Here is a 113,137-nt window from a genome sequence, read left to right on the forward strand (position 1 = left end):
TTTTATGTGCACTGCTAATGCAGTGCACATAAAATGTGCACTGCATTAGCCGCCCGCCTATTTGTGGTCTAATGTAAAATGCTGAAAATATCAGCTTTTAAGTAAGTGGCCTTACTACTCAATCAGCGCAGCAAGACAGTGGGGTAAGCAAATTCATTTAGTTTTCACTCACCAAAACAGATAATAAATTACTGTCGTTACAAAGAGTTGCAGCCCCTTGTTACACATCTCTTACTCCCACTGCCAGTGCTTTTAACTGAGGCAATAGTCAACAAGTTAAAGAGGTTGCAAATCTAATAATATTTAATTGATGGCTATTGTGCTAGAGATAAAAATCCTCGGCAATAATACTATATAAATACGGGTCTCAGGAAGTCAATTTGCTATTATTCCGGCATTTGTTAGTGGTATTGATTTGTTTATATTTTGATAATAATTTATTGTTAACAGTTAAAAATTCAAGATTAAGATAAGGTTGTTCATAATATGCATATTTACTGCTGAAGGCGTTCGCATTTTGATAGCCCAATTAGCGTTTGGTACGTAAGCCAGCCTTTTAACGAATTGCAAGTAACTGTATTCGGTTGTTTGGTGTATGATAGTCAACTCCACGCCCGCCGGCTGGCAAATCATCTACCAGCAGGCCCACGCCCTGCTGGCCGCGCAGCTGGCCTGGCACTGGCCGCCCACGCTCCCGCCCGACCGCTGGGTGGGCCTGCTGGCCGCCATTGCCCAGCACGACGACGAGCAGGCCGACTGGCACGGCCGCGGCGGTCACTACGGCCTCACGCCCGCCGGCGCCCCGGCCAACTTCACCCAAAAAGCCTTTTCCATGGAGCAGGCCGCCGGGGTGCAGGCCGCTGCGCGGTTCCAAGGCCGCTGGCGTAGCCTTCTCACCAGCCTGCACCTGAGCTGCCTTTACGAAAGCCTGCGTGGCCAGCAAAAGAACATTGATGCCTTCTTGGACGAGCTACGAGCCCACCAGCGGCAATGGGAGCTGGAACTGAAAATCACCAAAAAGCAAGCCGACCAAGCCTACGCCCTGCTGCACTGGTGCGACCGGCTCTCGCTCATTCTCTGCCGCCACGAAGTCCCGGAGATGGGCCGCGCCGTGGAAATCCACCGCGGGCCCGACGGCACCACCCACACCCTGGCCCAGCCCGAAGCCAGCGGCCCGGTCATCATCCGGCCCTGGCCCTTCCAGGCCAAGGAAATCGAGGTCAGCGTGGAGGCCAGCATCCTCACCCAGCTTCAGTTCCAGGACGATGCCGAGCTGGCCACTGCCCTGCGCGCGGCCCCCCTCGAAACCCTCCGCTGGACGCTGCACGCCTAGCCGGCTACCGTCGGGCTCCGGCCGCCAATGGCATTGTCGGGCCCAACGCCGCCCGCCACCAGCCGTACTAGAAGCAATCAGTCCCGTTTTTCTGCTTCATGGCTACTCATTATAAAATATCCGATGTGCTGGCGGTGCTCAAAGCATCGGCCGGAGAGTTCAGCAACAATAACTCCTTTCGGCACGCGGCGGCGCTCTCGTACTACACCATTTTCTCGTTGCCGCCGTTGCTGCTCATCGTCATCACAGTGGCCAGTGCTGCCTACGGGGGCGAAGCCGTAACCGGCCAGATTTACGGCCAGCTCAAGGGCCTCGTCGGGGCCGAGTCGGCCGCGTTTTTGCAGGAAAGCATTGCCAAATTCACCGTGCAGCAGCGCGGGCCAGTGGCCACCACCATCGGCGTAGCCACGCTGATTTTCGCGGCTACCACCTTCTTCGTCACCCTCCAGGAAAGCATCAACGACATCTGGAACCTCAAGGTAAAAACCAACGGCATCGGCATTGGGGCCTTCGTCAAGCAGCGCTTCCTGTCCTTCGGGCTCATCCTGAGCGTGGCCCTGCTGCTGCTCATTTCCTTTGTGATTAGCGCCGTGCTCAGCGCCTTCACCGGCTGGCTCCAAAAGTTGCTGCCCGAGGTGGGCGTCATTGCCATCCGCCTGGTCGATTTCGCCCTGTCGCTGGGCGTCACCACGTTGCTCTTCGCCCTGATTTACCGCTTTCTGCCCGATGCCATTATTCGCTGGCGCGACGTGGGCGTGGGCGCCTTCATCACGGCCCTGCTCTTCGTAATCGGCAAGTACCTCATCGCCTTCTACATTGCCAAGTCCAACCCCGGCTCGGCGTTTGGGGCGGCTGGTTCGGCCATCGTGCTGTTGCTGTGGGTCAACTACTCGTCGCTCATCATCTTCTTCGGGGCCGAATTCACCCAGGAATTCGCCGATGCCTTCGGCCAGCGCGTGCAGCCCAAAGCCCACGCCGTGCGCGTGCGCCTTGAAGAAATAGCCCCCGGCGAGTCAAAAGAGGAAATCGTAACCGGTCGTCCCCGCTCCACCGGCCGCTGGAAATCGTAGGGCAAGCCCCACGAAAAAGGGCCGGCGATGAGCCGGCCCTTTTCTTTTTGAGTACTTCTGAGCAGGCCTTTAAGCGGCCGTTTTCTCTTCCTTCACTGCCAGCTGTCCGCAAGCCGCATCAATGTCCTTGCCCCGCGAGCGGCGGATGTTGGTTTGCACGCCGCGGTCGGCCAAGTACTTGTGGAAGGCGGTGATTTTGTCGGCCTCCGCATTCTGGTAGCTCGCGTTTTCGATGGGGTTATACTCAATCAGATTCACCTTGCAGGGCAGCCACTTCGCAATCTTGAAGAGGTGCTCGGCATCGTCCAGCCCGTCGTTGAAGCCATCGAATACGATGTATTCATACGTCACCTTGCGCCCGGTTTTCTGGTGGTAATACTGGAGGGCTTCCTTCAGCGCAGCCAGCGAGTTGGCTTCGTTGATGGGCATGATTTCGTTGCGCTTGGCATCGGTAGGCGCGTGCAGCGAGAGGGCCAGGTTGGCCTTCACGTCGTCATCGGCCAGCTTCTTAATCATCTTGGCAATGCCGGCCGTGCTGATGGTGATGCGGCGCGGGGCCATGTTTAGCCCGTCGGGCGCGGTGATGCGGCGCACGCTTTCCACCACGTTGGCGTAGTTGAGCAGCGGCTCGCCCATGCCCATGTACACGATGTTGGTGAGCGGCGTGCCGTACTGCGCCTCGCACTGCTCCCGGATGCGCACCACCTGGTCATAAATCTCGGCCGCGTCGAGGTTGCGCTTGCGGTCCATGTAGCCGGTGGCGCAAAACTTACACGTCAGCGAGCAGCCTACTTGGCTCGAGATGCAGGCCGTCATCCGCGTATCGTGCGGAATCAGTACGCCCTCCACCACGTTGCCATCGTAGAGCCGGAAGGCCGATTTGATGGTGCCGTCGTTGCTGAGCTGCTTGTTCTGCACCGTCACGCCGTTTATTACAAAGTGCTGGTCCAGCAGCTCGCGGGTGGCGACCGAGATGTTGTTCATCTCCTCAAAGGTGGCGGCGGTATTCTTCCACAGCCACTCCGTCACCTGCTTGGCGCGGAAGGGCTTCTCGCCGTGCTCCACCATAAAGGCCTTGAGCTCGTCGGGCGAGGTTTTGCGGATATCACGCTTCTTGACAACGGGGGCGAGGGGCAGTTCCAGTAACATAGTGCAAAGATACAAGCCAGCAGGGCGTTGGGTTCCCGGCCAGCGGATGTAGTTAGTTACGCATCGTGTAGTTTGCATCAATCCTAGCTGCCCATCAGCTTCCATTCATCAGCCAATAAATGCAAACCGAATCCCAAGCCCCACCAGAAACCCGTTATCTGTTCGCGTATAGTGTTTTTGAGTACGCTGCTATTCAGGTGCTGCAGGCAGATTGCGTTCGGAATTGCAAAGACCGTCAAAAGGGTGAAGCGTATCATAAATTCATCAAGTGGCTACCGAAGCCCAATGAACTCCTCGTCTCCACGCTATACGCTTACGCCGACCTGAGCTTACCCAAAAGATTCAACTGCATTTTTCACTGCGCTAATCCTCGGGATTATTATGTGCTGATGAATTACGAGCTTACTCAAAGTGTTCTGAATGGCTGGTTCCCAATTGAGAGCATTGAACACGGGCATAGGCATTTTTGTGTCTTCTGCTTTGAAGGGGAAGTGCCAGCCATTTTTAATCTCTTATGCAAGGAAGATGGTCGATTCCTAGAGCCGCCAGAGTGGAAGTGGAGAGCTAAATTGGGTTTCTGCAATGTCCATGATTTGCCAGCAATAACTGCGCGTTGGGAGAAGGACACGCGTCTGAAGGAAAAATATGGCAATGACTGGGTAAATAATTATGATGAGGAATGAGGCCACAGTGGCCTATGCATGAGTACTAAATTTTAGCCTGCCGCAAGTGTAGCTGCTGAAGCTATTATCGAGTGAAGTGTCGGCCAGCATATTTGCGCACCCGCCGATTTTCTTCATTAGGATAAATGCGTCCGCTCGCTATCTTCGCCGCATAAACTTTAGGGGTGCTGCGCATTGCCGCGGCTGAGATGATACCCTTGGAACCTGATTCTGGCTAATACCAGCGAAGGGAAAAGTACTGGTCCGCATCGCGGCTGCCTTTCGGGGCGGGCCGTGGCCGGCACCCACTATTGTTTATGGCGTTTTCCTGTCCCAACTACTCCCTGGTTGCCATGGTTTGCTACGTAAACAATATTGCCTACGAAGCCGCTGAAAACCAGCTGCTCCTCGACCTGCTCGCCGCCCGTGGCATCACCGAGCCCCGCGGCCTCGCCGTGGCCGTGAACGACGCCGTGGTACCCCGCGCCGACTGGTCCACCCACGCCCTGCATGCCCACGACCGGGTCACCATCATCCGCGCCACGCAGGGTGGGTAGGGGCGCCAATCATCAACATTTCACCGTCATACCGTTCGATAGATGAAAAAGAAAGACCACGCCCCGCAGCAGACGCTGGTGGAGCGCCAGCCGCTTACCGGCTCCCGCAAAATCTACGTGCCCGGCAAGCTGCACCCCGAAATCCGGGTGGCCATGCGCGAAATCGCGCTGGCCGACACCGAGCGCAAGTTCGATTTCGGCTTCCCGTCGGAGCAGAACCCACCCGTGACGGTGTACGACACCAGCGGCCCCTACACTGACCCCAACGTGGCAATCGACCTGAAAAAAGGCCTGCCCCGCCTGCGCGAAAGCTGGATTCTGGGCCGCGGCGACGTGGAGCAGCTACCCGGCACGACTTCCGAATACGGCCAGCAACGCGCCGCAGATACTCAGCTGGACCACCTGCGCTTTGAGCACATCGCGGCTCCATTGCGCGCCAAGCCAGGCTACAATGTGAGCCAGATGCACTACGCCAAAAAGGGCATTATCACACCCGAAATGGAGTACATCGCCATCCGCGAAAACCAGCGCTTCGATGAGATGCCCGCCGACGACCCGTTGCGCACGCAGCACCGCGGCCACAGCTTCGGGGCAAATACACCGGAGGGCCACATCACGGCCGAGTTTGTGCGCCAGGAAGTAGCGTCCGGCCGCGCCGTCATTCCCAGCAACATCAACCACCCAGAGAGCGAGCCGATGATTATCGGGCGCAATTTCCTGGTGAAAATCAATACCAACATCGGCAACTCGGCCGTGACTTCCTCTATTGAGGAAGAGGTGGATAAGGCCGTGTGGAGCTGCCGCTGGGGCGGCGACACGCTGATGGACCTGAGCACCGGTAAAAACATCCACGAAACCCGCGAATGGATTATCCGCAACTGCCCGGTGCCGGTGGGCACGGTGCCCATCTACCAGGCCCTGGAAAAGGTGAACGGCAAGGCCGAAGACCTGACCTGGGAGCTGTTTCGCGACACGCTAATTGAGCAGGCCGAGCAGGGTGTCGACTACTTCACCATCCACGCGGGCGTGCTGCTGCGCTACGTGCCCATGACCGCCAAGCGCGTGACCGGCATTGTGTCGCGCGGCGGTTCCATTATGGCTAAGTGGTGCCTGGCGCACCATAAGGAGAGCTTCCTCTACACGCACTTCGAGGAAATCTGCGAAATCATGAAGGCCTACGACGTGGCCTTCTCGCTGGGCGACGGCCTGCGCCCCGGCTCCATTGCCGACGCCAACGACGAGGCGCAGTTTGCCGAGCTGGAAACCCTGGGCGAACTCACCAAAATTGCCTGGAAGCACGACGTGCAGGTGATGATTGAGGGGCCTGGCCACGTGCCCATGCACCTCATCAAGGAGAACATGGACAAGCAGCTGAAAGAGTGCCACGAAGCCCCGTTCTACACACTAGGCCCGCTGACCACGGACATTGCCCCGGGCTACGACCACATCACCTCGGCTATCGGGGCGGCCATGATTGGTTGGTTTGGCACGGCCATGCTATGCTACGTGACGCCCAAGGAGCACCTCGGCCTGCCCAACAAGCAGGACGTGAAAGACGGCGTCATCGCCTACAAAATTGCCGCCCACGCCGCCGATTTGGCCAAAGGCCACCCGGGAGCGCAGTACCGCGACAACGCCTTGAGCAAGGCACGCTTCGAGTTCCGCTGGGAAGACCAGTTCAACCTCAGCCTCGACCCCGACACGGCCCGCGAATACCACGACGAAACGCTGCCCGCCGAAGGCGCCAAAGTGGCTCATTTCTGCTCGATGTGCGGCCCGCATTTCTGCTCGATGAAAATTACCCAGGAAGTGCGCGACTACGCCGCCAAACAGGACCTCACGGCCAGCGAGGTGCTGGCCAAAGGTTTGGTGGAAAAGTCGCGAGAGTTTGTGGAAAAAGGCAGCGAAATCTATTTGTAGCACGGGCGACTAAAAAAATCGGTTATGCTTCGTCGCTCGCTGCATGACGGTCTGAATACCCCAAATAATGACCCACCCAATCCGCCCTTATGCCCTCTCCATTGCCGGCTTCGACCCCAGCGCGGGCGCGGGCCTGCTCGCCGACGTGAAAACGCTGGAAGCCTACGGCGTGTATGGCTTGGGCGCCTGCACGGCTCTCACCGTGCAGAACGATATGACGTTTGAGCGCGTGAGCTGGGTGCCTACTGTTGAAATTCGGGACCAGATTCAGATTCTATTCGCCCGCTTCAAGGTTGATTTCATCAAAATCGGTCTCGTGGAGAGTCTGGCGCAGCTACTGGAACTGGTGCGCTGGATGAAAAGCCAGAACTCCAGCCTGCAAATAATATGGGACCCCGTGCTGAAAGCCACCGCCGGCTACGAGTTCCACTTGGCCCCTGACCAGGAATTAGTGCGAGCTCTCTGTTCCGAAGTGGCCCTCATCACTCCCAATCAGCCTGAAATGCTGCGCCTATGGCCGGCCGATTCAGCTGAGACGGCCGCGCGGGTGGTGAGTAGGTTCTGCCCGGTGCTGCTGAAGGGCGGGCACGCTACGGGCGACCTGGCGACTGACGTGCTACTGGCCGAAGGCGCGCGGCACGAGTTTTCGGTGCCGCGCTTAGCGCACGGCGAGAAACATGGCAGTGGCTGCGTGCTGTCGGCTGCGGTACTGGCCGGCCTCGCGAAAGGGCAGGGGCTGGTGGACGCCTGCCGATTAGCCAAGGGCTACACCAGCGCTTTTCTGGGCAGCAACGAGACGCTGTTGGGTTTCCATTCTATCAACGGGTATGAGCCCGCTCTCCATTTTGTATGAAAATCAATCGTCTTCATTACATCACAACCAATCCCGAGGCCGCTGAGCTGGCTTGCCAGGGCGGAGTCCGGTGGGTGCAGCTTCGGGTGAAAAACCAACCTTACGCCACTTGGAAGCAGTTGGCGTTGGATACCCAGGCCGTGTGCCATCATTACGACGCGGTGCTCATCATCAACGATAACCCGCGCCTGGCTCAGGAAATCGGGGCTGATGGAGTGCATCTAGGCAAAGAAGATGTTCCGCCGGCCGAAGCCCGCGCCATGCTAGGTTCCGGCTTTACCATCGGTGGCACGGCCAACACATTTGCCGATGTGGAGCGGCTGGCCGCGGCTGGCGTGGACTACATCGGGCTGGGACCGTTCCGCTTCACCAGCACCAAGGAGAAGCTCAGCCCAATCTTGGGGTTGGCGGGCTACGCTGACATTCTGAGCCGGTGCCGGGCGGCCGGAATTGCGGTGCCCATTATCGGCATTGGCGGCATCACACTGGCTGATGTGGTGGGCTTGCGCGAAACGGGGCTGCACGGGGTGGCGGTGTCGGGGGCCATTGGGGCGGCAGCCGAGCCGGTGGCTGCAGCAAGTCAATTTGTTGAATTACTCACAACTTCTACTCCCGCTATATGACTACGCAACCCCTCGTAATTGCCGACCGCACGTTTTCGTCGCGGCTGTTCACCGGCACCGGTAAGTTTGGCTCGTCGCAGTTGATGGAAGAAGCACTGCTAGCCTCCGGCTCGGAACTGGTGACGGTGGCCCTGAAACGGGTGGACGTGGCCGATGCCGAGGACGACATCCTGCGTCACCTCGCGCATCCGCAGTTCCACCTGCTGCCCAATACGTCGGGCGTACGCACGGCCCGGGAGGCCGTATTTGCTGCCCAGCTGGCCCGCGAGGCGTTAGAAACCAACTGGCTCAAGCTCGAAATCCACCCCGACCCCAAATACTTACTACCCGACCCCATCGAGACCCTGAAAGCCGCCGAGGAACTGGTGAAGCTGGGCTTCGTCGTGCTGCCCTACATCCACGCCGACCCGGTGCTGTGCAAGCGCTTGGAAGAAGTGGGCGTGGCGGCCGTGATGCCCCTGGGCTCGCCCATCGGCTCGAATAAGGGCCTACTGACACGGGAGTTTCTGGAAATCATCATCGGTCAGAGCCGGGTGCCGGTGGTGGTTGATGCCGGGATTGGGGCGCCCTCGCACGCCGCCGCCGCCCTGGAAATGGGGGCTGATGCTGTACTGGTGAACACGGCCATTGCGGTGGCCGGGCAGCCAGTGGCCATGGCTACCGCCTTCCGCCTAGCAGTAGAAGCCGGGCGCATGGCCTACGAGGCCCGACTGGCCGCGCCGGTGGCACATGGCGAGGCCGTGGCCAGCTCGCCCCTCACCGCATTTCTGGACATTTAGCATAGAGAAAGAACATCACCGAAAAACGGTCATGCTGAGCGCAGTCGAAGCATCTCTACTATAGCAGTAAATCTGATTACTTGCACAGTAGAGATGCTTCGACTGCGCTCAACATGACGTGCCAAAAAAATTCACTCAAAACAAATCCATGAGCTTCCAACCTATTTTTGAGGCCCAGCCGTGGGACGATGTGAAGGCCAGTATATACGCCAAGACTGCGGCGGATGTGGAGCAGGCGCTGGCGGCACCTAAGCCGACGCTGGAGGACTTTAAGGCCCTGATTGCACCCGCTGCCGCGCCGTACCTGGAGCAGCTGGCGCAACGCAGCCACCTGCTCACGCGCAAGCGCTTTGGTAATACAGTGCAGCTGTATGCGCCGCTGTACCTGAGCAACAAGTGCCAGAACATCTGCACGTATTGCGGCTTCAGTCTGGATAATAAAATAGCCCGGCGCACCCTGAGCAGCGTGGAAATTCTGCAGGAGGCGGCCGTGCTCAAGGACTGGGGCTACGACCACGTGCTGCTCGTGACGGGCGAGGCCAATGTGACGGTGGGCGTTGATTACCTGGAAAAGGCCTTGCGCACGTTGCGCTCGCAGTTTGCGCATATTTCAATGGAAGTGCAGCCGCTGGACCAAGCCGACTACGAGCGCCTGATTCCCGAAGGCCTGAACACGGTGCTGGTGTACCAGGAAACCTATCACCGCGCCGACTACAAGAAGCATCACCCCAAGGGCAAAAAGTCGAACTTCAACTACCGCCTCGACACGCCCGACCGGTTGGGCCGGGCCGGCATCCACAAAATGGGACTGGGCGTGCTCATCGGGTTGGAAGACTGGCGGACGGACTGCTTCTACACCGCACTGCACCTTGACTACTTGGAGCGCACGTACTGGCAGACCAAGTACAGTCTGTCTTTCCCGCGCCTACGACCAGCAGAAGGGCTGTTGCAGCCCAAAGTGGAAATGAGCGACCGTGAATTGGTGCAACTCATTTGTGCCTACCGCATCTGGAATGGCGAGGTGGAGCTGTCGATTTCAACCCGCGAAACTCCGGTCTTCCGCGACCATGTGGTGAAGCTGGGCATCACCAGCATCAGCGCGGGCTCCAAAACAAACCCCGGCGGCTACGCGGTGGCGCCGGAATCGCTGGAGCAATTTGAGATTTCGGACGAACGCAGTCCGGCCGAGATTGCTGCTATGCTGCGCCGTCAGGGCTACGAGCCGGTGTGGAAGGATTGGGACGCTGCGCTGGCGTAGTGGCGCGGGCTTCTTAGTAGTTCCAGAGCTTCGTCCAATGGCTCCGGAAACCGTTCAACGGTCCCAGGAACTCATTCAATGTATCTGGAAGCTCATCCGATGGCTCTGGAATCCGATGCAGCCGGAAACTCGTCCGATAGGCCCGGCAACGCATCCGATGGCGCTAGTGGGGCTTTCACTGTTCTGAGTAGTGGCAAGGATGCGTGGCTAGCTCCACAACTTGGGGTCAAAGCGTCTGCGCTGTTAGCTGCCGCCATGCCGCCACTGGGTCTATGCTTTGCCAGATAGTGCCCAGCACGGCGGCGCCAGCGAAACCGGCGGATGGCAGCAGACCGATATTTTCGGCCGCGACGCCGCCTAGTGCCAACACATGCGGGCAGTAGCCGACCCGGGTCGCCAGCAACTCCAAACACTTCTGAACCTCCGGCAACTGGAAGCCGCTAGCGTAGCCCTGCTTGCTGATGCTGTTGAAAATCGGGCTGAGAAAAACGTAGTCGTAGCGACGGCGGTGCCGCCGGATTTCGGCCAGCGAATGGAGGGAGGTAGAAAGCGTTTGGCCGGACCGAAGCGACGGACGGGGTCCCGTAGCAGCCCGCTGCGCTCCGGTGAGGTGCAGGCCACCGAGGTGGTATTGGCGCACTAACTCGGGGTGCTCGTGCAGCACCAGACGCTTATGAAACGGCGTAGGGATGGCTCGAATCAGCGTTTCGACCTGGGCAGCCGGCCAACCGGGCTTGCGCAGGTGCAGGCTGGGCAGGCCCGCATCCAGCAGGTTGGTCAGCAGGCGCGGCTCATCGGGGAGGGCGATGGGCGCAGTAATGACGAGTAGGCGGAACACCGGTGGGTGCTACTGTGGCTGCGTGGCCAAATCCTCCGGCAGCGGGCGCAGCTTGTGGGTGTTATAGTCGAAGCAGAGCATGCCGGTTTTGGCGCGGGCTACTTCTCGGCCGGATTTATGCACATGGTACACCACGTCGAAGCCGTACTTGTTCGGGGCGGTGGCGGCCACGTCGATTTGTAGCAGGTCGCCTTCAAAAGCTTCGTTTTTATACTCCACGGCCACATCGACCATGATGAGGCCGAGCTTGGTGTCGGCGTTGAATTCGCTGGGAAACCCCTGAGCCTGGAGGAATTGCTGCCGGGCATTGTGCAGCAGGCCCAGCAGCGCATCGTAGCCAAGGTGGCCGCCGTAGTTGAGGTCGGTGATGCGCACCAGCGCCTCGGTGCTGAAAGCGAAGGCGTCGGGAAGAGCTACTTTTACGCGGTTCATAGGCGAGGAAGGGGTGGGAAATACTTGTGCAGAAGCAATAGATAAGCGAGCAACAAATGTCGAATAATCCAAAGATAGAAGTCCGCGTGACTGGTGACGGCTCGGCCACCTTATTTGTGCCCGAACTCAACGAACACTACCACTCGCACCACGGGGCGCGGCAGGAGTCGGCGCACGTTTTTATCCGGGCTGGGCTGGCCCCGCTGCTAGCGGCTGGAGGCACCTCCGCCGCTCAGCCGTTGCGCGTGTTGGAAGTAGGCCTGGGCACGGGCCTGAATGCCATGCTCACCCTGGACGCCGGCCAGGCTGCGGAAGCCTTCATTCAGTACGATGGACTGGAGACTTTTCCCATTCCGGCCGCCATTGCCGCCGCGTTGCAGCCTGAGTGGGAGCAGCAGGGCGCTTGGCTGGGCAAGCACTTTGCCTACCTGCACGCCGCCTCCTGGAACGTGCCAGTGGAAATGGCACCGCGCTTTACCATCACCAAAATGCAGCAGCCCCTGCAGCAGGCCGCGCTGTCAGCCGCGCACTATCACCTGATTTACTTTGATGCCTTCGCCCCTGAAAAGCAGCCCGAACTGTGGACCGAAGCCATCTTTGCCAAGCTCTACGAAGCCGCTGCTCCCGGCGCGGTGCTGGTGAGCTATTGCGCCCAAGGCCAGTTTCGGCGCAACTTGCGCGCCGCCGGCTGGCGCACCGAGAAGCTGCCTGGCCCGCCCGGCAAGCGCGAAATGACGCGGGCGGTGAAAGCCAACTAACTGTTATGCTTACCTGGCATCGGCGCCGCCAAAGCATTGCTGCTACGTAAGTAATTTCAGTAGGAAGGTTTACTATTGCGGCAGAGATGCTTCGGCGGCGCTCAGCACGACGGGCTGGGCTCGGCTACCACATTAAATCTCGTTCTGCTCTTGTCGCGCAAATTCCTCGAAACCGAAAGCCCCAGCTGGGTCACCGATGGCCTCATCAGCGAGGCGCAGCGGCAACAGCTGCTGGCCCGCTACCCGCCCGAAGCCCAGCCGCTGGGCCTGCTGCCGCTGCTGGGCAGCGTGCTGGTGGGTCTGAGCGCCCTGAGCGTGGTGGCCGCCAACTGGCAGGCCCTGCCCGTCGCGCTACGGCTGGCGTTGCTGCTGGGCAGCCTGACAGGTAGCTACGCGGCTGGCTCGTATTTCCTGCGACGTGGCAACGATGATTTGGGCCACGGCCTCATCGGCTTAGGCCTCATCTTGTTTGGCGCCAGCATTATTCTCACCAGCCAGCTCTACCAGCTGGTGGGCTACGATGCCAGCGGGCTGCTGGCCTGGGTGGTGGCTGGCGTGGCCGTCAGCTACGTGTATGGCTCGCGGCTGCTGGTGCTGCTTACGGTGCTCATTGGGGCGGCAGTGCAGACCTACTGCGTCGAGTCGTTGGGCATTTTCAGCTACGTCACGGCTTGGCTGGTGGTGGGCGGCATGGGCTACTACTGGTGGCGCCGGCCCGATGCCGTGAGTGCCACCGTGCTGGCCGTGGGCTTGCTCTGGCAGGCCGGGCTGCTGATTATCGTACTCCATGCCAAGATTACCTGGTTTTTTGTGCCGGCCATGGCCATCTACGCGGCCGGCGACTGGCATCCCAACCGGGCCGTGGGCCGGGCCATTCAGGTGCCTTCGCTGGTGGCGGCCTACCTGTTCATGTTCGGGCTGGCCACGTTTGGCGAGACCGATGCGTACGCGAATATTCTACGGCCGCCGCTACTGCCCTACCTGGCAGCACTGGGAGCCGTGTTTGGACTGTCGGCGTTGGGCAAGCGGGCACAGGGGCGGCTGGCCTCGCTGCCCGAGTGGCTGCTGCTGTTGCCGGGCTTCTACCTCTCGGGGGGGCTGACGCTGGCCGTGGCCACGCTGGTGGTGCTGTATGCCCACGCCGGCTCGGTGCTGGCCCGCGCAAACCGCGAGCATGACTCCGACCAGCTTACGCTGGGTGCGGTGCTGTTTGTAGCCGCTACGGCAGTAGCCTATTTCAAGCTCACCTGGGGCTTCATGGATAAGTCGCTGTTCTTCCTGATTGGTGGTGTGCTGCTGCTGGGCCTGAGCTGGTACCTGCGGCGCCGCAACGCCCAGGTGCTGGCTGCTGCTGCCCCGCCCGTAGCCCAGCAAGCCGGCACCCCCCCAGCTCCCGGCAACGACAATGAGCCCGAAGCGCCGGCCCATAACTCATAATTCAAAACGTATAACTCAACAATAGATGGCTGACCTGCTGAGCTGGTTTTCGGACCCGGTGCGCCGCCGGCCGCTGCTGCGCCTGCTGGTAGGCGCACAAGTGCTCTACGTGCTGGGCGTGGCCGGGGCGGGCTACGCCACCACGGCGCTGGGCAAGCAGGTGGTGCTAGCTACCACTCCCATCGACCCCAAAGAGCTACTTTCCGGCGACTTCGTGCGCCTGCACTACGCCATCGGGGCCATGCCGCTGAGCCAGTGGCACGGACCGCAAGCGCCACGCCGCCGTCAGGCCGTGTTTGTGCTGCTGGCCGCCGGCCCCGATAGCCTGAGCACTGCCGTGGGGTTGTATCCGCAAGCGCCGGCTGCTGGCGTTGGGCAGGCCGTGCTACGCGGCTGGGTCACGGATGTGTACCGCAACTCCCTGAACCTGCGCTTCAACCTGGAGCGCTACTATGTACCCGAAGGTAGCGACCTGCGCCTGGAAAAAGCTGGCCGGCTGCACCCGTTGCGGGTGCGCGTCAGCATCGCGCCGTGGGGACAGGCCCGCATTACACGGGTGGCCGTGCAGAAATAGCCGGAAACAAAAACAAGGACATTCTGCACGCAGCAGAATGTCCTTGTTTAAGCTAAAACCCGAAAGCGCTATTGAATCTTGAAGCTAATCGGCACGGTGTAGGCTACGCTTACAGCCCGGCCGTTTTGCTTACCAGGAATGAACCGGGGCAAGGTTTTTACGGCACGGATGGTTTCTTCATCTAAACCGGCGCCTAATCCCTTAATTACTTTCACATCAGTTACTTCACCTAGCGGATTTACCACGAAGCTTACAAATACTTTACCTTCTACCTGATTGCGCAGGGCTTCGCCAGGGTAACGAGCGGCTTTCTGAATAGCCGCTACAATAGCCGCCTGCCCGCCACCACCTGGTAACTGTGGCATTTGTTCCACATAGAAGTAGGGCTTTTCGGTAACGGTTTCACCGGTGACATCTCCACCAGGGCCAGTGCCAATCTTTAAATCATCGAGACTGGCATTGGGGTCGGCACCAATTTCGCCAATCTGGGTCACTAGGCCGGGCTTAGCATCAACAAGCTCACTTTGGTCAGGCACCTTATCGTTGGGTGTCACTTTGTCGTCAGTTGTTACTACAGGCACAATGTCTTGCACCGTAGGGGGCTGGGGGGGCGGCACCGCTGGCCGGCTAGCAGCTGGAGGAGGAGGCAGCACTTTCAGTTCTTCCGGCATGTCGATAATGGTCGGGTTCGACTCTACGATGATAGGTGGCACCACTGTCACCACGTCTTTCTTCAAGAGTTGCGCTACCAGCGGAAATACCAGCAGCAGCGCACACACAGCCGTGGCAATAATGAGCGCCCGGGTCATGTGGCGCTGGTAAAGCGCCCGGAGCTCGTAGGCCCCATAGTGGCGGTTGCGACCATCGAACACGATGTCGTCGAGGCTGGCGGTGGCCAGCTGAGCATTATTCATCATAGGGTGGGGGTTTTAAGGAGTGTTAAGTCGGCTGGGGTAGTCTTGACGAGGGCATACTTTTTCTGGTTGGTGATGCTCATCTCGTCCAGAATATCAATCATGTCCTGGTATTTAGATTCGTCGGTGGGCTTGATGAGGACCACCAGGCCGGGCTGCTGGCGCATCCGCGTCAGAAGTACTTGCCGGATGCCGTCGGCCGCGAAGGAGGTCGTCTTCAATTCGGGCACCGCTACCGTTTTGTCTTGCGGCGCATTCAGGCCAAAGAAGTAGTGCACCTTGTGGCCTTTGCCCAGCAGAATGGTCATCGCCTTCGACCGCGCCACATCATTGGGCTCGTTGCTTTTCACCGGCATCGTCAGCTCCAGGTTGTAGGGCTTGGCGAAGGTGGTGGTGAGCATGAAGAAGGTGAGCAGCAGAAACGCCAGGTCCACCATCGGCGTCATGTCGATGCGGGTCGACATCTTTTTTGCTCGTCGTTTGCCGGACTTATGCGCGCTGGCGGCTTGCGGTTGGATTTCGGCCATGGGTTCCGTGCTTTAAAAGGTGAACGATACCCAATGAACGCGAAGCGCTATTGCCTTATTGTAAGGGTATTATATGTAAAAATTAAATTTTCAGGCGCATACCAGAACGGCCTGTTCAGCGTTCTGTCAGCTTGTCTAAAGGGAATTAGTGAGGGCTGCTGGGCGGCATTTGAGCAGGGTCTGTTCCTACGCCACCCAATACCGGCTCTAAAACCGCCACACCCGACCCGGCGTGATGTAGGCCGTGAGCGGCACATCGGTAGGTAGCACGTCGGCAATGCGGCGGACGGGCGGCTCATTGAGCAGGTTAAGGCCGATAAACTGCGTACCCGGCCGGCACTGGGCCAGAAACCGGTCGTAGAAGCCCCCGCCGTAGCCCACGCGCTGGCCGGTGCGGTCCACGGCCAGCAGTGGCACCAGCACGGCATCCAGCAAAACCGGAAATACCTCTGGCGCGGTGACGGGGTGGGGCACCGGCTCCGTAATGCCCCAGCGGTTTAGGGTGTTCTGGCCATCCGGCGTCAGCTCATAGTGCTTCAGCGAGATGCCATCGGGCTGCACCACGGGCGCGGCCAGGCGCAAGGGCAGTGCCTCGCTCCACACCCAACTGATAAAGCCCCAGGTGTCGGGCTCGTTCCGCTTGGCCAAGGGCAGAAATAGGTGCAGCCACTGCCAAGCGTCCACCGGAAACTGGCGGAACAGGTTCTCGCGCAGCTTGTCGCTCCGGCGCGCCACCTCGCCCGAGTCCAGCGCCATGCGGCGGGCCAGGGCGGTGCGGCGCAGGTCGGCTTTGGTGGCTTTGGCGAACATGGGTGAGTAGCGTCCTTTTGCGGCATTGGGCTCCGGCTAGCGCAAATAAACCGCACCCGGTCCGAATGCCATCCGATGGGCTAATCGTTTACAGTTACAAAAAAGCTGAGGCGGGGCTGCATGCCGGCCATCAGCGCTCCAATCGAAGCCCTTTTCCAGGAAGCCTGACTGGTGTGGCGATAATAGATTTCGTTGTGGAAATAGCCCAGGGAGGCAGAAAAGGCCAATTCGGCCCCGGTAGGAGCGGGGTTGGTCCATTTTAGCATCTCAATAGCCAAGAAGAAATCCTCGTTCAGCACCAACTGGTCGGCGCTCAAATCGACAGTGATGGGGCCGCGCACGATGGGGCTGGTCACGATGACATCGCGTGGAAGAAGCTAGGTTTCAGTTGGCAGCCCGGTAGCACTCACGGATATGCGACTGTAGCTTTTATTACGCCTTTACTACAAGCCTGTCGCTGCGCGATTCTGTTTAGCGACAATAAATAGCTACAAAAGTTACTGCTTCACGGCTTTGATATGTTAGCACTCACACGCCTTTTACCCACTACGCGTAGCGGATGGGTGGCCTTTGCGGTGGCTGTAGCGCCCCGAATTTCACTGGCAAGCGCTCAGTTTGCGCTCCACCAACTCCTGCTTTTTCTCGTCCCACTTGTAGCAGTGCTGTTCTACTAGCACCATCCGGTTGCGGACTATTTTGTAGACTGAATTTTGCACCGAGGAGCCGGCGCAACAGGAGTTGGTTTCGGAAACGCGCTTGGTTTTCGCGTCAAATTGTAGTGAAACGCCCTCAAAGCCGCTGTCGATGTACTGCTTCGTGTTGGGGTCGTACAGGAAATACAGGCTGGCCGTATTCGGGCCCGCAAAGCCCTGCTGATACACGGCAAAGTCCTCCAGGCCATCAAAATTGAAGTCGCCCACCGATACGCTTCGGATGCCCCGCGACTCACAGTCGGCCTTGACTTCCTGCACAAGCCGGCCCGTTCTTTTCTCATACAGCTTCACGCTGCTGATGCTTTCGCTACTGCTCAAAACAACTTTGAAGTAGCACGTTTTCAACGCGGAAGCCTGCAATAGCTCCTGCAAGCCAGTGGAATCCTGGTCCGGACCAGACGTGGCTTGTTGGGTGAGCAGGAGGGGCAGCTTCTGGCCGGTGGTCAGGTTTTGCCAGGTGCCGACAATGCTTTGCTGGTCGGTGGCGAAGGTGGGTATCGTGAGGCGGGCGGAGGGTTTGCCGCGCCCGTCGCTTTCGGTGAGCGTAAGGACGCCCTTGGCGCTGGTACCGTGCAGCGCGATAGGTGTGCCGAATTTCTTGTAGAAATACGTCCCATCCATTTCCCCTTCGCCCTGGGAATCCAGCGCCAACTCGATAGAAAGTGTACCAATCGTGCCTGAATAACTCGCCTGGCCCCACGCATTTCCACTCGTGACCAGCGAAAGAAAACCAGCGGCTACGAAGAAGATGCGCATGGGTCTACAGAAGTTACTTTAGGCAATGAGTCTGGCTACCTGCTTTTTTTCCAGTACCTTAAAAGCATCAGTGGGTTGCTTGATGAATTTGGGTTGTTAATCAGTAAGTCCAGCGGCAGGTTGCTGCTTTGAAATAATATCTTGGCTTTCAGTTTTATACAGCAAACAAAGTGCTTGCTGGAATTTCTTAAATCCCAGCAAGCACTTTGCCTAAATTATGCTCAACAGCATGTAGCTGCTCAGTCCAATATGCAACAGCTTCCTGGGCTACGACTCCGCCTTTTTTGCCCTGTAGATGGTACACCTTTCCGTATTCATTAGAATTTCTTGCTTTGTCCCGGTCAATATCCTTTGCATTGACGGGGTCAGCTTTATTCAGCCAAAAGCGCAGATTGCGAATGTATTCTTCTTTCCTGTGAAGGAATAAATTGGCAAGTGCAGCAGCGTCAGCGGGGATATAACCGGGCCCACTACATCCGCACGAATGATAGGTGATGCCCACGGCGTATAGGTTGCGCATGTGTTGCCACGCCTTGAGGTCATCTCTAAGAGGAGACTTAAAATCAAGCCCCATATCGGCCATTAGGCTGCCGCATTCGGGGCATTTTGCAGCGGCCGAGGGGTGCGCATCAGGCGTTTTTATATCCTTCAATAACCGCCGCTTAAATGTCTTGCGGCATTCAAAGCACGCATAATGCGGCTTGTAGGTAGTCATTCCGTAGCGGCACATAACGAACAGAGTTAAGACCCCCAAACTACTGAATTATTCTTCCTCCAGCACCGCAAATTCCAATGCCAACGGCTCAAACGCTTCCAGAAGCTGCTCGATAAAGCCGGGGTTGTTAATCAGAATGCTGAGCACATTTTCGCTGCGCTCCTGCAAGCCGCCGCCGGGGAACAGCTTTTCCTTGAGGGCGGCCAACTGCGTGTAGGCCGTTTCGTGCTTGGTTTCGGCGGCTTTGCTGAGGCGCTTTTCGAGGCCGGCGAGGCCGGCGGCGGCTTTCTGGGCTTCGGCAGCCACAGTTTTTACCAACGTGGGGTCGAGGCGCTGGGCTACGTCCTGCACCTGCTGAAAAGCCGCAGCCAGGGCCTGCTGCTGCTCCTTCAGGCTGATTTCTTCCTGGCCCAGCGTGGCGCCGACCTGCTTTTTCAGCTCAGGCATCGGCCGGAATACTTCCAGCGAAGTCAGGCCTAGCTTTTTCAGCTTGCCCGCATTAACGCGGCTGATGTATTCGGCCGAGTTGCGCGGCAGCACGATGGGGTAGGGCACCCCAAACGCCGCAAACACGTCCTTCAGCTGGAACCAGTACGCCACCTCGGCCCCGCCGCCGATGTACACCAGGTTGGGCAGCAGAATTTCCTGGTACACCGGCCGCAGCACCACGTTGGGGCTGAACTGCTCGGGGTGCGTTTGGGCTAGTTCCAGCAGTTCGGCCTGGCTGTGGCACTTGGCCGTATTGCGGATGGTCACTTCCACGCAGTCGGCACCGTTGGCGTCGGGTTCGAGGCGCTCCCGCTTGCCCTCATCGGTGATAAAAAACAGGTTGATGGGGCGTGAATACACCTGCGGCTTGTAGCCAGCGGCGGTGAGTTGGGCATTGGTGGCCTGCACGGCCGCATTGGAAACCTGCTCCTGAATCTCCTTGGTCAGCAGCGGTACCAAGGCCTGTTTCAGGGCTGGCCGGTCGGCGTCTAGCGTCACCAATCCGAACTCGCCAAACAGCGCATCGGCCAGCTTGCGAGTAGCTTCGGCCAGGTTTATTGAGGTTGAATAGGCTTCGTGAAAAGCCGTCGGCACTTCGGGCGGTAGTTGGCTCAGCAGCTGCTCGTCGATGCCATCCAAGGCCAGGCGGCCGACTGGCCCGCCGGTACCGGCCGCATCCCAGGCGTAGGTTTTTCCGAAAAGCGAAAAGTGGTTGATTTCGGCAAAGTCGTGGTCCTCGGTCGCCATCCAGTACACCGGCACGAAATCATACTGCGGGTATTTCGCCTTCAACTCGCGGCTCAGCTTGATGGCCGACACAATTTTGTAGATGAAATACAGCGGCCCCGTAAGCAGGTTGAGCTGATGCCCGGTGGTGACGGTGAAGGTGGTTTCCTGAGCCAGCAATTCGATGTTTGCCGCTACGGCGGCTGGTGCATTACCGTCGTACTGTTCGCGCAGCGCGGTTACCAGCCGCTGCCGTGCCTCGGGCGTGTAGGCCGCTTTTTTCTCCTCTATTTGAGCGGCGAAATTTTCCAGCGCGGGCCAACGGTTGTAGAACGGGGCCAGGGCGGGCTTCTGGGCAATGTAATCAGTGAGCAGGCCCGAGAAGGCGCCGGTTTCGGCGTAGGGCAGCGTGGTACAGCGAGTAGGCATGGTAAAGCAAACGGGGCCGGGTTCGGAGTGAACCTTAGCCAATGGCAAAAGTCCGCACAAAACCAGGCCCCGCCGGAAAAGTTATAATGGACGGCGCGGCGCCCGCGCCGTCCACAAAATCCGATTAATCCGAAAAATCCGCCAAATCCGTGGTTCAGACCAGGTGGCCGTACAGGTCGAAATCTGAAGCTGAATCAATCTTCACGTTGGCAAAGTCACCTAGCCGCACGAACGTGTCTTTTTCCACGGGCACCAGCACTTCATTGTCCACCTCGGGCGAGTCGAACTCCGTGCGGCCCACGAAATGGCCACTTTCCTTGCGGTCGAACAGTACCTTGTAGGTTTGGCCCACGCGGGCCTCGTTCAGCTCCATCGAAATACCCTGTTGCAGCTCCATAATGGCATCGGCGCGCTCCTGCTTCACTTCGACTGGCACGTCATCCACGAGGGTGTGGGAGTGCGTGTTTTCCTCGTGTGAGTAGGTGAAGATGCCCAGGCGCTCAAAGCGGGTTTGCTCCACGAAGTCATACATTTCCTGGAAGTCCTGCTCGGTCTCGCCGGGGTGGCCCGAAATAAGCGTGGTGCGCAACGCAATGCCCGGCACACGCTGCCGAATGGTGTCCACCAGCTCGATGGTACGGCGCTTGGTGATGCCCCGGCGCATGGTTTTTAGCATGTTGTCGGAGCCGTGCTGCAGGGGCATGTCGAGGTACTTGCAAATATTTTCGCGCTCGGCCATCACGTCCAATGCATCCAACGGGAACTGCGAGGGGTAGGCGTACTGCAGCCGAATCCAGTCGATGCCGTTCACATCGGACAGGTTGCGGAGCAGGTCGGCAAGCTTGCGTTCGCCGTAGGCTTGCAGGCCATAGTAGGTCAGGTCCTGGGCAATGAGAATCAACTCTTTGGTGCCCATACCGGCCAAGCGCTTGGCTTCCTTCACAAGGTCCTCAATGGGCCGGTCTACGTGCTTGCCGCGCATCAGTGGGATGGCGCAGAACGAGCAGGGGCGGTTGCAGCCCTCCGCGATTTTGAAATAGGCGTAGTGGCGTGGCGTGGTAATCAGCCGCTCGCCGATGAGTTCGTGCTTGTAGTCGGCGTTGAGCACTTTCAGCATCTGGGGCAGCTCCAGCGTGCCGAAATAGGCGTCTACCTGCGGGATTTCGACTTCCAGCTCGTCCTTATAGCGCTGCGAGAGGCAACCCGTTACGTACAGTTTTTCAAGGCGGCCAGCTTCCTTCTCATCCGCGTAGCGCAGGATGGTATCGATGCTTTCCTGCTTGGCATTATCAATAAAGCCACAGGTGTTGATAATGACAATGTTGGCATCGGATTTTTCGGCCTCGTGCGTCACATCAAACTGGTTGGCTTGCAGCTGGCCCATCAGTACTTCCGAGTCCACGATGTTCTTCGAGCAGCCGAGGGTGATGACGTTAACTTTATTCTGGGTCTGATTTCTAACTTTCACAAGCGCTGATTTAAACTGATTAACCGTGATTTCGCTGATGCATTAATGCGGGCAAGGGCATCAGCCGCGTCGATGGAACAAGGCTGCAAGCGCGAATAGGATAGATTGCTTGCCGGCCGAACCCCAAAATTACGACGTAGCCAGTCCCCGACCACCAGTAAGCACCGCATAAATACCCGGAGCCACCCAGCGCAACACCGCGCCAATGCCCACGCTCACAGCCGCTACCAGCAGGGGCAAGGCGAGGTAGGTAAGCAAATGGATGTGCGGAACGGCGCGCCAGTAGCGCAACGCCAGCTCGGTGGTATAGTTCACCAGGGGCACGTGCAGCACGTAAATCATAAACGAAAAGCCCGTCAGCCACCGAAACCAGGTCTGCGCCATGCACCAGCGCACCAGCCCATTCAGCCCAAACCAAGCTGCCAGCATCCCGCTGATTTCGCCTACTCTGTGCAGCGCCAGCATGCTTAGCCCCAGCGGCAGCGAAAATGGCGGCTCGACGTAGAACGCCAACCAGGTTTTCAGCGCCGCGCTGCCCAGCCATAATCCTGCGAATAGCATCGGCCGGAACCAGTGTGGCGGTACCAGCACCTCCTGGTGGCGCAGTGCCAGCCACATGCCCAGCCCGAAAAACAACAGCCCGTCGCCCTCCACCAACGGTAGCGGCACCATAAAAAACCACAGCAGCCCCGCCACGCTGAAGTAGATGGCCGGCTTGCGCAAAATGGCCACCCGCAGCCACGGATAGGCCAGATTATACATCAGCAAGCTGCGCAGAAACCACAGCTGAAACGGGGCCGGTACCACCAGCCAGCGCTGCACCAGCTCACCCACCGAGTACTGGCCGAGCAGCTGCCGGGGCCAGAACGGGCTGATTTCGGCATCAACAACGGCTTGGCGCGTCACAGGGAACTGCTCCAGCGCCCACAGTACCGCCAGCCACAGCAAGCTCCAGAACAGGTAGGGAAGGCCCAGGGTGCGCAGGCGCCGCCGCACGCGCTGGCCGTGCGGCTCCGTGCCCTCACGCCGCGCAAACAGGTAGCCCGAAATGGCAAATAGAATGGGAATGCGGAAGCGCAGCACCCCATTAGCCAGGAAATATTGCAGCCAAGTACCTGGTCCTAAAGGTTCATTAACCGGCGTGAAGGGCTGCAGGTAGCGCGGGTGCAGGTTATAGGCATGCACATAAATCAGCAGTACCATGGCCACCAGCGACCAAAACCGAAGCTTCTGGCTGAGGAAGGAATCGAGCGGAGTGGGTACGGACGGTAGGGGTGCAGTCATAGCTGCAAGGATGCGAAAAAGCGGGAAACGGTTGTGCAGGAAAAACCGGAAAAGGCGGGCATGCTGAGCGCTGCCGAAGCATCTCTACCGGGCTAGTAATTTGGTTTACTGCTATCATAGAGGTGCTTCGGCGGCGCTCAGCACGCCCGCCTTTATAACTACGAGGCTCTTACAGCGCCTCGAACTGCCGCAGGAAACGCATATCGTTCTCGGTGAACAGGCGTAGGTCCTTAATCTGGTACTTAAGCATGGCAATGCGCTCGATGCCCATGCCCCAGGCGTAGCCCGAGTATTTATCGGAGTCAATTTTAGCGTTTTCGAGCACGGCGGGGTCCACCATGCCACAACCGCCGATTTCGACCCAGCCCGAGTACTTGCAGATGTTGCAGCCCGCGCCCTTGCAAATCAGGCAGGTGATGTCAATTTCGGCGCTGGGTTCGGTGAAGGGGAAGAAGCTAGGGCGGAAGCGAATATTAATGTCAGCTCCAAACAGCTCTTGCACGAAGTAATACACCGTCTGCTTCAGGTCAGCAAAGCTCACGCCTTCGTCAATAAAAATGCCCTCCACTTGGTGGAACATCATATGAGCGCGGGCAGAAATGGCCTCGTTGCGGAACACCCGGCCCGGCATCACCCGGCGGATGGGCAGCGGTTCGGTTTCCATCACGCGTACCTGCACAGTGCTGGTGTGGGTGCGCAGCAAGTGGGGCAAATTGGGTGCGCCGGTAGCGGCATCGCCGGTTGCGCCGGCATTATCCGCGCCGGCCGCGTGCGACACCGGGGCCACGAAAAACGTGTCCTGCATGTCGCGGGCCGGATGATTTTCGGGGAAGTTGAGGGCTGTGAAGTTGTGCCAATCGTCCTCAATTTCAGGGCCTTCGGCCACAGCAAAGCCGATGCGGGCGAATACACGCAGCATCTCCTCGCGCACCAGGCTCAGGGGGTGGCGGGTGCCCAGGGCGTTGGGCACCGTGGGCAAGGTGTAGTCGAAGTCCGGGTTGGCGGGGGCGTTGTCGGCAGCGGCTTCGGCGGCTTGCTGGGCCTCGTCGAAACGGGCCTGGGCCTGCTGCTTCAGGGCGTTGAGCTGCTGGCCTACGGCGCGCTTCTCCTCATTGGGCACGGTCTTAAGCTGGTCGAACAAATCGGCCAGCCGGCCTTTGCGCCCGAGGTAGCTGATGCGAAAAGCATCGAGTTCAGCGCTATTATTCAGCGCGGCCGTTGTAATTTCGGCCGCAAGAGCGGCAATTGATTCCTGCATCATAGGCCACAAAGTTACGGCAAGGTCCCGGCCCTGTCCGAACGATTCATAAACACATTCAGTTAACCTGCCTGATATTCATTTACCCAACCCCCACATCATGAAACGTGTACTATTTCTTCTGTTATTGCTAGGAGGCCTGGCTACTTCCGCTTTTGCTCAAGGCGGCTGGGACACCGGCGGCGGCTGGGGCGATGCGCCCAAAAAGGCTCCCGCCAAAAAAACCACTACGAAAACCACCACTACGACCAAAGCCACTGACCAGGCTGCCACGAAAAACGGCGGCGCAGTGGCCGAGCCCGCAGCCCCAGAGGCTACGCCGACGCCGGACGCTGCTGCAGCGCCCGCACCCGCCGACAAAGGCGGATTGAGTGCTGGTGGCGGAAACTCCACCGTTAGCTCGGGCCAGTTCATTTCGGTGGCTCCCGGCTCGCCTGTAATGCTGACGAGCGGCCGCAACATCATGGCCGCCGATGCTGCTGCTGCTGCCGAGCGTCGCGCCAACCGCAAAGTGCGCCATCCCAAGCCCTGGCCCCCACGCCCTGCCGAACCGGCTCCTATGGCTGCTGCTCCGGCGCCCGCCGCTACGCCCGCGCCCGCTCCAGCGGAAGAAGCTGGTGCCAGCAATGCCGCTGGTGGGGCCGAAACGGCTGCTGCAAAAGCCGCTCCCGCCACTACCACCAAAGCAAAAACGGCCCCCAAAGCTGCTCCCGCCAAGAAGAAAGCGCCTGAGCCTTCGGGCTGGTAGCACTGAGCCTGCCGCGCCAGGTAAAAACTGGGTGAAATGAGAAGCCCGTCCGAATCAGCTGCTGCTGGTTGGGGCGGGTTTTTTAGTTGACTGGTTTTCGACTGCATAGAGCGGTGCGGGCGATGGAAGGCGAAGGGACAAACCTGTGTACCATTTCGGTGTGCTGCGACAGCTAGCTTTAATTGTAGGCTAAAAACCACCCGGCGAAAGTGTTTCGCGTATGCCCAACGGGCGCTGTTGCTGGCGCTAGCTGCTTTCTCCTTCACCCATCACATTTGCTTGCTTATGCTGTTTCGTTCCTTCTTCTCCGTTTCGATAGTGCTGGCGACAGTAGCCAGTGCCGCTGCGCAAACCGCGCCTGTTAAAAAGACTACTAAAACAACCAGTACGGCCCGTGCTACCACCTCGCGCAGTACTACCATGCAAAGCCAGTCGGCAGCCAAAGCGACGCCCGGCGGGCGCAACGATATTGGCCCGGCTGGCAACGGCGCCGTGGGCTCCACGGAAAATGCCGATGGGAAGGGCCAGAATGCTTACGCCGCCCCTGGAATGCCCGTGAACGTGGACAACCCCAAGAAAGTGGAGGGCTACAATGGCCCGGCGCCTACTAAATCCCGTACTGGCACCACGCTCTCGCCGCGCTAAAAGGGAGTTTGTCGATAAAAGGGCCCGGTTGGTATGCGTTCTCGCACCGGCCGGGCCTTTTTGTGTGGTGTGGCGGCGGTAAACGAGAAATTGGCATACTTTTCGAATAGTCTCTTATCAGTAATGGGAACTAACTTTTCAACCTCACCTTCAACTTCTTCAGCCATGATTCGCTCCTTCCTCACCCTCGCCCTGTCGGTATTCCTGTTGGCTGAAGCCAGCGCCCAGACGACTCCCGCCGCCAGCAAAAAAGCAACAACTAAAGCCACCAAAGTAGCCGCCCGCAAAGCCAAGAAGGCCCGCCGCGTAGCCCTCAAAACGACCCCCGTCACTCCCGTGGTAAACGACGGCTGGCCTGCCCTCGATGAGCCCCAAACGGCCGTTGCCTCGGCTACTACTACCAACGGTGGCTGGCCCACCGAAACGGCCGCTGCTCCCTCGCGTGGTGAGCTTGATAACCACAGCATTTCGGCCGCCCCCGGCATGCCGGTGCACGTGCGCACCAGCAACGGTCTGACCCCCTACAGTGTGCGCCCGGCCCGCAAGCCCGCCGCCGAAACTACGCTGGGCAACTAATCGTCGGATGAATAAGTAAACGGAACGGTCATGCATGGGAAGCCCTGGCATGGCCGTTCTGTATTTTGGGCGTACGCCCTTGCTGTTAGGCATAACCACCGACCAGCCGATACTTTTGTTGCTCCCTAACCTATTTGATATGTTCCGCTACTTTTTCGCTGCTTTACTGCTCGTCGCCATTACCGCTGCCGATGCCAGTGCCCAGACCCGCAAGAAAATTGCGCCTTACTCCACCCGCAAAACCACGAAGAAACCCGCCGTCAAAATCAATCCGCATACCGGTAAGCCTTATGGCTATGGTGTTTCGCAGGACATTAAGGACGGTACGGCTTACCTCGCGCCCGGCGTGCCCATGCGCAAGCAGGAAGGCTACCATGCCAATGGCGGCTACAACGACAACCGCACTCCGCGCCCGCGCTACGTGAAGCCCGCCAACAGCAGCCTCAGCCGCGATACCAATGTTCCAGCGGCCAGCAAGGTGAAGGCCAAAGTGAAGTAGCCCGTCGGCTATAAAAACGAGTACCCCGAAATTTCATTTCGGTCCGCAAGAACAACGGGTTCAATGGCCGAAATGAAATTTTGGGGTACTCGTTTTTTACAGGACTATTCGGCTTCTGCCAGCTCTGGCGTGGCCACGGCTTCGTAGTAAAGGGTGTTGCAATTTTCGGGACGCAGTACCAGGTTGGCCATATCGCGGACGTCGGCCACGGTTACGGCCTGGATGCGCTGGCTTTCGGTGTTCACCAGGTTGGCATCGCCCTGTAGCTTGCTGTAGGCCAGGTTGAGGGCCCGGTGCAGCAAGTCAATTTCTCCAAAAACCAGGCTGCTCTCGGCCTGGTTTTTTACTTTTTCCAACTCGTAGGCATCCACGTCGGTGGTCAAGAACTCAGCCACTACCGCTTCCACAGCAGCGTCGGCCTCTTTGATATCCACGCCTTCGTTCAGTTTGCCACTGATGACGAGCAGGCCGGGGTCGAGCGAGCCGGTGAGGGAGGAGGAAATGTTATTGAACAGGGCCAGCTCCTTGACCAGGCGCTGGTGTAGGCGGGCCGATTTGCCGTGGCCCAGCATATCGCTGAGCAGGTCGACGGCGTGGTAACGGGCATCGCCGCGAGCGGGCATGTGGTAGGCTTTGTAGAGCGCCGAGAGCGGCACGGCGGCCTGGGCCGTGTGGTAGCGAGCGGCAGTCTGGACCGGCTCCTGGGGCAGATGGCGCTGGTAGGCGGGGCCGCCGGGAATGGGGCCAAACCACTTCTCAGCCAACTGGCGCACGGTAGCCAGGCTGGCCGCACCGGCCACTACCAACACGGCGTTCTGCGGGGCGTAATGCTTCTGGAAAAAGCCGCGCACGTCGTCCATTACGGCGTTTTCGATGTGCGAAATCTCCTTGCCAATGGTGTTCCACTGGTAGGGGTGGGTGTGGTAGGCGAGGGGCTTGAGCTGGAGCCACACGTCGCCGTAGGGCTGGTTGAGGTAGCTCTGCTTGAACTCTTCCACCACTACTTTGCGCTGCACTTCGAGGCCGTTTTCGGAGAAGGCCAGGTTTAGCATCCGGTCGGATTCGAGCCAGAAGCCGGTTTCCAGGTTGGCGGCCGGCAGCGAGAGGTAGTAGTTGGTAACATCGGCCGAAGTGAAGGCGTTGTTTTCGCCGCCCACGCGCTGCAGGGGCTCGTCGTAGCTCGGAATATTGACCGAGCCCGAGAACATCAGGTGCTCGAACAGGTGGGCAAAGCCGGTGTGCGCGGCGTCCTCATCACGCGAGCCCACGTCGTACATCACGTTGAGCACGGCCATGGGCGTGCTGAAATCTTCGTGCACAATGCAGCGCAGACCATTGGCGAGGGTAAATTCCTGGAAGTGAATCACGGGAGAGATTGAATGCTAAAGAATGGGGACTGGAACAGGGGTACAAATGAACAACAGTCAGAACGTCAATTCTTCATTCCTGATTCGGCAATTCTTAATTAAAACTCTGCTTTCACACCCAGCAGCCAGGTGCGGGGCACAGGCACAGCCCCGTAATCGACGCCGGCGTAGGTGGGCGTGGCCCCGCCGCTGCTCACATTGGGGTCGTAGCCGCGGTAGCCGGTCAGCACGAATAAATTCTGGCCGCCCACCCACACGCTGATGTCCTGGGTTTCGGTTTGGCGCAGGCGGTAGGTAAGGGTAAGGGAAGAGAGCCGGACATTGGCTCCGTTTTCGAGTAGGCGGTCGGTGGTGCCCATCGGGTTTGACTGCGTTGAAGGGTCGTTCGAGCGGGCACCCGCGGCGGGAATGGTGGTGTTCTGATGGGTACGCGTCCACCGGTCATTGACGCTAGTGGCGCTGTTGTTGAAGCCGGTGGGCGTGTCGAGCAGGTCGAGCTGCTGGTTCAGGACCCGGTAGCCAAACATGCCGTCTAGCTGTGCATCAAGAGCCAGGCGACTCAGGCGCAACTGCTGGCTCAGACTGGCCAGTTGGGCCGGGATGCCGCTGCCGAGCACGCTTTGGGCCAGATACGCATTGCCCCCGTTGCTGGCCTGCACAAAACGCCGCGCCCCATTGGCATCCAAGCCGTCCTGCTGGTAGCCGTAAAACGTTCCTACAGGCTGGTTGTCGAAGGCCGGACTAAACGATGAAATGTCCTGCTGCTCACGTAGTCGGTTGCGGTTGAGGCTGCCCACTAGGCGCGTGGTGCCTTGCAGCCGGCCGTGTTGCCAGTCGGCGGCCAGCGTCAGTTCCAGTCCCTGGTTACGAATGGTAGCTTCTTCATAAGCCATGAAATAGGTGTAGTTGCCACTGCTAAACGAAATCGGAACCAGCTGACTGAGCAGGGCGTGGTAGCTGGTGCGCTGATAAACCACCAGCTGGCCGGTGAGGCGGCCATAGCGGCGCCCCAAATGCAGCCCCGTCTCCAGCTGGTCGACATAAAGTGGCGACTGGACACGGCTCCTCGGCAGGGTCCCGTAGCCGAACGGGGAGATAAGCTGCGCCGGGCCAAACAGTGGGTAGTTAGCCCCGAGGGTGCTGGTGCGGGCTGCTCCCAGCCACAGGCGCAGGGTCGTGGGCTGGCCAGAGTGGGCCTGCCAGCTTAACTGGGCATTGGGGAAGTATTCGGTGCGGTCGGCATTGCGGTAGTGGGCGTAGCTCAGGCCGGTTTCTACCGTCAGGGCGCTGTCGAGGCTGTAGTGCAGGCTGGCCCAGGGCCGGTGCAGGCGTAGCTCGGCCGTTTGCTCATAATAGCCGCCGTTGTACCCGAAGCTGCCGTTTTGAAATAGGTAGTCGGTGCGGCCAATGAGGTCGGTGCCTTGGTATTGGTAATCGATTTCGGCCCCGATGGCGTGCCGCAGGCCTAGCTGCTGCTGGTAACGCACGGCCACCTGCGCACCCCACTGGCTGGTGCGATAAAGCTGCGTGGCGTAGTTCTGGCCGGTTGGCGGGGTAAAGGTATTGGCAGTATAAAAAGTATAAAGCCGGCTGCTTTCGGCGCTGAGCAGGGTACGCTGAAAGTTGGCTGCCGCGTGTACGGTCAGGTGCGGCAGCACATTGTAGTCGGCGGCCAGCTGCGTGAGCAGACGGCGGGTGCGTGGGGTACGGTAGGCGTAGTCGGCCACCGCTACTGGGTTGGTCAGGGCCAGCGCAGGACCGTAGCTACTGGGGTTGCCGTAGCCGCTGTATGCGCCATCGGAGTTGCGCACTGGCTGGGTGGGCGGGGCCAGCAAGGCGGCGCGGGTGGCTCCTGCGCTGCCTGTGGTGTAGGGCAGCTGCTGAGTACTTTGGCCCAGTGCGGCCGTGCCGCGCAGGTGCAGGCGTTGGCCCACGCGCTGGTCCAGCGCCAGCCGCAGGCCCAGGCGGGTTAGGTCAGCGTGCTGTAGCACGCCGTTTTGCTTGCGATAATCCAGACTGAGCAGAAAAGCCGTTTTGTCCCGGCCGCCTTCCAAGCTGATTTGATGCTGCTGCACACCGGCGTTGCGGTAGGTTTCGGCCTGCCAGTCGGTGCCAGAGCCCAAATTGGTATTGGTGAAAGGGACGGTGGGTAAGCCTGCGTTCAGGATGACTTCATTCGCCAGTTGCGCATACTGGGTCGCGTTGAGCAAGTCGTAGCGCTGGCGCACTTGCTGCAAGCCCAGGTAGGCCGCGTAGCGCACCCGGAGCGGCCGGTCTGCGCGGCCGGTTCGGGTGCGGATGCTGACCACCCCATTGGCGGCCAGCGGCCCGTAGCGCGCCACGGCTGCCGGGCCAGCCAGCACCTCAATGCTGGCAATGGCATCGGGGGGCAAAAGCTGCATTGGGCTGGCCCCCGCTTCAGCGTTTCTATCGGCGATAGTGGCCTGATATGGATAGGTGCCGGAAGGCTCATAAGGAGCCATGGGGGCCGTCAGGCCGTAGCTCTGGCCCGGTGTCAGGTCATCATTCAGAGCCGGTAATCCATCAATCACATACAGCGGCTGGGCCAGCCCCGACGCCACACTGGCTCCCCTAATGCGTACTACGTTGCCGCTGCCGGGGCTACCGTCGTAGGGCGTTACCTGTACGCCGGCCACAGTGCGCAGCTGGTCCTGAATGGTGAGAAATGGCCGGGCGGGCTGGTCCTGCCCTTGCAGCCGGAAGGTGCCACCCGGCGTGGGCGCAGCCGCCAGCGAGTCGGGCCAGGTGCCGCGAAAATGCGGGCGCAGCGTATCGGACGGTATGGCCGTGGCTGGTAGGGAAGCCGTCTGGGCTGTGGCTGTGCCCGCGGTTAGCAAGACACCGACAAAGTAGAAGTTTCTCACTCGGTAGTAAGGAAAGGATGAAAAGAGCGGGAAAACTAACGTTGAGCTATTGATGACCAACTATCAGGCTAGCGCCGTCCCTCAAGCTGCAATGTGACGCACGAATCTGTTTGCAGCACCAGACGGGTGCGGTAGCGGCTCTCCCAGAGCTGGCGAGGACGGGCCCCACAAACCACCACCATGCGCCCGATATCGGCGTCCGGCACTTCGCCCGGTGCTACTTGTTGGATGTAGTGCCCGTTGGCCATTTCCGTCGCCAGCAGGTAAAAGGACTGCACATCGCCGTTGTCGCTGTTGTTGGCATAATAGTAATCGTAAATCTCGGGCTTTTCCCGGAGCTGGTGGTGCAGGTGCGGTCCCACTCGGGTGGTTGCCAGCTGGTAGCGGGCATCATAGATGCGGACTAGGTAGCGGCATTGCGCCCAGTAGGGCAGGCACACTAGCAGGAGCATCCCCCCCAGGCGCGTCGTCGGACCCAGGTGCCAATGTTGCTGACTAGCCACTGCCTGCCCGGCTTGCTGCAGGCCCAGCGCCGCCAGTAGGGCCAGCAACGGGTACATGGGCGCATCGTACCACGGTAGCCGGTTTTGGGTGGCCGCCAGCACGAGCATAAAGGTGCCCGCCACGCATACCGCTAGCCGTGCCAGAGCCCAGCCCCGACTACCCGCCGGCATGTTCCAGCCTACCAGGCCGCCCAGCAGCGCCGGCACCAGCCAAAACACAAACTTGCTTTCAATCAGGATGCCCAGGTAGTAGTAGGGCTCGGTAAAGTGTCCTTCGAGCTGGGAGCCAGCCGGACCACCCAACTCGTACTGCCACACGGCCTGCCAGTAGCCAGGCTCGGCAAATTCGCGCACACCGTACCAGGTACCCATGCCCGCCAGTAGTAGCAGAATAGCCAGCCAGGGCGCCGGGCGCCGCAGCCGTTGGCCCTGGCCGAGCGCTAGTGTGGCCACTAGCAGACCCGGTCCAAAGAGTAGCCCGGCCACTCCTTTGGTGAAAGCCGCCAGAAAAAAGAACAGCCCTGCTAGCCACGCTTCCCGGTTGCGGCCTTCGGTGAGGTAGCGTAGCCAATTAAGGGTGCCCAGTGTGGTCCAGAGGGTAAGCAGGGCGTCAAAGTCGCCGGACCGGGTGACATGGTAGCCCACGTAGCCCGATGAAGTGAGCAGAATGATGGCTGCTAGCAAGCCGCCTTCCCAGCTGCCCAGCCAGCGCCTCCCGGCGCGGTACACCACCAGCGCAGTGGCCAGGCCGGCCAGTGCCGACGGCAGCCGCAGGCCCAGCTCTGTGGGCCCCAGTAGCTTGAAACTCAAGGCTAGTAGCCAGGGCCAGAGCGGTGGCTTACAGTTCCAGAGGTCGGGTTGCTGGGCGGCATCGCGCATCACCAACCATTCGTTGTTGCGCAGAATGTTGAGCCCGTTCAGGCCGGTCCGGGCTTCGTCCCAGACTTGCACCGGGTGACTGGTGAGCAGCCAGAACAGCGGCATATAGGCCAGTGCCAGCAGCAACAAGCCGCTACGCAGCCAGTGGCTGCGCCGAAAGTATGTAGAAATATGCAATAGTAAAAAAGGGTGGGATAAAGAAAGATACATCAAAGTTCCACTCCTTTTTTGGCTTATGCAAAGCCTGAAGCACCCCTGCTACTTCTTCAAAGGAAAAACCTTTGGCAAATTATAAAGCCGAACCACAGAGGAAAGTAAACCTATGAAAAACAAGCTAAGCATGCATCAGCGGAGGGCGGGAGGTATTCCCAGCCACGATTGCAGCCAGATTTGGTCGGGCACTACCGAAGGAAAAACCGGTGGGATATTGATGCTGACAACACGGCCTGGTAAGGAGTGTACTGCTGCAAAGACGATGGGCAAAGCAGGCACTTGCAAAGCAGCCTGTCGGGGCGAAATGGGTGCTATTGGGCCTAACGGGCCAGCTAGCGCGCATCTGAGCAATAGCACGAGGGTTAGGAAAGTCATACAGCTTATGGGTTACAGCGTGGCCCGTACGCCCAGCAGCCAGGTGCGGGGCACGGGGAAATAATTAGTGTCATAACCTGCTGCCAGCAACGTGGCGCCGCCGCTGCTCACGTTGGGGTCAAAGCCGCGGTAGCTGGTCAGCACAAACAGGTTTTGGGCCCCCACCCACACGCTGATGGGACGCATTGCAGTGGCCGGGCGCAGGGCGTAGCTCACGCTGAGCTGGCTGAGGCGCAGATACGTGGCCGACTGCAGCTGGGCATCATCGTAGCGCTGGTTGCTGAGGCCCGAGGCGTTGAGTGATGAACCAGCCCTGGGAATATCGGGGCTGTAGTGGGTAGGCGTCCAGCGGTCGAGCAGGCGGGTGGTTCCGTTGGTACGGCCGGAGGGCAGGTCCAGGGTAGCCAGCGTGGTGTTGAGTAATTGCTGGCCAGCCATGGCATCCAGCTGGGCATCGAAACTGAGGCGGCCCCAGCTCAGTGTCTGGGTGAGGGTGTAGAGCTGCGTGGGCAGGGCCGTGCCTTGGTAGCGGGCATCGGCATCGGTGATGTAGCCGTTGCTATTGTTTAGGTCTTGGTAGCGAAGCACACCCGTTTCTGACACCGGCAGCCGCTGGTAGAGGAAAAACGGATGCGGCGCCTCACCCACTACCAGGCCGGGCACGTCGCCGGCACCGGCCAGCGCCGTCACGGCCTGGATGCGCTGCTGCTGCCAGGTAGCCGCCAGCCGGGCGCTGCCACTGAGGCGGCCGCGCTGCCAGTAGGTTGAAATGCCCAACAGGAGGCCCTGGTTTCGCAACGTGGCTTCGCGCGGCTCGTTCTGGAGGCTTATGCCCGCTACCGTGCCCCGCACTAGTACTTGAGGCACCGTAAGATGAGCCGTGTTGCGGCGGAAAGCCGTCACATCAACCCGCAGCCGGTCCTGCCAAAAGCCCAGGTTTAGGCCGGCCTCCAGCTGGGTGGTGCGGGGAGCAGGTGGCACCGGGCCTGAGGAGGCCAGCGTAGTCACAGTTTGATTAATATTCAGTAGGATGTTGCCCGACCCGACTCCGCTGCCCCAGCCAGTGGCGGGCAGGCTAGTGGTACTGGTTTGGCCTGCGCTCGCCCAGAGCGTGGCTTTGGTGAGCACGGCGGCATCAGCCATAAAGGACTCTTGATGCAGCTGCCAACGCACTTCGGCCCCCGGCAGCCAGACGGTGGGTATTTCGGCCGAGAAGTAGCCAGGAGCACCACGGTTGGCATCGCGCCGCAACGACGCTAGTAACTCATAGCGGGCGCGGTAGGCGTAGCTGGCCAGCAGCCCGGCACTCGAAAAGCTGGTGGTGGCATCGGTGCTGAATGCGGATGCATAGGGGTAGTCGTAGCTGCTGTTGGCCGTGCCGCGCAGGTAGTGCTGGTAGCCAGCGGTAGCCGTCAGGTCCACCCGGTGGGCGTCGCCAAAAGTGTGGTCGTAAGCCAGCCGTAGCTGGGCAATGGTGGCAGTGGTATTGATGCTCAGCGTTCTGGTAGTGGTAGAGGTGGGCATGGCCTGCTGGCCGGTGTTCACCAGAAAATGCGTGTTGCTGTTCACCCGGCCTTCTTCGCGGCTCACTTGGCCGCTAAGGATGAGGCTGGGATGCAGCGTGTATTCGGCCCCGGTTTGCAACAGCAGGCGGCGGGTGGTAGCGCGGGTGCCATCGGTGGTGGCCCAGTCCACTGGGTTGCGGGAGCTATTACCAAAGTCGTAGCGTTGGAAATTGCCCTGCGCATCGCGCACGGCCACTGTCGGTGGAGCCAGCAATGCCTGCGCCACCGTGCCCGCTACCGGCAAGTCCTGGCTAATGGCCGAGGCCGACGTGCTCAGCGAGAGGCGCAATCGCTGGCCTATCTGCTGGTCGAGGTTGAAGCGTAGCAAATAGCGGTCGAGGCCCGAGTTTAAAACCACGCCCTGCTGGTTGAGGTAGTCGGCGCTCACGGCGTAGCGGGTGCGGGCGCTGCTGCCGTCCAGGGCCAGGTGATGGTTGTGCAGCACGGCTGGCTGGAACAGTTCGGCCTGCCAGTCGGTATCGGGGGTTACCGGCCCGCTAAGCGGATAGTAATTTATCCCAAAGCTGGCTTCGTTGGCCAGGTCGGCATACTGGCGGGCATTCAATAGGTCGTAGCGCTGGCGCACCTGCTGTACCCCACCAAAAGCGGCGTAGCGCACCCGCAGCGGCTGCTTCTGGCCCAGCTTGCCGCCGCGCTTCGTCGTTATTTCAATCACGCCGTTGCTGCCTTGCGCTCCGTATTGAGCCGCCGCTACCCCGCCCGAAATCACCGTGATGCGCTCAACGTCTTCCATGGGGAGAGCCAGCAGTGGGTTGGCCCCCGTGAGTGAGGCTTCCGGGGCGCTGCCGAGCGAAAAGGCCGCCTGGATAAAAGTGCCTGGCTGGAAATCAGCGTTCAGCGCAGGCGTCCCATCCACCACGTACAGCGGCTGGTCGGGCCCGGCCAAGCTGCTGCCGCCCCGAATACGCACCGTGGCCCAGTCGCCGGGCGCGCCGGAGTTGGGCGTCACCTGTACGCCGGGTACCTGCGGTAGCAGGGTCTGGATGGTGAGAAAGGCGGGGGGCGACCACGGAATGTTGATGATATTTACGGGGTTGTTGCAGCTACAGCACTTCGTGGTTTCCCGGTCATTAGTTCCGGAGCCCACTACGCACACGCCACTCAGGTGAATGGTGTCGCCGAGATGGGCGGGGGCTTCTACTACTATCAGGGGCGGGGCAGCGGGCGGTAGCAGCTGGGCGCGGGCTGGACTGGTGCCCCCGGTACTCATCAAAAAAGTAAGCGCAGTAAAAAGCGTCATAGAGCGTTGCATGGGCATTTGATGCCCGGAAAGGTTTTTCTACACACGGCGACGAGCGCTGGTATTTTTCAGTCGAGGCTGGGGTGAGCTGGACCGGTGCAGCAGCAAGACGCTTTGCTCAGGCCAGAGCCAGCAGGTCGAAGCCCGTTCTCGTGCGTGGGACCAAGCTCTCTAGCGAAGAGACAGGCCATCAATAACCGCCGCGCCGGCTTGTGGAAATCCGAACTGTACAAGCACTGGAAAAGGAAGTCGGGACGAACCCAAATATAGCCACCGCTGTGTCCGCTACCTTTGCCCTTCCCAACCCACCCCTTTTACCCCATGAGCCCAGTTGCCACCGCCCTGCAGTTCGACCGCCAGGACCTCTCCAATGAAACCCTGCTGCACCTCTATCAGCACCTGCTGCGCCCCCGGCTGATTGAAGAAAAAATGCTGATTCTGCTGCGCCAGGGCAAGGTGAGCAAATGGTTTTCGGGTATCGGGCAGGAAGCCATTTCGGTGGGCAGCACCCTGGCCCTGGATGCCGACGAGTATATACTGCCGCTGCACCGCAACCTGGGCGTTTTCACGGGGCGCGAGGTGCCGCTGGGCCGCCTCTTTGCGCAGTGGCAGGGCAAGCGCACCGGCTACACCAAGGGCCGCGACCGCAGCTTCCACTTCGGCACCAACGAGCACCACATTGTGGGCATGATTTCGCACCTCGGCCCGCAGCTGGCTGTGGCGGGCGGCATCGCTCTGGCCGATTTGCTCGACAAAAGGCCCAAAGTGACCTTGACTTACAGCGGTGACGGCGGCGCTTCGGAAGGCGACTTCCACGAGGCCCTGAACGTAGCCGCTGTGTGGCAGCTCCCGGTTATTTTCATGATTGAAAATAACGGCTACGGCCTCAGCACGCCTAGCAACGAGCAGTTCCGCTTCAAATCCTTCGTCGATAAAGGCCCCGCCTACGGCATGGAAGCTGTGCAGGTCGACGGCAATAACGTACTCGAAGTGTATACGACGGTAAAGCGCTTGGCCGAAGACCTCCGCCAAAACCCGCGCCCCGTGCTGGTCGAAGCCCTCACCTTCCGCATGCGCGGCCACGAGGAAGCCAGCGGCACTAAGTACGTGCCCCAGAGCCTGATGGAAGAATGGGCTGCCAAAGACCCGGTTGAGAACTACGAAAAGTGGCTCCTTGCCGAAGGCATCCTTACCGAAACCGCCAAGCACGGCATCCGCGAGAAAATCAAGGCCGCCATTGAAGCTGGCCTGCAGGAAGCCGATGCCGAACCCATGCCTACCGCGGATGTGCAGGAGGAAATTGCCGACATGTACCAGCCCTTCGACGCGCCAATTACGGCCGCCCCGAAAGACGGTCCGGCGCCGGAAAAGCGGTTCATCGATGCCATTTCGGAGGGCATGAAGCAGAGCATGGAGCGCTACCCAGAACTTGTACTCATGGGCCAGGACATTGCCGACTATGGCGGCGTGTTCAAAATCACCGAGGGTTTCGTGGCTGAATTTGGCAAGACCCGGGTGCGTAACACGCCGCTCTGCGAGTCGGCCATCGTGGGCATTGGCCTGGGGCTGAGCATCAAGCGGAAGAAGGCAATGGTCGAGATGCAGTTTGCGGATTTTGTGACCTGCGGCTTCAACCAGATTGTGAACAACCTCGCCAAAAGCCACTACCGCTGGGGCCAGAATGCCGACGTAGTGGTGCGCATGCCTACCGGCGCGGGCTCGGCCGCCGGCCCCTTCCATTCGCAGAGCAACGAGGCGTGGTTCACGCACACACCCGGCCTGAAAGTAGTATACCCTAGCAACCCCCACGATGCCAAAGGCTTGCTCTGCGCTGCTTTCGAGGACCCCAACCCGGTGCTGTATTTCGAGCATAAAATGCTGTACCGTAGCTTGTCGGGTCCCGTACCGGAGGCTTATTACACCACGCCTATCGGCCAGGCCGCGCTGGCCGCGCAAGGCGACGAGCTAAGCATCATCACCTACGGCATGGGCGTGCGCTGGGCCCTGCAAGTCTGCCAGGACCTGGGCGTGTCGGCCGATATTCTGGACCTGCGCACCCTGCTGCCCTGGGACCAGGAAGCCGTGCGCAAAACTGTGGAGAAAAACGGTCGCGTCCTCATCCTGCACGAAGACACGATGACCGGTGGTATCGGCGGCGAAATCGCGGCCTGGATTGGCGAGCATTGCTTCGAGCACCTCGATGCACCGGTTCGGCGCGTGGCTTCCCTAGATACGGCCATTCCATTTGCGCCGCCGCTGGAAGCTGCCTTTCTGCCCCAGCAGCGCCTGCGCGAGCAGGTGCAGGCCCTGCGCAACTACTAGCTTCGTTATCAGTTGCTCGTTGTCAGTTATTAGGTTGCATAAGTAACGTTAATAGTGGCGTACATTGAGCAACGTTAATAACTGACCACGGGTGACTAGCAACTGATAACGAACAACTACTACTAAACCTCGCCGGTGAAATACAGTCTACCTTCCGTTGTTTTTCGGTGCCTGCTGGGCGTGCTGCTACTGGCGGCATTGGGCAGCTGTAGCCTCTACCATAAGATTCATCACCCCTACCGCCTGCCCACGCCCAAGCCCTCACCGGAGTATCTGGCCCAGCTCAAGAAGAAAAAAGAAGACGAAAAACTGCGCAACGACTTGGCCAAGTCGGCCGCTTCGGCTAAGAAAAAATCGGGTGTTGGCACCGAAGAAGCGGCTACCGACGTCTCGATGCCCAGCAACGACGGCGCCACCGCCAACAACAATACGTCCGACATCAAAAGCAGCGTGTATCCGGAGCGCTCAACGGTGAAATACGATAAGCACCAGATGATGAAGAAGCCGAAGCTGATGCGGCGCCGGCGTCATAACAAGGGAGGCAAAGGCTTCCATCCCATCGAGTCTATCCGTAACTTCTTCAAATATGGCCTCCACAAAAAACCGAACTACAGCCCCGACCACCGGCCGGCGCCTAAACAGCCCAAAGAAGCTTCGGAAGACACCCTGCCCGACGAGCCCATGCCCACCCCGGCTCCCGATGGCAAGCCGTAGTGCGCTGCTTCTGCTAGTGCTGGCCGTGCTGGGCCTGCTGAGCGGTCCGTTGGCCCACGGCCAGATTGTGCGTGAGAAGCCCGGCAAAATCAACGCCGCCAACCGCCGCGCCTTGCGCGAGGCCAAAAAAACCGAATCCCCCTACAAAGACAGCCACCTCGATGTGACCCGCGACCAGCTCAAGCGGGGCCAGAGCACCCAGCAAACCAAGGCCAGCAAAGCCGTCGACTATAAAAAAGGCACCGCGCCCAACGTGAAGTCTTCAGGCTTTCTGGGCCTGCGCCGCGACAAAACCACCACCCTTGTGCGCAAAGAGCAGCGCCAGAAAAACCGCAAGCCGGAACTCAACTCCGGAAAAAATGACTAGCCGCCGGGGAATCAAGTAGCCGGAAAACTGTTGTACCAGTTATCCACTTATTCCGGCGTCCATCCGCTTCGTTTTTAACCCCTTCATTCAATGTCCACCCCCTGGCTTCCCCTCACCCAACCCGAGCAGATTACTGACCTCGCGCAAGCTTCGCACGAGCAACCAGTGCTTATTTTCAAGCACAGCACCACGTGTTCCATCAGCGCAGCGGCCAAAAGCAAGATTGAGCGCCAGTGGGCCGATAGCGGCCTCGAACTGCCCATCTACTACCTCGACTTGCTGCGCTTCCGCCCCCTCTCTGCGCAGGTTGCCGAGCAGTTTGGCATCCGCCACGAGTCGCCGCAGTTACTCGTTATCCAGGATGGCGAATGCGTTTACGACGCCTCCCACATGGGCATCCGCCTAGCCGATGTGAAGGCGGTGGTGAAATAGAAAGTCACCGCTCTTCCTGGGCCGCGCAAGACCTTCATGCGGCCCGGGAAGAGCGGTAACTCTACCAATTATTTATACTCAAACACCACATTCTGCACCAAATCGGGGTGCAGGCTCAGCGTAACCGGGCATGTATGCGCCACGCGTTCCAACAGGGTACGCTCGCTTGGTGCCAGCGATGCAGGCAGCGTAATGGTTACGTCAATCTGCGCGATGCGCCGTGGGCCGTCGGTGCTCATGTGCTTGGTGACTTCAAAGGTGCAGCTCGTTAGGTCCCACTCGTGGCGCTCGGCCACAATGGCCATGGTTGTCACGATGCAGGCGCCCAAGGCGGTACTCACCAGGTCGGTGGGCGAAAAAGCCTCGCCACGGCCGTGGTTATCTACGGGGGCGTCGGTCTGAATAGTAGTGCCCGACGCCACATGCGTGGCTTCGGTGCGAAGGTGGCCGGCGTAGCGGGCGGTTGCGGTGCTCATTAAGTCAGGAAGTTACCTTTACAAAGTTGTTTTTCTTTAGCTAATTTACGTATTACGTGGTGCGCCGCGCCGGTGGCGTTGGGTCGGGCCTTACTTCTGGTTATTTATGCAGCTCTCTCTTTCTCGCTTTTCAGGCTTGCTGGTGGCCGGTTTGTTGGCTGTAACCACTGCCCGTGCCCAGGCTCCCACGCGGCCCGTCCCATCCGTGGTGCCTGATGCACCGTCGGACGAACAGTCTTACCGGAAGGAATTTGTTTTTGGGGTAAACTTCAACACCCAGGGCGGACTATTGGGCGGGGCGTCCATCCGCTCGTCACGCGTGCTCGACGACCGGCTGCTGCGCTTCTGGAGCCTAGAAGGCGTAATGCTGAAAAATGCCAAAGAAGACCGCATCACCACAGGAATCGGCGGCACCTACATCGACCAGAAAACCAACTACGCATTTGTGTTGCGGCCTTCCATCGGCTTGCAGCGCATTCTGTTCCGCAAGGCGGCTGATGCCGGTGTGCAGGTGAACGGGCTATTGAGCGTAGGGCCGTCCATCGGACTGCTGATGCCTTACTATATCAGCTACGACCGAACGTACGCGGCAACGGGCGTTCCGAACTTGGCCACCGATGAGATTGTGAACGAGCAGTATAACCCGCGAATACACACATTTCCGGACGCCATCCTCGACCACGGTCCGCTGTTTAGCGGCATTGGCCAAACCCAGGTGGTGCCTGGCTTCCATTTGCGCGGCGGCCTCAGCTTTGAGTACGGGCGCTACCGCGATGCAGTCACGGGCCTCGAAGTAGGCTTTCTGGTCGAAGGGTTCACCAAGCGTATGGTCATCCTCAGCCCTTACTTGTCCGAAACGGATAACCTCAACCGGCAATTTTTCCCCTCGGTCTACCTGACCCTATTCTTCGGGCACCGGAGCTAACATCTTTGGCCTGGTGAAGAATAGGTATAGAATAAAGCGGAGGGCGGTTTAGCTCACGAAAGATTTACGGCGTAATTGATGCTCATGAGTAAGTCGCATCAATTACGCCGTAAATTTGTTAGTGCTAAGCATCGAATGGGCAGAGGTTAATTCCTTCTTCTTCATTCCTCATTCTAGATTATTGAAATGATTGATTTGCCCGTTATCCAGCCCGAAACTGCTGCCCCCGCCCGCCCACGCAAGCCCGACTGGCTGCGCGTGAAGCTGCCCGTGGGCGAAGAATACGCCGCCGTGCGCCGCCTCGTCGACGAGCACAAACTGCACACCATCTGCGAGAGTGGCAACTGCCCCAATATGGGCGAGTGCTGGGGTGCCGGTACGGCCACGTTTATGATTCTGGGCAACATCTGTACCCGTTCCTGCTCATTCTGCGCCGTGGCTACCGGCCGCCCTACTGAGTACGACCTCGACGAGCCCCGCCGCGTGGCCGAGGCCATTGCCCTCATGAAAGTGAAGCACGCCGTTATCACCTCCGTGAACCGCGACGAGCTAAAGGACCGTGGCGCCAGCGTGTGGCGCGACACGGTGGTGTTCACCAAGCAGCTCTCGCCCAGCACCACCATCGAAACCCTGATTCCGGATGTGAAAGCTAACTGGGATGCCCTGGATGTGATGATTTCGGGTGGCCAGGAGGTGATTTCGCACAACGTGGAAACCGTGGGCAGCCTCTACCGCCTCGTGCGCCCGCAGGCCAAATACGACCGCAGCCTGGAGCAAATCCGGCGCACCAAGCTGGCCGGCCATCGCACCAAATCCGGCATCATGCTGGGCCTGGGTGAGAAGCCCGATGAACTGTACCAAGCCATGGATGACCTTGTGGCCAACGGCCTCGACATCCTTACCCTCGGCCAGTACCTGCAACCTACCAAGCGCCACTTGGAAGTAGCCGAATTTATCACCCCCGACCAGTTTGCCCATTACAAGGAAGAAGGCCTCAAGCGCGGCTTGAAATACGTGGAAAGCGGCCCGCTGGTGCGCAGTTCCTACCACGCCGAGCGCCACGTAAACGTACCGGTATAGAGAATCTTTCGATAGCTCCACAAGCAAAAAGCCCGCTCAAGTTGAGCGGGCTTTTTGCTTGTAATAGAAACGTGTGCGCTACTTAGCGGCGGGCGTTGTTATCCTGCGGCGGATAAGTGCTCAGAATACCGTTCACAATGCGGTGGGTTTCGGCTTCGTCAATTGTGTTTTGGTTGACCTGGGCCTGACCCGTGCCACGCCATGCTAACTCTTTGCGATGCGCGTCGATGATGTCAATCACCACGGTGCCGGCTTTGTATTGGGTTACGGGCGAGTAGGCACCGCGGCCGTAGTAGCCGTAACCATAGCCGTAGGGATAACCGAGGCCATTGTAATAGGGCGAAACCTGCTGCTTGTCTTCCACGCGGGCACTGTAAGCCACGTAAATGTCGGGAGTCGTTGTGACTTCGGTCAAACCTTTGGCGGCCATTTCGGCGGCTACCGAAGCGCGCATGCGCTTGTCAAGAAAAGATTCGTAGCCTTTGGCAGGGCCACCTTCGGCATCTCTGGGCTGCTGTGGGTACCAAGCCCAGGTTTTGAAGGCCCGGAAGTTCACAGCGTGGTCAAAATCGTTGGTGACACCTACGCGCGAAGCTGCCGTGCAGCCACTCAGCAGAAGGATAAGGCTGGCGGCCATCAGTGTAGCAGGACCAGCCAGAAAACGGGTGATGCGGTTCATATATAGCGGAAAAAACAGAATGATTGGAAGGCCTGAAATGCCGTTTCAGAGTAGAGAACGTAACTGTTTCAAAGGCTATTGTGCTAACGAAAAAGCGGGGCCCGTCGTTCACATTTTGGTCGGATGGAGAGGGGATTTGAGCGACAAATTTCCCAGCCTAGTGGCTTGAGATAACAGGATTTTACCCTACCTTACCCCCGAATTCCCACGATATCATTCCTGCTTCATCAATGAAAAGTACTGCCTTATTGGTTTTGTCAATCGCCGGCCTACTAACTGCCTGCTCCTCTTCGCGTGATGAGATGCGCAAACCAGTTGGCAGCCGTGCGCCAGTAGCGCACAATACCATCGTGGATTGCCCCGTATACGACGGCATGACCAAAACCTCCACTGTGCTTTCCCAAACCACTGCCGGCAACGAAGTGCAGATAACCGATACCATCAACGCTTATTTCGTGCGTGTTCGGTTGGAAAAAGACGGCCAAACCAAAGTTGGCTACATGGACCGGCGCTGCTTCGGCGAGCGGGGCAGCAAGTAGAGCGACAACGCCTGTCATTGCGAGGCGCAGTCGAAGCAAATCTGTCCTGTCAGCACGACGATTCTACTAATGTGACAACGCTTTACCAGCAAAAAGCCCCGACTCCACTCAGAGCCGGGGCTTTTTGCTGGTAAAGCTAGTTGCTGAGAACAGGCCTAGTTACTTTGGCTACTCTTGCAATGCTATACGACTAGTATGACGGGCCTTTGTCAGCCTGTACCAAATGCTCCTCTTGGTCGGCAAACTCCTCGATGGGGGTGCAGCTGCAAATCAGGTTGCGGTCGCCGTAGGCCGAGTCGATGCGGGCGACGCTGGGCCAGAACTTGGCGGCGCGCACGTACTCCATCGGGTACACGGCTTGCTCGCGGGTGTAGGGGCGAGTCCACTCGTGCACGAGCACGCTGGCGGCGGTGTGCGGGGCGTGCTTGAGGACGTTGTCCTTGGCATCGGCTTTGCCCGATTCCACATCGGCGATTTCCTTGCGGATGGAAATCATTGCGTCGCAGAAGCGGTCCAACTCGGCTTTGCTCTCGCTTTCGGTGGGCTCAATCATGAGCGTGCCGGCCACGGGGAATGATACCGTGGGAGCGTGGAAGCCATAGTCCATCAGGCGCTTGGCAATGTCTTCTACCTCGATGCCGGCCTTTTTGAAGTGGCGGCATTCCAGAATCATCTCGTGGGCGCAGCGGCCGTGGCTGCCGCTGTACAGCACCGGGTAGTGGGCCTCGAGGCGGGCCTTGATGTAGTTGGCATTCAGGATGGCGGTTTCGGTGGCGCGCTTCAGGCCGTCGCCGCCCATCATCGAGATGTAGGCGTAGCTGATGGGCAGGATGCTGGCCGAACCCCACGGCGCGGCCGAAACCGAGCCGCTAGTGCGGCCCTCTACCGGCACCACGGCGTGGCCGGGCAGGTAGGGCACCAGGTCTTCTACCACGCCGATGGGGCCGATGCCGGGGCCGCCGCCGCCGTGCGGGATGCAGAAGGTTTTGTGCAAGTTGAGGTGGCACACGTCGGCGCCGATGTTGGCGGGCGAGGTGAGGCCTACTTGCGCGTTCATGTTGGCGCCGTCCATGTACACCCGGCCGCCGTGCTGGTGGATGGTTTCGCAGATGTCGATGATGGTTTCCTCGTAAACGCCGTGCGTGCTGGGGTAAGTTACCATCAGGCAGCTAAGGTTGGCGGCGTGCTGCTCGGCTTTGGCTTTGAGGTCGGCCACGTCAATGTTGCCGTCTTCGGTGCTCTTCACCACCACTACCTGCATGCCGGCCATTACGGCCGAGGCGGGATTAGTGCCGTGGGCCGAGGCGGGGATGAGGGCCACGTTGCGGTGGTGGTCGCCACGGGCGTCGTGGTAGCCTTTGATGGCTAGCAGGCCGGCGTACTCACCCTGCGCACCGGAGTTGGGCTGCAGGCTCACGGCCGCAAAGCCGGTTACCTCACATAGCCAGGCTTGCAGGTCCGAGAAAATCTGCTCGTAGCCTTTGGCTTGCTCGATGGGGGCGAAGGGGTGCAGGCCGCCGATTTCGGGCCAAGTCACCGGAATCATTTCGGCGGTGGCGTTCAGCTTCATGGTGCACGAGCCCAGCGGAATCATGCTGTGCGCGAGACTGAGGTCCTTATTTTCGAGCTGCTTCATGTAGCGCAGCATCTCGTGCTCGGCATGGTGCGTGTTGAACACCGGGTGCGTGAGGTACTCGCTGCTGCGCACCAGGCTGGCGGGCAGGCGCAGCTCTTCGGCTTCCAAAGCCTCGGCCAGCTGGTCCGACTCCTTGCCCAGCACTTTGGCGAATACGTCCAGAATATCGGCTACGTCGTGTAGTTCGGTATTCTGGTTCAGCGAAATGCCTACGTGCACTTCCTCGAAGTAGCGGAAGTTCAGCTGCATGGCTTCGGCTTCCTGCTTGAGGGCCTGCTGCAGTTCGGCGCTTTCGAGACGCACGTTCAGGGTGTCGAAGTAGTGCTCATTCACCTGCGAAACGCCTAGTTTCTTGAGGCCGGCTTCCAGGGTTTGGGCCAGGATGTGGGTGTTGGTGGCAAACTGCTTCAGGCGCTGCGGACCGTGGTACACGGCGTACATACCGGCCAGCACGCTCAGCAGCACCTGCGCGGTGCAGATGTTACTCGTGGCTTTTTCGCGGCGGATGTGCTGCTCGCGGGTTTGCAGGGCCATGCGGTAGGCCTTGTTGCCGGCCGCGTCCACACTCTGGCCGATGAGGCGGCCGGGAATCACGCGCTTGAACTGCTCTTTGCAGGTGAAGAAACCGGCGTGCGGTCCGCCGTAGCCCATCGGCACGCCGAAGCGCTGGGAGTTGCCCACGCACACGTCGGCGCCCAGCTCGCCGGGCGAAGTAAGCAGCGTGAGGGCCAGCAAATCGGCCGCCATCACCACGAACACGTTGTTTTTCTTAGCAGCGGCAATGAAGTCGGTGTAGTCGAACACTTCGCCGTCGGCAGCGGGGTACTGCACCATGGCGCCGAAGAAGCCTTCGTTGCTGAGGTCAATCTGACGGTGGTCGCCCACCACCAGCTCGATGCCGACTGGCGTGGCGCGGGTGCGCAGCAGGTCGATGGTCTGGGGCAGCACCTGCTCCGACACGAAGTACTGGTTAGCGCCTTTTTTCTTGGTCTGGCTGTGCAGCATGTGCATGGCCTCGGCGGCGGCGGTGCCTTCATCCAGCAGGCTGGCGTTGGCGATTTCGAGGCCGGTGAGGTCAATTACGACCGTTTGGTAGTTGATGAGGGCTTCGAGGCGGCCCTGGGCAATTTCGGCCTGGTAGGGCGTGTAGGCGGTGTACCAGCCCGGGTTTTCCAGAATGTTGCGCTGGATAACGGGGGGCAGGGTGGTGTCGTGATAGCCGAGGCCGATGTAGGATTTGAAGACCTGATTCTGGCTGGCAATCTGCTTGAATTTCGCCAAAAAAGCCCGTTCGCTGAGGGCGGCGGGCAGGTCGAGTGGTTTTTTCAGGCGAATGGCGGGCGGCACCGTTTCATTGATGAGCTGCTCGATGCTTTCGACCCCGATGGTGCGGAGCATGGCGGCCTGGGCGTCGGCGCCGGGCGCGTTGTGGCGGGCCTCAAAAACGTCGACGGGCGAGAATTTCAACGACATAAACACGAAAAAATGATGGGGGAGGGGCTGGGTTTCCGGGATAACAAAGGTAGCCCCGAAAGGATTGCCGCCGGTACGGCTGCGCCCGTAAATGCGGGCCAAGGCGGCATATTATAACCCCGTTGTGTCGTCAGGAGTGCCCGTAGTTCCGGCAACAGCCACCGTAGGCCCGGCAGTACCTCCCGTAGCCTCCACCACAGTTCCCGTAGCCCTAAAAGTTGTGACGGTAGAGCCCGCAAGAGCTCCCGTATACTTATCCTGAGCTCCCGTACACTCAGAAACAGCATTTTCTCGGTTTGCTATAGCATTTTATTTGGCATCCGGCTTTGTGCCCATGTTGTCTGAAAAAGAATGCTAGTGCCGTGACATTGTGCGTGAACGTTGGGCCTCACCCCCTGACCCCCTCTCCAATGGAGAGGGGGCACCGGTTGTGTGCGGTTGTAAATCGTTGAATGCACCCCTTTCCGTCGGAGAGAAGGGGGGGTAAAACTATTCCTTCCGCACCTTGGCAGTTGTCTGCTGGCCGTCGGGGGTTTGCACGCGCACCAAGTAGAGGCCGGCGCGCAGGTGCTGGCCGGCCTGGAAGTCGTCGTGGCCGGAGCCTTGTTCTACCAATTTGCCGGCGAAATCATACACCTGGTAGGTGAAGGTGCCGGGCGTGCGCAGGTGGATGGTGCTGGTGGTGGGGTTCGGGTAGATGGCTACGGCCAGGCGGGCGTTGGTGGAGCGGGTGGCCGTCACCACGTTGTTGGCACTATCAGCCAGTACGATGTTGGGTGTGGGAGGGGCACTCATGCCGGTGCCCAGGAAAAAGCTGGGGTGGGGGGGCTGGTTGTAGGCCGAGTTTTCGTGGGCCACCGCCAAGCGGTACTGCGAGTCGTGCATCAGCGTATAAATGCGCTCGGTGGTCGGGGTTGAGGTAGAGTAGAGAATAAGACTCTGGTTGTTGCGGGCGCGGAGCAGGATTTCCTCGCGCCAGTCGCCCAGAATGTCGGCCGTTACGCAGGGGTTGGCCTTGGTGGTGTTGTTGGTTTGAGCATCGCCGTCGGCAGCGGTGCTGGGGGTGAGCAGGCGGGTGAGGGTGCCATTGGTGGCCGTGCCGGTGGGGGGAACCCACTTTTCGAGGCGCACGGTAGCTTCGTTGGTGGTCGAATTATAACCGGCATCGAGTAGCTCACGGCTTAGGTCGCCGTCCCACCACACGGCGAAGTTGGTGGTGGGCTTGCTGGTGCCTATCTGCACGCCGGTGCAGGAATAGAGGCCGCCCACCGAACCCCACATTTCATAGCCGGGATAGTTAGGGTCCACATCGGCGGCCAGGCACCGGCCCACATCGACGGTAGCGGGCACACCCCAAATGGGTACGCCGGTGTTAGCATCGCGCAATTCGAGGCCGTACTGGCCGTAGCGGGCGGGCTCTTCGTGGCACTGCCACACCTCCTGGCCGGGGCGGTTGGGGTTCATGTCGCTCATGTGCAGGGCGTCGCCGTGGCCCAGGGTGGTGTTGTAGAACCCCGTGCCAGTGGCGCTGATGGCGCTGGCACCGTTCACGATTTCGTCGCGGCCGTCGCCGTTCACGTCGCCCACCGTCAGCTGGTGGTTGCCCTGGCCGGCGTAGGCGCTGTTGCCGGCCGTGTTGCTGTCGAAGGTCCAGCGCGGAGTAAGCTGACCGTTGCGCCAGTCCCAGGCCACGCGCACCAAGCGGGTATAGTAGCCGCGCCCCATTATCAGGCTGGGCCGCACGCCGTCGAGGTAGGCCACCGTCGACACAAAGCGGTCGACGCGGTTGCCGTAGCTGTCGCCCCAGCTGCTCACGGTGCCACGGGCGGGCAGGTAGGCGGTGCTGGCCATGGCCGCACCGGTGCGCCCGTTGAACATGGTCAAAAATTCGGGCCCGCTCAGCACGTAGCCCAACGACGAGCCGGCGGTGGTCACCCGGTAGTCGGCCGTAGCATCGCCGATGACCGTACCCACCCCATCCACGGTGCCGTCGGCGGTTTTGCAGGCCACTTCGGCCTTGCCGTCGCTGTCGAAATCATACACCATGAACTGCGTGTAATGCGCCCCCGCCCGGATGTTGCGGCCCAAATCGATGCGCCAGAGCCGGGTGCCGTTCAGGCGGTAGCAGTCGAGGTATACGTTGCCAGTGTAGCCGGCCTGGGAGTTGTCCTTCGAGTTGGAGGGGTCCCATTTCAGGATGATTTCGTATTCCCCATCGCCGTCCACGTCGCCCACGCTGGCATCGTTGGCGCTGTAGGTGTAGGCCACGCCATCGGGCGTGGTGCCACCCGCCGGCTGCTGAATGGGGATGCGCAGGAACTTGTCGGTCCACACGCTGGCCGCGGCCGAAGCGGGCTGTTCCACGCCGTTTAGCACGGGGCGCACGGTATAAGTCGCGTCGATGGCGGTGTTGTCAACGAGGTTGGTGGCCCCGGTGATGGGCGTGGCATTCACCAGGGTGCTGCCCCGGTACACGTTGAAAGAAACGCCGGCGGGGTCGGTACCAAATAGCCGCCAGCTGACGAATACGGTGCTGGCGCTGCTGCGAAGGGCCACCACGCTGCGGTTGAGCTTCTCCATGCGCCGCTGTGCCTGGGCAAATGGAGCAAGGAAGAGCAAGGCCGCGCACAGGGCCAAGAGCTTGCGCCAGCCGCCCCGGTAGCAGGCTTGGGCGCGGTGGATGGGTAGGGTAATCTGCTTCATAGAAAGGGAGTTGAAGGTTGAGTGGGATGGTAATAACACTAAGTACAAGGACTTAGCAGGTGCGGGTGTCCTGTGCCTTCCTGTGCGGTGGGGCAATGCCCGAATTCTGTATGGGCCGAGCAGACCAGTGGGTTCGCCATCCGCAAAATCTCTAGCTTTGCTAGCCCATCCATTCCCCATCCCACCCCGCTTATGCCCTTTACCATCGGTCTCATTCGTGAAGGCAAAACCCCGCCCGACAAGCGTGTGCCCCTTACCCCCAAAAAGTGCGTCGAAGCCCAGGCGACTTTTCCCGGCCTGCGTGTGGTGGCGCAGAGCAGCCCCATTCGCAGCTACATCGACCAGGAATACCGCGACCTCGGCATTGAAGTGCGCGACGATGTGAGCGACTGCGATGTGCTCATGGGCGTGAAGGAGGTGCCTCTCGACCAGCTTATTCCCAACAAAACCTACCTGTTCTTCTCGCACACTGTGAAGAAGCAGCCCGCTAATCGCAACCTGCTGCGCGCCGTGCTGAAGAAGAACATCACCCTCATCGACTACGAGCTGCTGACCAACGAGCGTGGCGAGCGCATCGTAGCCTTCGGGCGCTACGCCGGCATTGTGGGGGCCTACAATGGCCTGCTCACCTACGGCCGTAAGCACGGCCTCTATGACCTGAAGCCGGCCTACCAGTGCGTGGACATGGACGACATGCAGGAGGAGTTTTTCAAGGTGAAGAAGCTGCCACCCATCAAAATGGCCGTCACTGGCTCGGGGCGCGTGGCCCAGGGTGCGCTGGAAGTGCTCGACCGCATGGGCATCCGCCGGGTGAGCGTGTATGACTACTTATACCTGACTTTCAACGAGCCGGTGTACACCCAACTGCGCAGCTCCGACTACAACCGCCGCCGCGACGGCCGCGTGTGGGACACCCCGGATTTCCACCAGCACCCCGAGGAGTACGAGTCGACCTTCGACAAATTCCTGCCCGTTACGGACCTGCTCATTGCCTGCGCCTACTGGCACCCAGCCGCGCCGCTGCTCTTCACCGAAGCCGATACGCAGCAGCCCGATTTTCGCATCAACACCATCGCCGACGTGACCTGCGACGTGGATGGCTCGGTCCCTGTTACCAAGCGCAACAGCACCATCGCCGACCCCGCATTCGACTATAACTGCGCCACCGGCGAGCTGGAATCCGCTTACTCACGCCCCTCCAACATCACCGTGATGGCCGTGGACAACCTGCCCTGCGAACTGCCCCGCAACGCCAGCCGCGACTTCGGCCGCCAGCTCCTCGACAATGTGCTGCCCCACTTGGTGGGCGATGATGCGGCAGGTGTTATCGCCCGGGCCACCATTGCCAGGGGTGGCCAGCTTACCGAACGGTACCAGTATCTAGCCGATTACGTGGCCGAGGCTGCAGCTGTATAATTGGGTGACTTCATAAAAAAACACCCCTGTTTACTGTTAGGGGTGTTTTTTTATGAAGTTGGTACAAGTGGAATAAGCTACTCCAGCATGACGCGGCGGGTGGTCGTTCCCCCAGCGTAGTGCACGCGCAGCAGGTAAGCGCCGGCGCGCAAGGGCGAGGTGTCCAGCGTGAGCTCGGGTTGGCTCACCACTTGAGTAAGCACCACGCGGCCCAGGGCGTCGAGCAATTCCACGCGCTGGGGCCGGCTGGCGGCATCGAGGGCGAGGTTGAGCCGGCCGTGGGCCGGCACCGGCCAGGCCTGGGTGCGGGCGGCCAGCTTCTGGTTTGATACGCTCAGCACATTGGCATCGAGCAGCCGCACGAGGCCATTGTAGGAAATGCCAGAAACGGTGGTGAAACTGCCGGCTGCCATGATGGCTCCATCGGCCTGCACCAGCAGGCTGTTCACAGTCGTATTGGGACCGGTGGCTCCATTATAGCTAAGGTCGAATGCCCCGTTAGACAGCAGGCGTAGTGTACCGTTTGCATTCTGCGTGCCCACCTGCCCACCCACCAGCACCCGGCCGTTGGGCTGCACGGCCAAGGTCTGAATGCGGGTACTAACAGCGCCGGCCGCAAAGCCGGGGTCGGGGGTGCCATTGGGAAGCAGGCGCACGACTTCGCCCATTGGCAGGCCGCCGAAACTGGTGAAGCTGCCCGACGCATACAATCGCCCCGCCGCGTCGCGGGCCAGTTGGGTAGCAAAATTCAGCGAGTTGGTGGGAACAGCCGTTTGCGTAAAAGAAGGGTCCAAGGTTCCACTTGGCAGCAGGCGCAGTATTGGATAGCGGCTGCCACTAATATTATTGGACCCGCCTATCACCAAGTTGCCATCGGGCTGTACCAGCAATGCATCAGCTTGGTAGGTGACCGGGAAGCTCGTGTCGCGTTGGCCCGTGACGCCATTAAGGCACAGTAGCTGCGAGAAAATGTTGAGAGGTGCACTAGCCTCTGTGAGCGTGCCCTTTACCAAGACACGGCCGTCATTCTGCACGGCCAGCAGCTCCACGTTGGATTGCCCGAATACCGTGGGCACGAAGACTGGGGCAAACCCGGTGTCCAGCGCTCCATTGGGCAGCAGGCGGCCCAGCGACTGACGAACTCCACCTGCCAACTGGTCGAACGTTCCGCCGACTAGCACCTTACCATCGGGCTGCAGCGCCAGTGCTGTCACCACATCCGAGGCCCGGGCGGCGGCCGTAAAGCCGGCATCGAGCGTCCCATCCGTATTCAGGCGGGCCACATACCCAGCAGCTACGCCCCCAATTTCGGTGAAATTACCTCCCACTACGTACTTGCCATCGGGCTGCTGCACCAATGCATTGACCGATGCGGGGGCCTGTACCAGCGGGACAAAGGCCGGGTCACGGCTGCCGTCCGTATTGAGCAGGGCAATACCTGTGGCAGCGCTGCCCGCGGGTGCAAAGCGAGTGGGTGACAGCAGGGCCACCAGCACCTTGCCATTGGGCAGCAGCTGCATCGTATTCAACTGTGAGTTTGCCGGAACAGCGCTGGTATTGGCAAAAGCTGGGTCGAGGCCACCGTTGGGCAGCAGGCGTACCAGCTTGCCGATAGCCGTGCCGTTATAGGTTCGGCTGACAATACTGAGGACGAGAATTTTGCCATCGGGCTGTACCTGTATCGCCGGAGAAATCAAGCCGCTCAGGTTGGTGAAGTTCGTGCCATTTTGAAAGCTGGTATCCAAGGTGCCGTTGGCGTTCAGGCGTGTTAGAGCCGGCCACCCGGGCATTGGGTTATAGGTGGCTACCAATAGTTTGCCATCCGGCTGCACGGCCACATCGAGCAAGCTGCCTCCGCTGGGCACAGCCGGCGTAAAACTGGTATCGATGGCGCCTGTAGGCAGCAGCCGCACAATGGCTTGTCGGGCAGTGCCATTAATACTGCTGAAAGCGCCAGTCACCACTATTTTTCCATCGGTCTGGACGGCAATGGCAGCGGTCTGCATTGAGAAGCCCGTACCCAGAGCGGTTTGAAAGGCAGCATCCAGGCTGCCGTCGGTGTTGAGGCGCACCAAACGCCCGGCCGCACTGCCGTTAAATGTTGTGAAGTCTCCGGCTACCAATACTTTGCCATCAGGCTGGGCTGCTACTGAATAGAAGTTGGAGAACCCGGCACCACTGCCCGCATTAAATCCGGCATCGGGGGTGCCGTCGGTATTGAGTCGTAGCAGGCGCTGCCGCGTCACGCTGCCCAACGTCAGGGCGGCGTCGCTTACCAGCAGTATCTGCCCATTCGGCAGCAGGCTAAAGAGTCGACAAGTGCCTTGCAAACTGCTTACGTTGGTCTGAAAAGCTAAGTCAGGGGAAGAGCCGTCGGCCAATAACCGTAGCAGCCCGGTAGCGGAACTGCCACCCGCGCGCACAGCATCGGAAAGCAGCAGGTACTTACCATCCGTTTGCTGTGCCGCCTGCTGAACGCTGGCCGGCCGGTAGGCATACGATGGTATGAACGACGGGTCGATGCTGGGGCCCTGCGCCTGAGCTGCCGGCTTGCTCAGAACCAGGCAAAACAGTAGAAAAAGTGCAAATCGCTGAATTAGTGTAAAGTGCTTCACCGTAAGAAGATAAGTTAGGAAAGGAGGGACAATACAACTGCTACTCCACTACCACGCGGCGGGTAACGGGGCCGTTGGCGTACTGCACGCGCAGCACGTAGTGGCCGGCGCGCAGGGGCGAGGTGTCAAGCGTCAGCTCGGCTTGGCTCACGGCTTGGGCCAGCGCCACGCGGCCCAGGGCGTCGAGCAGCTCCACGCGCTGGGGGCGGCGGGCGGCATCCAGGGCCAGGTGGAGCTGGTTGTGGGCGGGCACGGGCCAGGCCTGGGTGCGGGCCGCCAGCGGCTGGTTCGAGATGCTCAGCACGTTGGCATCGAGCAGGCGTACGAGGCCGCCGATGGCTTGGCCGCCCACAGTGGTGAAGCTGCCGGCCGCCATGATGGCGCCATCGGCTTGTACCAGCAGGCGGTTGACAGCGCTGGCCGGCCCGTTGCTGGCCGTAAAAGTGGGGTCGGCCAGTCCTGGTGAGGTGATGCGGTCCAGGCCCAAAGAACTACTGCTGCCAAGGCCACCCAGCAGAATAAGGCCATTGGGCTGCACCGCCACGCTATTAATCTTGCTGAATGCGCTGAGGTAACCAGTGCCGCCAGCGGTGGGCTGGCCATCAACTGATAAGAGCTGCAGAAAGCTGGTCGACGTTGGACTGATACCACTTCGCCCCCCGACGTAAAGCCGGCCGGTCGCATCCTGGGCCAGCACAGTAGGAACACTGCCCGTAAAGTTATTGATGATGCCTGGGAACGGGGAATCGAACGAGCCATCGGCCAGAATGCGGAAGACCGAATAGGTGTTGGTGCCAGGCGCAGGAGTAGCTTCTCCTGCTATCACAATCTTGCCGCCGGGCTGCACCAGCATGTCCCCCGTAACGTAGTGGGGCATACTGACATCGAGCTGTCCGGTGGCGCCATCCAGAAAGTAAAGCCCGTTGACATCGACACTGGTAGAGCCATTGGCCAGCCGGAGCGACCCCGCTACCAGCACCCGGCCATCGGGGTGCCGTGCAATGTGCCGAACGGTAGTCCAGGCATCTGGGGAGGTGGTGAAGGGGGATGTAAAGCCCGTATCCAGCGTGCCGGATGGCAGCAGCCGGGCCACCGATGCGCGACTACTCCCGGCAATGCGCCCGAAGAACCCACCCACCAGCACCTTGCCGTCGGCCTGCACCAAGAGGCTGTTGACAGCGTTATCCGGTGCCATCGGAGCCGACAGCGCAGCATCGGGCACGCCGTTAGCACTCAGGTAGGCGAGGTAGGCAATGGGCTGCCCATCAATCTCCGTGAAGTCGCCACCGGCTAGATAGCTGCCATTAGCCAAGCGCACCACATCGTATACCTGCGCCGGCGTCAGCAGACTTGGCGCAAAGCCGGAATCGATGGCGCCATTGGCTTGTAGCAGGGCCACGCCCGTGCGCAAACCGCCAGTAGACGCGTAGCGAGATTGAGTAGCACTTACCAGCAGCTGCCCGTTCGCCAGCAGCTGCACACTGCTGATGAATGCCGACGCATCAGCCCGCGCGGTGTTGCTGAAACTGGGGTCGAGGGAGCCATCGGGCAGCAGTCGCACCAGCTCACCAACAGATGGCCCCGTGTAGGCACTCGCCTTAGTGTAGACCAGAATATTGCCATCGGGCTGCACCAACAAGGCTGGAGCGAAAGCGCTGTTAGAACTAAAGTTGAAGGCTGCGGAAGCTTGGAAACCAGTATCCACCACCCCCGAAGGCAGCAGGCGCATCAGCGGGAGCCAGCCGCCGGCGCTGTTGGCATCGCCGCCCACCAGCACCTTGCCGTCGGGTTGCACGGCCAGAGCGCGGGCGGTGGTATTTGATGGGATGGGGGACGTAAACGAGGCGTCTGGGGCGCCGGAAGCGAGCAAGCGGGCTACCCCCTGCCGGGGTAGCCCGTCTACCTGGCTAAAGTTGCCCGCCACCAGGATTTTGCCATCGGGTTGCAGGGCTACAAAGTTGACGGCCGCGTTGAGGCCAGTGCCCAGGGCGGTCTGAAAAGACGTATCCAGCGTGCCATCAACGTCAAGGCGCAGTAGGTTTCGCACTGTTATCCCATTGAGCTGCACATTGAACGTGCCGACTACCAGCAACTTCCCATCGGGCTGAGCCAGCACGTGGTTGAGGCCGCCTGCTTGCCAGGAACCCGTACCTGCATCGAAGCCTGCATCGGGCGTACCATCCGTATTGAGCCGCAGCAGGCGTTGCCGGGTCACGCTGCCCAAGCTAAGCGCGCCGCTGCTTGTAAGCAGCAGCTGGCCGTTGGGCAGCAGCACTACGTACTGCACCGTGCCTTGCAGAGCCTGCACATTGGTCTGAAAAACAGCATCAGACTGATTGCTAGCAGCCAGCAGCCGGGCCAGGCCCTTGGCTGGGCTTCCGCTAGCCCGCGTCATATCGCCGAGTAGCACGCGCTTCCCATCAGCCTGCTCAATGGCCTGCCGAACAACGGCGGGCTTATAAACTGACGTTGGCTGAAAACCAGGGTCGACGTTTGGGCCTTGCGCCCATGCCATTCCGCGTCCCACCAAGAGCAGTAGCAGTAAGACCCCTAAGCGTTGTAAGCGTAAAAAAATTGCTTTCATAAAGTAGAGAATAAGTACGGGCTCTGCGGAGCAAGAATGGCGCCGTATTTAGCAATATTATTGTGCTTACTGCTGGGCAGGTATAATAAAAAAGCCCCTCCTGATAAACAGGAGGGGCTTTTAATGACAAAGCAGTAGCGTGTGGAACTGGAAGGCGCTGCTACTTCATCGGGGGGATTTAGAACTAGAAATTCCGCTGAAACCAGGCTTTGATGTCGTCAACCGTTTCACCGGTTTTCTCCTGCAAGCGGCCAAACCACTCGTCCTGCTTGCCTTCCTGGTAAGTCAGGTCATCATCGGTGAGGTTTCCCCACTTTTGCTTGGCCTGGCCTTTCACCTGGTCCCAGTTGCCGCGGGCGCGCCACTCGGTACCAGTAGTCGAGGCCGTTGCGTTGTCGGTCTTTTCGTTGAACCAGTTCTTGATGTCATCAATGGCGTGACCGGTTTTCTGTTGAAGCCGGCCAAACCACTCGTCTTGTTTGCCTTCGTCGTAGGTAAGGTCATCATCCGTCAGGCCGGCCCATTTCTGCTTGGCCTGGCCTTTGATGTCGTTCCAGTTGCCGCGAGCCTTAAGCTCGGTGCTATCGCCGATGTTATTGTTGTTGATATCCATGGCTTAAAGAGTTTAGTAAGGAAATGTGGGTGGGACAGTAGGTGCAATTGTTGGGCTTGTACGCAGCCATTTTGGGCAGCGTTGGGGTTGGTGTCGGAATGCCGAAATTTTGCACACCGACGCCTAGGGCACGCTTGCCACCAATGCGCCAATCAGTACTACCCACACGCCAGCCCCCACGCCGTAGCCACCCCAGGCCCGGCCCCGCTTGCGGCGGTGTGCCTCTTCCCGGTAGGCATTGCTATACGCGGGGTCAGCCAGCAACTCCGGGTGCGGAGCGTGCAGGTTGCGCGTTGCTACTGCTGGCGTTGTTATCACGGCAGGCGCTATCAGTCCCAGCAGCGGCCCCGTGTAGAGGGTGGCACCCAGCGAGCCCCAAAACGGAGCTTGGTTGGTGTAGTAGCGAGCTGCATCTTGGCGGCCCTGCACGCGCCGTTGCAGGTCGCTCATGCCGGGCAGCAAATCATCTTTGTCCGGGCCGGCAACAGGGGCAATCGGGTGCAGTACTTCGCGGGTGCCGTTGGCGTAGCGCACCAGAAATACGTCGGCTGCTGCCAGGCGCAGGGTATCAGCACTCGCTGGCGGCAGGTAGCTCACCGTCACGGGCGAAATAGTGAGCACGCGGCCTACCACTTCACTGCCGTCGGTACGCAGAATGATATCAGTCGGCGCATTCTGAGCCCAAGTCATGCTGGGGCTGGCCAATAGCAATGCGAGCAAGAAACTTTTCATGATAACAATTTAGTAACCAGTGAAAAGTGCTTAGCGATGCCGGGCATTGAATCCCAGCATGAGGCTGACGCGGGCCCCGCCGTTGCCGGGCACCACGGCCAGGTTTATCGGAAAGTTGATGCCGTTGGATTTGAAAGAGGAGCCCACGGCCAGCACCAGGTTGGCGCCCAGCGGCGTCACGTTGGGGCCCAGGCCGAACTCAAAGCCCTTGGCCCCGCGAATGCCCAGCAGCCCGCTCACGCTGGGAATAAATTTGCCCTGCTCCAGGCCGCCCACCAGTGGTACCAGCTCCACTAGCCCGCTCAGGCCATTGGGTAGCCGGAAAAGGCGGTTTTCAAACTGCCAGCCAAACTGCGTGAGAAAAGGGTTGAGGTCGCCAATGTTTTCGCGGGCCTTGTCGAGCACCCCGCCCGACAGCACGGTGAAGCCTATCCGGGGTCCATCGAGGTGAATGGGCTCGTCGAGAATAGCATCGTCCGGCGACTGATTATTCGTAGGTACCTCGCCGGGAAAAGCCGTGTGGGCCGTACCTGCTGTTACAGGCATTCCTTGGGCCGCCGTGGGCGTGGTAAAAAGCTCCTTGGTGCCGTTGGCGTAGCGCACCATAAACAGGTCCGTTTTCCACACGCTGATGAGCGGGCCGTCGGGGTTGTCGGTGCGGCGGTAGCGGACTTCAGCGGGCGTGATTTCAATCACCTTCACGGCAATTTCCTCGCCGTTGCGCTTGGTGAGCATATCCTGGGCGCGGGCCGCGCCGGCCAGCAAAAACAGGCAGGGGAGCAGCAATAGTAAGCGTGTAAGCATCAGGCGAGGGGCTAAGCGTGAGTGTTGCCCAAAGGTGCGATGCTGTGTAATCCATTTTCAACCGTATTTTGCACGTTATCAGACGTTGCGTACACTGATTTTTGCTGCTCAATAGGCTGTAATTCAAATCAAATCGCGCTGATAAAAGGATATTGCAAATCAGTCAATAATATTCGATTGTTTATATGGATGACCTCCGTACTACGCTCCTTACCCTCAGCCCCGACGACCGGCGCGATTTTGGCCGCTTCATTCAGCGGCAGCGGCGCAAAGTGGCTGGCCGCCTCGATTCGCGCCTCTTCGAGCTGCTGGTGCGGGCCAAACCCCTCAAGCCCGAGCAGCTGGTGGCTCAGCTCTACCCCGACGAGCCCAACCCCGTAGCCTATTACGCGCTGCGCAAGCGCCTCATGCGCCACCTCACCGATTACCTGCTGCTGCGCCAGCGCCAGCTCGATAGTACGGCCGCCGCCACCGTGCGCGGCCACCTCACCCTGGCCCAATACCTGTTTGAAGCCGGCATTCCGCGTCTGGCCTGGAATACCCTGCGCAAAGCCGAAAAGCTGGGCCGCGAAAGCGAGCAGTATGAGCAGTTGAATGCCGTGTACAACCTCCAGATTCAGCACGCCGACTCGCCCCACGCCGAGCCGCTCGATGAAATCCTGCCCCGCTACCGCCTCAATAAGAAAGCCGCCGACGAAGAAGAGCGCGCCAATATTGCCGACAGCCTGCTGCGTCAGCGCCTGCGCGAAGCCCGCGTGCGCGGCCGCGCCGCAGTATCCGTCGATGATATTCTGCAAAAAATTCTGGCCGAATACGACCTCCAGGAAGCCTTTGCCCGCTCGCCCTCGCTGCTGAGCCGCCTCATGTCGATTACGCGCAATGCTATGCTGGTCCGGCGCGATTTTACCTCGTTCGCTGTCTTCATCGAGCGGTGCTACAAGCTGATGGAACGCCGCCATGGCTTTGCGCCGGCCCAGCGCGGGCACCAGCTTAAGCTGCTTTACATGCTGGCCCATGCGCTATACCGCTCGCGCCGCTTCGCCGATTCGGTGGCGTATCTGGAGAAAGCGCAGGCGCTGCTGGCCGCCGCACCGGGCCGCCAGCTTGCCGAAGGCCCCCGTTTTACCTTTCTGCTGGCTGCGAACTATGCCTTTCTGAGCCGCAACGCCGAGGGCATTCAGCTGCTCGAAAAAGTGTTGCGCGATGCCAAATCCCTCACCACCGCCGACGACCTCACGCTGCGTTTCCAGCTCTCCTTCCACTATTTTGCCGAAGGCAAATTTGCTAAAGCCAATCAGGCTCTGCTCAGCCTAGCCCGCACCGACCACTGGCTTGAGCAGCACCTGGGCCTGGAGTGGCTGCTGAACCGCAACATTGGCGAAGCCCTCATTCAGGTCGAGCTCAACAACCCCGAACTGGCTCTGAACCGCATAAAGGCCATTGAGCGCACCATCCGCGAGCAGTTCCCCGCTGTGCCGGCCGATGCCGAAGCGGGCACCGCCGCCGTGCCCCTGGGTGGCCCCTACATCCCCGTGCTCACCTACCTGGGCATGGTGCGCGAGCTACTGGAAAACCCCATTGCCGAGCACGACCATGATTTTGCCAATCGGGTATCGCACATCCCACACTTCATTTCGGAAGAGCGGGAGGACTTGCAGGTTATCAGCTTCTACTCGTGGCTGCGGGCCCGTACCCTGGGCCGGCCCTACTATGAGGTGCTGCTGGAAATCGCCAACGGCTAGCGCAAGTCATTTGGCACGAGTAGCCCAAAATGAAGTTTCGGGATTATAAGTGCCGCTTGCACCAAAGGCAAAAAAAGACCCAGACGCTGTAGCGTCCGGGCCGGGCCTTCCAAAAGCAGGGGAGTTACTTCTTAGCGGCTTCTTTCATGTTGTCTTTAGTTTGCTCAGCCGATTTGGCGGCAGCGTTGCCCATGGCTTTCATTTTGTCGCCAGCAGCATCCATTTTGGCATCCATCTTGGCACCAGCAGCATCCATTTTATCACCGGCAGCTTCCATTTTAGCGTCCATTTTGGCACCGGCTTCTTCCATCTTGCCTTCCATTTTGTCGCCAGCGGCGTCCATTTTAGCACCAGCTTCTTCGGCCGACATCGTGGCGGTCGAGTCCGTGGTTACGGTAGCAGTGGTGCCTTCGGGCGTAGTGGTGGTGGTTTCGGTGGTTTTGGTTTGCTCGCAAGCAGTGGCAGTGAAAGCAACGGCAGCAGCAACGAACAGCGTTTTAACGGAGAATTTCATGACTTTCTTGAAAAAAGGGGTGAGATGATGCCGTTAATCTGAACGGTGCAAAAAGGTAACCCGCTACCTTGCGTAAACCGGCCCGCTAACTTTTCTGGGCTGGCATGAGTATAGCCCCTTACGCTTTTTCTTTTTCGCATTTTCATGGATTCCACCGCCAACACACCGCAAACGCCCACTACGCCCGAAGTTCCCATGGCTGTGAGCGACCAACAAAACACCGCGCTGCTCGACGATACCCTCGCCTTTCTCGCGGCGGGTACGCCTACTAATTCCGGCCCGCAAGGCCGTAGCGAAGTAGAGCGCTGGACGGCAGTGCTAGCCGCTTCTGAACGCCCGGGCCTGGCCAAAATTAAGCAGGAGCTCAACCAGTTAGGCGAACTGCTGGCCGATAGCAAAACCCCCGCCCACGACATTGCCGAAATCCTGGCCAGCCTCGGCGCCGAAACCGCTAAAGTAGCCGATGATGCCGGCGGCGACTACGCTGCTCCGCTCACCAACCTGAGCAAGTTGCTCATCAAAGCCGGCAACACGCTCTCGCGCTAACCGCTCGATTTCGTAACCATTGTAGCGCGAACTTTGTAGTCCGCGTCCCCGCGCGCTGCCCGGAACATCCGGCTGGCCGTGTGGCGGCGCGGGCCACAAAGTTCGCGCTATTGCTTTTTATGCCCCAGCTCACTCCCGCCGACCTCTTGCCCTACGACCCCTTCGATGGCATGCGGTTCGGTCCCGAAACCTGCTTTCTAAGCGGCCAGCCCGTTGGCCCCGATGACACTGTGCCCGTTTTTGCCGAGTGGCTCCAGGCCCGCTATAACCTGGCCGACCGCCCCATGCAACTCCTCGACCAGCGCATCGTTCGCATGGCCGACCTGCGCATTCCCGCTGCACCGGCCGCCCGCCAGCGCATCGCCGACCTGGAAAGTAGGATAGAGGCCGCCAGTTTACAGGGCCCCGCCGCCCTCCGCGCCCTCGGCGATGACACGCTGTTTCTCTGGATGGGCAAAATGTTCTACGGCATCTTCATCACCGAGCTGCTGAATGAGTTCGAGCCGCTGATAAAGCCCAAGTATCCGCTGGCCGAAAACGCTGCGCTGGTACGTCGCTTCCAGGCCTTTTTCCAACTGCTACAAGGCCTGCGCGTGTCCACCGAGTACGCTGATTTTGTGCCTGGCTCCGTGTTCGTGCTCGAAGCCGACCCCACCGAGGACATTACGCCCTTTGAATACGACGACGACCTGAACACGCTCGTTTTCAGTATCAAGCTCGACAAAGCCGTGTTAGTAGCCTGCCTGGTCGACATCGGGCTGGTAGGGCAGGCCATGCGCAAGGTCTACGCCGATGCCCAGCGTCCGCTCCATCCCGTGCAAATTGCTGAGTTCAAAGCCCGCGTGTATTACGCCGCCCACTTGCTCAACGTAGTGCCCGACATCTACCCGCGCCACCCGCGCCCCGGCGATACCCACCTGGTTTTCGATGCACTCCTGGACGACGTCACCGGTACCATCTTCAACCCTTGGGAAAACAGCGCTTACACTCAGGCACTGGCCGAAATGTGGCACCGCTGGAACATCACCCTGGCTGATGTGGTGGCCAAACCGGCCCAACCGCTGACGCTGCTCTACGAGGAATCAGGCGAGCCCCGCAAGCTACAGCACTGGCCCCCAAAACCCAGTGAAGCATAAGCGTTGCCCATTATTCTATGACCTATTCAAGTGAAAATCATCAGGCCCTTCCTCACCACCCGAGAGGTGGCCGCAGAATTGGGCCCTTCCTCTGGGCAATGCTGGTTTTATTCCCCCTCACCAGTTGCCTGAAGCTCCTTAAGCCGCCGCACGATTTCGCCTACTATACTCCGTCGCCCGCACCCGACTACACCAATGCCAGCAGCTGGGCCGCTCTGCCTACCCACCAGGATTCCGGCCACGCCACGCCACGCAAAACCACCCTGCGCGACCAACAAGCCACTGCTGAAGCCGACGTTTTCTTCATTCATCCTACCACCTACTTCTGGCGCAAAGCTTGGAATGCCAACGTCAGCAACAGCCGCCTCAACCGCTATACCGACAAAAGCACCATTCGCAAGCAGGCCACCGTATTCAATGCTGCCGCCCGCATCTATGCGCCGCGCTACCGGCAGGCCACCCTCTATTCTTTCTTCGATTCCACCGCAAATACCAGCGGCCGTCAGGCCCTGAACCTGGCCTATTCTGACGTCCGTACTGCTTTCAAATACTACCTCGCGCACTACAACCAAGGCCGGCCCATTATCATCGCCGGACACAGCCAGGGTACCGACCATGCTACGCGCCTCCTCCACGAATTTTTTGATAACGACCCCAAACTGCGCCGTCAACTCGTGGCAGCCTATCTCATCGGCTTCAAAGTGAAGCCTCACGAATACCAAACCATTCGTCCCTGCCAGGACTCAGTCGCAACGGGCTGCTTCATAACTTACAACGCAGTAGCCACCGGCAACGATTTTCCACCCTTCCATCCCTTTGCCGTCACCAATCCCCTCACCTGGACCACGGATACCCTTCTGGCTCCCGCCAGCCTCAACCGCGGTGGCGTCAGCCAGCGCTTCAAGCGCATCGACCCGCACCTCACCGATGCTAAAATCCACCGGGGTCTGCTCTGGGTTACGCCCCCAAAGCCCGGCGGCTATCCCCGCTTCATCCTTCCTGGTGAATGGATTCTGCGTCATTCATACCACATTGCCGATTATAGCCTGTTCTATGTCAACCTCCGCGAGAATGCCCGGGCGCGGGTGCGGGCGTGGCAGCAGCGTTAGTGCCCAGTTACACCGATATCAAAATACTAATCAGGTAGCTCATAGGTACGGCCGCTCCCGCTGCAAAACTCAGCACATAATACCGCTTGCTTCTTATCAGCAAGTACAGCAGTGCCCCCATGTTGGCTACCAGTACCGCACCTAACAACCATTTGTAGCTGGCAGGAAGCGGATTTATCTGAAAGCCAGACCCTGCTGGTAGCACGATGTCCTGCGTAGCAAAATCAACGCCTGTACCCCACAGGTACGCCACTATAAATCCGTTTAGCAACAACGTGCCGATGAGTATGGCGAGTATAGCACCTACTCGTGCCAGCTTGCTGGAGCTTTGAATAGCAGCATTCATCGTTACAGAGAAAAGCCCCGCCGGCAAGATGCCGGCAGGGCTTTCAATTTAGCTAAAAATGGGGTGTTCAGCTAAAAACTCCAATTAAGCGCCGATAGCTACACGCTTGAAGTCCGATACCGTCATGCCTTTCGACTTGCTATCGAGCAGCTGGGCGATGGTCATCGAGCCATCTTTCACAAACTCCTGGTTCAGCAGAGTCTGCTCTTTGTAGAACTTGTTCAGCTTGCCTTGTGCAATTTTCTCCAGCATCGCCTCGGGCTTGCCTTCAGCACGCGCCTGCTCTTTGCCGATTTCGATTTCGCGCTCTACCGTAGCCGAGTCTACGCCATCTTTGTCAACAGCAACGGGCTTCATAGCCACAATCTGCATCGCCACGTCGCGGCCCACGGCAGCAACGTCGGCCGAGCCTACATTTTTCAGGCCCACAAGTACGCCTTTCTTGCTGTCGGAGTGGATGTACGAAGCAACTTTCTCAGCGGTCAGGGTCACGTAGGTGAGGTCCAGCTTCTCGCCGATTTTGCCGGTCAGGTCGGTGATGTGCTCCTGAATGGTCAACCCGTCGTCCTCTTTCACAGCCAGCAGTTCTTCTTTGCTGGTCGCGTTGGTACGCACGGCCGCATCCAGAATGCGCTGCACCAGCTCGCGGAAGTTAGCCACTTTGGCTACCGATTCAGTTTCGCAAGCCAAGGCTACCAGTTTGCCATTGGTGCCATCTTCGCTCACGGCCACGGCCACGAAGCCTTCCGACGTCGTGTTCTCAGCACGCTTGTCAGCGATTTTCTGACCAGCCTTGCGCAGAATGTCGCGCGCAGCTTCGAAGTCGCCATCGGCTTCGGTCAGGGCTTTTTTGCAATCCATCATGCCAGCACCGGTCATGGTGCGGAGCTTGTTTACGTCTGCGGCGGTAATAGCGGCCATTTGATGTAGCGCGGACTTTAGTCCGCGAATTAAGTGGATGGTTTTTTTGAAAAGGGTCGCGGATTAACAGTCCGCGCTACAAAAAGAAAAAGGGAACCTCCGGAGCCTAGACTACTCGAAGGTTCCCTTTTTTCAAAGAGCGAGGAAGAGACTATTCTTCGTCAGCAGCCGTTTTCTCAGCAATAGCAGCCTCATCGGCTTCTTTGCGGTCGGCATCTTCTTTGTCAACTTTGCGCTCCGACAGGCCTTCTTCGATGGCCTTGCCAATCACGCCAACAATCAGTTGGATGGATTTCGAAGCGTCATCGTTGGCAGGAATCGGGAATTGCACCAGCTCAGGATTCGAGTTCGTATCGCAGATAGCGAAAACCGGGATACCCAGTTTAGCAGCCTCTTTCACGGCGATGTGCTCGCGCTTCACGTCCACTACAAATAGCGCAGCGGGCAGACGGCCGAGGTCGGAGATACCACCCAGCACACGGCCGAGTTTCTCACGCTCACGCGACATCATCAGTTTCTCACGCTTTGCCAGTGCGGCGTAGGCGGTGTTTTCTTTCACCATCTTGTCGATGGTAGCCATCTTCTTCAGGCTCTTGCGAACCGTAGCGAAGTTAGTGAGCATGCCACCCAGCCACCGGTCGGTAACAAAAGGCATTTTCAAGCGCTCAGCTTCCGTCGTAACGATTTCCTGCGCCTGCTTTTTCGTGGCTACGAACATCACTTTGCGGCCGCTCTTCGCGATGTTGCGAATAGCTTGGGCTGCGTAGTCGAGCGAAACCAGCGTTTTGTTGAGGTCAATGATGTGGATGCCGTTCTTCTCCATGAAGATGTACGGCGCCATTTTGGGGTCCCACTTGCGGGTGAGGTGACCAAAGTGGGCACCTGCGTCGAGCAGGTCCTTATAGGTAGTCTGGGCCATGATATATTTCCTCCTGGATTAGCGTTTCGAGAACTGGAACGAACGACGAGCCTTGCGCTTGCCGAATTTCTTGCGTTCCACCATGCGGGGGTCGCGGGTCATGAAACCTTCCTTCTTCAAAGCAGGGCGGGTTTCTTCGTTGTCGCTCACGAGCGCCTTAGTGATAGCCAGACGGATAGCCTCGGCTTGTGCCGAAATGCCGCCGCCGCGCACGTTCACCTTGATGTCGTACTGGCCGACTTGCTCGAGGATTGCCAGGGGTTGGTTCACAACGTTTTCCAGCAACTCATTGCTGAAATACGACTTCATGTCCCGGTCATTGATAGTGATATTCCCTTGCCCGGCCTGCATGTAGATGCGGGCCACCGAGGTTTTTCTTCTACCAGAGGTGTTGGTAATTGCCATTTAGTGGAAAAATAAAAGCGTAAGCCGTCGTTGGCTTACAGGTTTTTCAGTTCGATTGCCACGGGCTGCTGGGCCTCGTGGGGATGCTCGGTACCAGCGTACACGTACAGGTTGCGGTACTGAGCGGCGCCAAGGCGGTTGCCTTGCAGCATGCCTTTCACAGCGTGCTCAATTACGCGGCGCGAGTCGCGGTTCATCTGCTCGCGCACCGTACGACGCTTCTGGCCGCCGGGGTAGCCCGAGTGCGTGATGTAGACCTTCTCGGTCATTTTTTTGCCCGTTACACGCAGGTTGTCGGCGTTGATAACGATGACATTGTCGCCGCAATCAGCGTTGGGCGTAAACGAAGGCTTATGCTTGCCACGCAGAATGTTGGCAATCTGCGAGCAAACGCGGCCCAGAGGGGCGACGCTGGCGTCTACGATAACCCAGCTCTTCTGGGCGTTGGCCTTACTGACGTGGGTCGTCTTGAAGCTCAGGTGGTCCATGAGTCGAAAAAAAGGTATGCTAAACTATTGAATAAGAGTACGGAGCCGATTGGGCTCCGGGAAAAACGGACACAAAGGTACTGATTTATCGGATAATAGCCAAACGTGGCGCAGTAGTTTTTCTGAAACGGCCTAACGGCTGGGCACCTACTTTTGCAGGTAATGATGGATAATGGACCTCTGAAAGCCGATTTAGCTGATACGCGCTGGGCCTATTTAGCAGGAGTAGTCTTGCTTGCAGTATCAATGATATTGGCCTTCAAGACCCAAAATACCTACGATACCGGCGACAGCATCCAACATTACCTGTGCAGTCGCTATGCCCTGGCACACCCCGAATTGTTCCTTGATTCGTGGGCAAAGCCGCTGTTTGTATTGCTCACTGTGCTGCCGTCGCAGGCGGGCTTTGTGGGTATTATGCTGTTCCAATGCCTCGTTGCAGCGCTATCAGCACACTTAGCTTTTCGGGTGGCTGTGCAGCTTCGGATGCCGGCCCCTTGGTTGGCCGTACCATTTACTTACGCGGCTCCGGACTACTTCTTAATGCAGTTTTCGGGACTTACCGAACCCCTGTTTGGCTTGGTGCTGATACTGGGTGTGGCCTTGGCGGCGCATAACCGCGTAGGCTGGTCTGCGCTGGTGCTTTCCTGGCTGCCATTTGTGCGGGCCGAAGGATTTGTGCTGCTCATCGTTTGGGTAGTTTACCTGTTGGTAAGCAGAAATATGCGTTGGCTGGCGATGTTGGCAATCGGATTCAGTGTATACAGTGTAGCGGGCTGGCTGGCCTTCGACGAATTAGGTTGGGTCTTCGGCCGCAATGCTTACCGAGGCGGTCAGTCCAGCTACGGCCACGGCAACTGGTTTGATTACATTGTGCACTTGCAAGGCTGGCTGGGATGGGCCTTGTTGCCCCTATTTGTAGCGGGTATGGTGTGGGGAGCAGTAGCTTGGCTGCGGCCTGCGTGGCGCCACCGTCCGGCCCAATGGACTACCGAACTGCTACTGGTGTATGGAAGCATCGTGGCTTATATCACGGCCCATTCCACCTTCTGGGCGCTTGGCATCTTTAAATCGTATGGCATGACGCGCGTACTAGCCGCCCTGACCCCGCTGGCAGCTATTGTAGCAATTAGCGGCTTGGCAGTGTTGACCGGATGGCTAAAAAGGCCCGAGGTGCGGCAGCGCGTGCAGATAGCCTTAGTAGCAGTAGTACTCATATATCCTTTAACTGGACTGAACCTTGCGTTGCGCTGGCGCCGTGACTTTGGGCCGCAGGGGGAGTTGGTTCTAAACCATCAGGTTGCTGATTGGATACATCACAATTACCCAGCTGGGCCACCTGCGCTGGTAACGACGATGCCAGCGCTCCATTTTGTGTTGGGGACCGACCCTTTCGCGAACTACATCCACCGCTTCGATGTGGTAGCTGCCCAACAGCCTTTGCCAGCGGGAACGGTGCTGGTGTGGGATAGCCGCATTGCAGTTGTTGATGATGGCGTTACACTGACGCAGCTACGCAGCAACCCACAGTATGCGCTAAAATGGCAGCGTGGCATCCCTCGCAACCTCACCAAGCCGCATGCCAACGACTCGACCCACGTCGCCGTGTTCGTCCAGCGCCCCTAACATGGCTACGTAGCCCTGTTAACGGTTCTGCCCAAGCACTTCCACCAGCACCCGGAAGTCCTTTGGATATGGTGCTTCTACGCTGATTTCTTCGCCATTCAACCCTGTAAACTGAAGTTTTAGGGCATGCAGGGCAAAACGCTTAATGAAGGGCTGCTCTTCCTGGCCCTCTTTCAGGTTAAACTTCTTTTTGAGCGTAGATAGGTAGAAATCTTCCCCGCCGTAGTCTTTGTCGCCCACAATGGGAGACTGCAGGTACATAAGGTGCAGGCGAATCTGGTGCATGCGGCCGGTGATGGGCTCGCACAGAATGAGAGCGTGGCGGGTGAAGGTGTCGAGGGTGGTGAAGTAGGTCTCGGCGGGCTTGCCTTTGTAGGCGAGCCGCGCTTTGCCTCGGCTAGTGGTTTCGATGCTGCGCTCAACCAGTTGGCGGTCGAGCTGCGGCGTGCCCCACACCACAGCGTGGTATTGCTTCTTCACCTCGCGGTTTTCAAACTGCATGGCGAGGTGGCGGTAGGCGGCCGGGTTTTTGGCAAAGGCCAACGCGCCGCTGGTTTCGCGGTCGAGGCGGTGGGCGGCCTGAATATCATCGTGGTGCTGGCGAGCCAAGCGCAGCATGTTGGGCGCGCCGCCCACCCGCTCATCGAGCGTGGCTAGAAACGGTGGCTTGTTGACGACGAGGTAGTCGTCGTTTTCAAAAATAACGAGGTCGGAAAAATCGGGAAGCTTCATAAGAAGCCACAAAGGTACGGCCACGGCCGTGCGCTATGTCTGCACGGTACGCTTCATGGGAGCATCATAACCTCTTTTGTTAAGACATTGAGCTTGAACACACGCAAGCTGTCGTTCTCAAAATGGCTTACGAAGCGGCATTCGGTCAGCTTATCGGCTCCGTCCTGATATAGTCCATCTGTCCACCAGATGTTATTAGGCTTATTGAACAGATTAACTGCCAGCTCTTGGCTGATGTCGTAAATTGTAATGCCGCAGCCGGCTATTACAACGTGATTTGCTGAATACAGGAGAATGGCCGCCGCAGGGTCGCCATAGTGCCAAGCGATGTTGAGGTCGCACTCCTCGAATGCATTGAAATTCTGACTGGTCGCCTTCTTTTTTAGGTAAACGCTTTCATGCAAAGAGTACACCTTGTAAGTAGCGTTTTCGGCCAAATACCTGATTGGGTTCGGTGGCTCATGCATTGACGCTTCGGCTAAATCTACCTTCTTACCAAACACTAACTGGCTGCTGGTAACGTGCCTTTTGGCTTGTTAAGCTTGAACTCCAAGGTGGTACCTTCGCCAAGTGTACTCTTCACCTTGATGGTGGACTTGTGTGCTTCCACAATGTGTTTGCTGATGGCTAGGCCCAGCCCTGAGCCGCCAGACTCGCGGGAACGGCTTTTATCGATGCGATAGAAGCGCTCAAAGATGCGGCCCTGGTGTTCGGGGGCGATGCCCGCACCGTCGTCGCGCACGGCAACGCGCACGGAGCGGCTGCCTTCAATCAGCGACACCACTACCCGGCCATGGTCGCGGCCGTACTTGATGGCATTGTCAATCAAATTGACAAGGACCTGGCGAATGCGGTTGCGGTCGGCCACTATCATCAAACCCGCTTCGGGCAGGGTGGGCGGAAACAGCTCCAGCGTGGTGCCGCGCCGGGCGGCCTGCTGCTCCAGCAGCTCAAATATTTCGCGTACCAGCACAATGAGGTCGAAGCGCTGGCGGCGCATGCGTACCACGCCTTTTTCGAGCTGCGCGATGGTGACGAGGTCCTGTACCAACGCATCCAGCGTATCGAGGCTGGCGGCGGCTTTGCTCAGAAATTTGCGGCGGGTAGCAAGGTCGATATCGTCGTCTTCATCGTCCAGAATGGTGTGCACAAAGCCTTGTGCGGCAAATAATGGCGTCTTCAACTCGTGCGATACATCGGCCAGAAACTCGCGGCGCAGGGCCTGCAGGCGCACCAACTCGTCCAACTCCTGCTGCCGACGCTCGGCCATGAGCAGAATCTCATCGCGCACGCGCTTCACTGGCTCGGGGCGAAACAGGAACTTGCTGCTCAGCTTCTTGAACTCCTTCCGCTTGATATGTTCGAGGCCTGCGTAGATGCCATTGATTTCCCGAAAAATCAGCGCCTCAAACGAGAGGTAAACTAACAAAAAGCACGCTGCTACCGTGACGCCCGCCGCCAGAAAGGCCTCGCGAAACGGCAGCGTAGGGCCAATGCGGGCATAGGTGGTGAGCACGCCCGCCACCAGTAGCGCAATAAGAATGGCAATGGTGCGGGAAGAAAGATTCATAAATGGCAGGTATTCTTGGGTAAAAATAAGTCATCCTGAGTACTGTGAAGGACCTTACTACGCTTGAACAACCGTAGTTCTGGGCGTGGTAAGGTCCTTCGCAGTACTCAGGATGACAGGCAGAATGAGCGCCTTAATCAGCGTTGAACTTGTAACCCACGCCCTTGATGGTCTGGATGTGGTGGTCGCCTACTTTTTCGCGCACTTTGCGCACGTGCACATCCACGGTGCGGGCCAACACAAAAACGTCATTGCCCCAGATGTTCTGGAGCAGCTCTTCGCGGTTGAACACTTTGTGGGGGGTGGAGGCTAGGAAGGCCAGCAGCTCGAATTCTTTCTTCGGCAGGGTGATTTTTTTGCCGTCCTGGTACACGGCGAAGGCCGTGCGGTCGATGCGTAAGCCGTTGATGTCGATGGCATCAATGGCGTTGTGGGGGTCCTGGTCGCGGCGCTTTACGGCGGCCAGGCGGCCGAGCAGGGCACGGGGCTTGATGGGCTTGGCAATGAAGTCGTCGGCGCCGGCTTCGAAGGCGGCTACTTCGGAGAATTCCTCGGCGCGGGCCGTCAGAAACAGGATGTAGGTATCCTTGAACTTGGGCTGCTCGCGGAGCAGGCGGCAGGTGGCGATGCCGTCGAGGTTTGGCATCATCACGTCGAGCAGGATGATGTCGGGGTTGAAATCGGCGGCGATTTCCAGGGCTTTGCGACCGTCGGAGGCGGAGGCGGTCTGATATCCTTCCTTCTTCAGGTTGAACTCCAAAAGCTCCACGATATCCGGGTCGTCGTCAACCACGAGAATCTTATACACGGGCGATTTAGCAGCAGTCACGGGCGTTGGGCTTAATGTGAAGCGAGACAATGTTTCCGCAAAAGTACCGCCTTGTAGGGCCGAGGCTATGTTACGATTGTGTGACCTTGGAATAAGGCAGTAGCCTAAACGCGCTGCCGTTCGGGCAGCCACAAGGCAATGCCGTATATGACATTGAGGAAAGTATACAACAATGCATGAATAGCCCACACCGCTGCGTAGGTCGAGGCTTGCGATACCGCCCCAAGCCAATAGCCGCAACCACTACTACGACTACAATAGGGCAGTTTATGAGGAAGTACGTAATAGCGTCCATGCAAGCGAGCCGGAGTGCCGTCGTCGGTAGCGGCTACGCAATCAGGAAAGAGTAATACATAGAATGCTTGGCTGTGCCCGGCACTAATTGGCCATGTTCAGGCGCGATTTCAGGCCTTTATAGCTGACCATGTCCACCTTCACTGTGCCTACAAACATCTCGGCCTGAAAAAGCACCGGAATCTTATTACGGTCGTCAGAAAAATACACCGAAATAGCGTTTTCGCCTCGGAAGAGCTTGTTGTTTGGCATTCTGGGCACCAGCTTAAAGGCGCGTACATCGCCGGCCTTGGTTTCCACCACCTCGCGCCCCTTAAACACCACTTCCAGCATGAAGTTGTCGCCGTCGAAATAGCCCGGCACGCGCACCACATCGCCCACGTGCATGCGCTCAAAATTGAGGGTGCGCAGGTAGTAAAAACCACTCACCAGCTCCAGCGAATTGTTGGCCACCTTCACCGTAGAGCGAGCGTTGTTGTGGGTGTGGTCGGTCACCTCGGCCATGTCGTGCAGGTGGTCGAACTCTACGGTTTCCTTTTTGCGGTAATTCTTCTCGGCAATCTCGCGCTGAGCGCGCAGGGGCAGAATGCTGGTGGTGTCGATATAGGCCCGCCACTGGTCGCGGATGCGCAGGAAAAAGTCGAACGAGCCGGTGGTTTTGCCACTCACGGTGGCTTTGTAGCAGGGGCGGTCATTCACGCGCTCTAGGCTGCCGCTGGTCTCCACGGTTGCTTCGCCGCCGTTGATGAGGCCATAATGCACCGTATATTTAATGGTTTCGCCGCGGCCAAAGCTGGATTGCGGAACGCTCCGCACGGCATCGCCAGGGCCCAGGGCCAGCTGCGCCGACGCCAATAGAAACAAAATAGCAGGGGTAAAGATGAGCCAGCGGCGATTCATAAGGATAAATAAGAAATAGCTTACGCTGCGTTTAGACAAATGCAGTGCCAGCCCAATAATTCACCAAAGATACAGATGTAAAAAAAGCCCGTTGCCTTGAGCAACGGGCTTTTAAGTTAAGAATTGGAAGTCAAAAGGTGAAACCGAATGTGGTATTACGCCTTGCCTTCAACTCCTGACCAAATTACAGCGTGTCTTCGCCATCTTCCACAATGGTCAAATCGACGGGAATGATGTCTTCGTCGCCTTTGGCCATGGTGCGGATTTTGGCTTCGATTTCCTCGGCTAGCTCAGGGTTGTCGAGCAACAAGGTTTTCACAGCTTCGCGGCCTTGGCCAATTTTCTGGTCGCCGTAGTTGAACCACGAGCCGGATTTTCCGATGATGCCCATGTCGACGCCAAGGTCCACGATTTCACCGACTTTCGAAATGCCTTGGCCGTAAATGATGTCAAACTCGACCACTTTGAAGGGCGGTGCTACTTTGTTCTTCACCACCTTCACCTTGGTACGGTTGCCGGTTACGTTGTCTTTGTCTTCCTTAATTTGGCCAATGCGACGGATATCGAGGCGAACGGAAGCGTAGAATTTCAGGGCGTTACCACCGGTGGTGGTTTCGGGCGAGCCAAACATCACGCCGATTTTTTCGCGCAGCTGGTTGATGAAAATGCAGCAGCAGCCGGTCTTGTTGATGGTGCCGGTGAGCTTACGCAAGGCTTGGCTCATGAGGCGGGCGTGCAGGCCCACTTTCGAGTCGCCCATGTCGCCTTCTAGTTCGCCTTTGGGCACAAGGGCAGCCACGGAGTCAATAACAATGATGTCAATCGCACCCGAAGAAATCAACTGGTCGGCGATTTCGAGGGCTTGCTCGCCGTTATCGGGCTGGGCGATGAGTAGGTTGCTGGTATCAATGCCCAGCTTCTCAGCATATGATTTGTCGAAGGCGTGCTCGGCGTCGATGAACGCGGCCATGCCACCTTTTTTCTGCGCTTCGGCAATCATGTGCATCGTCAGCGTGGTTTTACCCGACGATTCCGGGCCGTAGATTTCAATCACACGGCCACGAGGCACACCGCCAATGCCAAGGGCAATGTCGAGCGAGAGCGAGCCGGTGCTGATGCTCGGAATGTCGCCCACCTTGTTGTCGGAGAGCTTCATCACGGTGCCTTTGCCGTAAGCTTTGTCCAGCTTGTCGAGCGTAAGCTGAAGGGCTTTCATTTTTTCGGCAGCGACATTCATATCGCCTTTCTCCGCTTTTTCAACTTTATCGGCTTTGGGGGCCGTTTTGGTAGCTAGTGCCATGTTGGGGTGTTTGAGAAAAAGGAATTAGGTTTGGTAAAGTTAAGGGTTTTAGCGACGCTGCAATCAGATAATTCTATTCCTCAGTTAAAACTTCGAATAGGCCCTTTTGCGACGGCTTTTTCTAACACACTGCCTACTGGAATCGTGCCGTAGAAAGCGGAAATATATGAGGAATTATCTAAAAATTTTAGTTGGCCTTGTGGCTGTGCTAATTAGAGTGGAAACAGCACAGGCGCAACTGGACAATCGTGCATTTACGAGTCCCCGACCGGGCCGGCCAGAAGGCCATATGGAAATGGATAATTTGCTAAATGAGCAAGGAAAGGAGATGGACTCTGTGACAGCGAATGTCATTCGCGCAGCAATTCCTGCTGTTGCTGGGGACCTGCGCCTTTCCCTCAACGCCTTTACCTTCTTCAAAGACAACGAGTACTTCAACAAGATTGTTGATGGCTACACCTTATTCGGCACCCAGCTGAATCCGCAGTTGGTCTATTATCCAAGTAAAGATTTGCGACTGGAAGCCGGCGTGTTCATCTGGAAGGATTTTGGCAACCCGCAGTTGCAGCAGGTGCGCCCTACGTACCGCGCTACTTGGACTAAGGACAAGCATCAGTTTACCCTTGGGAATATTCGCGCCAACCTGAGCCACGGCTACATTGAGCCGATGTTCAACTTTGAGCGAGTAATACTAAACCCACTGGAAGAAGGCTTGCAATACCGCTACCTCGGCAACAAGCTGTTTGTGGATGTGTGGGTGGACTGGCAGCGACAGCAGTACCGCTACAGCAACTACCAAGAAGAAATTGCCGGTGGCCTAAGCAGCAGCTATACCCTGACGCAGCCGGAAAACGCCATTCAGGTGGCACTGCCTTTTCAGTTCACGGCTATTCATCACGGCGGACAGATTGACACTTTGAATAAACCGCTGCAAACACTGTTCAACGAAGCTGTGGGGATTGAGGCGCGCATGCTGCTGGGGAGCCGGCAACGCGCCCTGCGCTTCAACGGCTACGTGCTCGGCTTTCAAGACAACTCACCCACGCAAGGCCAGAACCCTTTTAAATACGGCAACGGGCTCTACCTGAATACCACTCTTGAAACGCGCTATGCCGACGTGATGCTGAGCTATTGGCAGGGCTCGCGCTTCATTGCGCCGCTGGGGGGCGACTTATACCAGAGCGCCTCACGCACCGTGTCGAATCCCGAGTTTCTGGACCGCCAACGGAAGCTGTTGCTGGTGCGTCTGTTGCGCGACTTCCGCATCTCGGATGCGGCAGCGCTCACGGTGCGTGTTGAGCCACTGTACGATTTCAACGCCAAGCTGCTGGACTTCTCGTTTGGGGTGTATTTAAACTTCCGGCAGGAATGGCTGCTGGGCAACGTAGGCAAACGGGTGCGGGTGGGGCAGTAAGGGGCGGCACGGGCTTTCGCTTGTGCAATCACCACTAGTTTGCACAGCGCAAGCTAAAGCTTATGCCACATCCCGTGCCAGCCACAACCGGCAAATGCGGCTCATGGCGTCAGAATTGCGGAACCAGAGCGGCCGTTTGGGCGGCGGCTCATGTTGGAAGCCCACGGCGCGGGCCACGGCTTGGCCCCGCTCGTTGCTCTGGAAGCAGCGCACAAGCAGTCGCTGGCGGTCCAATTGCCCAAAGCCAAAATCAATAATCGCGGCCAAGGCTTCCCGTGCATAGCCCTGGCCCTCGGCAGCGGCAGCCAGGTAGTAGCCAATTTCGGCTTGTCCTTTTTGCTGGGGCATGATGCAGATGTCGCCCAGGTAGGAACCTGCCATGCGGTCCCAGATGCCAAACACGTAGAAGCGTCCCGTGCGCCAGTCATCGGCAAACGCGCGCAGAGCAGCCCGGGCATCGGAAATGGAGCGCACGGCCTGCAACCGGTCGGGGAAGGAGGGCTGGAAGCGTGCCCGGTCGGCGTGGAGCAGGGCGAAGAAAGCCTCGGCGTCGGCCGCTTCGTAGGGGCGCAGGCAAAGGCGGGCAGTAAGGAGCGGGTCTGTCTGAACCACGGATTTAGCGGATTCTGCGGATTTCGGGAATGATTGCCTGATTACGGTTGTGCCAGGCGAAGGTGGTGGTTTAACAGAAAAGGCAGCCCGAAGGCTGCCTTTTCAAGGAAATATACAGATGAGCACTTCTGCCAGGAAAACATTCCCAAAATCCGGCCAATCCGCAGTTCAGATTACTTGTTTTCGCCCACGTATTGGCTAGGGCTACCTAGGGCCTGCTGGGTCCGCATAACATTCACCTGCCGGGCGGCTTCGTTGAAGAATTCGAGGCGGCGGATGAGCATTTCCTTTACCAGCACACGGCCTTCGGGCGTGCGCATGGTGCCGCGCTTATCGGCTAGCACGCGCTGCATGGCGGCCAGCGTTTGGTCTTCGTGCTTCATGAACTGCTGCTGGAACTCGGCCAGCCGGGCTACGCCGCTGGCCGAAAGGGCGAAGTCTTCGCCGGCACCCTGGTTCAGCACTTCACACAGCACATACACTTCAATGGGCAAGCTCGTTTCGAGGGCTGTGGTGCGTAGGTCGAGGCCAGCGGCCAGAGCGTCGAGGATGATGCGCACATTGCGCTCAAATTGCTGATAGTAGGCTTGGGCTTCCATTTTCAAATAGGGACTTTACGGGCACAAAGAACGTCATGCTAAGCGAAGTCGAAACATCTGCACCGAGGAAGTAAATAATTACTCTCGCAGTAGAGATGCTTCGAATTCGCTTAGCATGACGTTCCTCTATGGTCGTCTATAATAACTCTTTCACAATCTGCTCTACGCCGATGCCCTCGGCTTCAGCTTTGAAGTTGCGCACAAGGCGGTGGCGCAATATCGGCACGGCAACGGCGCGTACGTCTTCAATGTCGGGCGAGTATTTGCCATTGAGCAGAGCGTTGCACTTCGCGCCCACGATGAGGTGCTGCGAGGCCCGCGGGCCGGCGCCCCATTCCAACAATTGGTTGGTGCGGGGGGCGGCGCGCTCGGTTTTGGGGCGAGTTTTGTGCACAAGGCTTACAGCGTATTCTACCACGTTGTCGGCCACCGGCACCCGGCGCACCAACTCCTGAAAGGCCTGGATATCGGCCGCGTGGAGCACTTTGCTAACCGTCTGCTTGATGTTAGAAGTCGTGTTTTTGACGATGTTCAGTTCTTCCGCATAAGTAGGGTAACCTAGCTCGATGTTGAACATAAACCGGTCGAGTTGGGCTTCGGGCAACGGGTACGTGCCTTCTTGCTCGATGGGGTTCTGCGTAGCCAGCACGAAGAACGGACGGCTCAGCGGATAGCGCTGCCCGGCTACCGTTACGGCGTATTCCTGCATGCTTTCGAGCAGGGCTGCCTGGGTCTTGGGCGGCGTCCGGTTGATTTCGTCGGCCAGGATGATGTTGGCGAAAATGGGGCCTTTCACGAAGTGAAAATCCCGCTGCTGGTTCATCGTTTCGGAGCCCACGATGTCGGAAGGCATCAAATCAGGCGTGAACTGGATGCGGTTGAACGACAAGTCCAGCGAATCAGCAATGGTCTGAATCAGCAGGGTCTTGGCCAAGCCAGGTACGCCCACCAACAGGCTGTGCCCCTGCGAAAATACGGCGGTGAGTACCAACCGGACCACTTCGTCCTGTCCTACGATGACCTTGCCGATTTCCTGGCGCAGCTTCTGGAAGGAGGCAGCCAAGGCATCAGCAGCTTCTTTGTCGTTTTGAAATTGAGCCATTCGGAAGAAAAGATAGTAAGCTTGTCATCCTGAGCATTGCAAAGGACCTTCGCAACCCCAGACAACCCGCCGTATTTAATTGGTAGCTGCCGTCAACGTTACCTGTCGGCTACGTCCAGCACTTTGCACTGCGCATACTCAGGAGCAATTTCCAGGTACACGGTGCCGCGGTTTTTCAGGAACCACTCGTCCAACGCTTTGTTTTTCTTCTCGTTGAGGGCCGCCGCGGCAATTTTCTGATAGTCGTCCTGCAGGTTGGCCTGATGGGGCGGGGTGTTCGACTTTAGATACAGAATGCGCATGGCGTCCTTGCCGTCGTCGGTGCGGTAGGGCAGGGGCGGCGTGATGTGGCCCACCTTCATGGTATCGATAGTGAAGAAGATGCCGGGGTCGAGCTTATCGAGGGGCAAGCGCGTGCCACCATCCTGCCGGTTTTGGAGCAGGCCACCGTTGCCGCTGCTGTTTTTATCCGAAGAGTTTTCTTTGGCCGCTTTCGCAAAGCTGATGCTGTCGCTCAAAATCTGGCGGCGCAGCTTCACCAGTGTAGCTGCCGAGGCACCCGCATCAGCCGTGCCGGTTTCGGGCTTGAGCAGGATGTGACGCGTAGAATACGTGTTGCCCTTGCGCTCGATAAACTGAATAAGGTGGAAGCCGAACTGCGACTGTACCACCGGCGACATCTGCCCTGGCTCCAGCTTCATCGAAGCCGCTTCATACTCCGGTACCAGTTCACCGCGCTTGAAAAAGCCCAAGTAGCCGCCTTCCTTAGCTGAGCCCGGGTCTTCGGAATATTGCTTAGCCAGCGTGGCAAAATCAGCTCCGGCCAGCACCTGCGCCCGAATATCATTCAGTTTGGCAATGGCAGCCTGTTTAGCTTTTTCGTTCACTTGCGCCGGAATCACAATCTGGCCCACTTCCACTTCCGTGCTGAAGTAAGGCAGGCTATCCTTGGGCACCTTGCTAAAGTATTGCGAAACCTCGCGCGGCGTCACGGCTACTTTACCCGTGATGGTTTCCTGCATTTTTTGCTGGGTAAGCTGGTCCTTAATCTGGGGACGCAGGTCGTCTTTCAGGGTTTTGATGGGCTTGTTGTACTGCTCTTCAAGGCGCTTTTCGGAACCAATCTGCTGCACGAAGTAGGCCATGCGACGGTCCACTTCATTGTTCACCTGCTGGTCGGTCACGGTCACGGAGTCTACTTCAGCGCGGGCCAGCATCAGCTTATTCAGTACCAGACTCTGCAGAATTTTGCACTTCAAATCCGGGGGAATTGCCTTGCCTTCGGCGCGGGCTACTTCCTGCGCATAGATGAGTTCCACTTCGGAGCGAAGCACAATCTGGTTGTCTACTTTCACGACGATGCCGTCCAGAAGCTGCTGCCCCTTGGGCCGACTGATGCCCAGCTGTGCCTGGGAGGCGGGGGCAAAGCCTAGTAATAACACCACCGTAAGCAGGGCCGATGCCACTGCGCGATTCACTTTAACAAGCATAGAAGAGTAATTAACGCCCGCCGGCAAGGTGCCAGGGCCGGACCCGTGAGCAGCTAACACGCAAACGGGCACACAAATTTCATGATAAATCCGTCGGCAGACAAAAACAAGGAGCCCGAGGAGCTGCAGAAGGTTGCAGGCTTAAAACACTTGTCAGTTAACGGCGAGCAGTTAGCAGTGAGCTCTCCCGTAGTAGATGCTCATCGCTAACTGCTCGCCATTAACTGACAGATGCTGTTTATTTAGTAACCAGCTTGCTCACTTCGGCCTCGTTCACCTTCACTGGCTTGGCGGCGCGCATCTGAGCAATCCACTCTTTTTCGAGGTAGGCCTGATAATCAGAAGTAGCTTGGCCACGGGCTTCAGCCAACGTTTTGGGACCAGAAGGCAAGATTTTGTCAATGGTAGCAGCGTAGTAGCGTCCGTCTTTCTGCACGTTGTAGGTGCCCGGTCCTTTGCTCATTAGCTCGTCCATCACCTTGTTGTCGCCTTTTTGGAACACCCGCTGGGCAATTTGTACCGACAGCGGGTTCTGCTCATTGAAATCGGTTTCAATGGCGGCGGCGTTACCGGTGAACAGCGTTATCAGGGCAGCGCCATCGGTGCCGGCTGCTTTCTGTACCACTTTGCTAATGCGGGCGCGGTCAACGCCGCGGCGGCGCAGGCTGCTGATGATGGAATCGGCGCGGGCACCAGCTAGATTAGATTTCTCACCCTTTTTCATGCGGCCCGTGATGGTAACCAGCATGGTAGGGTCCTGCAGCATGCGCTTGCCCACTTCATCCAGCGCCATAACGCCCACTTTGGCTAGTGACGTGTTGCCAATGAACACGACCTTCTGAGGTACATTCTTGGTGAGCATGTAGTGGCCACCCTTCACTTCTTTCTGCACGCGGGCCAGCAGTGCCGGCGTAGCAGCGCTGATGACGGTGCCCTGCACGCGCTGGTCCCACTGGTACTTGGCCTGATTCTCGGCGAAGTACTTCTTAAGACCCACCGTGTCCTCAATGGCCTTGCTCCACACCTTCTCGTCCATCAATTGGAAGAGCAGGATGCCGTCGCGGTACTCTTTCACCAGCATGCGGTAGTCCTCATACTTGGTATCGAGACTCCCTTTCTCAAAGTCGGTCAGCGACTGCTCCACGTACTGGTCGTAGAGCTGCTGCATAGCGAAAGCCGGCTGGGCGCCCGTGCGGGGCCGCTGGTTTTGCTGTGCGTAAGTTAGGAAGTCCTTCACCAAGTAAGGCTTGCCCTTGATGGTGAACAGTGTAGAGTTGTCGTTGGCGCTGCCTTTAGCGGCCTTCATCGTAGCGGCAGGAGCCGTGTACTTGTAGCGTCCGGCGACGAGAGCTGTATCGGCTTTGCTAAAAGCATAGGTTTTGGCGGCGGCAACCTCCGAGAACTGGTCTTCCTGACGAATGCGCTTCAGGAACGCTGCTTTGTTAAGTTCCGAGCGCGAATCCTTGGCCACCTTGCTTTTCAAGCCCGATTCCATGTCGGAAAACTTGGCCAGCGGCTGCTTTTCAATCAGCTTGATAACGTGCCAACCGTAGGGCGTCTGGACCGGAGCCGCGATATCGCCCGGCTTTTGCAGTTTGAACGCCACCTCCTCAAACGACGGAATCATGCGGCCCGTGCCAAAGGGCGGCAACTCGCCGCCGTTAGCTGCCGAGCCAGCATCTTCCGAGAATTGCGCCACGAGCTTGTCCCAATTTTCGCCCTTCTTCAGGCGGCTATAGAGCTCGTCAATCTTTTTCTTCGCGGTGAGCGAGTCAGATTTGGCCGCATTGGTGGTGGCTCGAATCATAAGGTGAGCCACCTTGATTTCGCCCTGTGCCGTGCGCTTATCATTCACCTTGATGAGGTGATAGCCAAAGCGCGTGCGAACAGGCTGCGACACTTGGCCTACCGGCGTTTTGTAAGCGGCCGTCTCGAACGGGTACACCATCTGCATCGACGTGAAGTAGCCGAGCTTACCACCGTTCTCCTTCGCCGATGGGTCTTCGCTCTCGGTACGGGCCAACTGGCCAAAATCGGTGCCCGATAGTGCCTGCTGGCGGATTTTCTCAATCTTCTGGTAGGCGGTCAGCGTGTCCTGTGGGGTAGCATCGGGCGCTACGCGGATTAGGATGTGCGAGGCGTTTACCTCCTGGCCCATGCGGTCGTAGGCTTCGCGCACCAACTGGTCAGTCACGCTTTTTTCCGTCAGATAGGGCTGGGCCAGTTGCTGACGGTAGCCATCCAACTCGCGTTTGAAAGCCTGCGTAGTGTCGAGGCCGCGCTGCTCGGCTTCCAGCACCTTGAGGCGGAAATTGGTGTAGAGGTCCAGGTAATCAGTTACGCTTTGGCGGGTGCCGTAGTCCGGAGCCGAGCTATTGTTCTTGCGATATACGTAGGCAAACTCATTGGCCGGAACCGGGTACGTGCCCAGTGTTTCAACCGCTGGCCCGGTAGGAGTCGCTGCCGTGGCAGTCGAGGCAGCCGGTTTAGAAGTCTGGCAACCAGCCAGCACCGTAGCAACGGCCGCGCTGGCATACAGAATGCGTTTGTGCATATGAAAAGAAGGAAGACGAAAACGCCGGACTATAAGAAGCCAGCAGAGCGGGCATAAAATTACCGATGCGAAATTAAGTAATTTCCGGTCGGAATGGTGTCCGGATAAAAAAGAACGTCATGCTGCGACAAGCGCAACATGACGTTCAGTAGTTGAAGTCGTCCAGATTTGTCCCGAAATCCTCTAAGCCAGGTGCTTGCTAAGGTGGCACACCGTATGGTTACCCCGGGTGAAAAACTCCACCCGGTCCATGAGGCGATTGACCAGCGCCATGCCCATTCCGCCCTTGCGTCCCTGCTGGATGTAGGCGCGCAAATCAGGGCTCTGATGTGGTCCGGGAAGGAAAATAGTGTCGCCGTTGTCGGCAATTTCTACGTTCAGGTCGTGCTCGTCGATAGCGAGCGTGAGGTCCAGAAACTGGGTTTCATCCTCGCCGTTGGCGTGAATAATAAAATTGGCTACTACCTCGTCTACGGCCAGCACTACCTGGTTCACCACTACCTCCGACAGCTGACGACTGTCGAGGTAATTGCGCACAAAATCGCGCACCTCTTGCAGGTGGGCGCGCGAGCAGGCAACGCGGAGAACGGATTTCACTTTAGAGGTTTTGAATGTTGAGGGTTGAGGGCTGAGTTGGATAAAATGTTGAACAAGAAGGTATAAGCCATCTCTAACTCAACATTCAAAACTCAGCCCTCACCACTTCATTAGGCTGCTTCGGCTTCGGTGGCGCTGGGCACAATGGTCATCAGCGCATCAAGGCCCAGAATTTCGAATACGTTGAAGACTTTTTCCTGCATGTTGAAGAACACCAACTTCACGTTGGCATCCTGAAAGCGCTGCAGGTGCGAAATGAATACGCCTAAGCCGGCTGAGGAAATATAGCTCAGCTTAGCGCAGTCAATCAAGACTTTGCGAAAATTCAAAATATCAGGTTTAGCCAATTCAGTATCAAGGACAATAGCGGAGCTAGCGTCCAGCTCGCCGTCGAGCAGGAGGGTGAGCGTATCAGCGGAGGGTTGCGCGGTAACTTTCATAGTGGGGCGATACGTCAGGCGGTTGGCGGGGGTTGGGCCGACTTGAATTTAATGACGAGCAAAGTCTGGTCGTCGTGGATGGGATAGCCAGAGGTAAAGGCGTTGAGGTCGTTTAGAATATACCTTTTGATTTCCTCGGCGTTCTGGAAATAACTTTCTTCAAGCCGAAGCTTCAGGCGGTCTTCTCCGTATTCATCGGTGCCACTACCGCCCCGCGCCTCCACAATGCCGTCGGTGTAAATCACCATCACATCGCCGGGACTGTAGTCGTAGAACTGGTTTTTGATGTGCTTCTCGTAGCTCTCGTTGCGAATAATACCCAGGCCCAGGCCAGCGGAGTCAAAGTAAAAAACCTCCTCGCGCAGGGCGTGGTAGTACAAGGTGTGGCAATGCCCGGCGCGGGCAAATACGAATCCTCCCTGCTCATAGTCAATGATGTAGAGCGAAGAGGTGATAAAGGATGACTTTTCCAGGCAGTGGGTGAGTGCCATGTTGGCTTGGGCCATGAACCTGCTGGGCACCGGAAACTTGTCGCGCTCGTTTTTGGCCAACGGGTTTTCCTGCATCAGCGAGTGAAAGATGCCTTTCATCTGAGCCATGTGGAAGGCTGCGGTCACGCCCTTGCCGCTCACATCGCCGATTATGACGGCCAGCCGCCGGCCCGGCAGGTGGAGGAAATCGTAGAAATCGCCGCCTACTTCACGGGCTGCCAGCGAGTGCGAGCTGATTTCGAACCAGTTATCCGTAGGCAGGTTCTTCGGGATGAGGCTGTCCTGCACCTGAAAGGAGATTTTTAGCTCTTCCTGAGTGCGCTGGTTATCGAGCGAGGTACGAACCAACTCGAGGTTCTCGATGCTGAGCACGGCCTGGCTCGTGAACGTTTGGAGGATGCTAAGGTCTTCGCGGTCAAAGGTGTGGGGCTCCAGCTTTAGCAGGTACAGCATGCCGTAGTTGAACTGGAGCCCGCGCAGCGGCAGTTGCAATAAGGAGCGAAAGTGCTGCGGAAGTCCCTCAAAGCCTGCCCGCATATTCAGGTCGTTGGTAATAAACTCACCCTCGGGCAAGTCGTGGGCCGCTAGCCGCGTGCGCAACTCATCAACCTGGGGTTTGGATAGGTTGAAGTATTGCGTGGCTTCGGCGCTTTCGGCCCCAGCATGGCCCGGCGCCAGGTCGAGCCAGGCAGCATCGGCGCTGACGGTTTGCACAGCGGATTCCAATAGGATTCCGTAGACTTCGGCCGAGGTCTGGCCCCGCTGAATGATTTGGGTAAGGCGCTGCAGGCGCAGAATCTCGCTACGCCGCTGCTCAATAATATCGGAAATAGGCAGATTGAAAAACGTCACCATGAGCCCCATCAAGGCATAAAATGCCGAGAAAAAGGCCGTGAGCAGCAGAAAAGCATACTGTGGCTGTGGGGCAATCAGCTGCGGGTCGGCCTGCGTGACGCGGAAGTATTGCACGAAAATAAGCACGCCCAGTAGCAGGCCAGCCTGCAGTAGCACGGCCCGCCATTTCTCGCGTTGGCTGAGATAAGCTACCCATTTCTGGTGCCCGCTGAGGTAAATTCCATAGAGCCCCAACGCCACGACAATGGGAATGCCGATGTAGTTGGGTGGGTTGATGCCGACCAGTCGAAAGAGCAAGGTAAACCCGAGCAGAACTTCGAAAACGGTCCATTCGCGCTGGAGCCGCTGGCCGGAGCGAAACAACACCAAGGCCCGCCAGGCATAGTTGGTGCGGGCCAGAAAAATAACAAATAGCCCGAGATTGAGCGTGTATATACAGGTGAAAAAAAGGCTGTTGCTGCTAAAAACGGGCTGGTCTTTTGCCAGCCGCTCCAGCAGGTGCAAGCCCACACAGGCCAGAGCCAGCATGCCCGGTCCGGTGAGCAACCCCCGTAATAGCCGCACAAAAGCCTGGCCCTGCAGCGGCGATGACCGATAGCGGTAGTATAGAAAAATGCCCAGCACGAATGCCCCTTGCGTCAGTTGGGTGCTCCATTCTGGCCAGACGCCCAGCCATGGGCTAGCTCCCGAGTGGCTGAGCGCACTAAGCAGCAGCAGCACCCAACTCAATAGGCTAAAGGGCAAAAGGAAATTCAGGAGTCGTTGAGACACAGGCAAAAACTAGGAATAACACAAGCGCCACCGCCTATTGCGTCATTCTCGACGCTCAACCGAAGTGCAAGATACAATCGAGCATTGGAAATGGCTCCATTGGATTTGGGCCATAAAAAACGGGCAGCACCGACCGTAGCCGGGGCTGCCCGTTGCAAATCAACAAGTAAGCCAGAAAGCTAGCGGCTCGAATAATTAGGGGCCTCACGGGTAATCTGCACGTCGTGCGGATGCGACTCGCGCAGGCCAGCGCCGGTGATGCGCACAAACTGCGCCGCTTGCAGGGCTTCAATGTTAGCGGCACCTACGTAGCCCATGCCAGCGCGCAACCCGCCCGCCAGCTGATAAATTACCTCCGAGACATTGCCCTTGAAGGGAACGCGGCCCACGATGCCTTCCGGCACCAGTTTCTTCACGTCGTCCTCAGCATCTTGGAAGTACCGGTCCTTGCTGCCGTCCTCCATGGCCTCCACGGAACCCATGCCGCGGTAGCTCTTGTACTTGCGGCCTTCGTAGATGATGAGGTCGCCGGGGGCTTCTTCGGTACCGGCCAGCAGCGAACCCACCATCACGGCAGCGGCGCCGCCAGCGAGGGCTTTCACTAGGTCGCCCGAGAACTTGATGCCGCCGTCGGCTACCAGCGTGACGCCTGTACCAGCTAAGCCCTTCGCCGCTTCGAGCACAGCCGAAAGCTGTGGTACGCCAATGCCTGCAATGATGCGCGTGGTGCAGATGGAACCCGGGCCCACGCCCACTTTCACACAGTCGGCGCCAGCTTCGGCCAGGGCACGGGCTCCGGCTTCGGTAGCTACGTTGCCGGCCATTACATCAAGCTTAGGATAGGCAGCTTTAATGGCGCGCACAGCATCCATCACCCCTTTGGAGTGGCCGTGAGCGGTGTCGAGGCTCACAATATCCACGCCGGCATCAACCAAGGCAGCCACACGCTGGAGCAGGTCGGGCGTCACACCTACGGCGGCGCCCACTCGGAGGCGACCCAGCTGGTCCTTGCTGGCGTGGGGAGCGCGGCGGCGCTTGCGAATGTCTTTATAAGTCATGAGGCCAGCGAGGCGGCCTTCGGCGTCCACCAGTGGGAGCTTGTCTACCTTGCTATCGGTCAGGAGTTGCTCGGCGGCGGCTTGGTCGATACCGGCGGGAGCCGTGACGAGGCGGGCCAGGGGTACCATCACGGTGGTGACGGGCTGGGTCATGTCCTTCTCAAAGCGCAGGTCGCGGCTGGTGAGGATGCCTTCGAGGGTATGGTCGGCGTTCACGACCGGAATGCCGCCGATGTTGTGCTTGCGCATGAGCTGGCGGGCATCGGCCAGGGTAGCTGTGGGCGGCAGGGTGAAAGGGTCCTGAATCAGGGCCGATTCACTGCGCTTTACGCGGCGAACCTGCTCGGCCTGAGCCTTGATGGACATATTCTTATGAATAATGCCCAGACCTCCTTCTTGCGCCAGCGCGATGGCCATGTCTGACTCCGTGACGGTGTCCATGGCCGCCGAAATCAGCGGGGTTTGCAGCCGGATGTTGGGGGTGAGGCGGGTGCCAGTGTCGCAGTCTCGGGGCAAAACCTCGGAGTACGCGGGCAGCAGCAGTACGTCGTCGTAGGTGAGGGCCTCGAAGGCAATTTTGGGGTTTGCGGAATCCGCCATGGCAAAAGGAGTTGGGGTTTGGTGCCTTTTGCCAGTCAAAGATACGGCGAGAAATCGGGTTGAAGCAGTGTTGTGATGGGAAATCGGACGAAGCATTTTCATTACTATCCAAATCCAACATCTTATTTTCTTAACAGATAAACCTGCTAACGTCAGGCAACCCTGTCAGAGGAAAGGGACTCTGGTAGGAAGAAATACTATAAGTAAGCTCTCCTTTCCATCATTAACTGCATGAAGATTCTACACATTTTCTCCTTAGCCGCGTTGCTGGTCACCGAGGCCGTTCACCCCTTTGTCGCTACTGCCCAGAATGCCCCATGGGCCAAGCCGTTGACCAGCGACGTGAGCGGCAGCGACTTGGCCCTCGTTACCCGGGTGGTAGTCGACGCCAGCAATTACACCTTTGTATCGGGTTTCTTAAATGGGCCGGCCACCCTAGGCGGGGTGCCGGTGCCAGTAGGCGGGGCCCAACTCCGGAATGGCTTCGTGGCCCGGCTCGACCCGCAGGGGGCTGTGCAGTGGGTGCGCGCACTAGCCGCTGCCGGCTCCGGCATTGAAGCCGATGTGACCGGTCTGGCCCTGGATGCTGCGGGCAACGCAGTCCTCTGCGGCTCCTATCATAACGGGGCGCTGACACTGGGCAACTTTACGCTACCGGCGAATAGCACCGTAGCCCACACGAATGGTGTGGTCGCGAAGCTTAGCCCAACGGGTAATTTTCTGTGGGCCCAAGCCGTTTCTGCCGGTTCCACGGAAAGTCTGTCGACTACAGCCGCTGCCGTTGATGCTGCCGGCACCGTTTACGTGGCAGTAAACACTTTTGGGACCTCCGCTTTTGCGGCTGGGCTGGGGCTGCGCAGCTTTTCAAGCGCCGGGGTACCGGGTGTGGGCACTGACTATCCGGGAATAAGCGGAACAGCGGTCAACAGTCCACTGGGGGTTTTTGGCAGCATTCTCGACTTGGTAGTGAATCCCACCACGGGGCAGTTGGGCGCGGTCGGCGATTTTCAGGGCACGCTTACGCTACGTGCGGCGGGCAGTGCAGGGCCAGCGCTTACGTTTACCTCGCCACCTGAGCCGCAAAAAGGAGCTTTCATCGCCGGGTTGTCAACCACGGGAGCTCCGGAGTGGGCGCAGGTACTGACCAGCACCGGCATGAGCCAGAATGGACGAACGGGTTCTTTTTTGAACCGACTGAACGGGGTGATACCAGCCGGAAACGGGTTTGCGGTGGCGGGTGGCTATCTGGGGGCGGGCACTATTGCCGGTGCCGTGCTGCCTGGCAGCGCCACTTCGGACAATATTACCGGTGTGCTGGCCCGGCTCGATGGTCAGGGCAGTTTGCTCTGGACGCGGGCCATATCGGGCGATGGGCAGCCGGAGAGCGGAGCGGTGGCCAATGCCCTGGCTACGGATGCAGCCGGGCAACTCCAGGTAGCCGCCTTTTTTGGTGGGCAGCTTGCGGCTGATGGCGGCGGGCAGATAAGTGCTGGTGGTTCTGACCTGCTGCTGCTGACGTACTCACCGCAAGGCCAGTTGCTGGGTACCCAGCGCGATGGCAGCTATGGCAACGAATACCCGCAAGCCCTGGCCCTGGACCCCACGGGGCAGCCCCGCGTAGCTGGCTACTTTATGGGCACTTGTAGTGTAGGCGGCGTTGTGGTGGCCAGTGGCCCCCGGCAATCCAACGGCTTTGTGGCCCGATTAAGCCGCACGCCGCTGGCCACCCGGGCAAACAGCGCGGCAGCGGCTGCTTTGCAGGTCTTCCCAAACCCCAGCAGCGGCGGCGCGGCTTTGCAAGTAAAGCTGCTGCCGGGAGCAGCCCCCACAGCCATACAACTGTTGAACGTACTCGGCCAGTCAGTGCATCAGCAGCAAGTACCGGCCCGCACTGCCACAGCTACCGTGCCCACGGCAGGACTGGCGCCGGGGCGTTACGTGCTGCAGGTCGTGAACGCCGAAGGTGTAGCAACTCGGGGCGTGCTGGTGGAGTAGCTAAACCAGGTTGCGTTAGGATTTGTCGATAAGCCCCATGGTGGTGTGAATGGTTGTTCGACAGCTGGATATCACCTGCCGGTGCCCTTTTGGGGCCATACTTCGCAATGGAATTAGCTACATGCACAATACGCATTTACGCTATTTCCCGTTTGCGCTGCTGGCAGATGGGCGTGCGTCGTTCAACCGTTATTTGTGATTCATTTTTCACCCTTCCCACACTAGATTTTATGAAAACAACTTTTCTGTTCTTACTGCTCGTGCTTGGCTGGAGCGCCAGGAGTGTAATGGCTCAGACTCCTTGGGTGCAGGCCGTGAGCGGCGGTACGCAGTCGAATGCCTCCACTATTGCCACCGATGCCAATGGCAACTCTTATGTCGGAGGCAGCTTTACGAACACGATTACAATTGGCGGGACGGTATTGCAGGCAGCTACGTCCGCTGCTTTTGGCGCTTACGTGGCTAAATTTAGTCAGCAAGGGGCGCTAATTTGGGTACGGCAGCCAACGGTGCCAGGTTCCTATTCTCGGCTGGGCATCGAGAGTGTGGCCGTTGATGGCAATGGAAACGTCCTCATTGGGGGCACCTTCTCGGGCGGTGCTTGGACGTTGGGCAATGTTACACTCGCTGGCCATCCGGCCGGAGTGCTTTACTCGCAGGGGTTCGTGGCCAAGCTCGACCCGGCTGGTACTATCAGCTGGGCCCGGGCGGCAGTAGATGCCGGACGGCAGAGCACTGTTGGGGCGGTGGCCGTTGATCCGAGTGGCACCGTGTATGCGGCCGGCAGCCTGAACGGCAGTTCGGCCTCAGCGTTTATTCAGAAGTACTCGTCAGCTGGCGTAGTACAGCCAATAGCCGCAAACTCAATGCCCGGTGGCACGGGTAGCATAACCATCACAGGGTTGGCGGTATCAGCGAACGGGCAGCAATTGGCACTGGCCGGCTGGGTACTCGAAGGCAGTGTGACGTTGCAGGCAGCCGGCACTGCTTCGGCACTGGTCGTGAATGCGCCGGGCATCAACAGTAGCACTGGGTTTGTGGCCGGCTACAGCCCGAATGGTGAGGGGCAATGGGTCCAGACGTTGACTAGTGGCACCGGCAACCGGGCCCGGCTGGTGCGCATAGTAGCTGCGGGTGCCGATTTTCTGGCTTGCGGCTCCTACACAGGGTTGGCAACTATTGGCACTTTGTCAGTGCCAGGTTCTTCCACATATTCCAGTGGGCTAATAGCTCGGTTCGACAGCCAAGGTGCGGTGCAATGGGCGCGTGGCATCCAGGGCAGCAACTACATCGAAGCCTGGGATGTAGCCGCCGACAGCAACGGCAATGGCTATGCAGTAGGCTACTTTGCCGGCCAGCTTGCTGCCACCGCCGGCGGCCTGAGCAGCGCAGGTGGATTCGACGCCTTCCTGCTGACCTACTCTCCCCAGGGTGGGCTGCTGAATGCACGGCGCGACGGTGGGAGCGGTCAGGAGTTCTTTACGGCGCTGGCGCTCACTGCTGGCGGGCAGCCCCGCGTGGCTGGATATTACACCTTCGGTCCCGGCAGCATTGCCGGGGTGAGTTTGCCCGCTGTGAGTAGCAATACCGCCTTTGTGGTCGCGCTGGCTGCCACCGTGCTAGCCACGACTCCGGCCAACAGCGGCATGGCATCCTTCACGGTTTTTCCCGTTCCGGCACGTTCCGGCCAAACTTGGCAGCTCACCATTACGCCAATGCTATCGGCTGATGGGGGAGTAGTTCGGGTGCTGGATATGCTGGGCCGCGAAGTGCGTCGGCAAGTGTTGCCCATGCGGGAGACGGCCGTCAGCGTGCCTACGGCGGGCATGGCGCCGGGCCACTACCTACTGCAAGTATTAGGCTCTAATGGCGTTGCAACGCACGGCGTGCTGGTAGAATAGGAGCCCACTTAACAAAAGATTGAAGCAACCGGGCTAAACAATTCACGGTCCCAAGCCGTCTTAAGCACCTCCTAATTCACAATCTGGATTTCTATGCCTGATTCCACCAACCAAACCTGGTTTATTACCGGTGCTTCGTCCGGGTTCGGCGAAGCCTTAGCCGACCATGTGCTCGACAAAGGCGGCCGCGTTGCCGCTACTTTCCGCAAGCCCGAACAGGCCGAAGCCTTCAGCCAAAAAGCGGACGGCCGCACCCTCGGTCTGGTGTGCGACGTGACCGACGAAGCCACTGTTAAAACGGCTGTTGCTGATGCCATCGCAAAATTCAGCCAGCTCGATGTCATCGTCAACAACGCCGGTTACGGCTCGATGGGCAGCATTGAAGAGGTGCCGGCCGAGGAAGTGCAGCGGCAGTTCGACGTAAACGTGTTTGGGGCGCTGCACGTGTTGCGGGCGGTACTGCCGCAGCTGCGCAAGCAGCGCTCGGGGCACGTGCTGAATATTACCAGCATTGGCGGGCTGAAGACCTTCCCCGGCGTGGGTATCTACAATGCCTCAAAATTTGCTCTGGAAGCCATTGGCGAAAGCCTGAGCCAGCAGGTGGGGCCGTTGGGTATTAAGGTTACCAACATAGAGCCCAGCGGGTTCCGCACCAAATGGGCCGGCGAGTCGGCCACTATTTCGAACACCAAAATAGAGGACTACCAGCCCACTGTAGGCGAAAATATTCGGGGCATAGAGGGCTACAGTGGACGCCAGCCTGGCGACCCCGTGCGCGCCGCTCACGCCATGTACGAGGTAGTGCAGATGGAAAACCCGCCCCTGCACCTGCCGCTGGGCAAAGCTGCCGTGAAGGGGGCTCGCGAGAAGTTTGCCGGCTTGGTGAAGGAGTTAGAGCAATACGCCGACATGGGTGACGCGGCCGATTTCCCGGCTGGCGAGTAAGAAAGGCACGCATGTTGGCTGACCGCTAAAACTGGTCATGCTGAACGCAGTGAAGCATCGCCACCGCAGTAGTAATTGGATTTACTGTTGCGGTGGCGATGCTTCACTGCGTTCAGCATGACCGTTTTTTAACATGGATTAGGCTATCCAACGGTGTATCTTCGCCCCATGCCCTTATCTGCTGCCAACGACTACGAAGCTACTTCTTGGGAAGACCTGCAACGGCTGCTGTTCCAGGATACCTGGGATGCGCGCATCGGGCGGTTTCGGTCGCCGTTTGTGTACCGGGGCGGCCGCTCGCGCCATTTTCAACTAGAAACTAGCTTGCAGCGCCTTGGCGGCGAATACCACCAGCTGGAGCACCACTTGCTGCGCAACTTCCGCAAGTATGCCCGCGAAACGGGCCTGCCCGCCGCCGCTGCCAGCACCTGGGACTGGTTGGCCCTGGCCCAGCATCACGGCCTGCCCACCCGCCTGCTCGACTGGACGTACTCGCCCTACGTAGCCCTCCACTTTGCCACCGACGACCTGTCTGCCTACCACGAAGACGGCATCATCTGGGCACTGAACTACGTGAAGGCTGCTGAACACCTGCCCCAGCGCCTGCGCCAGGCCCTTCAAACCGAAGGGTCAAACGTCTTCACCTCCGAGCTGCTGCAACCTGTGAGCAGCAGCCTGCGGGAGTTGGAAGAACTGCAAGCCGAACCCTACGTGCTGTTTTTGGAGCCACCCAGCCTGGATGCCCGCATTGTGCATCAGTACGCGCTGTTTTCCCTGATGAGTACGGGCCAAAGTGTGCTGCACGACTGGCTGGCCAATCGGCCCGACCTCTACTTTCGCATCATCCTGCCCGCCCACCTCAAGTGGGAAGTGCGCGACAAGCTCGACCAGGCCAACATTACCGAGCGGGTGCTGCTGCCGGGCCTCGGTGGCCTCAGCCGTTGGCTGCATCGGCACTACTCACCCCGCACCGATGGCAAGAACTTTCTTGACGACAACGAGATGCGCTAATGTTTGCTTGTAAAAGCGGAGGTCTGGAAAGGCCTAGCGGCGCACCAAGGCGACGTGGCTGGGCGTAGCAACGGCTACGCTGAGCTGCACGGCGTTGCGGGCTAGTGAATACCCAGCTGTGCCATTCTGGCTTTGGTGTAGGTATGCCATTTCTACTGTGGTGCGGCGACTGGCGCGGTAGCCCAGGCCGGCGCTAAGGCGGTTTTCCTCCATAAAACTACGTCCGTTGCGAGCACCCAAGCCAGCAAATAGTTCATCGGCGGCCACGGCATACAGGCTGCCTACTGGGAGCAGGCTGCCCGCATGCAGCGGCACCACCAGCCGCAACTGGTAACGTAGGCGTGGGGCAAACCGGAAGGCGGCTTCCGGGCTGGGGCGCAGCCACCGTTCCTCGGCGCGCAGGCGGTGACTGGCGCGCACGGGCCCACTCACATCAGCCAGCATCACTTCCTGGTAAAAGCGGTGCTCTGGGGCCTTGAGCGCGTTGGTGGGACCACAGTCGTTGGCGGCCAGCACGTAGCCGGTGGTCAGGCTGAAGCTGGGGGCTACATGCAGGCGCAGGCCCACGCGGCCTAGTTGCTGAGCCATCAATTGGGCATTGCCCTGGCGGCTTTCTACTTCCGAATACAAGCTCCAGTGGTTGCGTAAGGGCAAGTCGGCGCTGAGCTTGAGCCAGCCCACGGGTGCCCCGCCACCCTGGCCGTGGGCAGCAAGACCGGTTATGAGAAGTAGGGATAGTAGCGGGAAGAAGTGTTTCACTCCCTCAAGTTACGTAATTGTTATGTCAGATTACGTAATTGTTACCCCGGAATAGTAAAACTTAACATTGCCGAGATTTCGTGGCGGAATTAGACGCATTATTGTCCCAACCGCTTCTTGGTAAGTTTGGTAGGAATGTGCTCCATTGGCTTGTCGGGCCACGGATGCCGAGGGTAACGGCCCTTCAGGTCCTTGCGAACGTCAAAATAGCCTTTCTCCCAGAAGCTGCGCAGGTCGCGCGTCACCTGCGCGGGCCGCCCGCCGGGCGAGAGCAGGTGCAGCAGCAGCGGCACCCGGCCAGCCGCTACGGTAGGCGTTTCGGTCAGGCCAAACAATTCCTGTAGTTTCACGGCCAGTACTGGCGCGGCGGGGTCGCTATAATCCAAGGTAATGTGCGAGCCGCTGGGCACTTCCAGCGCGGCCGGGGCCAGGCGGTCCAGTTCCTGGCGCTGGTTCCAGCCGCCGGGCAGGCGGGCCAGCAGCGGCTCTGTGAGGTCGAGGCGTTGCACCTGGTCGAGGGTTTTGAGGCCGGTGAGGTGCGGGCCCAGCCAGTCGGCTAGCTCCTGCGTCAGGGTCGCATCATCGAAGGGGCGCCAGCTGGGTGCCACTGGCTGTTCGCTGTCGGTGGTCAGGACTTCACTGACGGGGAAGTGCTGCCGCAGAAATTCCAGCCGCTGCTGTAGCTGGCGGGCATTGGCCGTCCAATTCAGCTTCTCCACGCCGGCTTCCTGCAGATAGGCCAGCAGTGCCCGGGCTACCAATGCGGGGTCGGGCTGGCCGATGACTTTTTCCTCCAGTAGCAGTGCGCCTAAGCGGCGCACCCGGCGGCCGGTCACGCGTTGGGTAGTGGGGTCGTAGCGCACTTCATCGCTGGTGGTAATCTGGTCGGCGAAGGCCAATTCCAGCTCATCCTGCCCCAATGGTGCCGCCAGCGTAGCGCGGGGAGCCGAGGCCGTACCCGCCAAATGCGCTACTGCGAAAAAGGTGGCCTGCGGGTCGACGTCCGTCGTATTTAGCCCCACGCGCTGGCCAGTCACGAGGCGCAGCCGGTCGTGGGTTTCGCGCTGGGCCAGCCGGTCGGGGTAGGCCAAGGCGGTGAGTAGGCCTACCGGCGACTGGGCAACGGAGTGGCTGAGTGACGGAGTGGTTTTGCCCAGCCGGCTGGTGAGGTTGCGGGCCACATCGCGCACGCGCTGCAAAGTGGCGTGGTGCAGAGCCAGGCCCGGCAGGGGCGGGCGGCCGCTGGCCAGTGCTTCGAGGCGCAGGCGCAGGTCGGGCGGGGCTGGCCGGGTATCGGTGGGGGAGGCCCAGCGCAGCAGGTCGCGCTCAGCCAGCAATGCTGCCAGCGAAGCCGCCGCCGCGCCGTGGTTCAGCTCCTGCCCGCGTACCACGAGGTGGCCCAGGCGCGGCGGCAGGCCCAGTGCGGCCAGCTGGCGGCCGTGGGGAGTTGGGAGGACTGTTTTCTCAGTTTCCTGCTCTCTTGCTTTCTTGCTTTCTTGCCCTACAATTGCTCCCAGTCGCAGCAGTAGCTCGCGTGCCTGGCCGTATGCGGCTGCGGGGGGCACGTCCAGCCAGCGCAGGCTGGTGGGCTCGGTGGCCCCCCACAGGGCCAACTCCAGAGCCAGACTGCTGAGGTCGGCGGTCTGGATTTCGGGTGGGCGGTGGGCCGGGAGGTTGTGATGTTCGGCTTTGGTCCAGAGGCGGTAGCAGGTGCCGGGTCCGAGGCGGCCGGCGCGGCCCCGGCGCTGGTCGGCGGCGGCGCGGGCCACGGGCACGGTTTCGAGGGTAGTGAAGCCGGTGCGTGGCACGAAGCGTGGCACCCGTGCAAAGCCGCCATCAATTACCACCCGCACCCCCTCAATGGTGAGGCTGGTTTCGGCAATGCTCGTGGCCAGGATGACCTTGCGCCGGCCGGCTTTCGACGGACGCAGGGCGGCGTCCTGGGTTTCGAGTGGCAGCTCGCCGTGCAGCAAATGCAGGTCAATGGTTTCAGCGAGTGAGTCCTCCAGCTTGCGGGCGCTGCGTTGCAGGTCGCCCACGCCAGGCAGAAACACCAGGATGTCGCCCTCGGGATGCGTAGTCAGCGCCGCCCGCACTTGGCCGGGTACCAACTCCGCCAGCCGCTCGGTGGGCTTGTTGGGTAGGGTGGAGGCCCGGCGCGGGTCGAGGTAGTGGGTGTCAATGGGAAACAGAAAGCCGGCCGACGACACCACTGGCGCGGGCAGCCACTGGCCCAGCCGCTGCGCTTCCAGCGTGGCGCTCATTATTAGAATGCGCAGGTCATCACGCAGCACGGCCTGCGCGTCCAGCGCCAGCGCCAGGCCCAGGTCGGCATTGAGGCTGCGCTCGTGGAATTCATCAAACACCACGGCGGCCACCCCCTCCAAAGCGGGGTCGTCCTGAATCATGCGCGTGAGAATGCCTTCGGTGATGACTTCCACGCGGGTTTCCTTGCTCACTTTGCTGTCGAGGCGCACGCGGTAGCCGATGGTGCGGCCTACGGGCTCGCCCAGCAGCTGGGCCAGGCGGGCAGCTGCGCCACGCACGGCCAGCTGGCGGGGTTCCAGCACCAGGATTTTATCCTCAGCATTGCGCCACTCGGCGGCCAGCAGGGCCAGCGGCACCACGGTGGTTTTGCCGGCGCCGGGCGGCGCTTCCAGCACCACGCGGCTGTGGGCAGCCAAGGCGGCCCGCAACTCGGGTAGCGCCGCGATGATGGGCAAATCGGGGAGGGGCGGCAGGACAAAGTTGTTCACCGGCCAAAATTACGCCCCGATGTCCGGCAGGTGCTAGCTGACTGTCGGGAGCAGCGTGACCGAACCATGACCTGGCCGTAATGTTCTGGTAAGGTTGCCGCCACGGACGGCGCGGACCTTTGTGCGCCACTGTCCTCAATTTGCACGTACGCTGATATCAACCCCTTATTTCTAACGCATGCAGTGGTACCAGGAAGAAATTGCCCGACTGAAGGAGTTGCCTGTAGCCTCCACAAAGTCGCGGCCGCGGGTGGTGTTCTACGGCAGTTCCACGTTTACGCGCTGGCCGGAGCTGGCGCGGTGCTTCCCGTGGGTTGAAACGGTGAACCTGGGCTTTGGGGGCTCGACGCTGGCGGCCTGTGCCTGGTTTTTTCAGCAGTTGGTGCCGCAGCAGCAGCCCGATGCGCTGCTGATTTATGCTGGTGACAATGACCTTGGCGATGGCCGCACGGCCGAAGAAGTGGTGTTGTTCTACGACCACCTGCTGGCTTCTGTGCGGGCTACGTTGGGCCAGATTCCGGTAGTGTTCGTGAGCATTAAGCTGAGCCCGGCCCGCCAGCACCTGCGCCCGAGCATCGACTACGCTAATGCCACCATCCGCCAGCGCATTGCCGGGGCCGGCCCAAATAGTTATTACCTCGATATCAACCCCGGCATGGTGGACGGGCGAGGCTACCCCCGGCCGGCACTGTTTGAGGCCGATGGCCTGCACCTCTCGCCCGAGGGCTACGCCGTGTGGCAGCAGAAAATTGGGGCCGCGCTGATGCATTTATACCCTTCCACGCCTTGAAAACCGCTCTACCCCGATGCGCCGCGAATACCACGAATGGCTGAGCCCGGTCCTGGACCGCCGAATGGAACTGCTTGTCTTTGGCGAAGCGGGCGCACGGGTACTGTTCTTTCCCACGCGCCGGGCCCGCTTCTTCGACTACGAAAACTGGGGCGTGGTGGAAGCCCTGCGGCCCAAAATCGAAGCTGGCCAAATCCAGCTCTACTGCGTAGACAGCATCGACGGCGAAAGCCTGTACTGCCCCGAAAAACACCCCGCCGAGCGTATTCAGCGGCATTTGCAGTACGAGCGCTACATTCTGGATGAGGTGCTGCCCCTCACCCAGCGCCTCAACCCCAACATGTGCCTGATAGCCGCTGGGTGCAGCATGGGCGCCTTTCACGCCGTCAACCTGGCCTTCCGGCATCCAGACTTGTTTGGCAAAGTGGTGGGCCTGAGCGGGCGCTACGACCTCACCCAGCCCATGGCCAGCTTCCGCGACTTGTTCCAGGGCTACGTCGATGAGGATGTGTATCTGAACACTCCAAACCGCTTTCTCGCTCACCTCGACCACGATTTCTACCTGGCTCACCTGCGCCGGCTCGACATCACACTAGCCGTGGGCAACACTGACGCCTTCCTCGAAAATAATATGGTGCTGAGCCAGCAGCTCCAGGAAAAGCACATCAACCACCAACTCCACGTTTGGAACGGCGAGGCCCATTCACCCCTGGCCTGGCAAAGCATGGTTAACTTATACCTGTGAGGCGGAGATGTTGGGGAGAAGCCGGCCGATTGATTTAGTGGAGATAACGCGTATTTTTCAGCCGCTATTCGTCCGCGCTATGTCATTCAGCCTGCCCTTCTTCCAACGCACCACCCCACCCGCCGATTCGCCTTTGCCCACCATGCGCCGGTTTCTGACCGAAATCGGGCTGGAAACGCAGGAGATGCGCCTCCCCAAAGACACCTTTCTGCCTGGTCTGCTCATCGACGGTGGCCGGCTGCTCATCGACCCCGCCCGCTTGCTCTATCCCGGCGATGTGCTGCACGAAGCCGGCCACCTAGCCGTGACGCCTGCCGCCGAGCGAGCCCAGCTTTCGGGCAACGTGATGGCCAACAAGCCCGAGCAGCACGGCACCGACGGCGAGGAAATAGCCGCCATGCTGTGGTCGTACGCCGCCGCGCAAGCCGTTGATATCGCGCCGGAAGTCGTATTCCATCCTGCCGGTTACCGCAACCAAAGCACCTGGATGCTGGATAATTTCCGCCAGGGCATCTACCCCGGCCTGCCCCTGCTGGTCTGGATGGGCCTGACCACCACGCCCGACTTCCCGCGCATGAATCGCTGGCTGCGCGAGTAAGCCCGCTACACCTGCTGCATGGGCCACAGCTCCACGCTCACGGCGCCACCGGTGTGCACCAGCGGCGGAACGGTGGGCGTGGCCAAGCCGTGGCCTTCAACTAGGTTGGACTCATAATGGAGCAGCTGAGCCGTGCTGAGGGGCCAGGGCGTGTGCGCCACCCGGCCCCGGTACAGCTTGGTCTGGGCCTTGTTGCTGGCGTAGAGGCAGTAGCGCTCCGTCAGGAAAAAGGCCAGTGAGCCAGGTTCGGAGGGTGGCAGAGGCGCGCCAATTTTCCAGGTGGCGCGAAAAGTGGCCGGCGGGGCGCCGCCATGCGTGCGCTCGGCCATGAACTGGCGCAAGTTGGGGCTGGGCGTATCCATCCGCATGGTGGCGCGCAGGTAGGGCAGGTGAAAAAACGTGCGGGCCGTCCAGACCGCCAGCGCGCTGGTTGCATCAAGCGAGAAAAACCAGACGCCAGGCACGCCATCCAGGTGCACATAGGTCCGCACGTTCAGCTCCAGGAAGGCGTTGGTGCCGGGCACTTCCGGGGTCACGCGGGTGCGCACCTTGCTCATTTGAAACGGCACCACGGCCAGCCACGCCATGCCGTCGTGGGTATCAACCTGCAACCGGGGCGGCAGGTGGGGCTGGAGGAGTGCAGCCGGCACCGGCCAATGCAAAAACAGCAGCTCGCTCCATTGCTGGCGCAGCAGTGGGATGCCTTCGGGCCGCTCGCGTAGGGCCAGCCGGGCCGAAAGGGTAGGGGGAGTGGACAATGGGTAGTTGTGGTTAGTAGTGAACAGGTAACAATGAAAGGTTAACAATGGCTAGGTGTACGCCCGCTAATTGCTCACTGCTTGCTGCCTATTTGCGCCCTGCTAACTACTAGTACGTGGGAAACGTCGGGTCGACCTGTTCAGCCCAAGCGTCTACGCCGCCGCGCAGGCTGAGCAGGTTCTGGTAGCCTAGGCGCTGCTGCAGGTAGGCCAGGGCTTGCATGGAGCGCACACCGTGGTGGCAGATGAGCACCACCGGGCCTTCGGAGCGGATTTCGGCGGTGCGGCGCGTCAGCTCGCTCAGGGGCACCAACTGGCTGTTGGGCAGGTGGCAATACTCGAATTCCATGTCCTCGCGCACGTCCACCAGCTGGAGGTCGTCGCCGGCTTGCAGGCGGCGGTTCAGGTCGGCGGGGCTGATTTCTAGAGGAGTGCTTTGCATGATGATGGCAAGATGAAGTAGCAAAAATAGGCCGTCTGGGCCCTACCTTTCGGCTTCTACTTACACCGGGCCCGCGTGTTTGCATTGTTGTTGCTCGATATTTCTTCGGCATTTGCGCAGTTTGCGCGCACCACTACCCTGCTCGAATGGGTGGCTGTGGTCACGGGTTTCGCCTGCGTATGGCTGGCTGCGCGCGAGTCGCTCTGGAACTTCCCCGTGGCCCTGGTAAGCTGCGCGCTCTACGTTGTTATCTACCACCGGGCGCAGCTGTACTCCGACCGCAACCTGCAATTCCTGTTCATTGCCCTCAGCCTGTACGGCTGGTACGAATGGCTGTATGGCGGCCGTGGCAAAACCGAATTGGGCGTGTCGCACACCACTCGCCGCGAATGGCTGGGCTCGGCTGTTTTTGCCCTGGCTTACACGCTGGGTTTCGGCTACTACCTGCGCTACCACACCGATGCGACCTTTCCCTACCTAGACAGCTTTACCACGGCCGGCAGTATCGTGGCCCAATACCTGCTCACCCGCAAGCGCCTCGAAAACTGGCTGCTCTGGATTTTAGTCGACATCATTTACGTGCCCGTGCTCTGGTACAAAGCGCTTTATCCCACCAGCGCGCTGTATGCGCTCTACCTGGGGTTGGCTGCCTACGGCTACTGGCAATGGCGGCGCGAGCAGAAACTGTCTGCTTCTGTGCTGCCCCCGGCCACTGAAATGACCTAATAAGCGCTTGTTGAAGATGAAATGTGAAGTTGATTTTGCCCAGGTACAGGACACGAGAAAAGACGGTGCTAGCCTAAAAACAGCTCTTATGCCTCGCGTCGCACTTCTAAGTTTGCTTTCTAAATACCCTGCTCCTCCTTCCTGGATAGCCGTTAGCTAGCGGCCGTCCACTCTTGCTGTTGAATCCACCACGCCGGGAGGCACCCGCATTACTCCTCCAGATAATGACTCCCAGCGTTGCCCTTTCCCCTGTATTTACGCCTTTCCCCCTCCACCCCAAAGTTGCTGCGCGTTTCCCTCACCGGCCCCGAATCTACGGGCAAATCGACGTTGGCTGCTCAGCTGGCGGCGCACTACGGCACCTCGTTTGCCCCCGAGTATGCCCGCGAATACCTCGCCCGTTCCGGCCCGCACTACACGGCCGAAGACCTCGAAGAAATAGCCCGGGGCCAGCTAATGGCCGAAGCTGCTGCCGCGGCAGCTGGCCACCGCGTTGTGTTCTGCGACAGCGACTTGCTGGTCATTAAAATCTGGTTCGAGCATTCCTTCGGCACCTGCCCCGAGTGGATAATGCAGTGCATCGACGAGCAGCAGTACGACCTTGTGCTGCTCATGGGCGTAGACTTACCCTGGGTGCCCGACCCGCTGCGCGAGCACCCGCACCTGCGTCAGCAATTCTACGACCTCTACCGGCGCGAGCTAAGCGAGCGCATGTCCAACTTTGCCGAGATAGTGGGCTCCGGTGAGCGCCGTTTCGAGCAAGCCTGCTTTCTGGTTGATGAGCTGCTGCGGCCGACCACTTCGCAGTCCATTTTTGCCGAGAATTTTTTGCCGTACCGCCCCATGCACTACACCCTGACCACGCCGGCCTGCCACGCCACCTTCTCTGCCCACGGTGCCGAGCTCACCAGCCTGCGCACCCCCGACAACGGCCTCGAATACATTTGGGCCGCCGACCCTGCTGTGTGGGCCCGGCACGCGCCGGTGCTGTTCCCCTTGGTGGGCCGCCTGCCCGACGATGCCTATTCCTACGCTGGCCGCGCCTACAAGCTGCCGCAGCACGGTTTCGCCCGCGACCAGGAATTTGCCGTGCTGCACCAGAGTCCTGCCGAGCTGGTATTCCAGCTGCACCACGACGAAACCACCCGCGCCGTTTTCCCCTTCGCTTTTGAGCTCACCATCACTTACACCCTGCGCGAGGCCCAACTCACCGTGCGCTGGGACGTGCGCAACCCCGCCACCGACCAGCCGTTGCTCTTCAGCATTGGGGCACACCCGGCCGTGCGCTGCCCCCTGCTGCCCGGCGAGGCCTTTGAGGACTATTATTTTGAGTTCGACCACCCCGTTACCCTGGAACGCCACTTGCTGAAAGGCGGCCTGCTCACGGGCCAGACCGCGCCGGTGCTAAACGAGGAGCGGGAGCTGCCGCTCAGCTACTCCTTGTTTTCCGACGATGCCTTGGTGTTCAAGCACTACGATTTCAACCGCTTGGTGCTGCGCTCGCGCAAGTCGGAGCGTTTCGTGCGCTTTCAGTTCGATGGCTTTCCCTACCTCGGCCTCTGGACCAAAGGTCCCGGTGCGGGTTTCGTCTGCGTCGAGCCCTGGTACGGCGTAGCTAGCCCCGACGGCCGCCCCGGCGAGCTAAGCGAGAAAGAAGGCATCCTGACGCTGGAGCCCGGTCAGGTATTCACGGCAGCCTATACCATTGAGGTAGGGTAGGGCCGGATTCCAGAATAGCCTATAGCACATCATGCAGCCAGCATGAGGCTATCCAGCGCGTGACACCTTTTGAACCAGCCCTCAGCCCATTTACCTCAGTGCCCACCGCTCCCGAAATCCGGCCCATTCCGGCCGAGGCAACTTATGCCCTGCGCCACCAGGTACTGTGGCCCGATAAGCCACTGGCCTACGTGAAAGTTGAAAATGATGCCGCCGGCCAGCACTTCGGCATTTTTCGGCACGATGAGCTGGTGGCCGTCATTTCCCTATTCGTGGATGGTGCGGAAGCCCGCTTTCGCAAGTTTGCCACCCGGCCCGACTGCCAGGGGCAGGGTCTGGGCAGTGCCTTGCTTCAGCATGTCTTTGCCGAGGCCCGGCGGCAAGCCGCCCAGGTTATTTGGTGCGATGCCCGGCAGGACAGCGCTGGCTTCTACGCCCGATTTGGCATGCAGCCCGAGGGCGAAATCTTCTACAAAGGCCCAATTGCCTACGTGCGCATGGCGTTTGTTTTAGACTGAGCCTACGTCTGGGATTTCGGCAATACTAAGAACGTCATGCCAAGCGGGCGCGATGTTTCGGCTCCGCTCGGCATGACGTTCAAACGTGATTTGCAGTACCTGACTAACAACTTATAGCTCCACGCGGCGGCGGTTGTATTCTGGCTCCCAGTCGTTGATGGGGCGCGAGATGCCGGGCGGCAGGTCCAGGTCGGGCAGGCCGGGGTCGTGGGGTTCGCCGCCATCGTCGTCGCCGTCTTGCGGAGGGGGTGGGGGCAGCACACGCCGGCGCCGTGGCATCACCAGCACGAAGAGAAAAAAGGCGCAGAAAGCAACGGCGTAGACTAGGCTGAACATGGCGAAGAAAGGCTAAAACGGTGCGGACCTTAGAACGCAGGCCCCTGGCCTGGCGTTGCGTCGGCCGACGTCACTAAATTAACTGACAGTCAGCAAACCGCCGCGCTGCTCCCTAGTGAAATAATAAAAAAATGCGCCCCGCGCATTTGGGGCCTACCTTTGCGGCATGTTTAGGGGTGCTGGCATTGTACGCAATGCTGGCTGAGATGATACCCATCGAACCTGAACCGGGTAATGCCGGCGCAGGGAACAAACAATCCGCGGACGTTTTCGCTGCTGCTCCGACCCCTGGGGCAACCGCGCGTTCCATTTTTACCCAGGCTTCTGTTGAAAACTGTATTCCTTGCGGGTGCCACCCTGCTGGGGCTGGCCACTGTGCCGGCCCATGCCCAGCAGCCCGTCCCCGCCGATACCGCCCGGCGGCGCACCATCCTCACGCCCGAGGCCGTGGTGACGGCCACCCGCGCCACCGACAAAACCGGCACCACCTACCAAAACGTGAGCCGCGAGCAGCTGCAGGCCCGCAACTTCGGCCAGGATATTCCCTACCTGCTCGACCAGACGCCGAGCGTGGTCACGACTTCCGACGCGGGCACCGGCGTGGGCTACACCGGCATCCGCATTCGCGGCACCGACGGCACCCGCATCAACGTGACGCTGAACGGCGTGCCCGTGAACGAGGCTGAAAGCCACGGCGTGTTCTTCGTCGACTTGCCCGATTTGGCTTCTTCCACCCAAAGCATTCAGGTGCAGCGCGGGGCCGGGCCCAGCACCAACGGCGCGGGCGCTTTCGGGGCCAGCCTGAACGTGGAAACCCTCGGCCTGCGCCCGAAGGCTTATGCTGAAGTAAACAACTCGGTCGGCTCGTTTGGGACCTGGAAATCGACCATTATGGCGGGTACGGGGCTGATAAACGGGCATTTCACGGTAGATGCCCGGGCCTCGCGGGTGCAGAGCGAAGGCTACGTGGACCGCGGCTGGTCGCGGCTAAAGTCGCTGTACCTGACCGGTACCTACTCCGATGAAAAAACGCTGCTGCGCGCCCTGGTCCTCACCGGCTACGAGACCACCTACCAAAGCTGGTTTGGCCTGGCCGACTCGCTGCTACACAAAAACCGCCGCTACAATGAGTCCGGCACCGACGCTGGCCAGCACCTGCCGGCCTATAAAAACCAGACCGACAACTACCAGCAGGACTACTACCAATTCCTGATTTCGCGTCAGCTCTCGAAAACCCTCAACCTAAGCGTGACACCCTTCTGGACGCGCGGCGGCGGATATTATGAGGAGTACAAGGCGAACCAGGAGTTTGAAAAATACGGCATCAGCGGGCCCGTCTTTCAGCCCAACGCCGTTGGCAGCCTCGATACACTCACGACCACCGACGTCATTCGGCGGCGCTGGCTGAAAACCGACCTCTACGGCGCCACCTATGCCTTGCAGCTGCGGCCCAGCAGCGGCCTCGTGACCGAGGCCACGCTCGGCGGCGCCTTCGTGGGGTACCGGGGCCAGCATTTCGATGAGCTGACCTGGGCCCAGCGCGGCCTCAACATTCCCGAAAGCGGCACCCGCTACGCCGACGAGCCCAACGCCCACAAAACGGACATCAACGTCTACGCCCGGGCCAATGTGAGCCTCACCGAAAAGCTGGGTGTCTTCGGCGACCTGCAGTACCGTACCGTGCGCTACGAACTGTTTGCGCCCGATAGCAATGCCGTTAGCGGCAAAAGCCAGCAGGCCATCAACTTCCAGTTCCTGAATCCCAAGGCGGGGCTTACCTACCAGGTTTCGACTGGCTTGCAGGCTTATGCGTCCTTTGCCGTGGCGCGCCGCGAGCCCACCCGCACCGACTATACCGATACACCCGCCAGCCGCCGGCCCACCTCGGAAACCCTCTACAACTACGAAGCCGGTGTGCGCCATGCCTCAGCCAAGGTGCAGGCCAGCCTGAACTACTACTACATGGCCTACCGCAACCAGCTCGTGCTCAGCGGCCGGCTCGATGACGTAGGAAATGCCATCCACACCAACGTGGCCGATTCCTACCGCACCGGCGTGGAGGCCCAGGTGACTTACCGGCCCGTACCTCAGCTCAGTCTGACGGGTACTGCCACGGCCAGTCGCAACAAAATCAACCACTATACCGACTACCTGGCCATCTATAACGAAAAGTTCGAATACACTGGTGACCAGCCCACTGCTTTCACCCAAACCAACATTTCCTTCTCGCCCGACCTCACCGCGTCCTACACCGTGGAGTACGAGCCGGTGGCGGGCCTGAAGCTGGCCGCGCTGGCCCGCTACGCCAGCCGCCAGTACCTCGACAACACCAGCACCGCGAGTCGCAGCATCAACCCCTACTACGTGCAGGACGTGCGCCTGCGCTACCTCTGGCACCCTGCCTCGTTTGCGGGGCTGCGCGAGGTGGAGCTGGCCGTGCTGGTCAACAACGTTTTCGCCACCGAGTACGTGAACAACGGCTACACCTACGGCTACGTGTACGGGGGGCAAAACCAGTATTTCAACTACTTCTACCCACAGGCCAAAACCAACTTCCTGGCCTCTCTAAATCTGCGATTCTAATTATCTGAACCACGGATTCATGCGGATTTGTCGGATTACACGGATTTTGTGGAAGATTTATGAAAGCCCAACATGCAAAAAGGCCACTCATTTGGAGTGGCCTTTTTCACATCGTTTTTGCTTGGACATTAGCACCGTTCACAAAATCCGTGTAATCCGACAAATCCGCATAAATCCGTGGTTCAGATAATCAGGCGGACGCCGCCCAGCTCCGAAATCTGGTAGGGAAACCGGTCGCCGGGCGAGCCGATGAACATGAAGTTTTTGGGGATGTTCCACTGCTCCGACAGCTCATTAATCAGGTCCGGACCAAAATGGCCTTCCATGGTCACGAAGTCTACTTCGATTTGCTCGTAGGCACGGTCCAAGACCCGGATGTCGTTCAGCAGCTCTTCGGGGTACTTTTCGCCGGGCTGGAGCAGGGTTACGATTTTCAGGCGGTTGGTAAACTCATTTTCCACCACGTAGGTCATCACCTTGTTGAGGTTGGATACGTTGTCGCCCTTGGTGAAAAACACGAATTCCTGCTTGGCCAGCTCGCGCAGGTGGCGTTGTATCTTGAGGCGGGCCAGGCGCGCCACCCGTGGCAGGTGCAGCACCAGCGACTCGGCCGCCGACAGCAGGAGCTTGAGAATGGCAATGCGGTTGAGCATGATGGACACCACCGCCATGGCCGGCAGGAAGTATTCGAGGAACACAATCAGGTATTCGGGGTGAATTTTGACGTTGCCGAACAGGGCCAGCAGCACGCCGGCCAGGGCCAGCGTCACCGTCAGAATGCCCGCATACACCGGCCGCGGCAGGTTGGGCCGCTTGCCCTTCAGCAGGAAGTTGCCGAGGGCAAAAAAGGCCATCACCGAGAGAAACGAGATGGTGTAGACGCCCGCCAGCGGCCCCAGCTGCCCGTTGGTGATGAGCAGGACCGAAATGCAGAGCAGAAAAAACGCAATCAGGATGAAGTAATTGCTGCCCCGGGCATTTTCCTTGAGGAAAAACTGCGGCAGAATCCGGTCCAGGGTCATGCGCTTCATCAGGCCGCTTACGCCCACAAAGGAGGTGAGCACGGCTCCGCTCAGCACGGCCACGGCATTTACCGAGATGACCGTGCCCAGCCACGGCCCGCCCGTGACAGTGCCCAGGTACGAGAGCAGCGTTTCGGTGTGCTCGCCCACTTCTACCAGCGGCAGCACCGCCACGGCCAGAAACGCAATGAGCGGGTTGAAGACCGTGACCACCACCCACATATTGCGTAGCGTTTTCTGAAATACACCCTTGGCCTGCTCCTCCACGAAGTTGGCCGAGCTCTCGAACCCTGAAATGCCCAGCATGGCCGCGCTAAACCCAAAAAACAGCGCATTTAGGATACTGCCGCCCTTCACCGGCAACTGAAAGTTGAGCGCCAGATTATGCAGGCCGTGGGTGGCCAGGTACCACACTGCCACGCCCACCAGCAGCGTGAGCGACGTGAGGTGGGTAATGAAAATGATAACCGCCACAATAGCCGATTCGGACATACCCAGGATAGTGAGTGCTAGAAACAGCGCCAGCAGCCCCATGGTGGCCGGAATGATGGGCAGCCCGTGCCACAGCGTGTGCAGGTAGTGCATCGCCTCGTTGGCCGAGAGCACGGCCGTGGCCATGTAGGACAGGATGGTGAGCGAAGCGGCCAGGGCGGCATTGCGCTTGCTGGTGGTGTTCAGCAGCACGTTGTAGGCTCCGCCATTCAGGGGCAGGGCCCCCACCACTTCACCGTAGATTCGGCGAAACAGAAACAGCACGGCACCTACTACCAGCAGCGCCAGCCAGGCATATTGCCCGGCGTAAGAAATGGCCAGTGCCGACACGTACAAGCAAGACGAAGAAATGTCGTTGCCGCAAATGGCCGTGGCCTCCAGCTCGCTTAGCTTCTTGGCGTGGTGGGCGGGTATGGGGTTGGGCATGGAGAAGGGCGTGTGAGTAGGAGGCAATACGACGAAGCGCCTGAAGCGGGCCGCAAGAAATGAATTTCTGGTGTTTACTTCTTAAAAGCAGGCAATGTTGGCTGGCGCTGCCACCTGCGAACCGCACCTTGGCCCAGCCTGTTATCTTTGCCTCAAACTCCCACCTCACCACCCAATCCCCGCCCCATGTCTTCGGAAGCTGACGTTCTCTCCCCCCAGGCCAAAGCCCACACTGCCCAGAAAGGCAGCACCAACGCCAACGGCTTCACCGATTATTTCGACCTCGACGGCCTGCTGACCGAGGAGCATCTGCTCATTCGCCAGTCCATCCGCGACTTCGTGAAGAAGGAAATCAGCCCCAACATCGAGAAATGGGCGCAGGACGCGCACTTCCCGAGTGAAATCGTGCGGAAGTTCGGCGATGTGGGCGCCTTTGGTCCCACCATTCCGCAGGAATACGGCGGTGGTGGCCTGGACTACATCAGCTACGGTCTCATCATGCAGGAAATTGAGCGCGGCGACTCCGGCATGCGCTCCACCGCCTCGGTGCAGGGCTCTTTGGTGATGTTTCCGATTTACCAATACGGCTCCGAGGAGCAGCGCCGCAAGTACCTGCCCAAGCTGGCCAGCGGCGAATGGCTGGGCTGCTTCGGCCTCACCGAGCCCGACCACGGCTCGAACCCCGGCGGCATGACCACCAACCTCAAGGACATGGGCGACCACTACCTGCTGAACGGTGCCAAGCTCTGGATTTCGAACTCGCCGGAGTGCCAGGTGGCCGTGGTGTGGGCCAAAAACGAGCATGGCCGCATCAAAGGCGTCATCGTGGAGCGCGGCATGGAAGGCTTCAGCACCCCCGAAATCCACAACAAGTGGAGCCTGCGCGCCAGCACCACCGGCGAGCTGGTGTTTGAGGACGTAAAAATTCCCAAGGAAAACATCCTGCCCAATGTGGACGGCCTCAAAGGCCCGCTTAGCTGCCTCGATTCGGCCCGCTTCGGCATTGCTTGGGGCGCCATCGGCGCGGCCATCGACTGCTACGAGTCGGCCCTGAAGTATTCGCTCCAGCGCGAGCAGTTCGGCCAACCCATCGGCGGCTTCCAGCTCCAGCAGAAGAAACTGGCCGAGATGATTACCGAAATCACTAAAGCCCAGCTCATGGCCTGGCGCCTGGGTGTGCTCAAAAACGAAGGCAAAGCCACCAGCGCGCAAATCAGCATGGCCAAGCGCAACAGCGTTGAAATGGCCCTGCACGTAGCCCGCGAAGCCCGCCAAATCCACGGCGGCATGGGCATCACCGGCGAGTACCCCATCATGCGCCACATGATGAACCTGGAGTCGGTAATTACCTACGAAGGCACCCACGACATTCACCTGCTCATCACCGGCGCCGACATTACCGGCATTCAGGCCTTTAAATAAGGTCTGATACTTGTAGCCTGATGAGGTAAGCGGCCACACCATGGATACCCTGGGCTATTTTCTGGTGTTGCTGCTGGTGGTAGGGTTTATCCTGCTAATTATAAAAATTGGTGGGTCGGCCAACTTCACCGTTTCGGTCGGCCCGCCGCCGGTAGTCTTTCCAGATAGCACGTCTGCTGCTTCTGAGGGAGGCCGTCGCGCGGATGGGAGCTACTGGCTGCTGTGGTTGGTGCTTTGCGTGCTGACGTCGTGGCTGATACTTAGTGAATCCTTCAAAGGGAGTTGCGACGGTGGTCTCTGTTCCGTTGGTTTCTTTTTGCTGCCTCTGGCCTGGCTTGGAGCCGGTGTCGTTGCCTGGCTGCTGAATAGGATTGCACGGTCTCGAAATAAGCGTTGAAAACGGCCGCCCCAGCAATGAGGCGGCCGTTTTTCTTTGACCCAAAATTCCTAGCGCCGCTCCATCATGTATACGGTTTCGGTGGTGGCACCCACGCCTACGGTGCTTTGGGCCACGCTCACCAAGCGCCAGCCTTTGGCCGCTAGGGCATTCACCTGCAGCACTTCGGCGTGATGCAGGGCCACGGCCACATCGGTGCTGGTGCGGTCGGTGCCGATTTTAACATTGGTCAGGCGTTGTACCTGCTGCTTGCCGTCGGGCAGAATGGTAATGACCTCGGGCACGTAGGACTCATTGCCCGGCCGGCCGCTGCCCACCACCATCAGGTAGCCCGTGGGTGCGGGCGCGGCGTTGGGATAGAATGCCCACGAGCCGGCTACGGCTAGGGCTAGCGCGGCGGAGAGAAATACTTTTTTCATAGAACGAGGAGAAAAGGAGCGTATTGGATGGGACCACAATGTACTTTGCCCTGGGTAAAGGCACTTCGCCGACATCCAATTATTCGCTTTCTTCTTTAATTCTGCTCACGCATGGGCATGTACTGCGAACTCCGTCAAATTACTCTTGACTACGCTGGCAAGCTGCTGGCCGACCCAGACCAGGTGTTACACTACGTAGACAAAGCCGACTCGGGTCGCCTGCCCAAGGAAGCCCAGGGCGAGGACCTGAACCTCGACAAAGCTTGGCACGGTCTGCACTACCTGCTCACTGGCACGGACTGGGGCGGGCCGGAACCTACCTGCTACCTGCTGGCCGGTGGCGCGCAAGTCGGTGATGAGGAGGAGCACGACGTGTACGGCTACGGCCCGGCCCGCATCCTGATGCCGGCCCAGGTAGCTGCATTTCGCACGGTTGTAGATGCACTGACAGTGGCCGAAATCCAACGCCGCTATAATGGCCCGGCGATGACCAAGCTGAAGATATATCCTGAAATTTGGGACCGGGAAGCAGAAACCAGCGAAAATCTCGAATTTCTGGAAGAGGCTGCGAGCGAGTTGCGGGCTTTTCTGGGCTGTGCCACCCGTCAGCAACAGGCCATCATTCTCTACCTGGCTTAACATCCACCTCCTTACCGCATGTCTGGCCCCAACAGCGCGGAAAGTGCGTCTGCTTCTTCCTCGTAGTGGCGCAGGCGCAGGGCCAGTAGGGCGCGGGCAGCTAAGCTGGGGCGCCGGCGGGCGGCATGGTTGGTCATTCCTTGAAGGTGCTTTAGCCAGAGCTCATCAGAGATGGGCAGCACGACGGTGGGCGGCAGGGCGGCGGCCAGGGCTTGGCCTAGAGCAGCCAGTGCCTGCCACCGCCGTACCAGAGTGGCGTCTTGTATAGCCCAGGTTTCCTGCTCGAAGCGCAGGCTATCGGCTAGATGGCGGCAGCGGCGCAGGCGCTTGGTAAGGGCCGCAACTTCATGCTCCGCCAGGGGCTGGGTCGGCAATGGTCCTGATGGGGGCAGCCCTGCCGGGACGGCAGGGCTGGGTAGCTGGGCTAACCGTTAGAGCCGTTCGTTAGAGGCTGCCGAGAAGCTATGCCGGCCTGCTTCAACGTGCGCCACCTGCTCGGCAGTCACGCCCAGGTAGTCGCCCAACTCCAGTTGCGTGAGCGTGAAGCGCTGCCGCACTTCGGCGGCCAGGGTAGAGGAATAGGAGGTGGGGCGGTGCATACAAACAGTTATTTGTAGGAGATGTAACGCCATTGAGGGTCATTAATTATTTTTCAAAGGACCCTCAGTAGTCATTGAGGGTCCTTTGAAAAATAATTAATGACCCTCAGTGAAGCGGGGATGCCGTCAGTACGAAGAGCTTACTCTACCACCAGCTGGCGCACCTGCTCGCTGCTACGCACCAAGTACACGCCGGCAGGCAGTTCCTCGGGCAGGACCAGCCGGGCGGTGCCGGTGGCATCGGCCGTGGCGGTGAGGCGCACCCGGCCCAGCGCGTCGAGCACAGTGAGCAGGGGCGTGGCTCCCGTCGAGTTGGCTGTGCCGTGGGTGGGGTAGTTTGTAGTTTGGACCGCAGCCTGCAACTACGAGAATCTGCTTCGCCCGCCATACTGTAGCTAGCACGAGGTGGAGCAGGTTGTCATTGGCCCCACCAGCGACAAGTGCGGGGTGGATGTGCCGAAAATACGGCTCAGTAGCAGCTTTGCCAATGATTTGGGGATGGACTAGCGCAACGTAACAATTAAAACAGCACTCAACCAGTTTTACAGCATAGAACCCAAGAGGTCTTGGCTGGCGCTACCATGATAACGAAATGAATAGAACGTTCTGCTGGCTGTTTTATCTGTGGGCCAGTCTGGTAGCTGGCTGCCAATCAGACCCGCTTCCAGAGGCAACGATAAAGCATCGGTATGTTTGGGGCGTCGCCAGGGCCCATCTGGTGGTACCAGATACAAGCATTTATCACTTGGTTGGTTACCTGGCTCGGCACCCCGTTATCCGGTGGGAGCAGGGAGATGGTATTGCACCGTTTAGGTATGGTCGGGTGATGTTCGATTGCCAAGGAAGAGGGTACAATTGCGGGCCTGAGTTGCTGCCTGGCGAACTTACCAAGCTGTATCAAGCGGGCGTGCTCACCGCTGCCGATACCAGTTTCATTCTGTTGCAAAGGCAACAATCACACGATTTTCGGCTGGAGGCGGCTCGGCTACCAGGCTGCACCTTAGTGCCAGTTGATTCGCTCTTGGCGATGCGTGAGCGATACGTCGACTTTCAGCGGTGGACTATCCAGCGGTATGGGCACTCCATTTATGGCGTGAGTTTGCCATTCTTTTCAAAAAATGGCCAAGTAGCTATCCTTCAAATCAGCTATCGGTGCGGTTTTCTCTGCGCCGAATACTTTACGGTGGTCATGCGACGGCACAACGACCAGTGGTATTTGGTGAAAATCATTAGTACCGCCCAGTCTTAGAATCATCAGGTACCAGGTTGTAAGGCCTACTCCGCCAGCAGCTCGGCCAGCCGGGATATCTCCGCTTTGGCTTCCGCTACTTCCTCGTTGTCGGGGTGATTTACTTCCACTACTTCCACAAAGCCGGCCATCATGATGGTGATGACTTCGCGGGCATGATGGGCAAAGGCGGCGGCTTCTTCCAGTGTTTGCTCTTCCGCTGCTGCCGAGCTGTACATCATGTCCTCCAGGCTGCCAGTGGCCAGCACGTCGGTCACGGCGCTGAGGGCGCACACCTGCGCCGCCTGGTACATGCGCAGCAGCTCCGACCAGGTGAGGCCGAACGGCTCCTCCGCAACACTGCTGGCTAGGCGGGCAGCCAGCCGTTCCAGGGCTTTCTTACGGAGCCGGGCCACGCCAGCCAGGGCCCGGGCAAAAGGTGTTTCACCCAGCTCGGCCAGGATGTAGGGCAGGCGCAGGGCTGTGCCCAAGGTCACGCGCTGGCCTTCGTTGAAGGTTACGTGCACGGCGGCTTCCTGCTGGTCTTCGGCTTCATCGGCGGCATCGAGGGCAGCGGCCGCCAGCTCGTCCGGCGACTGGCCGGTGGGGTAGAAGGGCCGCAGCGTATCGTCGAGGCGGGCGAAGATGCTCTCGGTTTGCAGGCGCCGCATGTGCAACTCCTCGTGCATGTCGGGGTTGGCGCCGGTCAGGTAGTGGGTGATGTTTTCCAGCAGCGACTCGCCAAAGGTCAGCAAGTAGTCGCGGGGCCCGGTAAAAGCATCTTCGGCTGCGCTGTGGCGCATGAGGTAGGCGCGCAGTGGCTCATCCAGGGAGCTTTCGAACACCAGCCGGCCAATCACAATAAAATCGAACAGCTCCAGGGTGTGGGCGGCCATCACCCGGCCCAGCGTGGGCGTGTCGACGGCTGCCGTCACGGTTTGCAGGGCGTCAAGGTCGTATTCCAATAGTTCCTTCAGCGCCTGGGGCACAGGGTCTTCGGAGTGGCCCAGCAGCATGTGGTTGGCTACGCTGCCCAGCAGCAGCAGCGGCTTCATGGTTTCGTAGAGCTCGGGTGGCAGCTGCGACACCTGCCGGGCTAATTCAGCTTCAAACTGCGCTGCCTGTTCTGCGGCATTGTCTTCCTCGGAAGAGGAATCCAGGTTCGCATCGTCATCAAAATCCGCCATAAGAGGGATAGCCAGAAAGTGCCACGCACGATGGCAGTGGTAAATTGGGGGAAAATATTGGTTTACGCAGCATTTGAAAGAGGCGGTAAGTCCCACTCAAACCCGCTCATGCCGTAATTTGGCCCCCATGATGAAAATCGTTCCCGAGTCCGAACCCCTGGTGCTGCTCGAATGCCTCGTGGCTGGCACCTCGCATCGCCCCAACCTGGAGAAGTACGAGCCGAAGCTGAAAGTAGGCCAGGCCCTGCTGCTCACCCGCGAGGCCGATAACCATTACGACGACTGGGCCGTGCAGGTGCACACCGCCCCCGCCACCGACCCCTCCAACGTCTGGCTCGGCTACCTGCCCGAGGGCCGCAACGAAACCGTCGCGCGCCTGCTCGACGCCGGCAAGCACCTCTCTGCCCGCCTCAACCACAAATCCTGGGAAACCGACTGGCTGCACCTCGACATCGAAGTGCTGCTGCACGAGTAGCCAAACGTCGTGCCTCGGCTGCGCCCGGCATAACGGGCAAATTCTTCCTTCCAAAGGAGCTTTTTTGCCAGCGGAATGGTTACTCATTAGCTTAGCAAGCGCCGACCAATAATTTTAGCAACTATCGTTATGCGAGAAGCCTTTCTCTCTGGCGGCACCGAAGGGTTCGATGCCACCGACAAGGACATTGATAAAGCCCTTCGGCCGCTCAGCTTCGATGATTTTACTGGCCAGGACAAGATTCTGGAGAACCTGAAAGTCTTCGTAGCCGCCGCCAAAATGCGCGGCGATGCCCTCGACCACGTCTTGCTGCACGGTCCTCCTGGCCTGG

The 113,137-nt window shown here is 59.2% G+C and carries 105 protein-coding genes and 2 riboswitches (1 of these 107 cut by a window edge); of the genes, 47 read left to right on the forward strand and 58 right to left on the reverse strand.

The genetic code is table 11. The features are described 5' to 3' along the window. Positions 1 to 595 precede the first annotated feature (595 nt). Positions 596 to 1,333 (forward strand): DUF3891 family protein, encoded by a 738-nt coding sequence (locus J4E00_RS15315; RefSeq protein ID WP_208176060.1) that lies wholly within the window; start codon positions 596 to 598, stop codon positions 1,331 to 1,333. A 98-nt stretch (positions 1,334 to 1,431) separates the two neighbouring features. Further along, positions 1,432 to 2,403, forward strand: coding sequence for a YihY/virulence factor BrkB family protein (locus tag J4E00_RS15320; protein ID WP_208176061.1), 972 nt, complete (start codon positions 1,432 to 1,434; stop codon positions 2,401 to 2,403). Positions 2,404 to 2,472: 69 nt separating this feature from the next. Here the strand turns inward: J4E00_RS15320 and rlmN are convergent, their stop codons facing one another. Then, positions 2,473 to 3,552, reverse strand: coding sequence for a 23S rRNA (adenine(2503)-C(2))-methyltransferase RlmN (gene rlmN / locus J4E00_RS15325; RefSeq protein ID WP_208176062.1), 1,080 nt, complete (start codon positions 3,550 to 3,552; stop codon positions 2,473 to 2,475). A gap of 119 nt (positions 3,553 to 3,671) precedes the next feature. Between rlmN and J4E00_RS15330 the strand changes: the two genes are divergently transcribed. From J4E00_RS15330 to thiH, 7 genes are all read left to right on the forward strand, one after another. After that, positions 3,672 to 4,235 carry a hypothetical protein gene (locus J4E00_RS15330; protein WP_208176063.1) on the forward strand — a complete coding sequence of 188 codons (564 nt, stop codon included), beginning with the start codon at positions 3,672 to 3,674 and terminating at the stop codon, positions 4,233 to 4,235. Between the two features lie 150 nt (positions 4,236 to 4,385). Further along, a riboswitch (TPP riboswitch) is annotated at positions 4,386 to 4,484 on the forward strand. Between the two features lie 83 nt (positions 4,485 to 4,567). Next, positions 4,568 to 4,771 (forward strand): sulfur carrier protein ThiS, encoded by a 204-nt coding sequence (thiS, locus tag J4E00_RS15335; protein ID WP_208176064.1) that lies wholly within the window; start codon positions 4,568 to 4,570, stop codon positions 4,769 to 4,771. Positions 4,772 to 4,813: 42 nt separating this feature from the next. Next, a complete protein-coding gene (thiC, locus tag J4E00_RS15340; RefSeq protein WP_208176065.1) occupies positions 4,814 to 6,691 on the forward strand; it encodes a phosphomethylpyrimidine synthase ThiC in 1,878 nt (625 codons plus the stop codon). A 67-nt stretch (positions 6,692 to 6,758) separates the two neighbouring features. After that, positions 6,759 to 7,544 carry a hydroxymethylpyrimidine/phosphomethylpyrimidine kinase gene (locus J4E00_RS15345; RefSeq protein WP_208176066.1) on the forward strand — a complete coding sequence of 262 codons (786 nt, stop codon included), beginning with the start codon at positions 6,759 to 6,761 and terminating at the stop codon, positions 7,542 to 7,544. Continuing rightward, the gene (locus J4E00_RS15350) at positions 7,541 to 8,167 is read left to right on the forward strand and encodes a thiamine phosphate synthase (RefSeq protein WP_208176067.1); all 627 of its coding nucleotides are present in this window, start codon (positions 7,541 to 7,543) and stop codon (positions 8,165 to 8,167) included. The genes J4E00_RS15345 and J4E00_RS15350 overlap by 4 nt, the downstream gene beginning before the upstream one ends. Next, entirely contained in the window at positions 8,164 to 8,946 is a 783-nt protein-coding gene (locus J4E00_RS15355) for a thiazole synthase (protein WP_208176068.1), read from the forward strand. The genes J4E00_RS15350 and J4E00_RS15355 overlap by 4 nt, the downstream gene beginning before the upstream one ends. Positions 8,947 to 9,094: 148 nt before the next feature. Then, positions 9,095 to 10,204: a 2-iminoacetate synthase ThiH gene (gene thiH, locus J4E00_RS15360; RefSeq protein WP_208176069.1), complete on the forward strand. Its 1,110-nt coding sequence runs from the start codon at positions 9,095 to 9,097 to the stop codon at positions 10,202 to 10,204. 226 nt (positions 10,205 to 10,430) lie between these two features. On the opposite strand, the gene J4E00_RS15365 is transcribed toward thiH, so the two are convergent. Together J4E00_RS15365 and J4E00_RS15370 are read right to left on the reverse strand one after the other, a co-directional pair. Further along, complete coding sequence (locus tag J4E00_RS15365; RefSeq protein ID WP_208176070.1) at positions 10,431 to 11,042, reverse strand: thiamine phosphate synthase; 612 nt, start codon at positions 11,040 to 11,042, stop codon at positions 10,431 to 10,433. 9 nt (positions 11,043 to 11,051) lie between these two features. Beyond that, positions 11,052 to 11,474, reverse strand: a complete 423-nt coding sequence (locus tag J4E00_RS15370; RefSeq protein ID WP_208176071.1) for a thioesterase family protein — start codon at positions 11,472 to 11,474, stop codon at positions 11,052 to 11,054. A 56-nt stretch (positions 11,475 to 11,530) separates the two neighbouring features. Between J4E00_RS15370 and mnmD the strand changes: the two genes are divergently transcribed. The 3 genes from mnmD (at position 11,531) to J4E00_RS15385 (ending at position 14,243) form a co-directional block, all read left to right on the forward strand. Beyond that, complete coding sequence (gene mnmD, locus J4E00_RS15375) at positions 11,531 to 12,232, forward strand: tRNA (5-methylaminomethyl-2-thiouridine)(34)-methyltransferase MnmD (protein WP_208176072.1); 702 nt, start codon at positions 11,531 to 11,533, stop codon at positions 12,230 to 12,232. A 150-nt stretch (positions 12,233 to 12,382) separates the two neighbouring features. Next, the gene (locus tag J4E00_RS15380; protein WP_208176073.1) at positions 12,383 to 13,669 is read left to right on the forward strand and encodes a DUF2157 domain-containing protein; all 1,287 of its coding nucleotides are present in this window, start codon (positions 12,383 to 12,385) and stop codon (positions 13,667 to 13,669) included. 25 nt (positions 13,670 to 13,694) lie between these two features. After that, positions 13,695 to 14,243 carry a GDYXXLXY domain-containing protein gene (locus J4E00_RS15385; RefSeq protein ID WP_208176074.1) on the forward strand — a complete coding sequence of 183 codons (549 nt, stop codon included), beginning with the start codon at positions 13,695 to 13,697 and terminating at the stop codon, positions 14,241 to 14,243. A gap of 68 nt (positions 14,244 to 14,311) precedes the next feature. On the opposite strand, the gene J4E00_RS15390 is transcribed toward J4E00_RS15385, so the two are convergent. The 10 genes from J4E00_RS15390 to pheS form a co-directional block, all read right to left on the reverse strand. Continuing rightward, positions 14,312 to 15,160 carry an energy transducer TonB gene (locus J4E00_RS15390; protein ID WP_236049831.1) on the reverse strand — a complete coding sequence of 283 codons (849 nt, stop codon included), beginning with the start codon at positions 15,158 to 15,160 and terminating at the stop codon, positions 14,312 to 14,314. Continuing rightward, positions 15,157 to 15,684 carry an ExbD/TolR family protein gene (locus J4E00_RS15395; protein ID WP_208176075.1) on the reverse strand — a complete coding sequence of 176 codons (528 nt, stop codon included), beginning with the start codon at positions 15,682 to 15,684 and terminating at the stop codon, positions 15,157 to 15,159. Before J4E00_RS15395 ends, J4E00_RS15390 begins: the two co-directional genes overlap by 4 nt. A gap of 207 nt (positions 15,685 to 15,891) precedes the next feature. Further along, positions 15,892 to 16,494 carry a 5-formyltetrahydrofolate cyclo-ligase gene (locus tag J4E00_RS15400; RefSeq protein WP_208176076.1) on the reverse strand — a complete coding sequence of 201 codons (603 nt, stop codon included), beginning with the start codon at positions 16,492 to 16,494 and terminating at the stop codon, positions 15,892 to 15,894. An 80-nt stretch (positions 16,495 to 16,574) separates the two neighbouring features. Further along, positions 16,575 to 16,850 carry a hypothetical protein gene (locus tag J4E00_RS15405; RefSeq protein ID WP_208176077.1) on the reverse strand — a complete coding sequence of 92 codons (276 nt, stop codon included), beginning with the start codon at positions 16,848 to 16,850 and terminating at the stop codon, positions 16,575 to 16,577. Between the two features lie 240 nt (positions 16,851 to 17,090). Then, entirely contained in the window at positions 17,091 to 17,963 is an 873-nt protein-coding gene (locus J4E00_RS15410; protein WP_208176078.1) for an FG-GAP repeat protein, read from the reverse strand. Between the two features lie 187 nt (positions 17,964 to 18,150). Next, the gene (locus J4E00_RS15415; protein WP_208176079.1) at positions 18,151 to 18,693 is read right to left on the reverse strand and encodes a hypothetical protein; all 543 of its coding nucleotides are present in this window, start codon (positions 18,691 to 18,693) and stop codon (positions 18,151 to 18,153) included. Positions 18,694 to 18,726: 33 nt separating this feature from the next. Beyond that, positions 18,727 to 20,322, reverse strand: a complete 1,596-nt coding sequence (bshC, locus tag J4E00_RS15420; RefSeq protein WP_208176080.1) for a bacillithiol biosynthesis cysteine-adding enzyme BshC — start codon at positions 20,320 to 20,322, stop codon at positions 18,727 to 18,729. A gap of 154 nt (positions 20,323 to 20,476) precedes the next feature. Further along, a complete protein-coding gene (gene rimO / locus J4E00_RS15425) occupies positions 20,477 to 21,790 on the reverse strand; it encodes a 30S ribosomal protein S12 methylthiotransferase RimO (protein ID WP_208176081.1) in 1,314 nt (437 codons plus the stop codon). A gap of 129 nt (positions 21,791 to 21,919) precedes the next feature. After that, the gene (locus J4E00_RS15430) at positions 21,920 to 23,074 is read right to left on the reverse strand and encodes an acyltransferase family protein (protein WP_208176082.1); all 1,155 of its coding nucleotides are present in this window, start codon (positions 23,072 to 23,074) and stop codon (positions 21,920 to 21,922) included. A gap of 169 nt (positions 23,075 to 23,243) precedes the next feature. Beyond that, positions 23,244 to 24,332, reverse strand: a complete 1,089-nt coding sequence (pheS, locus tag J4E00_RS15435; RefSeq protein WP_236049869.1) for a phenylalanine--tRNA ligase subunit alpha — start codon at positions 24,330 to 24,332, stop codon at positions 23,244 to 23,246. Positions 24,333 to 24,432: 100 nt separating this feature from the next. Between pheS and J4E00_RS15440 the strand changes: the two genes are divergently transcribed. The 4 genes from J4E00_RS15440 to J4E00_RS15455 all read left to right on the forward strand — a co-directional run bounded on the left by J4E00_RS15440 (position 24,433) and on the right by J4E00_RS15455 (position 26,800). Continuing rightward, the gene (locus J4E00_RS15440) at positions 24,433 to 25,080 is read left to right on the forward strand and encodes a hypothetical protein (protein ID WP_208176084.1); all 648 of its coding nucleotides are present in this window, start codon (positions 24,433 to 24,435) and stop codon (positions 25,078 to 25,080) included. A 285-nt stretch (positions 25,081 to 25,365) separates the two neighbouring features. Then, positions 25,366 to 25,725, forward strand: a complete 360-nt coding sequence (locus J4E00_RS15445) for a hypothetical protein (RefSeq protein WP_208176085.1) — start codon at positions 25,366 to 25,368, stop codon at positions 25,723 to 25,725. A 165-nt stretch (positions 25,726 to 25,890) separates the two neighbouring features. After that, positions 25,891 to 26,301, forward strand: coding sequence for a hypothetical protein (locus J4E00_RS15450; RefSeq protein WP_208176086.1), 411 nt, complete (start codon positions 25,891 to 25,893; stop codon positions 26,299 to 26,301). Positions 26,302 to 26,440: 139 nt separating this feature from the next. Next, a complete protein-coding gene (locus tag J4E00_RS15455) occupies positions 26,441 to 26,800 on the forward strand; it encodes a hypothetical protein (RefSeq protein ID WP_208176087.1) in 360 nt (119 codons plus the stop codon). 104 nt (positions 26,801 to 26,904) lie between these two features. On the opposite strand, the gene J4E00_RS15460 is transcribed toward J4E00_RS15455, so the two are convergent. The 4 genes from J4E00_RS15460 to J4E00_RS15475 all read right to left on the reverse strand — a co-directional run bounded on the left by J4E00_RS15460 (position 26,905) and on the right by J4E00_RS15475 (position 35,848). Continuing rightward, positions 26,905 to 28,167, reverse strand: coding sequence for a M16 family metallopeptidase (locus J4E00_RS15460; RefSeq protein ID WP_208176088.1), 1,263 nt, complete (start codon positions 28,165 to 28,167; stop codon positions 26,905 to 26,907). Positions 28,168 to 28,265: 98 nt separating this feature from the next. Continuing rightward, entirely contained in the window at positions 28,266 to 31,052 is a 2,787-nt protein-coding gene (locus tag J4E00_RS15465; protein WP_208176089.1) for a TonB-dependent receptor plug domain-containing protein, read from the reverse strand. 68 nt (positions 31,053 to 31,120) lie between these two features. Then, on the reverse strand, positions 31,121 to 32,611 hold the full coding sequence (locus tag J4E00_RS15470; RefSeq protein ID WP_208176090.1) for an ArnT family glycosyltransferase: 1,491 nt from the start codon (positions 32,609 to 32,611) through the stop codon (positions 31,121 to 31,123). 423 nt (positions 32,612 to 33,034) lie between these two features. Beyond that, complete coding sequence (locus J4E00_RS15475) at positions 33,035 to 35,848, reverse strand: TonB-dependent receptor plug domain-containing protein (RefSeq protein ID WP_208176091.1); 2,814 nt, start codon at positions 35,846 to 35,848, stop codon at positions 33,035 to 33,037. A gap of 321 nt (positions 35,849 to 36,169) precedes the next feature. Here J4E00_RS15475 and J4E00_RS15480 point away from each other — a divergent pair, with 321 nt between their 5' ends. From J4E00_RS15480 to ytxJ, 4 genes are all read left to right on the forward strand, one after another. Then, on the forward strand, positions 36,170 to 38,170 hold the full coding sequence (locus J4E00_RS15480) for a thiamine pyrophosphate-dependent enzyme (protein ID WP_208176092.1): 2,001 nt from the start codon (positions 36,170 to 36,172) through the stop codon (positions 38,168 to 38,170). Positions 38,171 to 38,305: 135 nt separating this feature from the next. Continuing rightward, positions 38,306 to 38,884 carry a hypothetical protein gene (locus tag J4E00_RS15485; RefSeq protein ID WP_208176093.1) on the forward strand — a complete coding sequence of 193 codons (579 nt, stop codon included), beginning with the start codon at positions 38,306 to 38,308 and terminating at the stop codon, positions 38,882 to 38,884. After that, on the forward strand, positions 38,871 to 39,251 hold the full coding sequence (locus tag J4E00_RS15490) for a hypothetical protein (RefSeq protein ID WP_208176094.1): 381 nt from the start codon (positions 38,871 to 38,873) through the stop codon (positions 39,249 to 39,251). The genes J4E00_RS15485 and J4E00_RS15490 overlap by 14 nt, the downstream gene beginning before the upstream one ends. A 90-nt stretch (positions 39,252 to 39,341) precedes the next feature. Then, complete coding sequence (gene ytxJ / locus J4E00_RS15495; RefSeq protein ID WP_208176095.1) at positions 39,342 to 39,683, forward strand: bacillithiol system redox-active protein YtxJ; 342 nt, start codon at positions 39,342 to 39,344, stop codon at positions 39,681 to 39,683. A gap of 68 nt (positions 39,684 to 39,751) precedes the next feature. Here ytxJ and J4E00_RS15500 read toward each other — a convergent pair whose 3' ends face one another. Next, positions 39,752 to 40,159, reverse strand: coding sequence for an OsmC family protein (locus J4E00_RS15500; protein WP_208176096.1), 408 nt, complete (start codon positions 40,157 to 40,159; stop codon positions 39,752 to 39,754). A gap of 106 nt (positions 40,160 to 40,265) precedes the next feature. On the opposite strand from J4E00_RS15500, the gene J4E00_RS15505 reads away from it, so the two are divergent. Next, positions 40,266 to 41,084, forward strand: coding sequence for a hypothetical protein (locus tag J4E00_RS15505; protein ID WP_208176097.1), 819 nt, complete (start codon positions 40,266 to 40,268; stop codon positions 41,082 to 41,084). 186 nt (positions 41,085 to 41,270) lie between these two features. Next, on the forward strand, positions 41,271 to 42,164 hold the full coding sequence (gene lipA / locus J4E00_RS15510; RefSeq protein ID WP_208176098.1) for a lipoyl synthase: 894 nt from the start codon (positions 41,271 to 41,273) through the stop codon (positions 42,162 to 42,164). Between the two features lie 82 nt (positions 42,165 to 42,246). Here lipA and J4E00_RS15515 read toward each other — a convergent pair whose 3' ends face one another. Continuing rightward, positions 42,247 to 42,843, reverse strand: coding sequence for a DUF4136 domain-containing protein (locus J4E00_RS15515; RefSeq protein WP_208176099.1), 597 nt, complete (start codon positions 42,841 to 42,843; stop codon positions 42,247 to 42,249). Between the two features lie 230 nt (positions 42,844 to 43,073). On the opposite strand from J4E00_RS15515, the gene J4E00_RS15520 reads away from it, so the two are divergent. Continuing rightward, positions 43,074 to 43,382 carry a hypothetical protein gene (locus J4E00_RS15520; RefSeq protein WP_208176100.1) on the forward strand — a complete coding sequence of 103 codons (309 nt, stop codon included), beginning with the start codon at positions 43,074 to 43,076 and terminating at the stop codon, positions 43,380 to 43,382. Positions 43,383 to 43,572: 190 nt separating this feature from the next. On the opposite strand, the gene gcvP is transcribed toward J4E00_RS15520, so the two are convergent. Together gcvP and J4E00_RS15530 are read right to left on the reverse strand one after the other, a co-directional pair. Next, a complete protein-coding gene (gene gcvP / locus J4E00_RS15525) occupies positions 43,573 to 46,491 on the reverse strand; it encodes an aminomethyl-transferring glycine dehydrogenase (protein WP_208176101.1) in 2,919 nt (972 codons plus the stop codon). A gap of 489 nt (positions 46,492 to 46,980) precedes the next feature. After that, positions 46,981 to 49,194 (reverse strand): T9SS type A sorting domain-containing protein, encoded by a 2,214-nt coding sequence (locus tag J4E00_RS15530; RefSeq protein WP_208176102.1) that lies wholly within the window; start codon positions 49,192 to 49,194, stop codon positions 46,981 to 46,983. Positions 49,195 to 49,386: 192 nt separating this feature from the next. Here J4E00_RS15530 and J4E00_RS15535 point away from each other — a divergent pair, with 192 nt between their 5' ends. Next, positions 49,387 to 50,610: an NAD(P)-dependent oxidoreductase gene (locus J4E00_RS15535; RefSeq protein WP_208176103.1), complete on the forward strand. Its 1,224-nt coding sequence runs from the start codon at positions 49,387 to 49,389 to the stop codon at positions 50,608 to 50,610. A 77-nt stretch (positions 50,611 to 50,687) separates the two neighbouring features. Here J4E00_RS15535 and J4E00_RS15540 read toward each other — a convergent pair whose 3' ends face one another. From J4E00_RS15540 to J4E00_RS15565, 5 genes are all read right to left on the reverse strand, one after another. Beyond that, positions 50,688 to 53,225: a T9SS type A sorting domain-containing protein gene (locus tag J4E00_RS15540; RefSeq protein ID WP_208176104.1), complete on the reverse strand. Its 2,538-nt coding sequence runs from the start codon at positions 53,223 to 53,225 to the stop codon at positions 50,688 to 50,690. Positions 53,226 to 53,265: 40 nt separating this feature from the next. Then, on the reverse strand, positions 53,266 to 55,809 hold the full coding sequence (locus J4E00_RS15545; protein ID WP_208176105.1) for a T9SS type A sorting domain-containing protein: 2,544 nt from the start codon (positions 55,807 to 55,809) through the stop codon (positions 53,266 to 53,268). Between the two features lie 184 nt (positions 55,810 to 55,993). Further along, positions 55,994 to 56,422 (reverse strand): CsbD family protein, encoded by a 429-nt coding sequence (locus tag J4E00_RS30280; RefSeq protein WP_410779756.1) that lies wholly within the window; start codon positions 56,420 to 56,422, stop codon positions 55,994 to 55,996. A gap of 123 nt (positions 56,423 to 56,545) precedes the next feature. Beyond that, the gene (locus tag J4E00_RS15560; RefSeq protein ID WP_208176106.1) at positions 56,546 to 57,154 is read right to left on the reverse strand and encodes a hypothetical protein; all 609 of its coding nucleotides are present in this window, start codon (positions 57,152 to 57,154) and stop codon (positions 56,546 to 56,548) included. Positions 57,155 to 57,184: 30 nt separating this feature from the next. Next, complete coding sequence (locus tag J4E00_RS15565) at positions 57,185 to 57,958, reverse strand: hypothetical protein (protein ID WP_208176107.1); 774 nt, start codon at positions 57,956 to 57,958, stop codon at positions 57,185 to 57,187. Between the two features lie 185 nt (positions 57,959 to 58,143). On the opposite strand from J4E00_RS15565, the gene J4E00_RS15570 reads away from it, so the two are divergent. After that, entirely contained in the window at positions 58,144 to 59,700 is a 1,557-nt protein-coding gene (locus J4E00_RS15570; RefSeq protein ID WP_208176108.1) for a hypothetical protein, read from the forward strand. A gap of 124 nt (positions 59,701 to 59,824) precedes the next feature. Here the strand turns inward: J4E00_RS15570 and J4E00_RS15575 are convergent, their stop codons facing one another. Continuing rightward, the gene (locus J4E00_RS15575; protein WP_208176109.1) at positions 59,825 to 60,214 is read right to left on the reverse strand and encodes a hypothetical protein; all 390 of its coding nucleotides are present in this window, start codon (positions 60,212 to 60,214) and stop codon (positions 59,825 to 59,827) included. A gap of 144 nt (positions 60,215 to 60,358) precedes the next feature. Between J4E00_RS15575 and J4E00_RS15580 the strand changes: the two genes are divergently transcribed. The 3 genes from J4E00_RS15580 (at position 60,359) to J4E00_RS15590 (ending at position 63,005) form a co-directional block, all read left to right on the forward strand. Then, positions 60,359 to 60,760, forward strand: coding sequence for a hypothetical protein (locus J4E00_RS15580; RefSeq protein ID WP_208176110.1), 402 nt, complete (start codon positions 60,359 to 60,361; stop codon positions 60,758 to 60,760). Between the two features lie 119 nt (positions 60,761 to 60,879). Continuing rightward, on the forward strand, positions 60,880 to 61,896 hold the full coding sequence (locus J4E00_RS15585) for a hypothetical protein (RefSeq protein WP_208176111.1): 1,017 nt from the start codon (positions 60,880 to 60,882) through the stop codon (positions 61,894 to 61,896). A gap of 98 nt (positions 61,897 to 61,994) precedes the next feature. Continuing rightward, entirely contained in the window at positions 61,995 to 63,005 is a 1,011-nt protein-coding gene (locus J4E00_RS15590; RefSeq protein ID WP_208176112.1) for a DUF3089 domain-containing protein, read from the forward strand. 7 nt (positions 63,006 to 63,012) lie between these two features. Here J4E00_RS15590 and J4E00_RS15595 read toward each other — a convergent pair whose 3' ends face one another. The 5 genes from J4E00_RS15595 to rplM all read right to left on the reverse strand — a co-directional run bounded on the left by J4E00_RS15595 (position 63,013) and on the right by rplM (position 66,084). Further along, complete coding sequence (locus tag J4E00_RS15595) at positions 63,013 to 63,351, reverse strand: hypothetical protein (protein WP_208176113.1); 339 nt, start codon at positions 63,349 to 63,351, stop codon at positions 63,013 to 63,015. Positions 63,352 to 63,435: 84 nt separating this feature from the next. Then, entirely contained in the window at positions 63,436 to 64,272 is an 837-nt protein-coding gene (tsf, locus tag J4E00_RS15600; RefSeq protein ID WP_208176114.1) for a translation elongation factor Ts, read from the reverse strand. A 151-nt stretch (positions 64,273 to 64,423) separates the two neighbouring features. After that, a complete protein-coding gene (rpsB, locus tag J4E00_RS15605) occupies positions 64,424 to 65,191 on the reverse strand; it encodes a 30S ribosomal protein S2 (protein WP_208176115.1) in 768 nt (255 codons plus the stop codon). Positions 65,192 to 65,209: 18 nt separating this feature from the next. Next, positions 65,210 to 65,596, reverse strand: a complete 387-nt coding sequence (gene rpsI / locus J4E00_RS15610) for a 30S ribosomal protein S9 (RefSeq protein ID WP_208176116.1) — start codon at positions 65,594 to 65,596, stop codon at positions 65,210 to 65,212. A 35-nt stretch (positions 65,597 to 65,631) separates the two neighbouring features. Then, the gene (gene rplM, locus J4E00_RS15615; protein ID WP_208176117.1) at positions 65,632 to 66,084 is read right to left on the reverse strand and encodes a 50S ribosomal protein L13; all 453 of its coding nucleotides are present in this window, start codon (positions 66,082 to 66,084) and stop codon (positions 65,632 to 65,634) included. Between the two features lie 246 nt (positions 66,085 to 66,330). On the opposite strand from rplM, the gene J4E00_RS15620 reads away from it, so the two are divergent. Further along, complete coding sequence (locus J4E00_RS15620) at positions 66,331 to 67,710, forward strand: hypothetical protein (RefSeq protein ID WP_208176118.1); 1,380 nt, start codon at positions 66,331 to 66,333, stop codon at positions 67,708 to 67,710. A gap of 18 nt (positions 67,711 to 67,728) precedes the next feature. On the opposite strand, the gene J4E00_RS15625 is transcribed toward J4E00_RS15620, so the two are convergent. The 6 genes from J4E00_RS15625 to recA all read right to left on the reverse strand — a co-directional run bounded on the left by J4E00_RS15625 (position 67,729) and on the right by recA (position 73,272). Next, the gene (locus J4E00_RS15625) at positions 67,729 to 68,442 is read right to left on the reverse strand and encodes an RluA family pseudouridine synthase (protein WP_208176119.1); all 714 of its coding nucleotides are present in this window, start codon (positions 68,440 to 68,442) and stop codon (positions 67,729 to 67,731) included. A gap of 53 nt (positions 68,443 to 68,495) precedes the next feature. Next, complete coding sequence (locus tag J4E00_RS15630) at positions 68,496 to 68,879, reverse strand: hypothetical protein (protein ID WP_208176120.1); 384 nt, start codon at positions 68,877 to 68,879, stop codon at positions 68,496 to 68,498. Between the two features lie 65 nt (positions 68,880 to 68,944). After that, positions 68,945 to 70,012: a sensor histidine kinase gene (locus tag J4E00_RS15635; protein ID WP_208176121.1), complete on the reverse strand. Its 1,068-nt coding sequence runs from the start codon at positions 70,010 to 70,012 to the stop codon at positions 68,945 to 68,947. 133 nt (positions 70,013 to 70,145) lie between these two features. Further along, the gene (locus tag J4E00_RS15640; RefSeq protein WP_208176122.1) at positions 70,146 to 70,841 is read right to left on the reverse strand and encodes a response regulator transcription factor; all 696 of its coding nucleotides are present in this window, start codon (positions 70,839 to 70,841) and stop codon (positions 70,146 to 70,148) included. Positions 70,842 to 71,219: 378 nt separating this feature from the next. Then, complete coding sequence (locus J4E00_RS15645; protein ID WP_208176123.1) at positions 71,220 to 72,035, reverse strand: DUF3108 domain-containing protein; 816 nt, start codon at positions 72,033 to 72,035, stop codon at positions 71,220 to 71,222. A 184-nt stretch (positions 72,036 to 72,219) separates the two neighbouring features. After that, the gene (gene recA / locus J4E00_RS15650) at positions 72,220 to 73,272 is read right to left on the reverse strand and encodes a recombinase RecA (RefSeq protein WP_208176297.1); all 1,053 of its coding nucleotides are present in this window, start codon (positions 73,270 to 73,272) and stop codon (positions 72,220 to 72,222) included. 358 nt (positions 73,273 to 73,630) lie between these two features. Here recA and J4E00_RS15655 point away from each other — a divergent pair, with 358 nt between their 5' ends. Further along, positions 73,631 to 74,749, forward strand: a complete 1,119-nt coding sequence (locus J4E00_RS15655) for a hypothetical protein (protein ID WP_208176124.1) — start codon at positions 73,631 to 73,633, stop codon at positions 74,747 to 74,749. 60 nt (positions 74,750 to 74,809) lie between these two features. Here the strand turns inward: J4E00_RS15655 and J4E00_RS15660 are convergent, their stop codons facing one another. From J4E00_RS15660 to guaB, 9 genes are all read right to left on the reverse strand, one after another. Then, positions 74,810 to 75,361, reverse strand: a complete 552-nt coding sequence (locus J4E00_RS15660) for a GNAT family N-acetyltransferase (RefSeq protein ID WP_208176125.1) — start codon at positions 75,359 to 75,361, stop codon at positions 74,810 to 74,812. Positions 75,362 to 75,534: 173 nt separating this feature from the next. Next, on the reverse strand, positions 75,535 to 75,960 hold the full coding sequence (locus tag J4E00_RS15665; protein ID WP_208176126.1) for a hypothetical protein: 426 nt from the start codon (positions 75,958 to 75,960) through the stop codon (positions 75,535 to 75,537). A gap of 136 nt (positions 75,961 to 76,096) precedes the next feature. Next, the gene (locus tag J4E00_RS15670) at positions 76,097 to 77,062 is read right to left on the reverse strand and encodes an AAA family ATPase (RefSeq protein WP_208176127.1); all 966 of its coding nucleotides are present in this window, start codon (positions 77,060 to 77,062) and stop codon (positions 76,097 to 76,099) included. A gap of 98 nt (positions 77,063 to 77,160) precedes the next feature. Beyond that, positions 77,161 to 78,552 (reverse strand): peptidylprolyl isomerase, encoded by a 1,392-nt coding sequence (locus J4E00_RS15675; protein WP_208176128.1) that lies wholly within the window; start codon positions 78,550 to 78,552, stop codon positions 77,161 to 77,163. A gap of 238 nt (positions 78,553 to 78,790) precedes the next feature. Continuing rightward, positions 78,791 to 81,106, reverse strand: coding sequence for a peptidylprolyl isomerase (locus J4E00_RS15680; RefSeq protein ID WP_208176129.1), 2,316 nt, complete (start codon positions 81,104 to 81,106; stop codon positions 78,791 to 78,793). Positions 81,107 to 81,289: 183 nt separating this feature from the next. Next, positions 81,290 to 81,703, reverse strand: coding sequence for an ATP-binding protein (locus tag J4E00_RS15685; protein ID WP_208176130.1), 414 nt, complete (start codon positions 81,701 to 81,703; stop codon positions 81,290 to 81,292). A gap of 110 nt (positions 81,704 to 81,813) precedes the next feature. Continuing rightward, on the reverse strand, positions 81,814 to 82,143 hold the full coding sequence (locus J4E00_RS15690; protein WP_208176131.1) for an STAS domain-containing protein: 330 nt from the start codon (positions 82,141 to 82,143) through the stop codon (positions 81,814 to 81,816). A gap of 14 nt (positions 82,144 to 82,157) precedes the next feature. Beyond that, positions 82,158 to 84,260, reverse strand: a complete 2,103-nt coding sequence (locus J4E00_RS30040; RefSeq protein WP_208176132.1) for a PP2C family protein-serine/threonine phosphatase — start codon at positions 84,258 to 84,260, stop codon at positions 82,158 to 82,160. Positions 84,261 to 84,439: 179 nt separating this feature from the next. Next, the gene (gene guaB, locus J4E00_RS15700; protein ID WP_208176133.1) at positions 84,440 to 85,918 is read right to left on the reverse strand and encodes an IMP dehydrogenase; all 1,479 of its coding nucleotides are present in this window, start codon (positions 85,916 to 85,918) and stop codon (positions 84,440 to 84,442) included. Positions 85,919 to 86,149: 231 nt separating this feature from the next. On the opposite strand from guaB, the gene J4E00_RS15705 reads away from it, so the two are divergent. The 4 genes from J4E00_RS15705 to J4E00_RS15720 all read left to right on the forward strand — a co-directional run bounded on the left by J4E00_RS15705 (position 86,150) and on the right by J4E00_RS15720 (position 91,770). Next, positions 86,150 to 87,913, forward strand: coding sequence for a T9SS type A sorting domain-containing protein (locus J4E00_RS15705; RefSeq protein ID WP_208176134.1), 1,764 nt, complete (start codon positions 86,150 to 86,152; stop codon positions 87,911 to 87,913). Positions 87,914 to 88,143: 230 nt separating this feature from the next. Beyond that, entirely contained in the window at positions 88,144 to 89,814 is a 1,671-nt protein-coding gene (locus J4E00_RS15710) for a hypothetical protein (protein ID WP_208176135.1), read from the forward strand. Between the two features lie 93 nt (positions 89,815 to 89,907). Continuing rightward, on the forward strand, positions 89,908 to 90,759 hold the full coding sequence (locus tag J4E00_RS15715; protein WP_208176136.1) for an oxidoreductase: 852 nt from the start codon (positions 89,908 to 89,910) through the stop codon (positions 90,757 to 90,759). Between the two features lie 168 nt (positions 90,760 to 90,927). After that, a complete protein-coding gene (locus J4E00_RS15720) occupies positions 90,928 to 91,770 on the forward strand; it encodes an FRG domain-containing protein (protein ID WP_208176137.1) in 843 nt (280 codons plus the stop codon). A gap of 33 nt (positions 91,771 to 91,803) precedes the next feature. On the opposite strand, the gene J4E00_RS15725 is transcribed toward J4E00_RS15720, so the two are convergent. Then, positions 91,804 to 92,529: a DUF2490 domain-containing protein gene (locus J4E00_RS15725; RefSeq protein WP_208176138.1), complete on the reverse strand. Its 726-nt coding sequence runs from the start codon at positions 92,527 to 92,529 to the stop codon at positions 91,804 to 91,806. A gap of 98 nt (positions 92,530 to 92,627) precedes the next feature. Beyond that, positions 92,628 to 95,285 (reverse strand): ATP-dependent helicase HrpB, encoded by a 2,658-nt coding sequence (hrpB, locus tag J4E00_RS15730; RefSeq protein ID WP_317196635.1) that lies wholly within the window; start codon positions 95,283 to 95,285, stop codon positions 92,628 to 92,630. A 178-nt stretch (positions 95,286 to 95,463) separates the two neighbouring features. On the opposite strand from hrpB, the gene J4E00_RS15735 reads away from it, so the two are divergent. From J4E00_RS15735 to J4E00_RS15745, 3 genes are all read left to right on the forward strand, one after another. Then, on the forward strand, positions 95,464 to 96,075 hold the full coding sequence (locus tag J4E00_RS15735; RefSeq protein ID WP_208176139.1) for a GDSL-type esterase/lipase family protein: 612 nt from the start codon (positions 95,464 to 95,466) through the stop codon (positions 96,073 to 96,075). Positions 96,076 to 96,091: 16 nt separating this feature from the next. Next, complete coding sequence (locus tag J4E00_RS15740; RefSeq protein WP_208176140.1) at positions 96,092 to 96,820, forward strand: esterase family protein; 729 nt, start codon at positions 96,092 to 96,094, stop codon at positions 96,818 to 96,820. Positions 96,821 to 96,899: 79 nt separating this feature from the next. After that, positions 96,900 to 97,418: a hypothetical protein gene (locus J4E00_RS15745; protein WP_236049833.1), complete on the forward strand. Its 519-nt coding sequence runs from the start codon at positions 96,900 to 96,902 to the stop codon at positions 97,416 to 97,418. Positions 97,419 to 97,423: 5 nt separating this feature from the next. On the opposite strand, the gene J4E00_RS15750 is transcribed toward J4E00_RS15745, so the two are convergent. Both J4E00_RS15750 and J4E00_RS15755 read right to left on the reverse strand, forming a co-directional pair. Beyond that, on the reverse strand, positions 97,424 to 98,176 hold the full coding sequence (locus J4E00_RS15750) for a YqjF family protein (RefSeq protein WP_208176141.1): 753 nt from the start codon (positions 98,174 to 98,176) through the stop codon (positions 97,424 to 97,426). A gap of 109 nt (positions 98,177 to 98,285) precedes the next feature. Continuing rightward, complete coding sequence (locus J4E00_RS15755) at positions 98,286 to 98,618, reverse strand: rhodanese-like domain-containing protein (protein ID WP_208176142.1); 333 nt, start codon at positions 98,616 to 98,618, stop codon at positions 98,286 to 98,288. Between the two features lie 75 nt (positions 98,619 to 98,693). Between J4E00_RS15755 and pnuC the strand changes: the two genes are divergently transcribed. From pnuC to J4E00_RS15770, 3 genes are all read left to right on the forward strand, one after another. Continuing rightward, complete coding sequence (gene pnuC / locus J4E00_RS15760; RefSeq protein ID WP_208176143.1) at positions 98,694 to 99,344, forward strand: nicotinamide riboside transporter PnuC; 651 nt, start codon at positions 98,694 to 98,696, stop codon at positions 99,342 to 99,344. A gap of 282 nt (positions 99,345 to 99,626) precedes the next feature. After that, positions 99,627 to 101,063: an AAA family ATPase gene (locus J4E00_RS15765; protein WP_208176144.1), complete on the forward strand. Its 1,437-nt coding sequence runs from the start codon at positions 99,627 to 99,629 to the stop codon at positions 101,061 to 101,063. Positions 101,064 to 101,161: 98 nt separating this feature from the next. Next, the gene (locus J4E00_RS15770; RefSeq protein WP_208176145.1) at positions 101,162 to 101,581 is read left to right on the forward strand and encodes a GNAT family N-acetyltransferase; all 420 of its coding nucleotides are present in this window, start codon (positions 101,162 to 101,164) and stop codon (positions 101,579 to 101,581) included. Positions 101,582 to 101,692: 111 nt separating this feature from the next. Here the strand turns inward: J4E00_RS15770 and J4E00_RS15775 are convergent, their stop codons facing one another. After that, on the reverse strand, positions 101,693 to 101,917 hold the full coding sequence (locus tag J4E00_RS15775) for a hypothetical protein (protein WP_208176146.1): 225 nt from the start codon (positions 101,915 to 101,917) through the stop codon (positions 101,693 to 101,695). Between the two features lie 162 nt (positions 101,918 to 102,079). After that, a riboswitch (TPP riboswitch) is annotated at positions 102,080 to 102,185 on the forward strand. Between the two features lie 59 nt (positions 102,186 to 102,244). On the opposite strand from J4E00_RS15775, the gene J4E00_RS15780 reads away from it, so the two are divergent. Then, positions 102,245 to 104,500, forward strand: coding sequence for a TonB-dependent receptor (locus J4E00_RS15780; protein ID WP_208176147.1), 2,256 nt, complete (start codon positions 102,245 to 102,247; stop codon positions 104,498 to 104,500). Positions 104,501 to 104,682: 182 nt separating this feature from the next. On the opposite strand, the gene J4E00_RS15785 is transcribed toward J4E00_RS15780, so the two are convergent. Continuing rightward, the gene (locus J4E00_RS15785; RefSeq protein ID WP_208176148.1) at positions 104,683 to 106,440 is read right to left on the reverse strand and encodes an APC family permease; all 1,758 of its coding nucleotides are present in this window, start codon (positions 106,438 to 106,440) and stop codon (positions 104,683 to 104,685) included. A 186-nt stretch (positions 106,441 to 106,626) separates the two neighbouring features. Between J4E00_RS15785 and J4E00_RS15790 the strand changes: the two genes are divergently transcribed. Together J4E00_RS15790 and J4E00_RS15795 are read left to right on the forward strand one after the other, a co-directional pair. Beyond that, complete coding sequence (locus J4E00_RS15790) at positions 106,627 to 107,862, forward strand: acyl-CoA dehydrogenase family protein (protein ID WP_236049835.1); 1,236 nt, start codon at positions 106,627 to 106,629, stop codon at positions 107,860 to 107,862. Positions 107,863 to 107,902: 40 nt separating this feature from the next. Then, positions 107,903 to 108,259: a hypothetical protein gene (locus J4E00_RS15795; protein ID WP_208176149.1), complete on the forward strand. Its 357-nt coding sequence runs from the start codon at positions 107,903 to 107,905 to the stop codon at positions 108,257 to 108,259. A 50-nt stretch (positions 108,260 to 108,309) separates the two neighbouring features. On the opposite strand, the gene J4E00_RS15800 is transcribed toward J4E00_RS15795, so the two are convergent. Next, a complete protein-coding gene (locus J4E00_RS15800; RefSeq protein ID WP_208176150.1) occupies positions 108,310 to 108,678 on the reverse strand; it encodes a DUF4177 domain-containing protein in 369 nt (122 codons plus the stop codon). A gap of 111 nt (positions 108,679 to 108,789) precedes the next feature. Here J4E00_RS15800 and J4E00_RS15805 point away from each other — a divergent pair, with 111 nt between their 5' ends. After that, entirely contained in the window at positions 108,790 to 109,317 is a 528-nt protein-coding gene (locus tag J4E00_RS15805; RefSeq protein WP_208176151.1) for a YfbM family protein, read from the forward strand. 11 nt (positions 109,318 to 109,328) lie between these two features. Here the strand turns inward: J4E00_RS15805 and J4E00_RS15810 are convergent, their stop codons facing one another. From J4E00_RS15810 to J4E00_RS15820, 3 genes are all read right to left on the reverse strand, one after another. Then, positions 109,329 to 109,691, reverse strand: coding sequence for a hypothetical protein (locus tag J4E00_RS15810; protein ID WP_208176152.1), 363 nt, complete (start codon positions 109,689 to 109,691; stop codon positions 109,329 to 109,331). Positions 109,692 to 109,748: 57 nt separating this feature from the next. Further along, entirely contained in the window at positions 109,749 to 109,916 is a 168-nt protein-coding gene (locus J4E00_RS15815; protein ID WP_208176153.1) for a helix-turn-helix domain-containing protein, read from the reverse strand. A gap of 140 nt (positions 109,917 to 110,056) precedes the next feature. Continuing rightward, complete coding sequence (locus J4E00_RS15820) at positions 110,057 to 110,278, reverse strand: hypothetical protein (protein WP_208176154.1); 222 nt, start codon at positions 110,276 to 110,278, stop codon at positions 110,057 to 110,059. A gap of 230 nt (positions 110,279 to 110,508) precedes the next feature. On the opposite strand from J4E00_RS15820, the gene J4E00_RS15825 reads away from it, so the two are divergent. Next, positions 110,509 to 111,165: a hypothetical protein gene (locus J4E00_RS15825; RefSeq protein ID WP_208176155.1), complete on the forward strand. Its 657-nt coding sequence runs from the start codon at positions 110,509 to 110,511 to the stop codon at positions 111,163 to 111,165. Positions 111,166 to 111,191: 26 nt separating this feature from the next. Here J4E00_RS15825 and J4E00_RS15830 read toward each other — a convergent pair whose 3' ends face one another. Beyond that, positions 111,192 to 112,331 (reverse strand): hypothetical protein, encoded by a 1,140-nt coding sequence (locus J4E00_RS15830; RefSeq protein WP_208176156.1) that lies wholly within the window; start codon positions 112,329 to 112,331, stop codon positions 111,192 to 111,194. Between the two features lie 127 nt (positions 112,332 to 112,458). On the opposite strand from J4E00_RS15830, the gene J4E00_RS15835 reads away from it, so the two are divergent. Together J4E00_RS15835 and ruvB are read left to right on the forward strand one after the other, a co-directional pair. Continuing rightward, the gene (locus tag J4E00_RS15835) at positions 112,459 to 112,806 is read left to right on the forward strand and encodes an HIRAN domain-containing protein (protein ID WP_208176157.1); all 348 of its coding nucleotides are present in this window, start codon (positions 112,459 to 112,461) and stop codon (positions 112,804 to 112,806) included. 129 nt (positions 112,807 to 112,935) lie between these two features. Next, positions 112,936 to 113,137 carry the 5' end (the start) of a Holliday junction branch migration DNA helicase RuvB gene (gene ruvB / locus J4E00_RS15840; protein ID WP_208176158.1) on the forward strand. 854 nt of this gene lie beyond the right edge of the window, so only the first 202 of its 1,056 coding nucleotides appear in the window; the start codon lies at positions 112,936 to 112,938; its stop codon lies off the right edge, out of view.

Origin of the sequence: Hymenobacter negativus (genome assembly GCF_017571495.1) — a bacterium.
In the GTDB taxonomy this organism is placed as follows: Bacteria; Bacteroidota; Bacteroidia; order Cytophagales; family Hymenobacteraceae; genus Hymenobacter; species Hymenobacter negativus.

What these genes read in the sequence shown, in the direction of transcription:
- J4E00_RS15315 (WP_208176060.1), top strand. Translation starts at nt 596, where the DNA reads ATGATAGTCAACTCCACGCCCGCCGGCTGGCAAATCATCTACCAGCAG.
- J4E00_RS15320 (WP_208176061.1), top strand. Translation starts at nt 1,432, where the DNA reads ATGGCTACTCATTATAAAATATCCGATGTGCTGGCGGTGCTCAAAGCA.
- rlmN (WP_208176062.1), bottom strand. Translation starts at nt 3,552, where the DNA reads ATGTTACTGGAACTGCCCCTCGCCCCCGTTGTCAAGAAGCGTGATATC.
- J4E00_RS15330 (WP_208176063.1), top strand. Translation starts at nt 3,672, where the DNA reads ATGCAAACCGAATCCCAAGCCCCACCAGAAACCCGTTATCTGTTCGCG.
- thiS (WP_208176064.1), top strand. Translation starts at nt 4,568, where the DNA reads ATGGTTTGCTACGTAAACAATATTGCCTACGAAGCCGCTGAAAACCAG.
- thiC (WP_208176065.1), top strand. Translation starts at nt 4,814, where the DNA reads ATGAAAAAGAAAGACCACGCCCCGCAGCAGACGCTGGTGGAGCGCCAG.
- J4E00_RS15345 (WP_208176066.1), top strand. Translation starts at nt 6,759, where the DNA reads ATGACCCACCCAATCCGCCCTTATGCCCTCTCCATTGCCGGCTTCGAC.
- J4E00_RS15350 (WP_208176067.1), top strand. Translation starts at nt 7,541, where the DNA reads ATGAAAATCAATCGTCTTCATTACATCACAACCAATCCCGAGGCCGCT.
- J4E00_RS15355 (WP_208176068.1), top strand. Translation starts at nt 8,164, where the DNA reads ATGACTACGCAACCCCTCGTAATTGCCGACCGCACGTTTTCGTCGCGG.
- thiH (WP_208176069.1), top strand. Translation starts at nt 9,095, where the DNA reads ATGAGCTTCCAACCTATTTTTGAGGCCCAGCCGTGGGACGATGTGAAG.
- J4E00_RS15370 (WP_208176071.1), bottom strand. Translation starts at nt 11,474, where the DNA reads ATGAACCGCGTAAAAGTAGCTCTTCCCGACGCCTTCGCTTTCAGCACC.
- mnmD (WP_208176072.1), top strand. Translation starts at nt 11,531, where the DNA reads ATGTCGAATAATCCAAAGATAGAAGTCCGCGTGACTGGTGACGGCTCG.
- J4E00_RS15385 (WP_208176074.1), top strand. Translation starts at nt 13,695, where the DNA reads ATGGCTGACCTGCTGAGCTGGTTTTCGGACCCGGTGCGCCGCCGGCCG.
- J4E00_RS15390 (WP_236049831.1), bottom strand. Translation starts at nt 15,160, where the DNA reads ATGATGAATAATGCTCAGCTGGCCACCGCCAGCCTCGACGACATCGTG.
- J4E00_RS15395 (WP_208176075.1), bottom strand. Translation starts at nt 15,684, where the DNA reads ATGGCCGAAATCCAACCGCAAGCCGCCAGCGCGCATAAGTCCGGCAAA.
- J4E00_RS15400 (WP_208176076.1), bottom strand. Translation starts at nt 16,494, where the DNA reads ATGTTCGCCAAAGCCACCAAAGCCGACCTGCGCCGCACCGCCCTGGCC.
- J4E00_RS15410 (WP_208176078.1), bottom strand. Translation starts at nt 17,963, where the DNA reads ATGCGCATCTTCTTCGTAGCCGCTGGTTTTCTTTCGCTGGTCACGAGT.
- J4E00_RS15415 (WP_208176079.1), bottom strand. Translation starts at nt 18,693, where the DNA reads ATGTGCCGCTACGGAATGACTACCTACAAGCCGCATTATGCGTGCTTT.
- bshC (WP_208176080.1), bottom strand. Translation starts at nt 20,322, where the DNA reads ATGCCTACTCGCTGTACCACGCTGCCCTACGCCGAAACCGGCGCCTTC.
- J4E00_RS15430 (WP_208176082.1), bottom strand. Translation starts at nt 23,074, where the DNA reads ATGACTGCACCCCTACCGTCCGTACCCACTCCGCTCGATTCCTTCCTC.
- pheS (WP_236049869.1), bottom strand. Translation starts at nt 24,332, where the DNA reads ATGCAGGAATCAATTGCCGCTCTTGCGGCCGAAATTACAACGGCCGCG.
- J4E00_RS15440 (WP_208176084.1), top strand. Translation starts at nt 24,433, where the DNA reads ATGAAACGTGTACTATTTCTTCTGTTATTGCTAGGAGGCCTGGCTACT.
- J4E00_RS15445 (WP_208176085.1), top strand. Translation starts at nt 25,366, where the DNA reads ATGCTGTTTCGTTCCTTCTTCTCCGTTTCGATAGTGCTGGCGACAGTA.
- J4E00_RS15450 (WP_208176086.1), top strand. Translation starts at nt 25,891, where the DNA reads ATGATTCGCTCCTTCCTCACCCTCGCCCTGTCGGTATTCCTGTTGGCT.
- J4E00_RS15455 (WP_208176087.1), top strand. Translation starts at nt 26,441, where the DNA reads ATGTTCCGCTACTTTTTCGCTGCTTTACTGCTCGTCGCCATTACCGCT.
- J4E00_RS15475 (WP_208176091.1), bottom strand. Translation starts at nt 35,848, where the DNA reads ATGACGCTTTTTACTGCGCTTACTTTTTTGATGAGTACCGGGGGCACC.
- J4E00_RS15480 (WP_208176092.1), top strand. Translation starts at nt 36,170, where the DNA reads ATGAGCCCAGTTGCCACCGCCCTGCAGTTCGACCGCCAGGACCTCTCC.
- J4E00_RS15490 (WP_208176094.1), top strand. Translation starts at nt 38,871, where the DNA reads ATGGCAAGCCGTAGTGCGCTGCTTCTGCTAGTGCTGGCCGTGCTGGGC.
- ytxJ (WP_208176095.1), top strand. Translation starts at nt 39,342, where the DNA reads ATGTCCACCCCCTGGCTTCCCCTCACCCAACCCGAGCAGATTACTGAC.
- J4E00_RS15500 (WP_208176096.1), bottom strand. Translation starts at nt 40,159, where the DNA reads ATGAGCACCGCAACCGCCCGCTACGCCGGCCACCTTCGCACCGAAGCC.
- J4E00_RS15505 (WP_208176097.1), top strand. Translation starts at nt 40,266, where the DNA reads ATGCAGCTCTCTCTTTCTCGCTTTTCAGGCTTGCTGGTGGCCGGTTTG.
- lipA (WP_208176098.1), top strand. Translation starts at nt 41,271, where the DNA reads ATGATTGATTTGCCCGTTATCCAGCCCGAAACTGCTGCCCCCGCCCGC.
- J4E00_RS15515 (WP_208176099.1), bottom strand. Translation starts at nt 42,843, where the DNA reads ATGAACCGCATCACCCGTTTTCTGGCTGGTCCTGCTACACTGATGGCC.
- J4E00_RS15520 (WP_208176100.1), top strand. Translation starts at nt 43,074, where the DNA reads ATGAAAAGTACTGCCTTATTGGTTTTGTCAATCGCCGGCCTACTAACT.
- gcvP (WP_208176101.1), bottom strand. Translation starts at nt 46,491, where the DNA reads ATGTCGTTGAAATTCTCGCCCGTCGACGTTTTTGAGGCCCGCCACAAC.
- J4E00_RS15530 (WP_208176102.1), bottom strand. Translation starts at nt 49,194, where the DNA reads ATGAAGCAGATTACCCTACCCATCCACCGCGCCCAAGCCTGCTACCGG.
- J4E00_RS15535 (WP_208176103.1), top strand. Translation starts at nt 49,387, where the DNA reads ATGCCCTTTACCATCGGTCTCATTCGTGAAGGCAAAACCCCGCCCGAC.
- J4E00_RS15545 (WP_208176105.1), bottom strand. Translation starts at nt 55,809, where the DNA reads ATGAAAGCAATTTTTTTACGCTTACAACGCTTAGGGGTCTTACTGCTA.
- J4E00_RS30280 (WP_410779756.1), bottom strand. Translation starts at nt 56,422, where the DNA reads ATGGATATCAACAACAATAACATCGGCGATAGCACCGAGCTTAAGGCT.
- J4E00_RS15560 (WP_208176106.1), bottom strand. Translation starts at nt 57,154, where the DNA reads ATGAAAAGTTTCTTGCTCGCATTGCTATTGGCCAGCCCCAGCATGACT.
- J4E00_RS15565 (WP_208176107.1), bottom strand. Translation starts at nt 57,958, where the DNA reads ATGCTTACACGCTTACTATTGCTGCTCCCCTGCCTGTTTTTGCTGGCC.
- J4E00_RS15570 (WP_208176108.1), top strand. Translation starts at nt 58,144, where the DNA reads ATGGATGACCTCCGTACTACGCTCCTTACCCTCAGCCCCGACGACCGG.
- J4E00_RS15575 (WP_208176109.1), bottom strand. Translation starts at nt 60,214, where the DNA reads ATGAAATTCTCCGTTAAAACGCTGTTCGTTGCTGCTGCCGTTGCTTTC.
- J4E00_RS15580 (WP_208176110.1), top strand. Translation starts at nt 60,359, where the DNA reads ATGGATTCCACCGCCAACACACCGCAAACGCCCACTACGCCCGAAGTT.
- J4E00_RS15585 (WP_208176111.1), top strand. Translation starts at nt 60,880, where the DNA reads ATGCCCCAGCTCACTCCCGCCGACCTCTTGCCCTACGACCCCTTCGAT.
- J4E00_RS15590 (WP_208176112.1), top strand. Translation starts at nt 61,995, where the DNA reads ATGCTGGTTTTATTCCCCCTCACCAGTTGCCTGAAGCTCCTTAAGCCG.
- J4E00_RS15595 (WP_208176113.1), bottom strand. Translation starts at nt 63,351, where the DNA reads ATGAATGCTGCTATTCAAAGCTCCAGCAAGCTGGCACGAGTAGGTGCT.
- tsf (WP_208176114.1), bottom strand. Translation starts at nt 64,272, where the DNA reads ATGGCCGCTATTACCGCCGCAGACGTAAACAAGCTCCGCACCATGACC.
- rpsB (WP_208176115.1), bottom strand. Translation starts at nt 65,191, where the DNA reads ATGGCCCAGACTACCTATAAGGACCTGCTCGACGCAGGTGCCCACTTT.
- rpsI (WP_208176116.1), bottom strand. Translation starts at nt 65,596, where the DNA reads ATGGCAATTACCAACACCTCTGGTAGAAGAAAAACCTCGGTGGCCCGC.
- rplM (WP_208176117.1), bottom strand. Translation starts at nt 66,084, where the DNA reads ATGGACCACCTGAGCTTCAAGACGACCCACGTCAGTAAGGCCAACGCC.
- J4E00_RS15620 (WP_208176118.1), top strand. Translation starts at nt 66,331, where the DNA reads ATGATATTGGCCTTCAAGACCCAAAATACCTACGATACCGGCGACAGC.
- J4E00_RS15625 (WP_208176119.1), bottom strand. Translation starts at nt 68,442, where the DNA reads ATGAAGCTTCCCGATTTTTCCGACCTCGTTATTTTTGAAAACGACGAC.
- J4E00_RS15635 (WP_208176121.1), bottom strand. Translation starts at nt 70,012, where the DNA reads ATGAATCTTTCTTCCCGCACCATTGCCATTCTTATTGCGCTACTGGTG.
- J4E00_RS15645 (WP_208176123.1), bottom strand. Translation starts at nt 72,035, where the DNA reads ATGAATCGCCGCTGGCTCATCTTTACCCCTGCTATTTTGTTTCTATTG.
- recA (WP_208176297.1), bottom strand. Translation starts at nt 73,272, where the DNA reads ATGAATGTCGCTGCCGAAAAAATGAAAGCCCTTCAGCTTACGCTCGAC.
- J4E00_RS15655 (WP_208176124.1), top strand. Translation starts at nt 73,631, where the DNA reads ATGGATAATTTGCTAAATGAGCAAGGAAAGGAGATGGACTCTGTGACA.
- J4E00_RS15665 (WP_208176126.1), bottom strand. Translation starts at nt 75,960, where the DNA reads ATGGAAGCCCAAGCCTACTATCAGCAATTTGAGCGCAATGTGCGCATC.
- J4E00_RS15670 (WP_208176127.1), bottom strand. Translation starts at nt 77,062, where the DNA reads ATGGCTCAATTTCAAAACGACAAAGAAGCTGCTGATGCCTTGGCTGCC.
- J4E00_RS15675 (WP_208176128.1), bottom strand. Translation starts at nt 78,552, where the DNA reads ATGCTTGTTAAAGTGAATCGCGCAGTGGCATCGGCCCTGCTTACGGTG.
- J4E00_RS15680 (WP_208176129.1), bottom strand. Translation starts at nt 81,106, where the DNA reads ATGCACAAACGCATTCTGTATGCCAGCGCGGCCGTTGCTACGGTGCTG.
- J4E00_RS15690 (WP_208176131.1), bottom strand. Translation starts at nt 82,143, where the DNA reads ATGAAAGTTACCGCGCAACCCTCCGCTGATACGCTCACCCTCCTGCTC.
- guaB (WP_208176133.1), bottom strand. Translation starts at nt 85,918, where the DNA reads ATGGCGGATTCCGCAAACCCCAAAATTGCCTTCGAGGCCCTCACCTAC.
- J4E00_RS15705 (WP_208176134.1), top strand. Translation starts at nt 86,150, where the DNA reads ATGAAGATTCTACACATTTTCTCCTTAGCCGCGTTGCTGGTCACCGAG.
- J4E00_RS15710 (WP_208176135.1), top strand. Translation starts at nt 88,144, where the DNA reads ATGAAAACAACTTTTCTGTTCTTACTGCTCGTGCTTGGCTGGAGCGCC.
- J4E00_RS15715 (WP_208176136.1), top strand. Translation starts at nt 89,908, where the DNA reads ATGCCTGATTCCACCAACCAAACCTGGTTTATTACCGGTGCTTCGTCC.
- J4E00_RS15720 (WP_208176137.1), top strand. Translation starts at nt 90,928, where the DNA reads ATGCCCTTATCTGCTGCCAACGACTACGAAGCTACTTCTTGGGAAGAC.
- J4E00_RS15735 (WP_208176139.1), top strand. Translation starts at nt 95,464, where the DNA reads ATGCAGTGGTACCAGGAAGAAATTGCCCGACTGAAGGAGTTGCCTGTA.
- J4E00_RS15740 (WP_208176140.1), top strand. Translation starts at nt 96,092, where the DNA reads ATGCGCCGCGAATACCACGAATGGCTGAGCCCGGTCCTGGACCGCCGA.
- J4E00_RS15745 (WP_236049833.1), top strand. Translation starts at nt 96,900, where the DNA reads ATGTCATTCAGCCTGCCCTTCTTCCAACGCACCACCCCACCCGCCGAT.
- J4E00_RS15755 (WP_208176142.1), bottom strand. Translation starts at nt 98,618, where the DNA reads ATGCAAAGCACTCCTCTAGAAATCAGCCCCGCCGACCTGAACCGCCGC.
- J4E00_RS15775 (WP_208176146.1), bottom strand. Translation starts at nt 101,917, where the DNA reads ATGTTCAGCCTAGTCTACGCCGTTGCTTTCTGCGCCTTTTTTCTCTTC.
- J4E00_RS15785 (WP_208176148.1), bottom strand. Translation starts at nt 106,440, where the DNA reads ATGCCCAACCCCATACCCGCCCACCACGCCAAGAAGCTAAGCGAGCTG.
- J4E00_RS15790 (WP_236049835.1), top strand. Translation starts at nt 106,627, where the DNA reads ATGTCTTCGGAAGCTGACGTTCTCTCCCCCCAGGCCAAAGCCCACACT.
- J4E00_RS15795 (WP_208176149.1), top strand. Translation starts at nt 107,903, where the DNA reads ATGGATACCCTGGGCTATTTTCTGGTGTTGCTGCTGGTGGTAGGGTTT.
- J4E00_RS15800 (WP_208176150.1), bottom strand. Translation starts at nt 108,678, where the DNA reads ATGAAAAAAGTATTTCTCTCCGCCGCGCTAGCCCTAGCCGTAGCCGGC.
- J4E00_RS15805 (WP_208176151.1), top strand. Translation starts at nt 108,790, where the DNA reads ATGGGCATGTACTGCGAACTCCGTCAAATTACTCTTGACTACGCTGGC.
- J4E00_RS15815 (WP_208176153.1), bottom strand. Translation starts at nt 109,916, where the DNA reads ATGCACCGCCCCACCTCCTATTCCTCTACCCTGGCCGCCGAAGTGCGG.
- J4E00_RS15825 (WP_208176155.1), top strand. Translation starts at nt 110,509, where the DNA reads ATGAATAGAACGTTCTGCTGGCTGTTTTATCTGTGGGCCAGTCTGGTA.
- J4E00_RS15830 (WP_208176156.1), bottom strand. Translation starts at nt 112,331, where the DNA reads ATGGCGGATTTTGATGACGATGCGAACCTGGATTCCTCTTCCGAGGAA.
- J4E00_RS15835 (WP_208176157.1), top strand. Translation starts at nt 112,459, where the DNA reads ATGATGAAAATCGTTCCCGAGTCCGAACCCCTGGTGCTGCTCGAATGC.